Consider the following 115343-nt stretch of genomic DNA (forward strand, 5'->3'; position numbering starts at 1 on the left):
CAGCCTCCGTCGAGGTAACAAATAAACAGCACTAAGGCAAACATCCCGGTCTCATATCCTGAAAAACATAGTTATAAGTGTAGGAGATGTCGGGAAAGCAGGGGGAATAAATAACCCGTCTCAGGCGACGGGTTCCTTTGAATCAGGCGAGACGCATGATCCAGGCATCGGACTGACGATCGTAGTGCTTACGGTAGAGGACGGAATGTTCACCATCAAGTATGGCGGGTACGCTGGTGTCCGCGTCCCATGCATCTAGCTGCATACATAAATCCGGATCGGATTTGCAGGGTATGCTTAACGTTCGCTCTCCCTGCTGTTCGCCGTGCAGTTCGGCGTCGTCTATTTCAAACGCGCCGATACGTACGCTGGTTTTACTCATAAATTCACCCCGTTGATCTGCTGATTTGTGGTACGACCAGTTAAGGCCGCCATTTTTCAGCGTAGACAAAGGTGCGCAAAGCGCCAGTGAAAAAATGCTGTTTTTCCGTTCGTCATCACGCTTTAGTGCTAAAAAGCTTTCCGTCGCGCACCAGTTCACGGGGATAGCTGTTTTTTAAACGCGAGCCGATTTTTTTCGCCAGTCCCAGCGGCGCGCCCTGAAACGTGACAATAACATCATCTTGCTGCGGCGGTACTGCAGGATAGACGTCACGACCGCGGTACCACTCTTCCGCTTCGGCCTGGGTCAGCTCAAAAGGGGCATCAGGCGCGGCAAGCGCAATGACCGCTTCGTGCTGCCAGCGATAGCCTTTGTTGTGGGTTTCGGCAAGACGGATACCGATGCGGGAAAAGCGCACTTTGCCGAATAGCGACTCGAGCGCGTGAGGGAATAGCCAGATTTCTTTATCCCGCTGCCAGAGCGTATGGTCAGCGTCCCAATGCAGGCCAACGGCGGCAGCTGCGGTCGCAATGGCGGCCGATTCGCGGCTTTTAAGCGGGATAAAGGGGAATTTACCGACCTTATAACCCGGCGCCGGCAGCGGTGCGATGGCGGCGGTTTTACGCAGACGGGCGACGAAGAAGCCTTCGCAATCGAAAATCTGCGGGAACACGTGCAGGAAACCCTCTTCGGTTAGCGCCTCGCTGGCCTGCGGGAACAGCGAACCGAGCGGCAGTACCTCTGCCGCCTGCGGATAGCGCGCCAGTAGTCCGTTGACCACGTCTTCGTTTTCTTGCCGGTTCAGGGTACAGGTGGAGTAGACCAGCGTGCCGCCGGGGCGAAGCGCATGAAACGCGCTGTCGATAAGCTCGCGCTGGGTCTCGGCGATACTGGCGTTGCTTTCCGGCGACCAGTTTTTTAACGCATCGGGGTCTTTCCGTACCACGCCTTCGCCGGAGCAGGGGGCGTCGAGGAGAATCGCGTCAAAACACTCCGGCAGCGCGGCGCCGAATACGCGCCCATCAAAATGGGTCAGCGCCACGTTGCCGATCCCGCAGCGGCTGATATTGGCGTGCAGCACTTTAACCCGGCTGGCGGAATATTCGTTGGCCAGGATCCCGCCTTTATTGCCCATGCGCGCGGCGATCTGGGTGGTTTTTGACCCCGGCGCGGCGGCGACGTCCATCACCCGGTTCGGCATATTTCCGTCGGCAAACAGCGCGGCGACCGGCAGCATGGAGCTCGCTTCCTGGATGTAAAACAGCCCGCTGAGATGTTCAGCGGTGCTGCCCAGCGGCAGGGCGTCGTCTTCCTCGCGATCGATCCAAAAACCCTCCTCACACCAGGGTACCGGCGTTAGCTGCCAGCCGTAGGGGGCGACCAGCTGCAAAAAGTCAGCCACGCTGATTTTTAGCGTATTTACGCGAAGGCTTCGGCGCAGGGGGCGCTGGCAGGCGGCGATAAAGTCAGCGAAAGAAAGATGCGTCGGCATTGCCGTACGCATTTGAGCGAGGAATTCTTCAGGAAGATAGACAGCGTTTTGAGCCACGGGGAGCGCACCACAACGAAAAAAGGGGGCGTAGTTTACCATAAAGGCTCCGGCGACGGACACCGGAGCCTGTTATGCTTAGCGCGGCAGGGCGGTACCCCATTCGCGCCACTCTTTCGGTTCACTCTCCAGCAGCAGGAAGTGTTTACCATCCTGCGCTTTCGGCGCCAGCGGCGTACCCGGAGGCGTCGCAAAAGCGATGCCGCCGCGAATGAACTGATTGAAGGTACCGGTTTTCACCACGCCGCCGATCAGGCCAAAGTCGAGGCTATAGCCGGAAGCCAGCCAGAACACCGAGTTGTTGCGCACCAGATACTGATAACGTTTACTGATACGCAGCTGTACCATGACGCGATCCGACATCGAACCGAGCATCAGGCCGGTAACCGTACCGACTTCAAGCCCGCGGAACAGCACCGGCGTGCCGATACCCAGCGAACCGGCTTCGGGTACTTCGACGATAATGCTCAGGCCGTCGATATAACGTGAATCGCTAATCGTGGTTTCCTGAATTTCAAAATCACGGCGCGGCGCACCGCGTCCCGGCTCCACGTTAATATAGGCCTGGAAGAGCGTATCCAGATGCTCGACGCCCGCTGCGGAAATCTGCGGAGTAATCACCGAGAAACGCGTGCCGGCGCGGGCGAAGGTGTTGACGTATTCCGGATAGAGAACCGCTTTCGCCTGCACTTCGTTTTTCGCGGTAATTAAATTCAGCGATTGGATCTGCCCAATATCAATCCCCAGGTAGCGGATCGGCATACCTTCGGCGATTTTACCGGCGTCAAAGGCGTGCAGGGTTATCTGGCCACCCACCGCGCGGGCGGCGGTTTCCGACGCATACAGCACGCGTTTATTATCGATACGCGCGCTGGCGCTGGCGCCGCTCAGATTATCAAAGCTTATCGCGCCTTTCAGCGCGCGGGAGAGCGGGGAGGCCTGAACCGTCAGGCCGCTGCCGTTAAGCTGCACTTTCGCGCCGCCTTCGGCCCAGAACACGCTGTTACTGGTGAGCAGATGGCGATATTCCGGTTTGATATGGATGTTGATCTCAAAAGCGTTCTTGCGCGGCTGAACGGTGATGATTTCCCCGACTGCGAATTTACGATACAGCACCACCGATCCTGCCTGGACGTCCGGCAGCGTCTCAGCTGAGAGCGTGAGAGTGGTGGTCGGCAGATCGCTCATGCTGTTTTCCAGCGCTTTTTCCTGGTTGGCGTACAGCGGATAGCGGCTTTGCATCGCCCCTTTGTCGCCCGGAATAATGCGGATCCCGCCGTTGACCCATTCGCTGGCGCTGGCGCCGAGGAACTCCACGCCATCAATACCGACTTTGACGTCGATACGGCTATTGACCACGAATTTGCTGTCGCCGCGCACCAGTGAACGGTACTCGGGCATGACTGCGACCTGGAAAGTGACGCCGTCGGCGTTTAGCTTGCGCTCCAGAACCTGGCCAATCTGAACGCCGTGCAGGATCAGCGGCTGCCCGGCATCAATACCGTAGCTTTCTGGCGCGGTGAGCGTGACGGTTGCGACATCCGGTTCTTCCAGGATGGATTTATCGGCAGGCAGCACCGCAAACTGGTTGCGCGGTTCACCCTCGCCGGGGACCAGCTCAAAGGTGGTACCGGTCAGCAGGGCGCTGACGCTGGGATTATCCAGCGAGATTTTCGGCTTCTTCATCTGAATCAGCGTCTTCTCGCGCAGCAAGCTGACGACGCTGGGATCGACGGTCATTTCGCCGGTGACTTTCCCGTCAGCATTGAGATTCAGTTTACTGAGCTGGCCGACCTCCAGACCCTGATACATCAGCGGCGTAGAGCCCGCTTTTAACCCTGCGCCGTCCGGAAGGTCCAGTTTCACCACCACTCCGCGCTGGCTGTGCGCCAGGTCTTCGTATAAGTGATAATCGGTATTCTGCTGAGCCTGCGGAGAATCATCGGGGGAATCAAAGGCGATAGCGCCGTTCACCAGCGCGGAGAGGCTGTCCAGCTGAACTTTAGCTCCGCTCAGGCTGACGTCCGCCTTTACGCCGGATACGTTCCAGAAGCGGCTCTCTTTTTTCACCAGATTGGTGAAACGCCGCTCGATCAGTACATCAATCGTGACGCCCTGATTGTTCGGATTAATGGCGTAGTCATACACCCGGCCGACCGGAATCTTACGGAAGTAGACCAGCGAGCCGCTGGTTAACGAGCCTAAATCCGCTGACTTGAGATGGATCATCAGCTCGCCGTTATTAATGTGGTACTTCGGCTGGGTATCGAGGGCGACAAAGTGATCCTCGGGCTCGCCCTGGCCTGGCATCATGCCGATATAGTTGCCGCCAACCAGCGCATCCAGGCCGGACACGCCGGCAAGCGAGGCTTTCGGCGTCACCAGCCAGAACTGGGTCTCCTTGCGCAGCGCATCTTTCATATCGCCTTTGACGCTGGCAGAAACCTCGATTTTACTCAGATCTTTGCTTAGCGAGATATTCTCGACCGTACCGACTTCTACCCCCTGATAGCGGATAGGCGTCCGTCCCGGAACGATGCCGTTGGCCGACTGGAAGTCGATGACGATCGTCGTACCGCGATCCTGATAGCTGGTCCAAATCAGCCAACCGGCAATCAGCAGCGCGATGACCGGCAGCAGCCAGAACGGTGAAATGCGGCGTTTAGTTTTAATCTTGGCTTCAGTCGGCGAAGCGGGCGTTTCCTGACTCATGTGCGTCCCAAAGTAAGCGGCTGTCCAGCCATTCAACAGCAAGGATAGTTAAAATTACCGCGGCGCCAAAATAGACCGCGGCGGGCCCCATCGTAAACGCGAGGAGCTGATCGCGGTTGATCAGCGACATGGTTAATGCGATGACAAAAAGATCCAACATAGACCAGCGGCCGATCCAGGTAATCAGCCGCAGCAGCAGGATGCGGGTACGTAGCCCCTGTTCACACTTGAATTGTATGCTGACCAGCAGGGTAAACAATACAATAACTTTGGTGAATGGGACCAGAATACTGGCGATGAACACCACCCCGGCGATGGCGACGTTGCTGCTGGCCAGCGACATAATGCCGGAAAGGATGGTGTCTTCCTGACGCGCGCCGTTGACGTAGATGATCGAGATCGGCAGCAGGTTGGCAGGAAGCAGGAAAACCAGTGATGCAATCAGCGCAGCCCAGCTCTTTTGCAGGCTTTGCCGGCGTCGATGGCGCAAAGGCGTGTGGCAGCGGCGGCAGCGCCCGCGTGCATCGCGATGTCCGGTATAATGGCAGCCCAGACAGACCTGAAGATTTTCATCCGGGCGCAGCGCCGGGCGCTGGGGATAAAAACGCTCCCAGAGCTCTTCAACGTTCATATGGATAAGCGTCAGGATACTGAGCAGCGTGAGGGAAACATAGGCGACAAGCCCGATACCCGGCTGCAGGAAGGCGTAATCCTGCACTTTAATGGAGGCGACGCCGATGCCGACCAGGTAAATATCCAGCATTACCCACTCCTTGAGCCGCTCCAGCATCAGCAGTATCGGTCGCAGATTCATGCCCAGCACGTTGCCCAACCACAGGTAGGCGATTGACACCACCAGCAGCACCGGCGCGACGACCGCGCAAAAGAGCACCATCGCCGCCGTGAGCGGATCGCCCTGGCCGGTCATTTGCCAGATGCCCTGAAGGACGTTAGCGTCGATACGCACGCCCAGCAGATGCAAACGTAGCAGCGGTTCGCTCCACGCAAAAGGCATCAGCAGCAGCATAGCGATCGCCATGCTGCCCAGCCGGGTAAGCGACCAGTCGCGGCCATCGCGCACTTTGGCGTTGCAGCGAGGGCACCAGGCGCTTTGATTCTTTTTGAGGACCGGTAAACTAAACAGCAGGTCGCACTGCGGGCAGCGCTGATAGTGAGCGTGCGCAACAGGGGCGCTGACCGAGTAGACGATCATCTTTTTTGCTGGCGTAATCCTGGGTGTTTTTAGTGGCATTTATAACTTACAGAAATGAATGTATCTCTCTATCTTAACTCAGGAATGAATTCATCTTGAGCATGAATGCATTTAAAGCTTATTTTATTAGGCTGTAAGTGTAAGGCAGTAAGACAACTAAGCGATCATATAATGAACAAATCAGAATTCTACGCGGATTTAAACCGCGATTTTCAGGCGTTAATGGCAGGCGAAACCAGCTTCCTGGCGATGATCTCAAATACCAGCGCGCTGTTATTTGAACGACTGGCGGAAGTGAACTGGGCCGGTTTCTATCTGCTGGAAGGCGATACTCTCATCCTCGGGCCGTTCCAGGGCAAGCTGGCCTGCGTGCGTATTCCGGTAGGACGCGGCGTATGCGGGACTGCCGTCGCGCAGAATCGCGTGCAGCGGGTCGAGGATGTTCACGCCTTTGATGGCCACATCGCCTGCGATGCCGCCAGCAATTCGGAAATTGTCTTCCCGCTACGGGTGAACAATCAAACCATCGGCGTCCTGGACATCGATAGCACGGCGCATTCCCGCTTCACCGTTGAAGACGAGCGGGGTCTGGCAGAACTGGTCTCGCATCTGGAAAAACTCATTTCTGCCACGGATTATCAAAAAATATTCACCCGCGTCGCAGGATAATCAACGGATAACGTAGCATTTACCGAGGACGTCATTATAATGACGCCTGTTCATGCCTGCGGCTTGTTGGCTACGTCCGTTGTAATCAGGAAATTTCATGGAAAATCAACCTAAGTTGAATAGCAGTAAAGAAGTCATTGCGTTTCTGGCCGAACGTTTCCCTCAGTGCTTTAGCGCTGAAGGCGAAGCTCGCCCCCTGAAAGTCGGTATTTTTCAGGATCTCGTTGAGCGCGTTGGCGGAGAGATGAATCTCAGCAAAACCCAACTTCGCGCTGCTTTGCGTCTTTATACTTCGAGCTGGCGCTATCTGTACGGCGTTAAGCCAGGCGCTGTCCGCGTTGACCTTGACGGCAACCCGTGCGGCGAACTGGAAGAGCAGCATGTCGCTCATGCCCGCCAGCAGCTTGAAGAAGCAAAAGCCCGCGTTCAGGCGCAGCGCGAAGCGCAGCAGGCCAAAAAACGTGAAGCCGCTGCCGCGGCAGGCCAGCCGGAAGAGGGAGCACGTCGCGAGCGTAAACCGCGTCCTCAGCCTCAGGCTCGTCGCAAAGAAGGCGCTGAGCAGCGTAAACCACGCCCTGCAGCAGCAGCCAAAGCGCCGCGCGAAGAGCGTCATACCCCTGTATCAGATGTGTCTGTATTGACCGTTGGCCAGGCACTGAAGGTGAAAGCAGGCAATAATGCAATGGACGCCACCGTCCTGGAAATCACCAAAGATGGCGTTCGTGTACAGCTGACTTCTGGTATGTCAATGATTGTACGCGCAGAACACCTGGTGTTCTGAAACGGAGGCCGGGCCAGGCATGAACAAATTCTTTAAGCTCACCGCGTTGGCGGGCCTGCTGGTAATAGCAGGCCAGTCGTTCGCCGTGGACGATATAACCCGTGTCGATCAAATCCCCGTGCTGAAAGAAGAGCCGCAGCACGCGACGGTGAGCGAGCGCGTAACATCGCGCTTTACCCGCTCTCACTACCGCCAGTTCGATCTCGACAATGCCTTTTCGGCGAAAATTTTCGATCGCTACCTGAACCTGCTGGATTACAGCCATAACGTACTGTTAGCCAGCGACGTCAACCAGTTTGCCGCGAAAAAGAATCAAATCGGCGATGAACTGCGCAGTGGGAAGCTGGACGTATTTTACGACCTGTATAACCTGGCGCAGAAGCGTCGCTTTGAGCGCTATCAATATGCGCTGAAAGTGCTGGAACGGCCGATGGATTTTACCGGCCATGATAATTTCAACCTTGACCGTAGCAAGTCGCCCTGGCCGAAAGATGAAGCCGAGCTGAACGCGCTGTGGGATGCCAAGGTGAAGTTTGACCAGCTAAGCCTGAAGCTGGCTGGCAAAGATGATAAAGAGATTCGCGAAACCTTAACCCGCCGCTACAAGTTTGCTATCCGCCGTCTGGCGCAAACCAATAGCGAAGACGTTTTCTCACTGGCGATGACCGCTTTTGCGCGTGAAATCGACCCGCATACAAACTATCTCTCACCGCGCAACACCGAGCAGTTCAATACTGAAATGAGCCTGTCTCTGGAAGGTATCGGCGCGGTGCTGCAGATGGACGACGACTACACGGTGATCAATTCTCTGGTCGCGGGCGGTCCGGCGGCGAAGAGTAAAGCCATCAGCGTGGGCGATCGCATCGTTGGCGTCGGCCAGCCTGGTAAAGGCATGGTCGATGTGATCGGCTGGCGTCTTGATGATGTCGTCGCGCTGATTAAAGGTCCCAAGGGCAGCAAGGTTCGCCTGGAGATTCTCCCGGCGGGTAAAGGCGCCAAAACGCGTATTGTGACCCTCACGCGTGAACGCATTCGTCTGGAAGACCGTGCGGTTAAGATGTCAGTCAAAACCGTTGGCAAAGAAAAAGTTGGCGTGCTGGATATTCCTGGCTTCTATGTTGGCCTGACGGATGACGTTAAGGTTCAGCTGCAAAAGCTGGAGAAACAAAACGTTAGCAGTATCGTCATCGATCTGCGCAGCAACGGCGGCGGGGCGCTGACCGAAGCGGTTTCGCTTTCTGGCCTGTTTATCCCCTCCGGCCCGGTTGTCCAGGTTCGCGATAATAACGGTAAAGTCCGTGAAGACAGCGATACCGATGGCGTGGTGTACTACAAAGGTCCGCTGGTCGTCCTGGTCGATCGTTTCAGCGCCTCGGCTTCCGAAATTTTCGCCGCTGCGATGCAGGATTATGGCCGCGCGCTGATCGTCGGAGAGCCGACCTTCGGTAAAGGGACCGTCCAGCAGTATCGTTCGCTGAACCGTATCTACGATCAGATGCTGCGTCCTGACTGGCCGGCGCTGGGTTCCGTACAGTACACTATCCAGAAATTCTATCGCATCAACGGCGGTAGTACTCAGCGCAAGGGTGTAACGCCGGATATCATGATGCCGACCGGAACCGAAGAGCGTGAGACCGGCGAGCAGTATGAAGACAACGCGCTGCCGTGGGATAGCGTCAATGCGGCAACCTTCGTGAAATATGGCGATTTGACGCCGTTTGGACCGGAACTGCTGAAGCGTCACGATGCGCGTATTGCCAAAGATCCTGAGTTCCAGTACATCATGAAGGATATTGCTCGCTATAACGCGATGAAAGACAAACGCAACATCGTTTCCCTGAACTACGCGCAGCGTGAAAAGGAGAACGAAGAAGATGATGCGATTCGTCTGGCCCGCGTTAACGATCGCCTGAAACGCGAAGGTAAGCCGTTACTGAAAAAACTGGAAGATCTGCCGAAGGATTACCAGGAGCCCGATCCGTATCTTGATGAAACGGTTCATATTGCGCTCGACCTGGCCCATGAGGAAAAGGATCGGCCAGCGGTAGAGCCCCCGGCCAGTAAATAATCCCCCCAACGGGCACAATGATTTGTGCCCGTTTTCTTTCGCTTCTTTCCCAACGTTCATTGCCTGATTTCAACAAAATGTCAACGCTTTTGCCCAGCGTCAGCAATATGCTACAAAATGTAAAGTTGTGTCTTTCTCGTGACTTAGCGGGGGCTGATGGTTGAAAATTAGCGTTCTACCCATACCATGTGGGTAATCGCATAGTGCGTTTTGTTAAATCGAGGTAAAAAGAAAATTATGATGCGAATCGCGCTTTTCCTGCTGACCAACCTGGCAGTGATGGTGGTGTTCGGGCTGGTGCTAAGCCTGACGGGAATTCAGTCAAGCAGCATGACCGGGCTGCTGATCATGGCGCTGTTGTTTGGCTTCGGCGGTTCAATCGTTTCGCTGCTGATGTCGAAATGGATGGCGTTGAAATCGGTGGGTGGGGAAGTCATTGAGCAGCCGCGTAACGAAACCGAGCGCTGGTTGGTGAATACCGTCGCGCAGCAGGCGCGCCAGGCGGGAATTGCCATGCCGCAGGTCGCGGTCTACCATGCGCCGGATATTAACGCCTTCGCGACCGGCGCGCGCCGCGATGCGTCGCTGGTTGCGGTCAGCACCGGGCTGTTGCAGAACATGAGCCGTGATGAAGCGGAAGCGGTTATCGCCCATGAGATTAGCCACATCGCTAACGGCGATATGGTCACCATGACGCTGATTCAGGGGGTGGTGAACACCTTCGTTATCTTTATCTCGCGCGTTATCGCGCAGATTGCGGCGGGCTTCCTCGGCGGCAACCGCGATGAAGGTGAAAGCAGCAACGGCAACCCGCTGATCTACTTTGCGGTTGCTACGGTACTGGAGCTGGTGTTTGGTATTCTGGCCAGCATCATCACCATGTGGTTCTCCCGCTACCGCGAATTCCATGCGGACGCTGGCTCAGCGAAACTGGTGGGGCGTGAGAAAATGATCGCTGCGCTGCAGCGTCTGAAAACCAGCTATGAGCCGCAGGAGGCCAGCAGCATGATGGCATTCTGCATTAACGGTAAAGCGAAATCCATGAGCGAGCTGTTTATGACTCACCCGCCTCTGGATAAGCGCATTGAAGCCCTGCGCAGCGGCGAATATCTGAAGTAAACGCCGCTCCCGGCCCTGAAAACAAAAATCCGCAACCTTCGGGCTGCGGATTTTTTTATGTCGATTCTTTGCCTACAGCCTGGCGCGCGGCTGCGTGACGCGTAGCCCGCTGACGGCAGCGGCGACGACGGCTAGGATCCCGGCCAGCAGAAGTGCGGTATGAGTTCCGCTATTGCCCAGCAGGTTAAACAGCAGCGCCACCAGCGCGGCGCCTGTACTCTGGCCAAGCAGACGGGCGGTACCCAACATGCCGCTTGCTCCGCCGCTGCGGTGAGCCGGCGCTGAAGAGACGATCGTATGGTTGTTGGGTGACTGGAACAGGCCAAAGCCCGCGCCGCAGAGCGCCATTCGCCAGATAATATCCAGATCCGTGGGTGTGGAGGGGAGCATCGCCAGACCGAACAGGCCACAGGCCATTACCAGCAGACCAATCGCCCCCAGCAGACCGGCGTGAAATTTCTCTATCAAATAGCCTGCCAGCGGCGCCATTACCATGGTTGCCAGCGGCCACGGCGTCAGGAGCAGACCGGTTTCCACCTCGCTGCGTCCAAGCATCGACTGCAGGAAGAATGGTAGCGAAACCATGGCCAGCATCTGGGCGCAGAAGGAGCATATCGAGGTGCAGATGGACAGGGAAAAAATCGGAATGCGCAGCAGATCGACGGGTAGCAGGGGAACCGGCATTCTGAGCTGACGGCGGACAAAAAAGAATCCAACGACCAGCATCGCAATAACCTCCGCCAGCACCAGCTCGCCGGATTGGCCCTGAGCGAACCCGCCGAGAGCGGTAATTAATAAGCCGAAAGTGAGAGCATTCATGATGGCGCTGGGCAGATCGAAGCGGGTGACCTTGCTCCCGCCGACATTGGCGGGCAGGTAGCGCATCGCGAGAACCAGTGAGATAACGCCCAGCGGAACGTTAATGAGAAACAGCCATTGCCATGAAGCCATCGACAGGATAGCGGCGGCAATGGTCGGGCCCGCAGCGGATGAGACGGCGACAACAAAAGAGTTGATCCCCATTCCGCGGCCGAGAAAGCGGCGGGGATAAATCAGGCGAATCAGCGCGGTATTAACGCTCATTAGCGCCGCGCCGCCAAGACCCTGCGCAACGCGCGCCAGCGTCAACATTTCCAGGCTGCGGGAGAGCGCGCAGGCTAAAGAGGTGAAGGTGAATACGACCAGGCCGATTTTATAAATGCGCCGATAACCGACCATATCGCCGAGGAAAGAGAGCGGCAGAAGCGCAATAACAATGGCAATTTGATAGGCGTTTACTATCCAGATTGAGGATGCCGGTGACGCGTTTAAATCGCTGGCGATCGTCGGAAGCGCTACGTTGGCGATAGCGCCGTCCAGCACGGCCATCGTCAGGCCTAATACAATGGTCAGGATGGCGCCGTAACGCTGCGGTGCTGGCAGCCCATCGGGGAGGTTTTTATCCATATAAAGTGTATGTCTTATCGGGAACTATTAACTGGATAATGATTTTAGCATTGAATATTCAGCGGCATGTCGCAGATTTGTAACGAATGGGCAGAAGAACGATTGCGGGTAACGGGATGCGAATTTATAATAAAAACCGGTTCTAATTTTTATAAAACAGTTGCGATGAGGTGATAAATGGCAGTTGCAGATTTGGATAAACAGCCAGATTCTGTCTCTTCGGTATTGAAGGTTTTTGGCATCCTGCAGGCGCTTGGCGAAGAGCGTGAAATTGGCATTACCGAACTGTCCCAGCGCGTCATGATGTCAAAAAGCACCGTTTATCGCTTTTTGCAGACCATGAAATCGCTGGGGTACGTAGCGCAGGAAGGGGAATCTGAGAAGTATTCTTTAACCCTGAAACTCTTCGAACTCGGCGCGCGGGCTTTGCAGAACGTCGATCTGGTGCGCAGCGCCGACATTCAGATGCGCGAGCTATCACGCCTGACGAAAGAGACCGTCCACCTGGGCGCCCTGGATGAAGACAGCATTGTTTACATCCATAAAATCGACTCAATGTACAATTTGCGCATGTATTCGCGCATCGGACGCCGTAACCCGCTGTACAGCACCGCGATCGGTAAGGTGCTGCTGGCATGGCGCGATCGCGCGGAAGTAGAGCAGATTCTGGAAGGCGTTGAGTACAAACGCAGTACCGACCGGACCATCACCAGCACCGAAGAGCTGCTGGCGGTTCTGGATAAGGTCCGCGAGCAGGGCTACGGCGAAGATAACGAAGAACAGGAAGAAGGGCTGCGCTGCATCGGGGTGCCGGTTTTCGACCGCTTCGGCGTGGTTATCGCCGGCCTGAGTATCTCTTTCCCGACGCTACGTTTCTCCGAAGAGCGCCTGAACGAGTATGTTGCGATGCTGCACACGGCGGCGCGTAAAATTTCTGAGCAGATGGGCTACAACGATTATCCGTTCTGATTCACTATCCTATTCGGGCTACCGTTGCTGTAGCCCGAACCATGACTAGCCGTTATCCACTACCGTGACGCTTTTTCGCAGAACAGGGCAATCGGTAATGCCGATAATACCGCTGCTGGAGTGAACATATTGTGCGGTGCTGATGCCGCGAGCGGTGAGATATTTGCACTGCAATCCTAACCCACCGGCATTCTCACTGCTGCCTATTAACACGCCGTAGCCGCTTAATAATACGCCAATCCATAAGATAGCCAGCACCACAATGGTACGAATGATCAATCGCATTGTTGCCTCAATATTTGTATTATCCCTGCGTCTATTCTGTCATGCACACGAGTTGAAACAAGTCTATGATTCCTAAACTTGCCTTTCGTATTACAGTTAGCCGCGGTTTAAGATGGTCATGTTATCCTGGCGACATTTGATACTGATGCGGAGTGTGGAGTGAAAAAATTACGGTGGGTTTTGCTGATAGTCGTTATTGCAGGATGTTTACTGCTATGGACTCAGATGCTTAACGTAATGTGCGATCAGGATGTACAGTTCTTCAGCGGCATCTGCACTATCAATAAGTTTATTCCCTGGTAAGACATTTTTTATATGACTGATTTTCTTCTGCCGCGCGGGTGGTAGAATGAACGCCTTCTCTTTGAGGTGGTGAAATGAGTGAGTTACTAAATCCCGGGATTGTAAGCCTGGCATCCGTGGCGCTGTCTGTCGTGCTGTTGCTTGTCGGCCTGTTATTATGGTTTTTTGTTAATCGCGCCAGTTCGCGCGCAAATGAGCAGATCGCGCTACTGCAGGCGCTTCTGGATCAGCAAAAGCGGCAAAACGCGCTGCTGCGCCGTCTCTGCGAGGCCAATGAGCCTGAGAAGGAGAGTGCAGCAGAACCTTCCATAGCCGAGAAGGGGAAAGGCGACGACGACTTCATTCGTCTGGTCGCAGAGCGCTAATCTGATTGTCAGGCGTGCATCGTAGGGTGTGCGCCTGTATCTCACCCCGGTCTATAACCTATCCTTATCAATAAATCTTCTGCTGACGATTATCCGGCGTGCCGGCAAGCGGACGCTGTGCGTTAATCGCGCCTCTTTAATTAGTTTGTTTAATTAATCAAATAAAAGGACAGAAACGGCCTGACTGTCATCAGGTCTTCATTATTGCCGTGCAGTATAGACAATATTTTAAGTTATTCCATTTACGCGCTTCGATATTATGCAATGGTCCTGCAAAGCAATTTTTCAGCTATCGATATGAGCTTTTAAATGCATCTTTATGCAATACTTTTTGTTGCCCCCTAAAATTGGCAGTTTAGCTTTGAGCGGGGCGGGGTACGCCGAAGTTGTTGAGGAATGGCGGATAAACTCTCTTTCCGGAGCCAGTCTCTACGGCACAGACGCGGGGCGGAAAGGATAAGTCAGAGGGAGCAAAGTCGCATAAATGTGCAGGTGATCAAATGATTCCCTTATAATTTGTGCGAGCGATCGAGACCCATCTAAAAATGGCTTGCCATTATTAACGTAGTATGTGATAACACGTTTCGGGTTAAACGAGGTACAGTTCTGTTTATGTGTGGCATTTTCAGTAAAGAAGTCCTGAGTAAACACGTTGTCGTTGAATACCGCTTCTCTGCCGAACCTTATATTAGTGCCTCATGCAGTCATGTGTCAGTTTTATCTATGTAAGTGCCCACGGGCGAAGAAAACAGTCTAAGGAATTTTGCAAATGGCAAAGATTAAAGGTCAAGTTAAGTGGTTCAACGAGTCTAAAGGTTTTGGCTTCATTACTCCGGCTGATGGCAGCAAAGATGTGTTCGTACACTTCTCCGCTATCCAGGGTAACGGCTTCAAAACTCTGGCTGAAGGCCAGAACGTTGAGTTCGAAATTCAGGACGGCCAGAAAGGTCCAGCTGCAGTTAACGTAACTGCTATCTGATTCAAGACCACTGAATCTTGTAAGAAAGCCTCGCGACCGCGGGGCTTTTTAGGTTTTATTGCAAATCATGTCAATTATCCTCCCACCGTTGCGCTTTGTTGCAAAACAACATCCTTATTAGCACTGTTTAGCAATCTGTTTTGTATATATCTGTTAAATCAGGTGGTTGCAAAATAATGATGGAGCTAAGGTGCAAAAGAACAAACTTAAGTCAGCCGCCAACTTTACCCCTTTGCGGTTCGGGTTGCTATGCGTGGCCATTCTTTGCTGTATGGGGCTGCTGCTGGTCCGGGTAGGCTGGCTGCAAATTGTCTCTCCTGACAATTTGGTGAAACAAGAAGATATGCGCTCCTTGCGCGAAGAGCCTATCGACGTGCAGCGCGGCATGATTAGCGATCGCGAGGGCCGCCCGCTGGCGGTTAGCGTTCCGGTGAGCGCCATCTGGATCGATCCGCAAACAACGCTCGCAAAAGGCGGCGTCGGATATGGCCCGCGCTGGCAGGCCATGGCGCAAGCTTTACATCTCAACCTTAGCGAGCTGGCTCATCGCGTGCAGGCGCATCCTCACGCGCGCTTTCTCTATCTCGCGCGCCAGATAAATCCTGAGCAGGCAGAGTGGATCGACAAGCTGCGCCTGCCGGGTATCAATCTGCGCGATGAGTCGCGTCGCTTTTATCCCGCTGGACACGTTGCCGCTAACCTGCTGGGCTTTACCAACATCGATAATCAGGGGATCGAGGGAGTCGAGAAAAGCTTTAATGCTCAGCTGACCGGTCAACCCGGGCGTCGGCTGGTGCGAAAAGATCGTCACGGCAACGTCATCGAAAATATCACGGAAGTTCCGGCAGTCCCGGCCCATAATTTGCAGCTCAGTATCGACGAGCGTCTACAAACGGTGACCGAAGACGCGTTGGATAACGCCGTGCGCTGGAACAAAGCAGAATCGGGGGCGGCGGTATTAATTAAAATTGATACCGGGGAAATTCTGTCGATGGCCAGCTACCCTGATTTCAACCCTAACAATCGCGATGATGCAAAGCTGGATGATTTCCGCAATCGCGCGATTAGCGATACTTTCGAGCCGGGGTCGACGGTTAAACCGCTGGTGCTGATGACTGCCCTCCAGCAAGGCATTGTTCAGCCGGATAGCGTGGTGGATACCCATCCGTTTATCCTCGACGGCCATCGCATTCGCGACGTGGGTTACTATCCAGAATTAACCCTCACCGGCATCCTGCAAAAATCCAGCGATACCGGCGTTTCACATCTGTCGCTGGCGATGCCCATTCAGCATCTCATCGATACCTATAAAGCGTTCGGTTTCGGCGATTCTACCGGCCTGGGATTAACCGGTGAAAGCGCCGGGCTGATGCCGCAGCGCCGCTATTGGGGACAGCTCGACCGGGCGACCTTCGCCTTCGGCTATGGTCTGATGGTCACGCCGCTGCAGCTGGCGCACGTATACGCTACCATCGGCAGCTACGGTATTGAACGTCCGCTATCGATCACGCGTATCGATCCGCCGGTCATGGGGACCCGAGTGATGCCGGAGCAGATAGTGCATGAAGTCGAGCATATGATGGAGAGCGTTGCCTTGCCGGGCGGCGGGGGGACCAAAGCGGCGGTGCGCGACTATCGGGTGGCGGTAAAAACCGGTACCGCCAAGAAAATCGGCCCTGACGGGAAATATATCGACAAATACGTTGCCTATACCGCAGGCGTCGCGCCGGCCAGCAATCCGAAATTCGCCCTGGTGGTGGTGATGAACGACCCCAGCAACGGTTCATATTACGGCGGAGCGGTGTCGGCGCCGGTATTCAGTCAAATTATGGGCGATGTGCTGCGCCTGGAAAACGTCATGCCCGATGGAATGCCGGAGGGCTCGGAAAACCTGATCGTCATGCATCACGACGGCGTTCTGCCGCCTGCGCTGTAACGGTGGCCTGGAAGGGCGAATAGCGCTACACTTTCGCCCTTTCAGCACACCGGAGTTGCCATGTCTTACAGTTGCCCTCTTTGCCACGCGCCGCTTGCGCGCCGCGATAATAGCTTTATCTGCCCGCAGCGGCACCAGTTCGATCTGGCGAAGGAAGGGTACGTCAATTTGCTGCCGGTACAGTTTAAGCGCTCCCGCGATCCAGGCGACAGCGCCGAAATGATGCAGGCGCGGCGAGAGTTTCTCGATGCGGGTCATTACCAGCCGCTTCGTGAGGCGGTCAGCGCTTATCTGCACACCTTCGCGCCAACGGATTTACTGGATATAGGCTGTGGGGAAGGCTACTACACTCATGCCTTCGCCGCTATCGCCGGCCGCTGTTGGGGACTGGACGTGTCGAAATCGGCGATTCGCGCGGCGGCAAAGCGCTATCCGCAGGTCAGCTTTTGCGTCGCCTCCAGCCAGCGATTACCGTTTGAGGATGCAAGCCTGGATGCGATAGTGCGTATTTATGCCCCCTGTAACGCGCTTGAACTGGCGCGCGTTGTCCGTACCGGCGGCTGGGTCATCACCGCGACGCCGGGACCTCGTCACCTGATGGAACTAAAAGGGTTGATCTACGACGAAGTGCGTTTGCACGAGCAAAACACGGAAGCGCTTGAGGGTTTCACGCTACGTCATCAGCAGCAGCTGGCCTATCCGATGCGCCTCAAAGGCAGCGAGGCGGAAGCTTTACTGCAAATGACGCCGTTTGCGTGGCGGGCAAAACCGCCGGTTCGGGAAACGCTGCGCCAGCAGGCGCTATTCAGCTGCCAGACCGATTTCATGATTCACTGCTGGCAGCGCGACGCTGAGGGTTAGCCGGCAAAATGGCTCCAGAGTATTTGGGCGCCGATGCCGATCAGCACGATACCGCCGAGGATTTCCGCCCGTTTGCCGAGCAGCGGGCCGATAAAACGTCCTACCATAATGCCCAGCGTTGACATTATCAGCGTCGCGCAGCCGATAGCCAGCGCGGTGGCGATAATGTTGACCTGCAAAAACGCCAGGCCAACGCCGACGGCCATAGCGTCAAGGCTGGTGGCGAAAGCGGTGGTGACCAGCAGCCAGAAACCGTGACGGCGCGGAGCTTCACACTCCTCGCCATCGCCGCCGCGAACCCCTTCGATAACCATTCGGCCGCCGAGAAATACCAGCAATATAAAGGCTATCCAGTGGTTCCACTCGAGCACGAACTGGCTGGCGAGCATCCCCATTCCCCACCCGAACAGCGGAGTGAGCGTTTCGATAGCGCCAAAGATGAGACCGGTGCGCAGAGCTTCGGAAAATTTAGGTTTATGGAGAGTCGCGCCTTTACCAATAGAGGCCGCGAAGGCGTCCATGGACATGCCGAAGGCAAGAAGAATTGTAGCGGATACATTCATGAGAGCGTCCTGACCGGGGATAATCCATATGACACATCGCCGCCCCCAGTAAAAATACGCAGCCCATCCTGAAGATGAGGCGCCGCGTACAGCAGCGATGCGTCTATGGTCTCGCCTGATTGAAGACGTTCTTCTTCAACCCGCACGTGCCACGTTTTGCAACGAGTATGTTGACACGTACATTTTCCGACAGGCAGAAAATTGGCTACTCCCCAACGACGGGCGCAACCTTAACATAATTTTAGAATATAAAACAATAACAGAATCGCGTTATTTTAATAACCAAATGATAACGATTTTCATTTGAATTTAGAGGTGAATGATTCGTTAATAAATATCGTTGAATTAAGCGGCTGAAATATAGCTATGGCTATGTTTCAGCCGCCGGGAAATGATTAAATATAGCGTAAGCTATATTGTTAACTCATTGAGTGGAAACGAGAAGTTTGTATATCTTTTCCAGGTCGTCGATATTTCGTACGCGGATCAGCAGGCGACGTTGTTCTAATTGCATCACCAGCACCCCGTCTTCTGATAAATTCATCTCTTTAATACGCTTATATTCAATCCAGATATTGGCGAAAAAAAAGCCCTGCTTTTTGAAGATGATTTTGGGCGAACGGATCCAGAAAAGATATAACCCCATTAAGGCCAGGGCAGATAATAACCAGGTGGTGATAAGTTCGCCATGATTAGCGATGTTGTTATAAATCAGAATGGCAATAAGACCGACGAAGATAATGCCATCGACGCGATTGCGGCGGAGCAGGGGGATTGCCAGCAAAACGGGGCCATTGCGGCGCGGCATGATGAACTGGTCGTAAACCGCAAACGCGAACAGTACAAGAATAAACAGGATTAACACCAGGTCCGTGATTGTCATCCATCCTCCAAATAAAAAAGCCGGGGGCAAGCCCCCGGCGCACAACGTATTGATTACTGGCCCAGCAGGCCGACTGCGTAGCCTGCAATACCGATGACGAAGAAGCCAACGATGATCCACAGGGCGTTAACTTTCTTACGCAGCAGCCACATACAGGCGAAGGTCAGCAGCAGCGGCACCAGTCCCGGCATCAGCTGGTCAAGGATAGTTTGCACGGTGGTCACGCGCGTCTGGCCATCCTGACCGGTGATGGTGGAGACCACCAGCGGAATGTTGACGTGCGTCCATTTGTTAACCAGCGCCCCCATGACAAACAGGCCGAGAATAGACGCCCCCTCGGTCAGTTTCTGCAGGAAGCCGCCGCCCATATCTTTAACGATGTCGATACCTTTACGGTAACCGTACGCTACGCCGTAATAACGGGTCAGCAGACGCACCGCGTTAAACAGGATAAAGAACAGCAGAGGCCCGAGCAGGCTGCCGCTCATCGCGATACCAGCGCCGAGTGCGGCGAATACCGGACGAACGGTACCCCAGAAGATTGGGTCGCCTACGCCAGCCAGCGGGCCCATCAGGCCAACTTTGATACCGTTAATAGCACCATCGTCAATCTCTGCGCCGTTAGCACGCTGCTCTTCCATCGCCAGCGTAACGCCAAGAACCGGCGCTGCAACGTACGGATGGGTGTTAAAGAACTCAAGGTGACGTTTAATCGCCTGTTTACGCGCATCGTTGTTCTCCGGATACAGGCGACGAATAGCCGGTACCATGGAGAAGCAGAAGCCCAGCGCCTGCATACGTTCGAAGTTCCATGAACCCTGGAACAGGTTAGAACGAATGAACACGCCACGAATATCACTCTGAGTCAGTTTTTTCTCGGTGGTATTTTTAGTCATATCAACCATTTCGCTCACCTGTTAGTCCAGTTCGTTGTCGAGATCGTTATTACCAGCAGCCTGCACAGGCGCACCCGCTACGCGGTTATATTTCGGGCTCAGCTGGATGTAGAGCACCGCCATCACGGTACCAATGACACCCAGAGCGACCAGGTTGAAATCGGTGAACGCGGCGGTAACAAAGCCCAGATAGAAGAACGGCATCAGGTAGCCTGCGCGCATCATGTTGATGACCATCGCATAACCGACAACCACGATCATGCCGCCCGCGATGTTCAGACCGCCGGTGACCACTTCTGGAATGGCGTTCAGCATGCCCTGCACTTCGCTGGTGCCCACGGAAATCGCCACGATAACCGCCGGAATAGCGATACGCATGGCCTGCAGGAACAGAGAGGAAACGTGTAGCCAGGATATGGCCGTCAGGTTTCCGTTCTCGGCGGCCTTATCCGCCGCGTGCTGGAAGGCAACGGTGATGGTACGAACGATAATGGTCAGAACCTGGCCTGCCGCAGCCAGCGGGATGGCCAGCGCGATACCGGCACCGATGCTTTGATGGCCGGCGATAACCAGAACGGTAGAGATAATAGATGCAAGGGCGGCATCCGGCGCAACGGCCGCACCGATGTTCATCCAGCCCAGGGCGATCATTTCCAGGGTACCACCGATAATAATACCGGTTTTCATATCCCCGAGAACGGCGCCAATCAGCGTACAGGCCACCAGAGGACGGTGGAACTGAAATTCATCAAGTACCGACTCCATACCCGCAATACACGCGACGATGAACACCAGCACAATCTGAAGAAAGGTAATCTCCATTGCACTTCTCCTGTTGATTAAGTCTTAAGTTGAAAATTGCGTTGCGATCTGCGGGGTGACTTATTTCACCTTGGCGATCAGATCCATCATTTTCAGTTTCTGGTCGGTGGAAACTTTGCGGGCTTCCAGTTCGATACCGCGGGCGTTCAGCTTTTTGAACGCTTCGATATCTTTTTCATCGACCGAAATGGCGTTGTTCACCTGCGTTTTGCCCTGACGGAAAGCCATACCGCCGATGTTGACGCTGGTGATTTTCACGCCGCCTTCAACCACGCGCTCAACGTCCGTTGGGTTAGTGAACAGCAGCATAATGCGCTCGCCTGCGTATTTGGGGTTGTTATAGACGCGGATCATTTTCGCGACGTCTACAACGTGGGCGGTAACGCCCGGAGGTGCAACCTGAGTCAGCAGCGTTTTACGTACCGTATCCGCCGCAACTTCGTCGCTGACGACGATAATGCGGGAAACGTTGGTTTCTTTAGTCCAGCGGGTGGCGACCTGCCCGTGGATTAAACGGTCATCGATACGCGCAAGCCCGATAACCATGTAGTCGTTTGGACCCATTGGTTTCAGCGGCGCAGCCGCTTTCGGTGCAGCAGCCTGAACCGGAGCAGGGGCGGCCTTTTCCACCGGCTTCGCTTTCAGGGCCTTCACGCCTTCGCGACCGGTTTCCACCGCCAGGGCAACCAGCTCATCGAACGACGGGTTATCGTCGCGCGCCATCAGCGTTTCGACCAGCATCGGGATATTAACGCCCGCGATGACTTCATAATGTTCTTTATCGACGACAATGCGGCTGGCAGCGTTAAACGGGCTGCCTCCCCATGTATCGACGAGAAATAACACGCCTTTTGCTGTATCCAGCTTTGCCAACTGAGCGTTGTACTTCTCGATCAACGTTTCTGCGTTTTCGCCAGGAACGAAATCGATCCAGCCAACGTTTTCCTGTTCGCCCAGCAGCATTTCTGCCGTTTTTAACAGCTGTTCTGCAGCCCAACCATGTGTGCCTATTACAATAGCAATCGTCACTTGCTACCTCCTTTATAATCGTGAATGCATCATCTGTTGTGATACATCCTGAATCACTCTTGCGAACAAAATCGATTCAGTAAGGGTGTAAGATATAAAGTAATTACTACAGCGAATTATTTTAGACAGTGAAAAAATAATTAATGTGATGAAGCTCCGCTAATTTTGCATCGGTTGGTAATTATTTTGCAGCGCAAAAAATAGTCTTAGCTATTGCAAAGACAGGTAAATTTTTTCCAATATTGCTCTATATTTTGCTATGTTTACGTTCCGTTTAATCACTCAGGAGTATAGGGCATAGCCCGCTATATGGATCGTCACCGACGCCTTTTCACCTTCCGGCATTCGTCTGCCGCCATCACCTGCTACGTTTTTTCACCAGCAACAAGTGTCTCGTCTGTGCATGACACAGCGATGACTACGCCTGTCGTTAACTGGAGCTGCTCATGGAATTCTTAATGGATCCCTCTATTTGGGCCGGTTTGCTGACGCTTGTCGTCCTTGAAATCGTATTGGGTATCGACAACCTGGTATTTATCGCCATCCTTGCCGACAAGCTGCCGCCAAAGCAGCGGGATAAGGCGCGCCTGATCGGCCTTTCGCTGGCGCTGTTTATGCGCCTGGGTCTGCTGTCGGTCATTTCGTGGATGGTGACGCTCACTAAACCGCTTTTCAGCGTTGCCGATTTCTCGTTTTCCGGACGCGACCTGATCATGCTGCTCGGCGGGATATTCCTGCTGTTTAAGGCGACCACTGAACTTCATGAACGGCTGGAGAACCGCCAGCATGACTCCGGTCATGGTAAAGGTTATGCCAGCTTCTGGGTGGTTGTACTGCAAATCGTGGTACTGGACGCCGTGTTCTCGCTGGATGCCGTGATTACCGCGGTCGGGATGGTTAACCATCTGCCGGTAATGATGGCGGCGGTGGTGATTGCGATGGCGGTGATGCTGCTGGCCTCGAAGCCGTTGACTAATTTCGTCAACCAGCATCCGACAGTGGTGGTGCTCTGCCTGAGCTTCCTGCTGATGATCGGTCTGAGCCTGGTCGCGGAAGGTTTTGGTTTCCATATACCGAAGGGCTACCTGTACGCCGCGATTGGCTTCTCGATTACCATCGAGTTCTTTAACCAGATTGCGCGTCGTAACTTTATTCGCCACCAGTCGACGCTGCCTCTGCGCGCGCGTACCGCCGATGCGATTCTGCGTCTGATGGGCGGCCGCAAACAGAGCGCTGCGGCACACGATAGCGATAACGCCTCGGTGGTGCCGGTGCCGGAAGGCGCGTTTGCTGAAGAAGAACGCTATATGATTAACGGCGTGCTGACCCTGGCCCAGCGTTCGTTGCGCAGCATTATGACCCCGCGTGGGGAAATAAGCTGGGTGAACGCCGAGCAAAGTGAAGAAGAAATTCGCCGTCAGCTGCTCTCTTCGCCGCACAGCCTGTTCCCGGTATGTCGCGGCGAGCTGGATGAAATCATTGGTATCGTGCGCGCGAAAGAGATGCTGGTGGCGCTGGAAGCCGGTGAAAACGTTGCCGCACTGGCGTCGGCTTCGCCGGCGATCGTGGTCCCGGAAACCCTCGACCCGATTAACCTGCTGGGCGTCCTGCGCCGGGCTCGCGGTAGCTTTGTCATCGTCACCAACGAGTTTGGCGTGGTGCAGGGCCTGGTGACGCCGCTGGACGTACTGGAAGCGATTGCCGGTGAGTTCCCGGACGCCGACGAAACGCCGGAAATTATCATTGATGGCGACGGCTGGCTGGTGAAAGGTTCAACCGATGTGCATGCCTTGCAGCAGGCGGTAGGCGTCGACGATCTGGTCGATGAGGACGAAGATATTGCGACGGTTGCCGGGCTGGTCATTGCCGTCAACGGCCATATTCCCCGTCCTGGCGACGTGCTGGAACTGCTGCCCTTGCAGTTCACCATCGTGGAAGCCAACGACTATCGCGTCGATCTGGTACGCGTCGTCAAGCAGCGCCAGTATAACGACGAAGAAGAGTAACCTTTGTGCCCGTCGGTTTCATGCCGACGGGCTGTTTATTACCGCATTTCCCGACGCTTTTCCGCCGCCAGCCACTGCGGAAAGTCCTCTACCGGCATAGGTCGGGCATAATAATATCCCTGCAATAAATCGACGCCGTTGTCGCGCAGATAGGCTTCCTGCTCCTGGGTCTCGACGCCTTCCGCCACCATCACTATCTTCAGCCGATGGGCGAGAGCGATGATCATGTCGGTCACCGTTGCGTTGACGCTATCGACACCAATTGCGCCGATGAAAGACTTATCAATCTTCAACACATCAGGACGCAGTTTTTCCAGCCAGGAAAGAGAGCTGTTGCCGGTGCCGAAATCGTCGATGGCCAGCTTTACTCCCTTAAAATGGAGATGTTCGGCCATATGGTGATCGCCATCCTGGAGCACGTCGCGTTCGGTGAGTTCAACCACCAACTGCTGTACTGGATGGGCGCTAAACCAGTAATGATGCAGATCGCGCAGCAGTTCGCCATTCGCGAAATGGCGGGCGGCGACGTTAATGCTGATGTGAAACTGTTTATCCTGCGGAAAGAGGGCTAATTTATGGGCCGTTTGCGAAATAACGTAGCGGGTCAGGGGCAGTATCAGGTTATAACCTTCGGCGATGGGGATAAAGACATCCGGCGAAATAGCGCCTCTGCGCGGGTTATTCCAGCGCAGCAAAATCTCCACGCCGCAGCATTGCCGGGTGCGTAAGTCCTGCAGGGGCTGGCACCAAAGCGTGAACTCGTGGGCGGCGATTCCAAGGTTAATTTCCCGGGAAAAGCTCATTCTTCCCGCGGTCGCCAGCCACGCAATACCGGTCATCAACAGGCTGATTATCAGCGCCAGGGGCAGTTCGCCCGGTAGCTCATTGAAGGCGACCGCTGAGGCGCCCGGCCCGCTGACGCTAATCGTGAAAGGAAATTCCGTCGAATGCTGGCGATAGATGATTTGCTCGCCTGGCAGCGCTTCGTGATCGACCAGCCCGGTGCCGCTAATAAAGCTTTTTTCACCGACGCTGAGGCCAATTCCGGTAATTAACGCCGATTTTGCATTGAAAATTAACTCGCCCAGCAGCTCGATATTAATCACCAGCAGCACGCCGTCGTCACCGCTAAGCGAAGCGGGATACCACTGGATGAGAACCGGCGTTCCCTTGAGCAACGAAGAGTCGTAGCTGAAAGTAAGCAGCGGGTGACTGGTCGGCAAGGCGGGCTGTAACTGGTGCACCGGAATATTTCGTTGACCAAAAATACTGGAGCAGTACAGCTGTTTCGACTGCACCAGGGCGATGGATCGCACCGTCTGTAGCGACGCCGCCAGCTTACGTAACGTGAGATGAATTTCCTGACAGGGCTGGTTTACCAGGTGCAGCAGGGGTGCGTGCTGTGCCGCCAGAGGCCGCAGGATATTATCCATGGCGGTCACCATTTTATTGGTGCTGATCTGGACGCGCTGCTGATTTAGGCTACGCTGCGAAATAAATCGTATTACTAACGTCGTCGTTAGCGTAAGTAGCGTGACCAGCAAGCAAACCAGAATGCGTTTCCTGCGATAGGTTGTGATAACTTTTTGTGCAGTCTGCATGCGCGACGCCCTGTCGGCTAAAAGTGTTAATGAGAGTAACAGCCGTTATAGAGCAAGTGTAGTGGGCGCAGATAATATCGAGAGGAAAAAGAAGAATGCGCCCGTGGGCGCATTCTGTTGAGCAATGATTAGTCGCACTGAACTTTGATTGCCAGGCCGCCGCGCGACGTTTCCCGGTATTTGGCGTTCATGTCCTTACCGGTCTCATACATCGTCTCAATGACTTTATCCAGCGACACGCGCGGTTCGCTGGTGCGGCGCATGGCCATCCGACTGGCGTTGATGGCTTTGACGGAAGCGATGGCGTTACGTTCAATGCACGGTACCTGCACCTGGCCGGCCACCGGATCGCAGGTGAGACCAAGGTTGTGTTCCATGCCGATTTCCGCCGCCACGCAGACCTGCTCGGGGCTGGCGCCAAGGATTTCCGCCAGACCTGCAGCGGCCATCGAGCAGGCCACGCCGACTTCGCCCTGGCAGCCGACCTCAGCGCCGGAAATGGAAGCGTTCATTTTATACAACGTACCGATAGCGCCAGATGCAAGGAAGTAACGAATATAGATATCCGGGCTGACGGACTCGATAAAGTGGTCATAGTAAGCCAGTACCGCCGGCACGATGCCGCAGGCGCCGTTAGTCGGTGCCGTGACCACGCGGCCACCAGCGGCGTTTTCTTCATTGACCGCCAGCGCGAACATATTGACCCAGTCCACCACGTTCATCGGGTCGCTGGAGAGCTTATCGCTGGCAACCAGCATCCGCCGCAGCGCCGAGGCGCGACGAGGCACGCGCAGCGGGCCAGGCAGTACGCCTTCGGTGTTCATGCCGCGGTCGATGCAGGCGCGCATGGTCTGCCAGATATTAGCAAAATAGTCTTCAATCTCTTTTTTGCTGTGCAGAGCCAGCTCGTTCTGCATCACCATGCCGGACAGCGACATGCCGGTCTCTTTGCAGTAGCCCAGCATCTCCTGGGCGGATTTGAACGGGTAGGGTACGGAAAGTTCGCTGGCGCTCTCTTTGCCGAAATGCTCTTCATCGACGATAAAACCGCCGCCGATGGAGTAATAGGTTTTGCTGTAGATTTCTTTCTCGCCAGCCCAGGCATGAATGGTCATCCCGTTTTCATGCAGCGGCAGGTTGTCGCTACGAAAACGCATGCCGTCATTCTGCGGGAAATCGACCTCATGCTGCCCCTGCGCCAGCAGCAGGCGTCCGCGCGTTTCAACGTCGCGAATAAATGCCGGTATCGCGTCAATATCGACCGTATCGGGCTGATTGCCCGCCAGTCCCATAATAATAGCGATATCCGTATGGTGGCCTTTGCCGGTTAATGACAGTGAGCCGTAGACGTCAACCGCCACGCGCGTCACTGTATTAAGCAATCCCTTTTCGACCAGGTCATCGACGAACTGTTTACCGGCCTTCATCGGCCCTACAGTGTGGGAAGATGAGGGGCCGATCCCCACCTTGAACATGTCGAATATACTAATCACGCTAACACTCCTGACAGGGTTGTCGCGGGTGCGACAACGATGTAATCACTGCGCATAGTGTAAGAGGGAACCGGGCCATCAGCTTATGTATTCACATGAATTAAACTAATGGATAACCGCGGATTTACTAATGCTGTGAACCCGCGCTATTAAGTATATACCCTGGAAAATTCGAGTTGCAGGAAAGCTAGCGTACACGCAACCTGAAGTATGGCGGGTAGCGCTAAGGACGAGCGCCTATCTGCAGCGCCAGCTCGCGAATAATACCGGCGGTCATTCCCCAGACAAAATAATGCTGGTACCAGGATAGCCAGACGCGATGCGAATTGCCGCGGCGATGGATATCCAGCGGGTGATAGCGTCCCAGCCGCAGCGCTTCGGCCAGCGGCATTTCGAAGACCGCAGCGACTTCATCCTGGCTGGCATGATAGTGCAGGTCAGGTGGAATAATCCCTACCACCGGAGTGACCTGAAAGCCGGTGACGCTATCCACCGGCGGCAGAACGCCGATGACCTCAACCGACTCTGGCGGGATCGCGACCTCTTCCTGCGCCTCGCGCAGCGCGGCGGCGATCAGCGTCGCATCGCTGTTATCTACCGCGCCGCCGGGGAAAGCGACCTGACCCGCGTGCTTGCGCATCAGCGGCGAACGCTGGGTTAGCAGCAGCCCAGGCTGCGGGCGACGTACAATCGGGACCAGTACCGCAGCCTGACGCTGGTTAAGCGCGCTGCGCGTGGGCTGCGGGCGCAGAAGCTGAAAACGCGAAAGGAAATCGTCAAGTTCGATGGCGCTGTCCGCCATGTGCTAGCTCTCCAGTTGCTGCAGGATACGATTAACTTTATCAAAAGTTTCCTGATATTCCGCTGCTTCATCGCTATCGGCGACAATCCCGCCTCCGGCGGAGCAGTAAAGCTGCCCCTGCCAGGCCGTCAGCGTACGGATGGTAATGCTGGTATCCATATTGCCGCAGAAGCTGAGATATCCGATGCTGCCGCACCACGCATTGCGCCGCTGCGGCTCCAGCTCATCAATGATCTCCATCGCTCTGACCTTCGGCGCGCCGGTAATTGAGCCACCGGGAAAGGCCGCGCGCAGCAGGTCGGCGGCGTGCAGATGGGAAGGCAATCTGGCGGTCACGGTGCTCACCAGGTGATGCACGGCAGGGAAGGGCTCCACCACAAACAGTTCGGGCACCCGGACGCTACCGGGAGCGGCAACCCGGCCAATATCGTTGCGCATTAAATCGACGATCATCAGGTTTTCGGCGCGGTCTTTTGGCGAGTTCGCCAGCTTTTGCGCCTGCAGCGCGTCCTGCTCAGGGTCGGTCAGCCGGGGGAGCGTCCCCTTAATCGGCCTGGTTTGAATTTCGCCTTGCCGGAGCTGAATAAAGCGCTCGGGCGACAGGCTTAATACTGCCCCTTCATCCAGGCGAATAAAGGCGCTGAACGGCGCGCGATTGGCGCGGTTAAGCTGACGGAAGGCCTGCCACTCATCCCCACGATAGCTTGCCGTAAACCGCTGCGCCAGGTTGACCTGATAGCAGTCGCCGCTGTGCAGCCAGGCCTGGATCTGGCGAAACTTCTCGCCATACTCTTCGCGGCTCATATTTGAGCGCCACGCTGAGGTCAGGGTAAAGGTTTCGGCGACAGGCTCAGCCTGTGCTTCCAGCCACGCCAGGCGCGCCTGCGGATCGTCATAGCTGAATAACGACACCTCCCGACGCTGGTGATCGACGATCAATGCCCAGTCGTAGATCCCCACCGCCATATCCGGCAGCGCGATATCCGCATCCGCTCGTGACGGCAGAGATTCAAAGCGGCGGCCCAGATCGTAGCCGAACAGCCCCAGCGCGCCGCCGAGAAACGGCAGATGCGGATGAGGCTGCGGATGCAGGTTGAAGCGCGCCAGCTGCTGATGCACGAGCGTGAGCGGATCGGCGTCAGAGGTGATGACGGTTTCCCCCTCGTTGATGACGGTCGTTTGACCACGCGTTACCAGCGTGGCGCGCGGCTGGGCGACAACAATATCAAAACGATTATGCGGATGTTCGGCAAAGCCGGAATGCAGCAGCATCGCCCAGGGCCGGGAACTTAAGGAGCTAAAATAGTATTCAGCGGCATCCGGACGCCAGGGCAGGGAAATCATAGCGGGGGACAACATCGTCTTCTTCAATCCTGATCGTTACCGCCCGCTGGTATACGAGAGGACGGCGTGAAATAATTACGCCCCACAATGTAGCAGGAGTCAGTCATGTTTGCAGGTTTACCTTCGCTGAGCCACGAGCAACAGCAAAAAGCAGTGGAAAGAATTCAGGAGCTGATGTCCCAGGGCATGAGCAGCGGCCAGGCTATTGCTTTAGTGGCCGATGAACTGCGCGCCTCCCATACCGGCGATCGGATTGTGGCGCGCTTTGAGGATGAAGACGAGTAAACTCCCTCCAGTTGAGATCAGGTGCCGCTTTCCGCGAACGGAAAGATCGCATCGGGTCGTTTCCCGGGGGCGTCGTAAAGCGTCACGTGCGTCACGCGCTCGCCGCGCCAGAAGGTAATTTGCGTCCCGACTGGCGTATGATTCACTTGCACTTCCGTCAGCGGTGCGCTGTTGGCAAAATCCCACAGGCAGACAAAACGCGCCTGCGGCAGGTGACTGCGTATGACCAGATAGCTGAGATCGTGAGTCGCCGGGTTATCGGGCGCCACTCCCTGCCAGAGTTCACCATCACCGGAAAGCCAGAGCGCAACGGTATCGCCGTCGCGCGCAAAGTGGCGCGGCTGGCAGCCGTTCAGCGGCGCCATGGTTGCATTGGCCATATGCCGCAGCGGTCCGCTGAGCGAAAAGGGCTGCGGCGTGCCGCTCTGATCCAACGCCTGCGCCGCCAGGTGCAAAGTCCAGTCGAGCTGCTGGCGATGCGGGTTCTCTACGGTAGAGAGATCGATCAGCACCTCTTCAAGCCATAGCAGGCGACGGCGAAAGCGCACATCTCGCCAGGCCGTCGCGTCCCACTCGACGCGGCTATGACTGTCTAGCTCCGGCGGCGGCTTGCCCCAGTCAACCTCGCTGTCCAGCCACAGTGCGTCGCTATCCATATGCCAGCCTGATACCTGCGGATTGGCCGGAGGCTGGTTGGTCTGATTGACGGAAAGCGTATTATGGGTGGCGCTGTTTTTGTAGTAGTCGTAGTGCATTTTCGCGCCGTAGCCGGTTGTGCCCATATCCGGGAGCAGCCAGCCGTCGTGATGCCAGAGCATCAGCCCCAGCCTGTCGTAATGATCGTGTTCGCCGCCCCAGGGACTGTGCTTTATCAGCAGCGCCTGCTGCGGGCGCCGCCAGAGAGTGAGCCCCGCGCCTGGCGCAAACAGCGATTGCTGAGGAATGAGCGCCTGCGTCGTTTCAGGCAGCGGCTGGTTGCGCCACAGCAAGGTCTCGCGGACATCAGGTTCCGTTTCAATAAACTGCAGCACGGCGGCGTAGAGCGGGTCACGCCAGATAAACCAGGCGAATTCGTACAGATCCCGGTGTCGCAGCTTTTCTTGTCCGGCGAGGCAGTCGTTGAGGCGAGGGAAGGTTCCGTCCGGCAGCAGCAGCGACAGCGGGAACTTCAGCATCGGCTGATACCAGGGGCCATCCAGCAGGCTCCAGCGAGTGCCGCGCGCCAGTTTTTCAAAGGCAAAAAAGCCCTGCAGCGCGTAGTAGTGGTAGTGAATCGAACCTTCAAACCATAGCCCCTCCGCCAGCAGGCCCTTTTCCAGCTGCCAGCGCAGGCCGTAAGGCTGGTTAACGGCGAATTCCAGCAGGCTCTCATCTTCGAGAACGAAACCGAGAACGCCAAGCGCCGCGCTAATTTTGACTTCGTGATTATGAATCTGCGCAGTGCGGTGTTCGCGTAGAAACGTTGCCGCGCAGCGCAGCAGGTTGTCGCGAATATGCCGCTCTTCGGCGGAGGTTAAGCCGTCGCGAATAAAGTCATAACCCAGCGTCATCTCCAGAATACAGTTGGCTTCACACAGCGTCTGGGCGTTCATCTTCCCCGGTCCGTTGTTGGGAATATCACCGTGAATTTGATAGCCGGGATAGACGTCAGCGTAACCCATCAGCAGCGTGCGAACTTTATCGCGATACGCCGTTTCGCCGGTCAGCCGCCATATCAGACCAAGCTGCTGACAGGCGCTGGCGTTACGACCGTTCATTTCTCGCCACCATGCGCCGTCCCACGGCTCACCGCTGAAAATTTCGCCATCAACCGGGCAGGCGTGGCGATGAGGCATATCCGCCCGCCACGTCAGCCGCACGCCGTGATGGGGGCAAAAATAGTAGAGGTTCCAGCTGGCGATCCCCGTTTGTGGAATGAGCGCCGTCGCGTCAAGCTGCGGTTGCGCTTCCTGCACCAGCCGTTCAAGCAGACCGCTATCGCCGGCTGCACGTCTGGCAATGTCGGGCCAGAGTCCAGAAAATTGTTTCATTAGCGGTTATCCCTGACCTCTGACGATGGGGAAAGCGGAACAATGAGCGTGGTGATATCGTCGGGATATTTCGCTCTTAACCATTGCGCTTTGGCGCGGAACAGGGGATCTTCCGGCCAGGCATGCGCGGCGGTGGCCATATTGCGCAGCGCTTTCTTGTCGTCCATCTTATCAAGGTCTTTCCAGGGCCATGGCGTATCGCTGTTAATAAACCCGGCGATGTATTGATAGCCTTTGCGCAGGCTATGGTCGTCGAGGGTGAAGTTCCAGATATCGACGCCCGCCTTCTCGCCCAGACGACCCAGTCGGTTATAGGCTTCAAGGTTGAAATTGCTGTAGTGCCACGGACGCGTGCGCTCCAGCTCGCCCATCTGGCGGCCTTCAATGTCGAATTGCCCGGCAATTCGTCGCAGCTGGGTGATGTACAGGCGCTGTTTCGCCTCGTCAGTTTTACCGCTAAACAGGGCGAAGGTCGCGGCCTGCATATCAAAATAGCTGCCGTGGTTGTTGTGCCAGTTATCTTCTTCGAAACCGTTCTGGCTGGTGGTCATCCACTGGTAATACTCGCCAAACCACTGCTTTAATGCGCTAACGTCGTTTTCGTTCAGCGCCTCTGAGGATTGCAGCAGGGCGATAGCATCCACCACCTCTACCAGCGCGCGGCTATCAATAATGCCGATACCGCGTCCGGTATTAATGCCGGGAATGGCCTGGGCATATTGCAGGTTGGGATTCATGCGCGTTTGTGGATCGATAAACCAGCTCTTCAACTGGGCCGCCGCCTTCTGCGCGTAGCGATTGTCCTGGGTGAAGTACCACGCCAGCGCAAGGGTTGATACGTCGTTACTCATCTTCACCAGGCGGTTTTTATCGGTGGCATCGCTATTGGCATCCGGGTTGGTTTGCCCATCCTTACGAATATAGGGCAGTCCGTCTTTCGTATCAGGGTTCGGCCACCAGTAGGGAGGGAAACTATAGTAGTCGTGCTTATCGCCGCTGGCGGCGACCAGGGTTTTATCCATCACCGAGAACAGCGGATGCTTGAGCGCCAGATCGGCTTTTTTTTGCAAAGCCGCTTGCGCCTGCACGAATAGCGGATCTTTCGCGGCAATCTGCTGGCGGCTAAAGGTTAAATCCTTTCCGTCGAGCGTGTACGGCTCAGCGGCATATGAGGAGGCGCTAAGGCCGGAACAAAACAGCGCAATGCCTAACAAACCTCGGCGAGGTATTGAGATCATAGTGATAACCCTTCTGCATAATATGAGAAAAGATAACAACAGAATTATACCTGTCGCGTATTTTAATGACGCATAAAACAGGCGGTTTAATTAAAGGCGAACTATTTGAATATTCGATGGCGTGCAGTGTAAAAGACAAAGTGATTTTTTTTGTGATATCCATCAAACTTATTGTCATGGATAAATAATGGCGTTTTTAATGCTGCCGCCGTCACACAATTTCGCCTTTTTCCAGATTTTTTGAATGTTTTAACAAAATCAGTAAATTTATAATTTATTGATATTATTCGATATTTTATTTGTGTCACCTTTTTTGTCACTTCTTGATGTGATCTGCTTCTATTTTTTGATTTTTGAAACGCGATTTCTTTTTAGTGTGGTTGTATTGGGAAATACATTTCTATCTAATGAAGGGAAATATTTCTTACGTCTGCTTTATTAACGTCTTAGCGATATTCAAATACCTTGCTGTGTATTAATTAAGAATTTAATTACCTTTGTGCCCTACAATAAAGGATATGCCATCATGTCTGCCAATAAATTACGTTCACTATTACTTCTCACCGCACTCGGGCTCGGCCTTAGCCAAAGCTATGCGGCTACCACCCTCAACGTTTGGATCCGCGCCAGCAACGACTCGAAAAATATCTACAAACAAGAAGCGGAAAAATTTGAAGAATCAACCGGTATCAAAATCGCGTATTTCAACGCCACTACCGACTTTGAACAGCGGCTGGCGCGCGCCACGGCGGGCAACGCCTTACCCGATCTGATTTTTAACGATGCGGCTTCGCTGGGGCAGTTTATCCAGCTGGGTATTGCCGAAGAAATTGACCCGCAAGCGATCGCCGGCGGCGACCAGCTATTCCCGACGGCCTGGAAAAGTACCCGCTATATCGACGGCAAATACTACGGCGTACCGACTTCAGCGCAAACCTTCGCGCTGTTCGTACGCAAAGACTGGCGTGAAAAACTGGGGCTGCCGCAGCCTAAGAGCTGGGATGATATCCAGACCCTGGCGAAAGCCTTCACTACCCAGGATCCCGACGGCAACGGCAAAAATGATACCTACGGCTTTATCGTTCCCGCCTCCACGACACGCGGCTACGCCAGCTGGTTTATGAGCAGCTTTATCTGGCAGGCTGGCGGTGATTTCGTTAAAGAAGAGAGCGGAAAGTTCAGCGCCTCGCTCAATACGCCGGAAGTGGCTCAGGCGATGACCTTTATACGCACCATGATGTGCGAAAAAGTCACCCAGCCGGGGGCGATTAACGCCACCACCGCCGACGTTATTCCATCCTTCCGCTCAGGGCAAAGCGGCATGTTCTTTAGCGGCCCGTACCATATCGCGCTGTTCGATAAAGATCCCGGTAAAGACAATTTTGAAGTGGTTCCGGTGGTGGGGCCAAAAGGCGAAGCGACTCTCGCGGAGGGCACCACGGTCTTTATGATGAAGAGCAGTAAACAGAAAGAGGCGGCGCGTAAATTTATCGAATTCATGATCTCGCCGGAAGGCCAGGAGATCGGCATGGGTAAAGGCAGCCAGCATATACCGGTGGTGCGCCTGCCGGTGAATAAGAACGTCGACGTCAAAGCCGTTTATCAGGACGCGCGCTGGGAAACTTTCGCCAGACTTTACAATGAACAGGGACGCTACGTGCCGCAAATTCCTAACTGGACGCCGGTACGTCAGGTGGCCGCCGACGGTTTTAACCGGATTTTTGCCGACTGCAGCAGCGATATCGCCGGCGAGCTGAAAACTATCGACGGCAAGGTGAACGCTGAGCTGAAAAAACAAAACGTGCTGGCTAACTGAGGACACAAGTGATGACGCTGCATGAGACGAAGTCCTCGCCGATAAAGCAGGCCGCTTCGCCTGACTCAACCGGATGGCTGAGTGCAAAGCGTAAGCGGGCGCTGATCCCGTGGCTGTTTTTGGCGCCTGCGCTGATTATTTTCAGCTGGTTTAAGTTTATCCCCATGATTCAGGGTCTGGTGATGAGCTTTTACAAGGTCAACTTTAATCAGCCGAACGAGTGGGTAGGACTCGATAACTTCACCCGCGCTTTTGCCGACGCAGAGTTGCACGCGGCGGTGGTGAACACTTTGCTGTACGTGGTGGTAACGATGTTCGCCGCGGCTATCCTGGCCTTCTTCCTCGCCATGCTGCTGGAAGGCCCGGCGCGCCATCTGCGCTTTATTCGAACCGCCATCTTTTTACCCGCGGTCACCAGCGCGGCAATCGTCGCCGAAATGTGGCGCATTTTGTTCAACCCGACGCCCAATGGTGTGGTTAACCACATCCTCAGCTGGTTTGGCGTCGCCGATCAGGGCTTCCTTGCCAGCTCCGATCAGGCGCTGGGGGTCATCATGCTGCTGCATATCTGGAAAGCGGTGCCCTACAACATGGTGATTTTTATTGCCGGTCTGGCGGGAATCAGCCGCGATTTATACGATGCGGCGAACGTCGACGGCGCCAGCTGGTGGAATCGTCTGCGCTACGTCACGCTGCCCGGCATGATCCCGGCGCTCTCGGTGGTGCTGATGCTCTCCTTTATCCGCGGTTTCCGCGTGTTCGCCGAGGTGTACGCCACCACCGGCGGAGGGCCGTCTAACGCCACGGAAATGGTGATGACCCATATCTACAAACTGGGTTTTGAGCAGTTTGACTATGGCTACGCCTCGGCGGTGTCGTTTCTGCTGTTCACCTTTACGGTTGTATTAACCCTCTGTCATCTGACGCTGAAAAAACGTATCGCACGTTACTAAGGAGCCGCGATGTTAAGTAAACGTTGGGATACAGCAGGGCGCTGGTGCATTTACGCGCTGCTGCTGATTGTCTTCGTCGGGCCGTTCTGGGGCATCGTGGCCACGGCCTTCAGCGGTGCGCCGGTGAAGCCGGGCGAGCTGCTGGCCTGGCCGAATCAGTTCTCGCTGGAAAACTTCATCTTTGCGTGGATGGATATCGGCGTCTGGCAGTACCTGCTGAACTCTATCCTGGTGGTGTTCTTCGGCACCGTTCTACAGGTGTCGGTCAGCGCGCTGGCGGCGTATGCCCTGGCGCGGAAAAAGTTTCGCGGCGTGGCGCTGGTGAGCCTGGTGATTTTGTCCACCATGATGCTGCCGGAAGAGGTCATCGCCATTCCGCTGTACATGATTATTAACTGGCGACTGCCGCTGATCGATGCCTCGCTCTACAACAGCTACCTCGGGATGATTTTGCCGGTGGTTGGCTGGGCTTTCTCCATCTTTGTCCTGACCGAATTTATGTCGGCGATACCGAAAGAGCTGGAAGAGGCGGCGCGGATAGATGGCGCCAACGAATGGCAGATTTTCTTCCATGTGATTCTGCCGCTGGTGAAACCGGCGCTCGGTACGGTAGTGACGTTCGGCTTCATTATGATTTGGGACCAGTACCTGCTGCCGCTGATTGTGGTTAACCAGGACAGCCTGAATACTATTCCGGTGATCCTCGGCACGCTGCGTACCGATGAGAGCATCACGCCGAACATTTTTATCGCTATTACGCTGCTGGCGATGCTCCCCAGCATCATCGTCTATCTGGGTCTGCAAAAACATTTCAACCGCGGGATTATGTCCGGCGCAGTCAAAGGATAAGGAGTGACCAATGGGATCTGTTGTACTGAATAGCGTGCGTAAATCGTATGGTGATGCGCACGTCATTAAAGACGTGTCGCTGACTATCCCGGACGGTGAATTCTGCGTTCTCGTTGGCCCCAGCGGCTGTGGGAAATCAACCCTGCTGCGCATGATCGCCGGCCTGGAGGAGATCTCTGGCGGCGAGGTGCATATTAACGAGCGCAACGTTACCGAGGTAGAACCGAAGCTGCGCGATATTGCGATGGTGTTTCAGAGCTATGCGCTCTACCCGCAGATGACGGTGCGTGAAAATATGGGTTTTGCCCTGAAGATGGCGCGCCTGCCGAAAGCGGAGATTAATCAGAAGGTTAATGAAGCCGCTGCGCTGCTGGGGCTCGAACCGCTACTGGAGCGCTTGCCGAAGGATCTCTCGGGCGGCCAGCGCCAGCGGGTGGCGATGGGGCGGGCGATCGTGCGTAAGCCGCAGGTGTTTTTGTTTGACGAACCGCTCTCCAACCTCGACGCCAAGCTGCGAACCCAGGTGCGCGGCGAAATTCGCGAGCTGCATCGCCGGCTGAAAACCACCTCGGTGTACGTCACCCACGATCAGATTGAAGCCATGACCATGGGGCAGATGATCGTGGTGCTGCGCGATGGGCGCATTGAGCAGGCGGGGACGCCGCTGGAGTTGTACGACCGGCCGGCGAATCTGTTCGTCGCTGGTTTTATCGGTTCGCCGGAGATTAACCAGCTGTCGGGCGTCGTGGTTTTGAACGGCAGCGCCACCAGCCTGCGTCTGAAAGATGGCTCGCTGCTGGCTTTGCCCGCTGGCCTTCAGGTAGCCGACGGTCAGCAGGTGGTGTACGCCATTCGCCCTGAGCAGGTCAACGTCGTCCACGAAGCGCGCGACGATGCGCTGGCGGCGAAGGTGACGGCGGTGGAGAATACCGGCTCGGATATGCAGCTGTTTTGCGATACCGGCGGCGGAGCGTTTACCTCGGTGTTCAAACAGCGTCTGGCTGTAAAAGAGGGCGATAAGATCTGGCTGCAGCCGAAGCTCTCCGGCGTGCACCTGTTCGATGGACAAAGCGGCCAGCGCATAGCGTGCCGGGAGGAAAACTAAGGTGGCGATGAAGCTGTACACCCTTGACGAAACCTGCCTGGAAAACGCCCGGGCGGGCTTAAAGCAGCCGTTCTCGCCGCTGCAGCTGGCGTTAAGCAAGCTGGTGTCAGAGGCCGACATCCTGCGTCGAGAGGCGCCGGAAAGCGTGGTGCATAAAAAGCTGCGCCCGGCCAGCGGCGACGCGCACGATTACTACAGTCTGGGCACCTACTGGTGGCCGAATCCGCGGCGGCCCAACGGGCTGCCCTATATTCGTCGCGACGGGCATATCAATCCGCAATGTGAAAACAACGATACGGACACCTCGCGCATTATCCGCATGTGCGAACGGTGCCTGACCCTGGGGCTGGCATGGTACTTTACCGGCCAGCGCCAGTATGCGCAGGCCGCGGCTACGCAAATACGCTGCTGGTTCCTGGATGCTGACACGCGGATGAATCCGCATCTGAACTACGGCCAGGCGATCCCGGGGATTGTATCCGGTCGCGGCACCGGGCTTATCGATACTCGCTTAATGTGGATGGTGGTGGATACCATCGGCCTGATCAACACGGCGAGCGTGCTTGATACCGATGATATTATCGGCCTGCACCAGTGGTTCCGCGACTTTAACCACTGGATGTACTACAGCGAAATCGGCCACTCAGAGTACGTCTGGCACAATAACCACGGCACCTGGTACGACGCCCAGCGGACGGTTAACGCGTTATTCTATGGCGATAAAGGGCTGGCGGCGCGGATCATTGAGCAGGGAATTACCCAGCGTATGGCGGCGCAGATTGACCAGGATGGCCGACAAACGATGGAGCTGGAACGCACCATCCCGTTCCACTATTCGCTATTTAACCTGGAGGCGCATCTGCTGCTCAACCGCTACGCCGAACATGTTGAGTTCGATCGCTGGAACACCATCCGCGACGGGCGAGGGGTGAAGCAGGGCATCGACTATCTGGTGCCGTTTATTCGCGAGCCGGAGCTCTGGCCGTACAGCGATCTGCAGGGGATCGTGTGGGATAGCGCGCTGCGCGTACTGCTGCAGTCAGTGCGGGGTTATGCAAAGCAGTCTGCCAGCTATCGTGATGCGCTGAAGTGTGTGCCCCAGGAGACCTTACAGTTAAAGGAGCAACTGATGTGGTGTCCGGGCGGATAGAACAATGCTTCTTGCCTCCCGACGGCGCTGTGCCTGGTCGGCCTGGCTGATATGTAGCCCGATAAGGCGTTTACGCCGCTATCCGGGGAATGCGCCGGATAGCGGCTTTGGCGCGGCTTCTTCCCGGGCGGCGCTACGCTTGCCCGGGCTACGGGGCCTCGGCTGTCTTACACTGCGGCGATGATTTTAATCTCGACTTTATACTTCGGATTCATCAGTTTCGCCTGTACGGTACAGCGTACCGGCGCATGACCGGCGACGACCCATGCATCCCAGGCCTGATTCATCGCCGCAAAGTCTGCACCGTCGGCGAGGAAAATAGTCGCATCAAGAATACGTGATTTGCTGCTGCCCTGTTTCTCCAGCACCGCATCGATCTGCGCCAGCGTATCAGCGGTTTGCGCGCAGGCATCGGCATCGAGGTTGGACGGTACGCCGGTGTAGTACAGCGTCTGGTTATGAATCACCACATCAGACCAGCGGGCTTCGGCATCAATACGCGTAATGGTCATGTTTATTTCCTCTCTGTTCCGGTTCATTAAGCTGCGGCAAGACTGCCATAATGTTTCATCTGCGTCACTACCTGCACTGGCGAAAACCCCTCCACCCTGACATAATCACTGTCCAAATAACCAGGGGGTAATGTGATCGACGATTTTGCAGCAGACGGCCAGCTGGCCAGCGCGATTGCCGGATTTAAGCCGCGCGAGCCGCAGCGCCAGATGGCTTTCGCCGTCGCCAGTGCAATTGAAGAAACTCGTCCGCTGGTGGTGGAGGCGGGCACCGGGACCGGGAAAACCTACGCCTACCTGGCGCCTGCGCTACGCGCCAACAAGAAAGTCATTATTTCCACCGGCTCGAAAGCGTTACAGGATCAGCTCTACAGTCGGGATTTACCCACTGTCGCTAAAGCGCTGAACTTCACCGGTAAACTGGCCCTGCTGAAAGGGCGTTCGAACTACCTGTGCCTGGAGCGTCTGGAACAGCAGGCGCTCGCCGGTGGCGACCTGCCGGTGCAAACCCTCAGCGATGTCATTCTGCTGCGCTCGTGGTCTAACCAGACCGTCGATGGCGATATCAGCACCTGCGTTAGCGTGGCCGAAGATTCCCAGGCCTGGCCGCTGGTCACCAGTACCAACGATAACTGCCTCGGCAGCGACTGCCCCTTATATAAAGACTGTTTTGTGGTGAAAGCGCGGAAAAAGGCGATGGATGCTGACGTGGTCGTCGTCAATCATCATCTGTTCCTCGCCGATATGGTGGTCAAAGAGAGCGGCTTTGCCGAACTGATTCCGGAAGCGGAAGTGATGATCTTCGATGAAGCGCATCAGCTGCCGGATATTGCCAGCCAGTACTTCGGCCAGTCGCTCTCCAGCCGCCAGCTGATGGACCTGGCGAAAGATATTACTATTGCTTATCGCACCGAACTTAAAGACACCCAGCAGCTGCAGAAGTGCGCCGACCGCCTGGCCCAGAGCACGCAGGATTTTCGTCTGCAGCTGGGGGAGCCCGGCTATCGCGGCAACCTGCGCGAGCTGCTGGCGGATAACAATATTCAGCGCTCGCTGCTGCTGCTTGATGATGCGCTCGAACTCTGTTACGACGTGGCAAAGCTGTCGCTGGGCCGCTCGGCGCTGCTCGATGCCGCTTTTGAGCGGGCCACCGTATACCGAGGCCGCCTGAAGCGGTTAAAAGAGACCAATCAGCCCGGCTTTAGCTACTGGTATGAGTGTACTTCCCGCAACTTCACCCTGGCGCTGACCCCGCTGACGGTGGCGGATAAGTTTAAAGAGGTGATGGCGCAAAAGTCCGGGAGCTGGATCTTCACCTCGGCGACGCTATCGGTCAATGACGATTTGCACCACTTTACCGATCGTCTGGGCATAGGCGACGCGCAAACGCTGCTGCTCCCTAGCCCCTTCGATTATGCCCACCAGGCGCTGCTGTGCGTGCCGCGCAATTTGCCGTTACCGAACCAGCCCGGCGCCGCGCGACATCTGGCGGCGATGCTCAAACCGCTGATTGAAGCCAACGACGGGCGCTGCTTTATGCTCTGCACTTCGCACGCCATGATGCGCGACCTGGCGGAACAGTTTCGCGCCACCATGACGCTGCCGGTTCTCCTGCAGGGAGAAACCAGCAAAGGCCAGCTTTTACAGCAATTCGTCAGCGCCGGAAATGCGCTGCTGGTGGCGACCAGTAGCTTCTGGGAAGGGGTGGACGTGCGCGGCGATGCGCTTTCTCTGGTGATTATCGACAAGCTGCCGTTCACCTCGCCGGACGATCCGCTGCTGAAAGCGCGGATGGAGGATTGTCGCCTGCGCGGCGGCGATCCTTTTGATGAGGTCCAGCTACCGGACGCCGTCATCACCCTCAAACAGGGCGTGGGGCGTCTGATTCGCGACATCGACGATCGCGGGGTCCTGGTTATCTGCGACAACCGTTTGGTTATGCGCCCCTATGGCGCCGTCTTCCTCGCGAGCCTTCCGCCTGCGCCGCGCACGCGCGATATCCGTCGGGCGGTGCGTTTTCTTGCGGTGCCGTCGGCGAGGTAATCCGGCGCAAAATGTGGTAAGCTGCGCGCCATTTTGTCAATCTGCTAGAGCGAGAGCGCGACAACCCATGCGAATTTTAGCTATCGATACCGCCACGGAGGCCTGCTCCGCGGCGCTGTGGAATGATGGCACCCTCAGTGCTCATTTTGAAATCTGCCCCCGCGAACATACCCAACGTATCCTGCCTCTGGTGCAGGATGTCCTCAATGAAAGCGGCACGCTATTAACCGAGCTTGACGCGCTGGCCTTTGGCCGTGGGCCGGGCAGCTTCACCGGCGTGCGCATTGGTATCGGAATTGCACAGGGCCTGGCGCTGGGGGCCGAGCTGCCGATGATCGGCGTGTCCACGCTGGCAACCATGGCGCAGGGCGCATGGCGAAAAACCGGCGCCACCCGCGTGCTGGCCGCCATCGACGCCAGAATGGGCGAAGTTTACTGGGCGGAATATCAGTGCGATGAACAGGGCATCTGGCACGGCGAAGAGAGTGAAGCGGTGCTGAAGCCGGAAGCGGTTCGCGAGCGTCTGCAGCAGCTGGAGGGGGAGTGGGCTACCGTCGGCACCGGCTGGCAGGCGTGGCCGGATATGGCTACCGGCTGCGGCTTAACGCTCGCCGACGGCGAAATTGAGCTTCCTGACGCGCAGGATATGCTGCCGCTGGCTTGCCATCTGTTTACGGTGGGAAAAACCGTGGCCGTTGAACACGCTGAACCAGTTTATTTACGCAATGAAGTGGCGTGGAAGAAACTTCCTGGCCGCGAGTGAATCTCAGTAACTATATGTCTGAGAAGAAGGAAGGAGTCGCGTCATGGCGGGTCAAAAAACGGTAGTCCGTTGGTTAGTCGCGGCAGCAGTGGTTGCTGCGCTGAGCGGGTGCGCTTCGGTACCGGATGCCATTAAGGGCACCACCCCGACGCCGCAGCAGGATTTAGTTCGCGTGATGAACGCGCCGCAGCTGTATGTCGGTCAGGAAGCGCGCTTTGGCGGGAAGGTCGTCAGCGTGCAGAATCAGCAGGGTAAAACCCGCCTGGAAATTGCCACCGTTCAGCTTGACGGCGCCGCGCGTCCGGAGCTGGGCGAGCCGTCGCGAGGTCGTATCTTTGCCGACGTAAACGGTTTTATCGACCCGGTGGATTTTCGCGGGCAGCTGGTCACCGTGGTTGGCCCGATCGTCGGCGTCGTCGACGGTAAAGTCGGCAATACGCCGTATAAATTCATGCTGATGAACGCTACGGGCTACAAGCGCTGGAACGTTGTCCAGCAGGTGGTCATGCCGCCGCAGCCGATGATGGACCCGTGGATGTTCGGCCCGCGCCCGTGGGGCTACGGATACGGCGGCTGGGGCTGGTATAATCCCGGTCCTGCCGAAGTCAGAAACGTTGTAACTGAATGATTTTGTAGTTTTTGTAAGTTCAAAGAAACAGCGGCTGGTCCGCTGTTTCTTCGTTTTCAGTCAAATAAGAAAAATAAATAGTGACGCGCTTCGCAACCTGTAAAACGCCTAATTAATAAACTGGTACGCTGAGTTAATATAATGTTAACAAAATGTTTGTTGATCAGGGGTTGTGATGACGACGAATAACTATTTCAGAGGTGATGCAGTGAAAAAGGTTTGGCTAAACCGTTATCCCGCAGACGTTCCTGCGGAGATAAACCCTGACCGCTATCAATCCCTGGTTGAACTGTTTGAACACGCCGTCCGCCGCTATGCCGACCAGCCGGCCTTTATTAACATGGGCGAGGTGATGACCTACCGCAAGCTGGAGGAGCGCAGCCGCGCGTTCGCCGCTTATCTTCAGGAAGGGTTAGGCCTGCAAAAAGGCGACCGTGTCGCGCTGATGATGCCTAATCTGCTGCAGTATCCGGTGGCGTTGTTTGGTATCCTGCGCGCTGGCATGATTGTCGTGAACGTCAATCCGCTTTATACCCCGCGCGAACTGGAACATCAGCTTAACGACAGCGGCGCCGCCGCCATTGTGATCGTTTCCAACTTTGCGCATACCCTGGAAAAGGTGGTTGATAAAACCCAGGTCAAGCACGTGATTTTAACCCGCATGGGCGATCAGCTTTCCACGGCGAAAGGGACGCTGGTTAACTTTGTGGTGAAGTACATTAAACGGCTGGTGCCAAAATACCATCTGCCGGACGCCATCTCGTTTCGCAGCGCGCTGCAGCACGGTTACCGCATGCAGTACATTAAGCCGGAAATCGTCTCTCAGGATCTCGCTTTTCTTCAATATACCGGCGGCACAACCGGCGTGGCGAAAGGGGCAATGCTGACCCATCGCAATATGCTGGCGAACCTTGAGCAGGTGAACGGTACCTACGGGCCGCTGTTGCATCGCGGCAAAGAGCTGGTTGTTACCGCGCTACCGCTGTATCACATCTTTGCGCTGACCATGAACTGCCTGTTGTTCATTGAACTGGGCGGGCAAAACCTGCTGATCACCAACCCGCGCGACATCCCAGGCCTGGTCAAAGAGCTAGCGAAATATCCCTTCACCGCCATGACCGGAGTCAATACCCTGTTTAACGCGCTGCTTAACAACAAAGAGTTTCAGCAGCTCGACTTCTCTTCACTGCATCTCTCCGCCGGCGGCGGAATGCCGGTACAGCAGGTCGTTGCGGAGCGCTGGGTTAAGCTGACCGGGCAGTATCTTCTGGAAGGCTATGGCCTGACGGAGTGCGCGCCGTTGGTGAGCGTCAATCCGCACGATATCGACTATCACAGCGGCAGTATTGGCCTGCCAGTGCCGTCCACCGAAGCGAAGCTGGTGGATGATGACGATAATGAAGTTGCGCCGGGAGAGCCGGGGGAGCTGTGCGTGAAAGGGCCACAGGTGATGCTGGGCTACTGGCAGCGCCCTGATGCTACCGCTGAAATCATTAAGGACGGCTGGCTGCATACCGGCGATATCGCGGTGATGGATGACGAGGGCTTCCTGCGTATCGTCGATCGCAAAAAAGATATGATCCTTGTCTCGGGCTTCAACGTCTATCCGAATGAAATCGAGGATGTGGTAATGCAGCATTCCGGGGTTCAGGAGGTTGCTGCGGTTGGCGTACCGTCCGGAAGCAGCGGTGAGGCGGTGAAAATTTTCGTGGTGAAGAAAGAGCCGACGCTGACGGAAGAGATGCTGATCGCTTTCTGCCGTCGCCAGCTGACCGGCTACAAGGTTCCGAAGCTGGTTGAGTTTCGCGATGAGCTGCCGAAATCCAACGTCGGGAAAATTTTACGTCGAGAACTGCGTGACGAAGCCCGTGCTAAAGTAGACAATAAAGCCTGAGCTAAGAGTGAATCGCCAGACGCCGGCTAAGCCGGCGTTTTTTATGGGCGCAAGTTAAGAGAGTATGATTTGAACTATCAGATGATCACCACCAACGATGGCCTTCGCGCCGTCTGTGAAGCGGCAAGCGCGGTTTCTGCCATCGCGCTGGATACGGAATTTGTCCGTACTCGTACCTACTACCCGCAGCTCGGTCTGCTCCAGCTGTTCGACGGCAACCAGGTCTCGCTGATTGACCCTCTGGTTATCACCGACTGGGAACCGATGCGTGAACTGCTGCTGAATAAAGATGTGACCAAATTTTTGCACGCTGGCAGTGAAGATCTGGAAGTATTTCTTAATGCCTTTCATTTGATGCCTCAGCCGCTGATCGACACGCAAATTCTTGCCGCTTTTTGCGGTCGTCCGATGTCCTGGGGCTTTGCGTCGATGGTAGAAGAGTATACCGGCGTGGCGCTGGACAAGAGCGAATCTCGTACCGACTGGCTGGCGCGCCCGCTGACCGAACGCCAGTGCGTTTATGCCGCCGCCGACGTCTGGTACCTGCTGCCGATTGCCGGAAAGCTGATGGCTGAAACCGACAGCGCGGGCTGGCTTTCCGCTGCCCTGGATGAATGCCAGCTGATGCAGCAGCGTCGTCAGGAGATTCAGGATCCTGCCGAGGCGTGGCGCGACATTGGTAATGCCTGGCAGCTGCGCACTCGTCAGCTGGGCTGCCTGCAGCTGCTGGCGGAGTGGCGGCTGCGTAAAGCGCGCGAACGCGACCTGGCGGTCAACTTTGTTATCCGTGAAGAGCATTTGTGGAACGTGGCGCGCTATATGCCCACCAGCCTGGGGGAACTTGACAGCCTCGGACTCTCGGGCAGCGAGATTCGTTTCCACGGTAAGACGCTGATCGCCCTCGTCGAGAAGGCGCAGGCGCTGCCGGAAGAGGCGCTGCCAGAGCCGCTGCAAAATCTGATCGACATGCCCGGTTACCGCAAGCTGTTTAAGGATATCAAAGCGTTAGTTCAGACCGTAAGCGCCGAGAAGGGCGTGAGCGCGGAGCTGCTGGCTTCAAGAAGACAGATTAATCAGCTGCTGAACTGGCACTGGGGGCTAAAAAACGGCAACGGGCAGCCTGAACTGGTTTCCGGCTGGCGCGGTGAATTGATGGCCGATCGCCTGAATGCGCTATTAAGCGACTACCCGCGCTAGCGCCGATCGGCATAGTGAAAAAACCGGCTGCGCACAGCGTTGCCGGTTTTTTTACACCTCAGGCTCAGGGCTTCGACTCTTCAGTTTCCGGCAGGGTCACGTTCAGCTCCAGAATCGAAATATCACCGTCTCTCTGCTCCAGCTGTACGCTGACCATCTCCGGGTCGATTTGCACGTATTTGCAAATCACCTCAAGAATGTCTTTACGCAACTGCGGAAGATAGTGCGGTTCAGCGTCGCCGCGACGGCGCTCCGCGACGATAATTTGCAGGCGCTCTTTCGCAATATTGGCCGTGTTCTTTTTCCGCGAGAGAAAAAAGTCGAGTAATGCCATAATTTATCCTCCGAACAGGCGTTTGAGGAAACCTTTCTTCTCTTCTTCTACGAAGCGGAAAGGGCGTTCTTCTCCGAGCAGACGTTCAACCGTATCGGCATAGGCTTTACCCGCGTCCGAGGCGTCATCCAGAATCACCGGCTCGCCCTGGTTTGACGCGCGCAGCACGGACTGATCTTCCGGAATCACGCCCACCAGATTGATGCGCAGAATTTCCAGCACGTCTTCCATGCTCAGCATGTCACCCTTGTTTACGCGGCCTGGGTTATAGCGCGTCAGCAGCAGGTGCTCTTTAATTGGATCTTCGCCCCTTTCCGCGCGACGGGATTTGGAGGCCAGGATACCAAGGATACGGTCGGAGTCGCGAACGGAGGAGACTTCCGGGTTGGTGGTGATGATGGCTTCATCAGCAAAATACAGCGCCATCAGCGCACCGGTTTCGATGCCTGCAGGGGAGTCACAGACGATAAAATCAAAATCCATTTTTTTCAGTTCTTCGAGAACTTTGTCTACGCCTTCGCGGGTCAGGGCGTCTTTGTCACGCGTCTGGGAGGCCGGGAGAATATAGAGATTCTCCGTACGCTTATCTTTAATAAGCGCCTGGTTCAACGTGGCATCGCCCTGGATGACGTTGACGAAATCATAAACGACCCGGCGTTCACAGCCCATGATCAGGTCAAGGTTACGCAGGCCGATGTCGAAGTCGATAACGACCGTTTTCTTTCCCTTCTGGGCCAAACCAGTAGCGATGGCCGCGCTGGAGGTGGTCTTGCCAACGCCTCCTTTACCCGAAGTCACAACAATAATGCGTGCCATAGAAATTCCTTGTTAAAAAGGGATTAATTCAACGATTGAATCGTCAAAGCGCTGTCGTCTAAACGTAGACGGGCCGCTTTGCCATAAAATTCGGCCGGAATGTTATCACTCAGCCAGTATTCCCCCGCGATGGAAACCAGTTCCGCCGAGAGGTTGGTACAAAATATTTGGGCGTCTCTGTCGCCGCCTGCGCCAGCGAGCGCGCGTCCCCGCATCATGCCATATACATGGATGTTACCATCGGCGATAAGTTCAGCCCCGGCACTCACATGGTTTGTAACAATTAGATCACAGTGTGGCGCATAAATACGCTGACCGGAACGTACCGGCTGATCAATCAAACGCGTTTTTGTGATCTGATTAACAGCTGGAGGTGGGGCAACGGGTTCAGGCGCGGCCTGGCGAGTCACTTTTTCTTTCCCTTCGGTTAATAAAGGGATCCCGGCGCGGTCAATTTCCGTTTTCAGCCGGGGAAGTTTACATCCGCTTACGCCCATAATACGCAGGCCGGTAGCCGCGATCGCCTCATGCAGAGGGCGCCAGTCGACGTCATCTTCAATGCTGCTGATATTCACCACCACGGGAGCGTGCCGTAAAAAGGCGGGAGCCTGGGCGATTTTGTCTTCTAACGCCTGACGAATAACCTCGGGATTTGCATCGTGCAAATGAACCACAGATAAGGTGAAGCTACTGCCCTTAAGTTCGATTGGCGTATTTGACATCCTGGCCTTACTCAATTTGCTGTTTATCACTCGCTGAAGTGCGGTGATATTCCGAAGACTAAAAGGCATGTTATAGTCACTCATATATTGAGGCAAGTGACCACAGGTCTAATTCCGAGTAAAACTATGTTTTGTGTGATCTATCGAAGTACTAAACGCGAGCAAACCTATTTATATGTCGAAAAAAAGGACGATTTCTCCCGCGTTCCTGACGAATTAATGTATAGCTTCGGTACGCCCAAACTGGCAATGATTCTACCGCTCGATGGACGAAAAAAACTCATTCACGCCGATTTGGAGAAAGTGAAACAGGCGCTCACCGATCAGGGCTATTACCTTCAGCTGCCTCCTCCGTCTGAAAATTTACTCAAGAAACACCTGGCGGAACAGGGGAATAAATCTGATTAACCCACAGAGGGAATATAATGTACCAACATCATAACTGGCAGGGTGCGCTACTGGATTATCCGGTAAGCAAAGTGGTTTGCGTTGGCAGCAACTATGCAAAACACATCAAAGAGATGGGCAGTGCGACGCCGGAAGAGCCGGTGCTGTTTATTAAACCTGAGACGGCGCTATGCGACATCCGCCAGCCGTTGGTGCTGCCTGAGGGGCTGGGGTCAGTGCACCATGAAGTTGAGCTGGCGGTACTGATTGGCGGTACGCTGCGCCAGGCGACGGAAGATCATGTACTGAAAGCCATTGCTGGCTATGGCGTGGCGCTGGACCTTACCCTGCGCGATCTGCAGGGAAAACTGAAAAAGGCCGGTCAGCCGTGGGAGAAGGCCAAAGGCTTTGATAACTCCTGTCCTGTTTCAGGCTTTATTCCCGCCGCCGAGTTTCACGGCGACGCGCAGAGTACTCCGCTGAGTCTGAAGGTGAACGGCGAAGTGCGCCAGCAGGGTTCGACCGCCGACATGATCCATAAGATTGTGCCGCTCATCGCCTATATGTCGCGCTTTTTTACCCTGAAAGCCGGGGATGTGGTGCTGACCGGTACGCCGGAAGGCGTAGGGCCGCTGAGCAGCGGAGACGAGCTGGAAGTCGGTTTTAACGGCTTTTCGCTGACTACCCGCGTGCTGTAACGTCCGCTTGCCGCCTTCTCCGGGCGGCAAAACTTGCATCGGCGTGCCAGAGTGGTTATAAGGTGCACCCTGAACTGCAATGACGGACATCCCAATGAGCGAACAACCTTTCTGGCAACAAAAAACACTGGATGAAATGAGCGATGCGGAGTGGGAATCACTTTGCGATGGCTGCGGTCAGTGCTGCCTGCATAAGCTGATGGATGAAGATACCGACGAAATCTACTTTACCAACGTCGCCTGCCGTCAGCTCAATATCAAAACCTGCCAGTGTCGTAACTATGAGCGCCGCTTCGAGTATGAGCCGGATTGCATCAAGCTAACTCGCGACAATCTGCCTACGTTTGAATGGCTGCCGCCGACCTGCGCCTATCGTCTGCTGGCGGAAGGCCAGCCGCTGCCGCACTGGCATCCGCTGTTAACCGGTTCGAAGGCGGCGATGCATGGCGAACGCATCTCCGTTCGCCATATTGCGGTGAAAGAATCCACCGTGGTTGACTGGCAGGATCATATTCTGAATAAACCGGACTGGGCGCAGTAAGGCGCGCAGTTAGCCTTTCTTCGCGTGGAATAGTCCGCTTTCACCGTCGGCGTCATCTGCAACCCAAAAGTTAATATTGAACTGCGCGTCGTCGCTTAGCTCAATGCGGTGCCAGTACTGCGGCGGGCTGGTTGCGAACTGGCCAGCATTGATAACGACTTTTGCCTCAGGCTCTGTCGCCTGTTCATCGGCGAAACCATAGTAGGTTACCGTCCCTTCCATCACGCAAAGCTGGCCGAAAACACCCGCTGCGGTGTTGTGGTGCGTCAGCAAAGCGGCGGGTACGTTCTGTTTAGTAAAGAATGGGGTGGAGCGTTTTACCTTCCAGCTAGCGGGAATACGCAAATGAGACATCATGTGCTCCTTAGTTAACATTTATAAGATGTATTTAATATGCAACTTTATGGCGGCAACGTCAACGCGCAGGCAAAAAAAACGCTCCCGGAGGAGCGCTTTATGAGCAATCGGTCTTAGCGACCAAACAGATCGCGCTTTTTAGGTTTAAACGGCTGAGCGATAAGCACCAGTACACCGACCACCAGATAGGCTGCGAAGATGCCGACCAGCCACTGCGGCATTTCCAGCGTCAGGAATTCCCACTGGCGTACGGAGCAGTCGCCGGTAGCGACAAACACCTGAGGCAGCCATTTATCCAGCGGCAGCCACGTTGGGAAACGAGCGGCGAAATCGCAGGTCTGGAAGGGGGAAGGGTGAAGCTGAATCATGGTGTGTTCCCATGACAGCTGCAGCCCGCGCAGGGCGCTGTAGAGCCAAATCACAATCGCGACGTAGCGCAGAGGGGTTTTTGGCGCAATGGCGCCGACGATACCGGCGCCCATCACGCCAAATAGCGCGCAGCGCTCGTAAATACACAGTACGCACGGCTGCAGCAGCATCACGTGCTGGAACCATAACGCCACCAATTCAAGAATAAACGCGGTTAGCGCCATCAGGAGCCAGGCACCGCGTCCCCTTGAGCACTGGTTTAAATATCGCAACATAATCATTTCCCTGGAACATGCTAAATCATGGCAGTGTAAACGAAAACCGTAGCGACGCCAGCAGCTAGTCTGAAAATATTACGTAAACGAATATGGAATGCCCGGCGTTTTGAGCCGGGCATGGATGATTTTATTTCAGCAGTTGCGGCGTCACCAGCCAACCGTGCTCCAGCATCCACTGGGTGGCCGGCATCAGGGTAAACTCGACGCAGGCCAGGCCGACGAGGGTCAGGACGAGAGTATAGGGCAGCGCCATCCACACCATCCGGCCATAGGAGAGGCGAATCAGCGGGGCCAGCGCGGAAGTCAGCAGGAACAAAAAAGCAGCCTGGCCGTTCGGCGTAGCGACCGATGGCAGGTTGGTGCCGGTATTGATCGCCACCGCCAGCAGCTCGAACTGCGGCAAACTGATGGTACCCTGCTCCAGCGCGGACTTGACCTCGTTGATATAGACGGTTCCAACGAAGACGTTATCAGAAATCGACGACAGCAGACCGTTAAACAGATAAAACAACGATAGCTGGGCGTGCGGCGATGCCTGAAGAACGAACTCGATCACCGGGGCAAAAAGGTGCTGGTCAATAATAACCGCCACCACGGCAAAGAAGACCGTCAGTAGGGCGGTAAACGGCAGGGCTTCGGTGAAGGCTTTGCCGATAGCGTGTTCATCGGTGATGCCGGAGAACGTTGTCGCCAGCACAATCACCGACAGGCCGATCAGGCCGACTTCCGCAAGATGCATCGCAAGGGCGATAATCAGCCAGACGCCGATAAGACCCTGAGCGATAAGACGCAGGCGATCCTGACGACTGCGGCTCTGGCGGCTGCGATCGTCAAAATCCTGTAGCACTTTGCGCACGGTTGGCGGCAGCGGTTCGCCGTAGCCAAACAGGCGGAATTTCTCCAGCAGCAGACAGGTGATCAGTCCGCATACCAGCACCGGCAGGCTAACCGGCAGCATACGCATGAAGAATTCGCCGAAGTGCCAGCCTGCCGCCTTGGCGATGATCAGGTTCTGCGGCTCGCCGACCATGGTCATCACGCCGCCGAGCGCGGTGCCGACCCCGGCATGCATCATCAGGCTGCGCAAGAAGCCGCGGAACTGCTCCAGGACATCGCGATAGTGCTGCTCAATATGGCTGTCGTCGAGCATATTGTCATCATCCGGCCGCGCCGAAGCGACTTTGTGGTAAATACCGTAGAAGCCGACGGCAACGCTTATCACCACTGCGACAACGGTCAACGCGTCGAGGAAGGCGGAGAGGAAAGCGGATGCGACGCAAAACGCCAGCGACAGCAGCATCTTGCTACGAATGCCAAGCAACAAGCGGGTGAAGATGAACAGCAGCAGCTGCTTCATGAAGTAGATCCCCGCGACCATAAACATTAGCAGCAGCAGGACTTCAAGATTACTGGCCACCTCTTCGCGGATATGCCCCGGGGTGGTCATGCCGATAAATACCGCTTCAATGGCCAGCAGGCCGCCCGGCAGCAGGGGATAGCACTTGAGCGCCATCGCCAGGGTGAAGATAAATTCGATAACCAGCAGCCATCCGGCAATAAACGGATGCAGATAAAAGACCAGCGGATTAACAATTAAGAAAATGATGAGAGCGAGTTTGTACCAGTCCGGGGACTGGCCAAGAAAATTGCGCCACAGGGCGCGGCCATAAGACATTTCCACGACAGACATCCTTTCTCCGTCAAATTCTGAAACATGATTTTATGCGTAACTATACGCAAGATTACCAGTTGCGCAAAACGAGACGCAACTTTCTTCGCATCACATTCTTTAGCAACAGAAAATGTGAAATGAAAAGTGGAAAATGAAACGGCGATCCCTTTTTAATTACTTTCTGGCGCTATCTGCCTTATGGCCGCTCTGGTATGATGAGTCGAATAGCAACGCTGTGTAATGGAAATCTTATTATGGTCATTAAGGCGCAAAGCCCTGCGGGTTTCGCTGAAGAGTACATCATTGAAAGTATCTGGAATAACCGTTTTCCCCCTGGTTCAATTCTTCCCGCTGAACGTGAACTTTCTGAACTGATTGGTGTTACCCGTACAACCTTACGTGAAGTGTTGCAGCGTCTGGCCCGCGATGGCTGGTTAACCATTCAGCATGGTAAACCGACAAAGGTGAACAATTTCTGGGAAACTTCAGGTTTGAATATTCTTGAAACCCTGGCGCGTCTCGACCATGACAGCGTACCGCAGCTGATTGATAATCTGCTGTCCGTGCGTACCAATATTTCGACCATTTTCATCCGTACCGCTTTTCGTCAGCATCCGGATAAGGCGCTGGAGGTACTGGCGAGCGCGCGTGAAATTGAAGACCACGCCGATGCGTTTGCCGAGCTGGATTACAATATCTTCCGCGGTCTGGCGTTTGCCTCAGGCAATCCCATTTATGGTCTGATCCTCAACGGTATGAAAGGCCTATATACCCGTATCGGTCGCCACTATTTTGCCAATCCGGAAGCGCGCAGCCTGGCGCTCGGCTTCTATCATCAGCTGGCTAAAGTTTGTGAAGAGGGCCTGCATGAGCAGGTTTATGACATCGTACGCCGCTACGGCCGCGACAGCGGTGAGATCTGGCATCGTATGCAGAAGAATCTACCGGGCGACTTAGCGATTAATATGCGTTAAGCCCACGGAATGAATAAAAAACGCCCGGTGATTTCCCGGGCGTTTTGCTTTTCAACGGCTACAGCGGGTTCTGCCGCGGCGGGGTGCGTTCCAGCAACTCGACGCTGCCATCGGCGTTTTGCTGCTCCAGAAGAACGTCAAATCCCCACAGGCGGTGAACGTGCTTAAGCACCTCACGGCGGCCTTTATCCAGCGGCACGCGGTTGTGCGGCACGTAGCGCAGGGTGAGCGAGCGGTCGCCGCGCAGGTCCACATTCCATACCTGAATGTTTGGCTCGAGGTTGCTCAGGTTGTACTGCGCTGAAAGTTTGGAACGAATCTCACGATATCCCTCTTCATTATGAATTGCGGATATTTCGAGATAGTTGTTGTGATCGTCATCCAGCACGGTGAAGAAGCGGAAGTCGCGCATGATTTTCGGCGACAGGAACTGGCTGATAAAGCTTTCATCCTTAAAGTCGCGCATCGCGAAGTGCAGAGTTTCAAGCCAGTCAGAGCCGGCAATATCCGGGAACCAGTATTTGTCCTCTTCCGTCGGCGACTGACAAATACGTTTGATATCCTGGAACATGGCGAACCCCAGCGCGTAGGGGTTAATACCGCTATACCACTGGCTGTTGTATGGCGGCTGGAACACCACATTGGTGTGGCTGTGCAGGAACTCCAGCATAAAGCGCTCCGTCACTTTACCTTCATCATAAAGGTGATTCAGGATGGTGTAGTGCCAGAAAGTCGCCCAGCCTTCGTTCATCACCTGAGTCTGCTTCTGCGGATAAAAATACTGGCTGACCTTGCGCACGATGCGCAGGATCTCACGCTGCCACGGCTCCAGCAGCGGCGCGTTTTTCTCCATGAAATAGAGCAGATTTTCCTGCGGTTCAGAAGGGTAGCGACGCGCGGCTTCGATGGTTTTTTCCTCTTCTCGCTTCGGCAGCGTGCGCCACAGCATATTCACCTGGCTTTGCAGATACTCTTCCCGGCTTTTTTGCCGCGCCTTCTCCTCCTGCAGCGAGATTTTTTGCGGGCGTTTATAGCGGTCAACGCCGTAATTCATCAGGGCATGACAGGAGTCGAGCAGTTTTTCAACTTCATCAACGCCGTAGCGCTCTTCACATTCGGTGATGTATTTCCGCGCGAAGATGAGATAGTCAATGATTGAGCTGGCATCGGTCCAGCTGCGAAAGAGATAGTTATTTTTGAAAAACGAGTTATGCCCGTAGCAGGCGTGCGCCATCACCAGCGCCTGCATGGTAATGGTGTTCTCTTCCATCAAATAGGCAATACAGGGGTTGGAGTTAATGACGATTTCGTAAGCCAGCCCCTGTTGGCCGTGCTTATAGGCCTGTTCGGTCTCGATGAATTTTTTACCGAACGACCAGTGCGGATAGTTAATCGGCATCCCGACGCTGGAGTAGGCATCCATCATCTGTTCGGAAGTAATGACTTCGATTTGGTGCGGATAGGTGTCAAGACGGTACAGCTTCGCCACCCGGTCGACTTCTGCCAGATAGGTCTCCAGCAGCTCAAAAGTCCAGTCGGGTCCATCGCTTAAACGGGTTGTGTCCTTGTTCATGGAATCAATCGTAGCCATTAGCGCGCCCTCGTTGTTGATGGTTCTCTCTGTACGGAAAACCTCTAAACAAGCATAGAACACGGCGTCGCAAACTGCGTCTATCCGCATTCCCTTTCTTCGCGATTTCACAATCTTAAAGGCGCTGTTTTGCGCTTTAATCAGAATTTTATTCTGTAGAAAAATGAGGCGCAGCAGGAGATGGTAAAGCGACGGGGTCAGCGCTGGCGCAGAATCCTGTGAGATAAGTCACCATAAATAAAGCGTATGTTGAATAATATTTTCATCTGAGTTATCAATTTGTAATCAGATGATTGTTCTTTAACGATTACGGAGCCGCTATGCGCGTCGTCATACTGGGAAGTGGGGTTGTAGGAGTCGCAAGCGCCTGGTATTTAAGCCAGGCAGGACATGAAGTGACGGTTATCGACCGTCAGCCGGGACCGGCCGAAGAGACCAGCGCCGCTAACGCCGGGCAGATCTCCCCCGGCTACGCCGCGCCCTGGGCGGCGCCGGGCGTCCCTTTGAAGGCGATTAAGTGGATGTTCCAGCGCCACGCTCCGCTGGCTATCGGTCTGGATGGCACCCAGTTCCAGCTGAAATGGATGTGGCAGATGTTGCGCAACTGCGACACTCGCCACTATATGGAAAATAAAGGACGAATGGTGCGCCTGGCCGAGTACAGCCGCGACTGCCTGAAAGCGCTGCGCGAGAGCACCGGTATTCAGTATGAAGGGCGCCAGGGTGGTACGCTCCAGCTATTCCGCACTGACAAGCAGTTCGAGAACGCGACCCGCGATATTGCGGTGCTGCAGGATGCGGGCGTGCCTTACCAGCTGCTGGAAGCGAATCGCCTGCTGGAAGTTGAGCCGGCGCTGGCAGAAGTGAGCCATAAGCTCACGGGCGGTTTGCGCTTACCTAATGATGAAACCGGCGACTGCCAGCTCTTCACCACTCGTCTGGCCCGAATGGCGGAGCAGGCGGGCGTGACTTTCCGTTTTAATACTCCGGTGGATGAACTGCTCTATGAAGGGGATCTCATCTCGGGTGTGAAGTGCGGCGCTGAAATTATTAAAGCCGATGCGTACGTTATGGCATTCGGATCCTATTCGACGGCCATGCTGAAAGGGCGGGTGGATATTCCGGTCTATCCCCTGAAAGGCTATTCGCTGACGATCCCCATCGCGGAAGAGGACGGCGCGCCGGTTTCGACTATCCTTGATGAAACCTACAAAATCGCCATCACCCGTTTCGACAGGCGTATTCGCGTTGGTGGAATGGCGGAAATTGTTGGATTTAATAAAGAACTGCTGCAGCCGCGGCGTGAAACCCTGGAGATGGTAGTGCGCGATCTGTTCCCGCGCGGCGGCCACGTTGAACAGGCAACCTTCTGGACCGGACTGCGTCCGATGACTCCGGACGGTACGCCGGTGGTGGGGCGTACGGGGTATAAAAATCTGTGGCTCAACACCGGCCACGGCACGCTGGGATGGACCATGGCCTGTGGTTCAGGGCAGCTGATTAGCGACCTGATCTCCGGACGCACGCCGGCGATCCCGTATGACGATCTTGCCGTCGCCCGCTACGGACGCGGCTTTACGCCGGCCCGCGCTCAGCATCTGCATGGCGTTCACAATTAACAAGGAGCTTTCATGTCTCGTCCTGTAAAGGCCAGCATTGATATGTCAGCCTTACGCCAGAATCAACAAATTGTTCGCCGCGCGGCGCCCGGCTCGCGCCTGTGGGCGGTGGTCAAAGCCAATGCGTATGGCCACGGTCTGGCAAGGGTCTGGAATGCGCTTAGCGCCGCAGACGGTTTCGCGATGCTGAATCTTGAAGAGGCGATACTGCTGCGTGAGCTGGGCTGGAAAGGGCCGATACTGATGCTGGAAGGCTTTTTTCATGCCGATGAGCTGGCGTTATTTGATAAATACCGCTTGACCACCAGCGTGCACAGTAACTGGCAAATTAAGGCCCTTCAGCAGGCGAAGCTGCATGCGCCGCTTGATATTTACGTCAAGGTGAATAGCGGGATGAACCGGCTGGGGTTTATGCCGGATCGTCTGCAAATCGTCTGGCAGCAGCTGCGAGCGCTCAGCAACGTCAGTGAAATGACGTTGATGTCGCATTTTGCCGAAGCGGAAAATCCGGATGGCATCGCGGAGCCGATGCGGCGCATTGAGCAGGCGGCGGAAGGGCTGGATTGCCCGCGCTCGCTGGCGAACTCGGCGGCCACCTTGTGGCATCCGGAGTCGCATTTTAACTGGGTGAGGCCGGGGATCGTGCTTTATGGCGCTTCGCCTTCCGGCCAGTGGCAGGATGTGGCCAATACCGGGCTGAAACCGGTCATGACGCTAAGCAGCGAAATTATCGCCGTGCAGAATCTGAAAGCCGGTGAAGCGGTTGGATACGGCGCAACCTGGCGCACGGCTGAGGAGCGGCGAATCGGCATCGTTGCCTGCGGCTATGCCGACGGCTACCCGCGCTTAGCGCCCAGCGGAACGCCGGTGCTGGTTGATGGCGTCCGCACCGTAACGGTCGGGCGTATCTCAATGGATATGCTGGCGGTGGACCTGACAACCTGCCCGCAGGCAGGCATTGGCGCGCCGGTCGAGCTATGGGGTAAAGAGATCAAAATTGACGATGTCGCAGCCTCCTGCGGCACCGTCGGATATGAATTAATGTGCGCCCTTGCGCCGCGCGTGCCGGTTGTGACAGTGTAACCTGAACCGAGGCGGATCACTCCGCCTCATCTTCCGCCATCCGTACGCCAACCCGCAGAACGTGATCCTCTTCTTTTTCCGCCACCGTCCACACCATGCCGGCAAATTCCACCTGGTCGCCGACAACCGGGGCGGCGCCTAACAGGTGCTGTATGACGTCACCCAGCGACTGCTGACGATCGCGAAACTCTTCTCCCCCGTCAATGCCGTAAATCTGCGCCACGTCGGCGAACCTGGCGCTGGCATCGAGAATAAAATCACCGAAGAAGCGCTGATCGAGCGCCACCGGCGGCGACTGGCTGAACAGTTTACCCAGCGCGGGTAAATCGCGTTCGCGGCCAATCACGCAGAGAATATCGCCTTCCAGCAGGCGGGTGCTGCCGGTGGGGTGCAGCAGAGCGTTATCGCGGAATAGCGCGGCAATCCGCGTTTCCGGCGGCATATGCAGGTCGCGCAGCGCCGCGCCGACGCACCATTTCTCCGCGCTCAACTGATAGACAAACTGCTCCCACGGATTTTCCGGATGGATATCCAGCCCGACGCGTGAGATGGGCGATCCGACCGGTGGCACCACTACTTTGGCTTTTTTGGCCGCCCAGGAGAGCGACGTACCCTGTAAAAGCAGCGAGACCAGCACCACGAAGAAAGCCACGTTAAAGAACAGGCGCGCATTCTCCAGGCCCGCCATCATCGGAAAGACGGCGAGAATAATCGGCACCGCGCCGCGCAGACCCACCCAACTGATAAATATGCGCTCGCGCAGGTTAAAGCCGCGAAACGGCAGCAGGCCGGCGAATACCGACAGCGGACGGGCGATGAAAATCATCCACATCGACAGAATGAGCGCCGGGATGGCGATGGGCCACAGGTCTGACGGCGTGACCAGCAGGCCGAGCACCAGGAACATGGCGATCTGCGCCAGCCACGCCAGCCCGTCAAAGTTTTGCAGAATGCCGTGGCGGTTGCGAATCGGCCGGTTGCCCAGCAGGAAGCCGCACAGGTAGACCGCGAGGATGCCGCTGCCGTCCAGCGAGGTGGTGGCGGCGAAAATCATGATCCCGCCGCTCAGCGCCAGCAGCGGGTAAAGCCCGGCGGGCAGCACAATGCGGTTAATCATCTGTAGCAGCAGATAGCCGCCGCCGAGACCGATGGCGATACCTAAGCCAAACTGCTGCACGATATGCACCAGGAACATCCAGCTCAGGCCGGTTTCATGCTGCTGAATCATCTCGATAAGCGTAATGGTCAGGAACACGGCCATCGGGTCGTTGCTGCCGGATTCAATTTCCAGCGTTGAGCCGACGCGTTCGTTTAGCCCTTTTCCGCCGAGCAGTGAGAACACCGCTGCGGCATCCGTCGAGCCGACAATCGCGCCGATCAGCATGCCTTCAATCAGGTCGAGTTTAAACAGCCAGGCCGCCATGAGTCCGGTCAGGGCCGAGGTAATTAACACCCCGACCGTGGCAAGCGACAGCGCGGGCCAAAGCGCTACGCGAAAGGAGCTGGCCTGGGTGCGCATCCCGCCGTCAAGCAGAATGACCGCCAGCGCCAGGTTACTTACCATGTAGGCGAAAGGGTAGTTGTCAAACGGAATGCCGCCGATACCGTCAATACCCGCCAGCATCCCAATGGCTAAGAAGATAACCAGAATCGGGATGCCGAGGCGTGAGGAAAAGGAACTTAATAAGATGCTACAGGTTACTAAAACAGAACCCAGGATAAACAGACTGATGACCGCAGCGGCGTCCAATGTTGACGTACTCCTTACCGGCGTGAAGATAAATTAAAAACTACACCATTTTAACAATCCGACGCCGATCAGGATATGCGTTAGAGGAATTTTTATTCTGTCAGTACCGGGTGGCCGCTGATGCTCAACGTCGTGGCAGAGGCGTTGTTGACCAGCAATGCTCTGGCGCCAAGCGGGAGGGTGACCGTGCGCTGCTCGTGGCCAAAATCCAGGCCGCTGATGACCGGAATGTTAAGCTGCTGGCGAAGGTAGTCGTATACCATCGGCAGATCGTATCCGGCATCGTAGTCGTTGGCGACAGCGCCGGTAAAGCTGCCGAGGATAATCGCCCGCTGGCGCGCCAGAATACCGCTATTAAGCAGCTGCAAGAGCATACGCTCAACGCGGAAGGGATGCTCGTTAATATCCTCCACAACCAGAACCCCGTCGCTAATCTTCGGCATCCACGGGGTACCGATAAGCGAGGTCAGCATCGCCAGGTTGCCGCCCCATAGCGTGCCGCTGGCGCGACAGTCGGGCCCCTCGCCGTGCCATTCAAGCGTAAACGCCGGGTTGCGCAGGGCCTGCCAGAAATGGTGTTCGGTAAATTCATTAAGCGCTTCGGCGCCAAAGTTTCCCGCCAGCATCGGCCCGCTAAAAGTGATTATGCTACCCTTTGCCAGCAGGCCCATCTGGATGGCGGTGAAATCGCTGTGGCCGCAAATGAGCAGCGGATCCTGCTGCTGACGGGCAATGAGCCCCTGCCAGTCAATTTGCGGCAGCAGGCGAGTCGCGCCGTAGCCGCCGCGTACCGCCAGCACGATACGGTTTTTGCCGTCGAGGGCGGCGAGCTGGTTAATATCGGCAAGGCGTTGGTTTTCAGTCCCGGCAAAGCGCAGTGCCCGGCGGGGAATGACTTCCTGGTGCGCCACCTGATGCCCGGCCTCCTGCAGACGTTGCACGCCGCGATTCGCCGCTTCCTGGTTGATGCAATAGCCGGAGGGGGCGATGAGATAAAACTGAGACATGACAATTCCTTGCTAAGAATGAAAGGGTTATCATGCCGCCTGGAGTGTTTATTGTCATCTCCGTGCGGCAAACTTCAGCCAATAAGGATAGATGTGTGAAATTGAGATGGTGTGTTTTTTTATTTGTATTGTTGGCCGGTTGTAGTTCAAAACACGATTATCGTAACCCGCCGTGGAATCCGGAAGTCCCGGTTAAGCGGGCGATGCAGTGGATGCCAATCAGCGAAAAAGCCGGCGCGGCGTGGGGCGTTGATCCCCAGCTGATTACCGCCATTATCGCCATTGAATCCGGCGGCAACCCGACGGTGGTCAGCAAATCCGGCGCGGTTGGCCTGATGCAGCTGAAACCCTCAACGTCCGGGCGCGATGTTTACCGGCGGATGGGCTGGAGCGGCGATCCTTCGGTGAGCGAACTGAAAAATCCCGAGCGTAATATTTCTATGGGGGCGGCCTACCTTAGCATTCTCGAGAACGGTCCGCTGGCGGGGATTAAAGATCCGCAGGTAATGCGCTATGCGGTGGTGGTTTCCTACGCCAACGGCGCGGGCGCGCTGCTGCGCACCTTCTCGTCTAATCGCCAGGATGCGATTGAGGAGATTAACGATATGGACGCCGATGATTTCTTTGAGCACGTGGTGAAGAAACATCCGGCACCGCAGGCCCCGCGCTATATCTGGAAGCTGCAGAAAGCGCTGGACGCCATGTAACGGGCGCTCCCACTGGCTTAGCTTGCCGGGGGTCATCAGCCCAGCCGATTCAGGGACAGTAAAGTGAGAAAGACGCGCGGCGGAGTCCCGCCGCGCGAAGGTTCACTGCGCGGCTTTTTTCTCCTCAACCGCAGCAGGCTGCGCCGAGCCGATATCGTCATTCGCCGCCGGGCGCGCGGTAGGCACGGAATCGCACGGCTTCTCTTTCGGGCACACCAGGTCCAGCATCTTCAGCGTGACGCCGTTGGTCCAGCCAAAGCCGTCCTGTAGCGGATACTCGCCGCCGCCGCCGCCGGTTCCCGTCGAACTGACATCATATTTTTCCACCAGCTTCTGTTTGCTGTCGTAAGTGTGCTGGACGTTGCTCAGGAAACGCCAGCTTACCTCCATCGCAATTTTTTGCTGGCCATATTTTTGCAAACCCTCCGCCGCGACCCACTGCAGCGGCGCCCAGCCGTTGGGGGCGTCCCACTGCTGGCCGCTATTCACCGTGGTGGTGGTCAGGCCGCCGGGCTTAAGTAGCCGCGTTTCGGTGGCGGCGGCGACTTTCGCCGCGCGTTCGCTGGAGGCGGCGTTAACGTACAGCGGGAACAGCGCCGCGGCGGTCAGCTGATTGCGCACCTTATGACTTTTAAGATCGTAATCGGCATACCAGCCCTCTTTATCATTCCACAGGTAGTTTTCCAGCGCTTTCTGGCGGGCATTGGCTAACGCGTCATACTTCGCGGCTTTGGTCGAGTCTCCCGCCGCTTTGCTGGCGCGAGCGATGGCTTTTTCCATATGGAACATCAGCGAGTTCAAATCGACCGGAACAATAGAGGTGGTACGTATAGTGCCGAGCTGCTGCGGGTTATCCATCCAGCGTGAGCTAAAGTCCCAGCCGGATGCCGCGGCAGAGCGCAGATCGCGGTAGATTTCAGTCGCCGGACGATTGGGGTTATTTTTGGCGGTGGTCACATCGTCCAGCCAGGATTCCGGGCGCGGCGTGTCGTTATCATCCCAGTAGCGGTTGAGCAGCGCGCCGTCGGCCATGCGCACCACGCGCTTGCTGGCGCTGCCGGGCTGAAGCGCCTCAGCGCCATCCATCCAGTACTGGTACTCTTTCTCCATCTGCGGCAGCCATTTCTTGAGTGCCTCGTCGCCATCATGGGTGGCCAGCAGTTCAACCATAAACGGGAAGAATGGCGGCTGCGAACGGCTCAGATAGTAAGTGCGGTTGCCGTTGGGAATATGACCCCAGGCGTCGATCTCGGCGGCAAAGTTGGTCACCATATCTTCGATTTTATCCCAGTGGCCGCTCTCAGCCAGGCCAAGCATGGTGAAGTAGCTATCCCAGTAATAGACTTCGCGAAAGCGTCCGCCGGGCACCACGTAAGGTTTTGGCAGCGGCAGCAGCGAATCCCATTTTTCTACTTCAACGGTACTGCGGGTCAGCACTGGCCAGAGTCCATTGATATGCTGGCGCAGGGTTTGCCCTTTTGGCGGAACGTACTGGTCGTTTTCCTGAGGCAGGGTAAAATTAAGCTCGACAAAGTGCCGCAAATCAAAGCTGGTCTGATTTTTCTGCATACGATAATCGGCAAGGATCATCAGCGGATCGCCGTTAGGGATGGCGTCAGCGAACGTTTTCTGGTCAGAGAAAAGTTTGGCGCTTTGCACGTCGTTAAACAGCGGTCCGAGCAGGATATCGGGCGATTGCGGGATAGGGCGGGTCTCTTCAGCCTGAGCCGTCAGCGTCGCCAGAGCGACAAATGCGCCCCCGAGCGCCAGACGAAGGGTTGCGGGGCGACGGGAAACCGGACTCGTCATAAATTGTTCTCCTTATCATTGCAGACTATGTGCCACTGCATTCGGCCATCAGAAAACCTTAGACGAATATCCGCCGCTGCGCGTGTCCGAGGTAACATTTTAAGTGAAAACAGAGTATTTACCGGGCATCGCTCTGTTCCGCGCCGACAAAATATTGGCGATTAAAACAGTGCTGTCTTGTATGGTACTTCGGGGGGCGCTGAATATCTGGTAATTGATAAAAAACATAATCCGTGAATAAGAAAAATAAATAGACAAGCGGCATGGTATTCCTATATGGCATTTTTATCGGCTCATCCCTGTCGCCTGAAAAAAGTTAGCGAAGTATTAAAACATGTGATCTGCCAAACAAAAAACCGGGTTCTAATACCATTGAAGGCTGACAGGATCACATAAATAAAAAAACATAAATAATTAATAAAAAAACATAATGGCATCTGTAGGAGGGAAAAGTAAAAAATGCAGACTTTACAGAAACCGGTTTCATTTTTTCGTAAAGGAGTGATGTATGTCTGCTGGCGACAAAATTTCTGTCAGAGAAAAAGTAGGTTACAGCCTGGGGGACGCAGCGAGCCATATTGTATTTGACTCCTCTGTTGCCATCTTAGCCTACTTCTATACCGATATTTATGGTCTACCGCCCGCCGTGATGGGGACGATGTTTTTGCTGGTTCGTCTGCTGGATGCGATTACCGATCCGATTATGGGGGCGATTGCGGATGCCACCTCAACCCGCTGGGGGCGCTTTCGTCCGTGGCTGCTGGCGATATGCGTCCCCTTTGCGGTGAGCTGCGTGCTGGTTTACTCCATACCGTCTTTCTCCGACTCGGGGAAAGTGGTTTATGCGGTTGCGGCATATATATTTATGACGTTGATGTACACCGCCATTAATATTCCTTACTGCTCGCTGGGCGCGGCGCTGACTTCCGATCCGCGTGAAAGCCTCTCTCTGCAATCCTGGCGTTTTGCCATCACGCCGATTGGCGGTGCGCTGGGTACCGCGTTTATTTTACCGCTGGCTGATCTTCTTTATCCGGGCGATCGGGCGACGGGTATTCAGGTCTCCATGGCGATATTTGGCGTTATAGGCTGCCTGATGTTTGTCGTCTGTTTCGCGACCACTAAAGAGCGCGTTCAGCCGATTAAAGAAGAAAATCTGAATATTTCCCGCGATGTGAAAATTCTTTTCCGCAACGATCAGTGGCGTATTCTTTCCGTTTACAATTTTATGATGCTGGTCGCCGTGGTGATTCGCGGCGGCGCCGTCGTTTATTATGTTAATAGCGTGCTGCACAAAGGCGCCGACGTGATTACGGTATTCATGCTCGGCGGGATGTTTGCCTCCATGCTGGGTTCGGTGCTGGCAAAACCGTTTGGTACGCGTTTCTGTAAGGTCCGACTCTCTTTCTGGATTAATCTCGTCACCGCTGCGCTGGGGGTCGTGTGCTTTATTGTACCGGTGCAGTATTGGCTTCTGGTGCTTGGGGTCCATATTCTGATCTCCATTATTCAGGGCGGTAACGGCGCGCTGCAGTGGTCGATGATTACCGATGTGAACAACTACGGCGAATGGAAAACCCAGCGGCGTATTACCGGTATGAACGTTGCGGCCAATATCTTTGTGATAAAACTGGGCGTCGCCGTCGGTGGGGCGATCCTTGGCTGGATATTAGCCTATTACCATTACGCCGCTAACACCACGGTACAGCCGGCTTCCGCCGTACAGGGGGTGGTGCTGTTATTCACGCTGGTACCTTCTGTTTTTTATGTTCTTACCGCAGTCTCTATTAAATTCTATGGCTTAACTGAAAATAGAATGAACGGCATCGTTGATGATTTGAAAAACGGAACTTTTGCTGAATCCTGATTAAACACTAAAAAAGTGCAAGGGCTATCTGATTTATTGCCTCCGGATAGCCCGGTGGTATCCGGGATGACATATACAATAACGTAATTAGGGATGTTAAAAATGAAAGTGAAATATATCGCTCTGGTTATGAGTGCCGTATTTTCTGGCGGTCTGCTGGCCGCCCAAAATAATAACTCTGTGGATATTGAAAAACGGTTAGCACAGCTTGAACAGCGTTTAATTAACGCTGAACAGCGGGCCGCCGATGCGGAAGCGAAAATTCAGACGCTAACCCAGCAGCAGAACGTGGCGGCGAAAAATGCGCCAACCGTGAAGGTCGAGTCTGCGGAGCCCGTCGCACCGGGCGCGGCGCCAACGAAACTGACGCTCTCTGGCTATGGGGATATCAAGTTTTACGGCGATGTCGAATTCAACATGGACGGCGCCAGCAGCAGCGGTAGCCTGACGTCGGTAAAAACCTCTTCGAATAAAAACTGGGCGCCGGGTACTAAAGAACGTTGGGATATTAACGGCCGTATTCTGCTGGGCTTCGATGGTATGCGCAAAATGGATAACGGCAATTTCGCCGGTTTCTCCGCCCAGCCGCTGGCCGATATGACCGGTAAGATGAACCTTGATGATGCGGTATTCTTCTTTGGCCGGGAAGATGACTGGAAGGTCAAAGTTGGTCGTTTCGAAGCCTACGATATGTTCCCGCTGAATCAGGATACGTTTGTCGAATACTCCGGCAACACGGCTAACGACCTTTATAGCGATGGCTACGGCTATATTTACATGATGAAAGAGGGCCGCGGCCGTAGCAGCAGCGGTGGCAACTTCCTGCTCAGTAAAACGATAGATAACTGGTATTTCGAACTTAATAATCTGGTGGAAAATGGCAGCACGCTGTTCCGGGACTCCAGCTATCACGGCAATAACCTGGAAAATGAGAAAAACGTTGCCTATTTACGTCCGGTGATTGCGTGGAATAGCGGTCGCTTCTCTACCGCCGTCGCGATGGAAAAGAACGTCGTGAAGAATGCTTACGGTTATTACGACAATCGCGGCAGTTGGATCGACCAGTCGGACCGCACCGGCTATGGCTTGACGATGTCATGGAATGGACAAAAAACCGATCCGGAAGACGGGGTCACCACTAACCTGAACGTGGCCTATATGGATGCCTCCGATGAGAAGGATTTCACCGCAGCTATTAACTCCCTCTGGCATCGTTTTGAACTGGGTTATATCTACGCCCACAATAAAATCGACAAGTTCAACTCGGCTAATTATGTCTCTACTTGCGACGATGGCTGCTGGATCTCCAACGTGGGTGACTACGATATCCACACCATTCACGCGTCGTACCTGTTCCCCAATGTCATGGATATGAAGAACTTCAATATCTACCTTGGCGCTTACGCCTCGTGGATTGAAGCGAAACCAACGGATGGCGACAAACATGAAGACTCCCGCTACGGCGGCCGTCTTCGCTTCAAATATTTCTTCTGATCAAAGCCGCGCCCGCATTGCGCGGGCTCTGGTCAATATGCCATTACGCCTCCTGCGGAGGCTCGAGTTAACAGGACAACACCATGTATGACAGTAAAGCGGGGACCCCGCTGGAAGGGTTTGCCGAATTTGCCGCCGCCGCCGCTGCCGAGGGCGCGGTGCTGCTGAGAAACGATCGCGGCATGCTGCCGCTTGACGCTCAGCAGCCGGTTTCGTTATTTGGCCGTACGCAAATTGACTACTATCGTAGCGGTACCGGCTCGGGCGGGGCGGTAAACGTGGTGAGCCGAACCACCTTGTTGCAGGCCATGCGCGCGCGCAGCGGGGGGAAGCTCAATGAGCAGCTGGCCGCGCTTTACGAGAGCTGGACGCAACAGCATCCTTTTGACAACGGCGGCGGAGGCTGGGCGGCTGAGCCCTGGTATCAGCAGGAGATGCCGCTGAGCGATGAGCAGATTCGTCAGGCCCGCGCCGTCTCGACCCAGGCGGTGATTGTCCTTGGCCGTACCGCTGGTGAAGATCAGGATAACGCGGATGTTGAAGGCGGATACCGGCTCACGGCCGACGAAATGATGCTGCTACATCAGGTCTGCCGCGAGTTTGACGATGTGGCGGTCGTGCTGAATACCGCCGGGCTTATCGATCTCGCATGGGCCGACGATCCGCTGCTGCGTACTCGCATTCGCGCGCTGCTGTACGTGTGGCACGGCGGCGCCGACGGGGCGCAGGCGGCTGCTTCGCTGCTCTATGGTGAGGTAACGCCATCCGGCAAGCTGGTGGGCAGCATCGTCAAATCGCTGGATGACCATCCGGCATCGCCCTGCTGGGGAGCGGAAGCGCAAAACCTCTATCAGGAGGATATCTACGTCGGCTATCGCTACTTTGAAACCTTTTGTCCCCAGCTTCTGCAGTTTCCTTTTGGGTTTGGTCTCTCCTATACCCGCTTCACCCTGCAATCGGCGCGGGCGGAAGCCTTTGACGACCAGATCCAGACGACCGTCACCGTAACCAACGACGGCGCGCGTTTTGCGGGCAAAGAAGTCGTCCAGATTTACCTTCAGGCGCCGCAGGGCGCGCTCGGGAAACCGGCCAGGGCGTTGGTGGCCTTCGCCAAAACCCGCCTGCTGCAGCCGGGTGAAAGTGAAACCTTAAGGTTATCGATTCCGCTGGAGCGTTTTGCCTCCCTCGACGATAGCGGGGCTACCGGGCATCCCCATTGCTACGTGATGGAACCCGGACTGTATCGTTTATTGATCGGTAACAGCGTGCGCGATCTGCAACCTTTGCCGGTAGACGGAGAGGCGGGGTACACGCAGAAGACTCTGCGGATCCTCTCCCGCCATCAGCAGGTGCTGGCGCCAACGGTACCTTTCGTGCGCATTAGGCCCGCTGGCGATGGCGGCGATGGGCGCTACCAGATCGAATGGGAAGAAGTGCCGCGACGGAAGATTAACCTGCGCTCGCGTATTGAGGAGCGCCTGCCAGAGAGCATCACTCTCACCGGCAACCAGGGGCTTACCCTCAGCGACGTTGCGGAAGGGCGCGCGACGATGAACGCTTTTGTTGCTCAGCTGTCGGTGGAGGAGCTGGCCTGTCTGGTGCGCGGGGAGGGCATGTGCAGCTACAAAGTCACCCCCGGCGTCGCGTCGGCCTTTGGCGGAGTGGCGGACAGCCTGCTGGAAAAAGGCATTCCGCTGGCGTGTGCCGCCGACGGGCCTTCCGGTATTCGCATGGATAACGGCGCAAAGGCCACTCTGCTGCCCAGCGGTACGCTGCTGGCCTCCAGCTGGGACCCGATACTCGTGGAGCGTTTATACGTGATGGAGGGCAAGGAGCTGCTGCGCAACGGTATCGACCTGCTGCTGGGGCCGGGGATGAACATCCAGCGCCATCCGCTCAACGGGCGCAATTTTGAATATTTTTCCGAAGATCCGCTTATCACCGGGATGATGGCGGCGGCGGTGGTGCGCGGCATTCGCAGCGGCGGCGGCGTGGCGACGCTTAAGCACTTTGCCTGTAATAATCAGGAGTTTGCCAGAGCCACAGCGGACTCGGTAGTGTCGGAGCGCGCGCTGCGTGAAATCTACCTGAAAGGCTTTGAGTACGCGGTGAAATCCGCCGGCGCCAGCGCGGTGATGACCGCCTACAACCCGGTCAACGGTTACCAGGCGGCCTCCAGCTACGATCTCACCACCACCGTACTGCGCGAAGAGTGGGGCTTTCGCGGGATCGTCATGACCGACTGGTGGGCAACGATGAACGATCCCATCGATGGCGGCGCGGCGAGCACCCGCAACACCGCGGCGATGATCCGCGCGCAGAACGATCTCTATATGGTGGTCAATAATAACGGCGCGGAGGTTAACGCTGCCGGTGATAACACCCTGGCGGCGCTGGCAAAAGGGGAACTCACGCTCGGTGAGCTTCAGCGCTGCGCGATCAACATCCTCGATTTTATGCTGCAGACTCAGGCCTTTAAGCGTGGGGAGGCGCCCCGGGCGAATGTGATTCACCTGGCGGCAGAACCGGCCTGCGCCGCCGGCTGCGAGGGGGCAATTAAAATCGCCGAGCAGTCGCGTCTGCGCTATGACGAGGACCTGGTGCTGAGCGTTGAACAGGCGGCAGTCTACGATGTGCTGGTCAGCGTGTACGCCGACGGCGCGCCGCTGGCGCAAACCGCCGGCAATCTGCTGCTCAATGACCAGTTCGTGGCAACGATACACACCCACGGCACGCTCGGCCGGGAAATGGTGCAGAAGCTGTGTCGGGTTGCGCTACAGCCGGGGAAATACCGCGTGGGGTTTGACGTTATCAAGCCGGGTCTGGTGGTGGAGTGGCTGGAGCTGAGGCGCGTTAACGACTAACCGTGGCAGACGTTCAGGTCGCGTGCGGCCTCTTCGCGAGCCGTTATCTGGCGACGGATGCGGGCTATCGACCCGCCCGTTAACGCGGGAGCGAACGCCCCAATTTGGTGCGATTCTGGCTGACGGCAGAGCCTGAACAAGCAAAATAACGGGTTATTTTTTATTCAGATAAGCGCGGCGTTACGCTATGCCGCTGTGCTGTGCTACCTGGCATAATTAATGCTTATCTCTCCCGGGGATGACCTCAAAGTGAGTACAACCGGAGGAGACGGCCATGATAAAAATAACGCTTCCTGACGGGCATTATTATGATGAGATGCTTACCGCACAGGGAGAGCAGCGTCAGCACTATAACGCCTGGTGGCAATGGTTTCGCAGTACCGATCAATTCTCTATCCGGCAGAAAAAAGAGCAGGCGGAGCTGCTCTTTCACCGCATCGGCATCACTTTTAACGTCTACGGCGAAGACGAGGGGACCGAACGTCTGATCCCTTTCGACAGCGTGCCGCGCATTATCCCCGCCGGCGAGTGGCAGCGAATCGACCGCGGCATCCGCCAGCGGGTGAAGGCGCTCAACGCCTTTCTTTACGATATTTACCACGATCAAAATATCCTGCGCGCGGGACTGATCCCGGCCGAACAGGTGCTGGCGAATGAACAGTATCAGCCCTGTATGCAGGGGATAAACTTACCCAATAACACCTATGCCCATATCACCGGGGTTGATATGGTGCGCAACAGCGATGGCCAGTATTACGTGCTGGAGGATAATCTCCGCACCCCCTCCGGCGTCTCCTACATGCTGGAAAACCGCAAAATGATGATGCGGCTCTACCCCGAAATGTTCGAACAGCACCGTATTGCGCCGGTAGAACGCTACCCCAGCTATCTGCTGCAAACGCTGCGCGAAAGCTCGCCCGTGGACGACCCGTGCGTGGTGGTGATGACCCCAGGGCGGTTTAACAGCGCCTATTTTGAACACAGCTTTCTGGCCCAGCAGATGGGCGTTGAGCTGGTGGAGAGCGCGGATCTGTTTATTAAAACCGGGGCGGTGTATATGCGCACCACCGAGGGGCCGCGGCGCGTGGACGTCATATACCGGCGGATCGACGATGCGTATCTCGACCCGCTGGCCTTTCGCGCCGACTCTATGCTGGGCGTGCCGGGGCTGCTGTCGGTGTACCGCGCCGGAGGCGTGGTGCTGGCGAATGCCATCGGCACCGGCGTCGCCGACGATAAATCGATCTACCCCTTCGTGCCGGAGATGATCCGTTTCTATCTGGGCGAGCAACCGATCCTCAGCAATATTCCCACCTGGCAATGCCGTAAAGCGGAAGATCTCAGCTACGTGCTGAGCCATCTTGAGCAGATGGTCGTGAAGGAGGTTCACGGCGCGGGCGGCTACGGCATGCTGGTCGGTCCGCGCTCGACCAAAGAGGAGCGCGATGCGTTTCGTCAGCGTCTGCTGGCAAACCCGGCCAACTATATCGCCCAGGACACCCTGGCGCTGTCAACCTGCCCGACCTTTATAGAAGAGGGGCTGGCGCCGCGCCATATCGATCTCCGGCCCTTTGTCCTTTCCGGTCAGGAGATCCGCCTGGTTCCCGGCGGCCTGACGCGGGTGGCGCTAACCGAAGGCTCGCTGGTGGTGAACTCGTCGCAGGGCGGCGGAACCAAGGATACCTGGGTGATGGAGGAGGACGAATCATGTTAAGCCGCACAGCGAGTGAACTCTTCTGGATGGCGCGCTATCTTGAGCGCGCGGAAAGCTATGCCCGGGTGCTGGACGTGACCTGGAAGCTGTCGATGATCCCCCGCCACAGCCAGCAGTCGCGGGATTTAGCCTTGCCGCTAAATCTATCGCTGACCCATGAGCTGTTTCAGGCCCGGCACGCGCGTTTCACCATGAGCAACCTGCTTAATTTTTTCGCCCTCGACGGCAACAACCCGTACAGCATTTTTAGCTGCGTCGAGATGGCGTGGAACAACGCCCACGCGGTGCGCGGCAGCCTGTCGGCGGAAGTGTGGGAAAGCATCAACGCCACGCGTATTGAGCTGCGAAAACTGCGCCAGCAGGGGATCGGCGAGCTGGGCAACGACGCCTTCTTTGAGTGGGTAAAAGAGCGGGTTCATTTGTTTCGCGGGGCGATTCTCGGCACGCTGCTGCGTAACGACGCTCTGAGCTTTATCGGTATCGGGACGCTGATCGAACGGGCATCCGCCACCGCCCAGCTGCTGCTGATTAAGGATCAGCAGTTAAACAGCGATCCCGATCCGGTCCGCGAGTATTACCGGCTGGATACGCTGCTTAACGCGGTCAGCGCACGCGAGGCCTATAACAGCATCTACCGCCAGCCGGTCAGCCGCGAAACGGTGATGGAGCTGCTGATCCTGCGCAACGATGTGCCGAGATCGCTGCGAGCGAGCATTTCCGACCTCGTCGGGCAGCTGGAGCAGATTGCCAACGATCGTTCGCACCTGCCGCTGCGCCTGGCGCACCAGCTTAACGTCGACCTGCGTTTTAGCACCCGCGACGATCTGGCGCAGGCTGATTTGCAGGTCACCCTTAATGCACTGCTGGCGCGGATTAACGCGCTTTCCGACAGCATCAGACAAACCTATCTGGAGGCGTTATGAAACTGGTAATCGATCACCTGACCCGCTACGGCTACGATGAAGAAGTGAAGTTTTCAACCCAGTACCTGCGCCTGACGCCGCGCAGCAGCGGTCGGCAGAAGATCACCGCCTGGACATTAACCCTGCCGGACGGTTCCGCCGTCGCCACCACCGACGCGTGGGGCAACGTGCTGCACGTGCTGACGCTGGATAATCCGCATAAAGAGATTACCATCCGCGCCAGCGGGATCGTCGATATCGTGGAAGAGGGGGAAGAGATTGGCGCGGAGCCGCAGGAGCTGCTGTCGCCGCTGGTTTTCTTGCGCTGTACCCCGCTTACCCGCGCTGACGGCCCGATCCGCGAATTTGCCCAGCGCTGGTATCAGCCGGAGGCTCAGGAAGCGAGCCTGAACCGGTTAATGGCCGAGCTGCTGCTGAGAATGCCCTATTCGCCGGGCGCCACGCAGGTACAGGACTCGGCCGCCGACGCGTTCGCGCGATCGAAAGGGGTTTGCCAGGATCACACCCATGTGTTTCTCGCCTGCTGCCGGGCGCTGGCGATCCCGGCGCGCTACGTCAGCGGCTATGTCTACAGCGATAACGCCGAGCATGTCGCTATGCACGCCTGGGCTGAAGTATGGCTGAACGATCGCTGGCAGCCGTTTGATATCACGAACAATACCCGCCGTCTGAATCAGCATTTGCGGCTGGCGACCGGGCTGGACTATCTTGATGCGTGTCCGGTGCGCGGTACCCGCCTCGGCGGCGGCGGAGAAATTTTGTTAACTAACGCTGAGGTGCGCGAGCATTCACAGCAGGCGCAGCAGCAATAACCGCAGGAATGAAACGATGACCTATTGCGTGGCCATGTGTTTGTCAGATGGACTGGTGTTTGCCTCAGACTCCCGCACCAACGCGGGAGTGGACCATATTGCAACGTTTAAAAAACTGCACGTTTTCCATCAGGATGGCGAACGCGTCATGGTCCTGCAGTCTGCGGGCAACCTGGCCACGACTCAGAGCGTGATTAGCCTGCTCAGCGCCCGCATTCGTACCCAGCAGGAACCGAATCTGATGCAGGTGACTTCGTTATACGACGCGGCGATGCTGATCGGCAAAACGTTGCAGGAGGTGATTCAACGCGACGCCAGCAATCAGCAGAACTGCGGCAATACCAACTTCAACTGTAACCTGCTGCTCGGCGGGCAGATCGCCGGGGAAACGCACCGGCTGTTCCATATCTATCCGGAAGGCAACTTTATTGAAGCCACGCGCGACACGCCCTATTTCCAGATTGGCGAGAGTAAATACGGCAAACCGATCATCGACCGGGTCCTGTGCATCGATACCCCCCTTGAGCAGGCGATGTGCTGCGCGTTGATCTCGATCGACTCCACCTTGCGCAGCAATCTTTCGGTGGGACTGCCGCTGGACACGCTGCTCTACCGCAGCGGTAGCCTGAGCAGCGCCGGGCAGCATCGGATCACCGAAAGCGATCCCTATTTCAATACCATTCGCAAAGCCTGGTCCGAGGGGTTACAAAGCACCTTCCTGCAGCTGCCGCCGTTCACGCCGGGCGGCCAGGATCAGGGGGCGAAATAGCGTCCCGGCGTCATGCCGGTCATGGTGCGGAAAAAGTAGATAAAGGCGCTATCGCTGGCGAAATCAAGCGCCATCGCGGTATCGGTAATCCGCTGCCCGGTAGCCAGCATCTCAACTGCCTTCATTAATCGCCACTGCTGACGCCACTGCTGGTAGGACATACCGGTATCGCGGCGGAACAGGCGGCTGATGGTTTTTTCGCTGGCACCGCAGCGGGCTGCGAGCGTCCCAAGCGCCGGCGGTAGCGCATCGCCGGAAAGCTGCGCCAGCCGTTTATCCTGCGGCAGCGCCAGCATCATCGGCTCCTGGGCGGCGGCGCGAATTTCCGCCTGGCACAGGGCCGCGAGATGCCGCGCCGGCTCGTTTTCCCAGTCGGTATCCCAGGGGCTGGCGCTGATACGCTCTAAGAGTTCGCGCAGCAGTGGCACCACGTTGAGTATCGCCGCCTGCGTTGGCAATTGAGGGTAACGCTGCGGCTGAAACCAGACTGAACGATAATCGACAATATTTTTCATCTCCGCGCGATGGCTGATACCGGCCGGGATCCAGGCGGCGCGTCCCGGCGGAAGCAGGCACAGCAGCGCGCCATCGTCGAGCGTCAAACGTACGCATCCCTGACGGGTAAACAGGATCTGCGCCATCTTATGCTGGTGGCTGCCGGAGTCATGGTTACCCAGCGCCGACTGCACGCCAATCAGGCTTTTTATTAACGCATCCGGATCGAATGCCGCATCAGCGTCAAGCCAGGCCATAATGTCTGATTTCCGATATTTAAAGTCATTATGTTTATAATGTTCGATAAACGGCTTACCTACAATAGCGCCTCTTGTTTATCAGGAGGTAGATATGTTGGGACGTGCCGCGCTGGTACTGGTTACTGCGCTATTGATGTTTCCGCAAATAGCGGAAACGATTTATAGCCCGGCGCTGACCGATATCAGCGCCCGGTTTTCCGTGAGCGCAGCGCAGGCGGCGCAAACGCTCTCCGTATACTTTATCGGTTTTGCCGTCGGCGTTCTGTTGTGGGGCGGATTCAGCGATCGCTACGGTCGGCGCCCGGCCCTGCTGGCGGGGTTAGGTGTCTACGCGGCGGGGTGCCTGCTGGCGCTGTGGGCCAGCGATTTTTCGCTGCTGCTGGTGGCGCGGATCGTCACGGCCGCTGGCGCGGCAACCGGCTCAGTGGTGACGCAGACGGTTCTGCGGGACTGCTATAGCGGGCGGCAGCTGGCGGGGATTTTTTCGTTTATCGGCCTGGCGCTGGCGGTGAGCCCGGCCATCGGGGTCTATATCGGCGGCGGGTTGACCGCCATCTGGGGTATGCGCGGTGTATTCAGCGCGCTGGCGATTTTTGCCGCCGCGCTCCTGCTGGGCTGCCTGTGGTTGATGCCGGAAACGCGCCCGCATAACCTCAGGGGAGGGTCTTTTCTTGACGTGCTGAGGCGGATGGCGGGCGACAGGCGTATCGCTCTGGCGGCAATTCTGGTGGCGGCATTTAACATCAGCCTGTTCAGCTACTACAGTCTGGCTCCCTTTCTGTTCGCCAGATTCGATCTCGATGCCCTGGCCTTTGGCTACAGCGGCGTGGCGCTTGCCGCGGGTTCGCTGTTCGGCGCGCTGCTTAACCGCCGTCTGCTGCGTCAGAATGTCCCGCTGGGGCAAATGCTCGCGATCGCCTGCATCCTCCACCTGGCGGGCGCTGCCGCCGTGTACGTGCTGCGGGAATCGCTGTGGTTTGTGGCGCCGGTCGCGCTGGTCACCCTCGCGTATGCGATGGCGATCCCGCTGGTTCTGGGATCGGCGCTGAGCGCCTATGGCGACTGTCGGGGCACCGCCGGCGCCATTTTCGGCTTGTTTTATTATCTTCTGATAGGCGCCGGTCTGCTGGCGGCCGGATGGGGGCAATCGCTGGGCGCATCGCTGCTGCTGTGCGCTGGGGTAAGCCTCATCGCCGGGTGGCGCTATATGCACTCGCTCAACGACGCATAAGGCCGATTTCTGGCAAAGCTTAGTGATTTAATTTCTTTGTTATTTAACGCGTTATCTCACATCTTCGGGGGAGCAAAACGATAACGCGAAAAGGTAGCTTCAGGAATGGCAAAAAGCAGATCGGCCTATTTGCATCCGCAGCAGCGCGAGCGGATTCAGCAGTTGTCCCGCAGCTGGCTGTGGCGCAGCGAACTGCCGACCTGGCTACTGATTTTTGCGATCTACGGCGGCTGGTTTGCCTCGCTGGCCTGGTGGCGCGCGCTGGGGCTGTTCCCGGCCACGCTGCTGCTGGTCTGGTTCACCGCCTGGTATATGTCACTGCAGCACGAGCTCATTCACGGCCATCCCACCTCGCGGCCGTGGTTTAATCAACTGCTGGGGACCCTGCCGCTGGCGGTCTGGTACCCCTATGGTCTGTATCGCGACTCGCACCTGGCGCACCATAATCATCATCTGCTGACGCAGCCGGTTGACGATCCGGAATCCTACTATTTTACGCCGCAGAGCTGGCAGCATTTTGCCCCCTGGCAGCGCAGTCTTATTCATCTGCGCAATACGTTTATCGGCAGGCTGCTGGTAGCGCCGCTGCTGGATATTGCCCAGACGCTCAGCTGCGCGCTGACGGCGCTGCGTCTTCGGCGGGTGAAGACGCTAGCGATGTGGCTGGTTCACGGCCTGCTGCTGGCGGCGCTGTTCGCGTGGATGCATCACCTTGACTTTTCGCCGCTCTATTTCGTGCTGGCTGTCAGCTATCCTGCGCTGGCGTTAACCAAAGTGCGCTCTTTTCTTGAGCACCGCGCCGCGGATGATCCGCTGGCCCGTTCGGTGATTAACGAGGCGGGACTGGTCTGGCGGGTGCTGTTCCTCAATCTCAACTACCATTCAGTGCATCACGATTTGCCGGGCGTACCGTGGTACGGGCTGCGAAAAATCTATCTGCATAATCAGGCGGAGTATCAGCGGCGCAACGCCGGGTTTGTGGTGCGCGGCTACGGTGAATGGCTGCGGCATTTTTTTGCCAGACCGGTGGCGGTGAATGCGCATCCCGGGTTCAACCAGCAGGGTAAGGCGGATGAAGAGCATGAGTGAAAGGCTGGCGTTTCCGATGTACGCGGTGAATGACGAGGATACTCAGGCGCTCTGGCGGGCGGTGCGGCAGCTGCTGGCGGCTCGCGGCGTGGTGGATGAGGATGGGCTGTCATATACGGTACCTGAGGATCTGCTGGCGCACTGGCGCCATCCGGCGCTGCTGTTGAGCCAGACCTGCGGTTATCCGCTGGTGACGCTGTTGGCGAACGTGCAAACGGTCGGCTGTTTTCACTATTCGGCGCCCGGATGCGAAGGGCGGAACTACCGCAGCCTGCTGGTGGCGCGTGAAGCGGACGGAGGGAAGTCGCTGGCAGATTTTCACGGGCGTCGGGTCGCGTGCAATTCGCCGGATTCCCAGTCCGGCTATAACGTGCTGTTAAAAATGATCGCGCCGCTGTCGCGCGATGGGCGTTTCTTCTCAACGGTCGCGTTTAGCGGCAGCCATCGCCAGTCGCTGCGTGAAGTTCAGCAGGGGACGGCGGATATTGCCGCCATTGATTGCGTGACCTGGGCGCTGCTGCAGCGTCATCAGCCGGAGGCGCTGGCGGGGCTGACGGTGATTGCCCATAGCCCGCTGGCCCCGGGGCTACCGCTGATTACGTCGGCGACGACGCCCGCGGCGACGCTGGAGTTGCTCAGAGAGGCATTGCAGCAGCTGGTGAGCGATGAACGCTATCAGCCGCTTTGCGAAGCGCTGTTTATCTGCGGCTACAGCGATATGCGGCGCGCGGACTATCAGCCGCTGCTGGCGTGGCGTGAAGAGGCCGCGGCCAGAGGCGTTGTGCGGCTATAGTTGGCAATTGCCTCGGGCCGCGGCGCAAGCGCCTTGCCCGGGCTACCCGATCGCAGGCGGTTGTGAACCCGTAGCCCGGTCATACAGCAGCGCCACCGGGAAGCAAGTCGCAGCGCGGTCAGAGAGTCGAATTCAGGCGTTGACGTCAATTGGCGTAGGGGAGCGTCGGGCTGGCGAGCGAAGCGAGTTAAAACGCGCTGGGGCTGACGGCGTCGATCCTCTCTCCGCTAACCGGATGCACGAAATGCAGTTCGCTGGCGTGCAGCATCAGGCGCGGTGCCTGTTCTGTTCCCGGAAGCGCCATGCCGCCGTACAGATCGCAGCCCAGAATAGGATGGCCAAGGTGCTGGCAGTGAATACGCAACTGATGGGTGCGGCCGGTTTCCGGCGTCAGCTGGACTCGCGTTACCGGCACTTGACCTTGATAGCGCAGGCGCTCCACGACCCGATAGCCGGAGCGGGCAGGTTTGCCGTGGCGCGGGCAAATCGTCATCAGCGGAAACAGCGCCGGATCTTTGGCTATCGGAGCGTCAACGGTTCCTTCATCATCCGCCAGATGCCCGCACAGCAGCGCGCTGTAGACTTTGCTCACCGCACGCTGGCTGAACTGCTGGCAGAGCGCGGCGTTGATGGCCTTGTTGCGCGCAATCACCATCAGCCCGGAGGTGCCGAAATCAAGACGATGCGCCAGCGTGCAGCCGGGAAACTGTTGTACCAGTCGATAATGTACCGAGTCGAGATTCAGGGGATTTTTCCCCGACAGGCTCAGCAGGCCTGAGGGTTTATCGATCAGCAGCAGATGGTCATCCTGGTAGAGGATATCGATTTCAGCGTGGCACGGCGGGGCGATAAAGGTATCGATAACGGTAGACATCAGGCTGCACGGAGAGAGAGTGGAGGCGGATAATAGCGTATTATTCGCCTTCACGCGAGCTATGCGGTGACGGTACTCATGGCCTTAATATGCTGCCAGAAACGTTCGGCGGACTGGTTGAGCCGCGCACCGGAGCGATAAATATAGGCGCCGATCGGCAAGGACAGGCTCTCATCCATTATCGTCAGGCGGCCTTCCTCGAGCTCGCGCTTGATAGAGTATTGCGGCAGCCAGCCCACGCCGTCGCCGTTGAGGATCATACGTTTTAACAGCTCGCTCATTGAGGAGACAAAGGTCAGCGAGAAGGTAATTTCCGGCTTGCGGTCGATCACCTGATTCACCTGGCGTCCCATATAGCTGTCGTTGGCGTATTTCATCAGCGGCAGCACCCCGCGATGCAAATTAAAAAGCGGTCTGCCGTGCTTATCGCAGGGAGAAACGAGGTGCAGCGCTGAGTCGAAAATTTTATGATTGATAAACGGATAGTTCATCAGCTCTTCATTATAAAACGACAGGATAAAATCACTTTTGCCTTCTTTAAGATTAAATACGGCATCGTTGACATTAATCGATTCAACATGAAAAGTTTTATTCTTCCGGTCGGTATAACCGGCGATAATTTCTGGCAGTAATAAAACGGAAAGCGACGGCGCAGCGTCGATTCTTATTTTCTGCGTGGTGTTGTTCAGCCCTTTAATTCGGCTGATCTGGAAGTCCATATCGTCGAGCATATTTCGTGCGTAGCCAACGAAAATCTTCCCTCGGTTGGTCAGCTGCAGCGGGTTTGCCGAACGGTCGAAGATGCTGAAGCCCAGCGAAGACTCGAGCGCCTGAATGCGGCGGCTGAAGGAGGACTGCGAAATATTGCGGCTTTTGGCCGCGAGCGTAAAGCTTCTGGCTTCCTCAAGGGCAATCACATCGTAAAGCCATTTTACTTCAAGATTCGCCAGCACCGATCCATTCCTCATTCCTGCAATAAATGCTATGCAATTTTAGCATAACGCATAGAAACTATGCAATTAACATACTTACCTACAGGTGTTAACATTTTTAGCAGAGTTAGCTTATGAGGTATACGTGCCAACGATATTTCTAAAGTACAGGCGAAACCCTACACGAGCACGATTTTAAATCGCCGGCTCTGGTCTGTTCATCCTGGTTATTTAATTGCACGATGGTTTTTTTATTAAAATAAATCCATCTGCTTAACTGACGGGTTGAAATAACCGAATAGCATCTTATCCAGCCAATAGTTTGTCAGGAGTGCCATGTCACGTATTGAATCAGTAAAAGACGCTCTTCTTGCGCTCGGAATTCAGGAAAGCAGCGAGCTGTTTTATAACCCCGATTACGACTTGCTGATTGCGCATGAAACCAATGCAGAGCTCACCGGCGCGGCGCGCGGCGTCATGACCGAGTCCGGGGCCGTTGCCGTGGATACCGGGATCTTTACCGGACGCTCTCCGCGCGACAAATATATCGTCAGAGACGAGCTGACGCGTGACACCGTCTGGTGGTCCGATTCCGGCCTTGGCCGCAACGATAATAAGCCGTTATCCACGGAGATTTGGGCTGACCTGAAGACGCTGGTTGCCGGACAGCTGAGCGGCAAAAAATTGTATGTTGTCGATGCCTGGTGCGGCGCCAGTCCGGCAACGCGCCTGGGCGTCCGCTTCGTCACCGAAGTGGCCTGGCAGGCGCACTTCGTCAAAAACATGTTTATTGCGCCGAGCGCGGAAGAGCTGGCTGAATTTACGCCGGACTTCGTCGTCCTCAACGGCGCGGGCTGCACCAACGACAAATGGCAGGAACAAGGGCTGAATTCCGAGAACTTTGTCGCCTTTAACCTGAGCGAAAAAATTCAGCTGATCGGCGGCACCTGGTACGGCGGCGAAATGAAGAAGGGTCTCTTCTCGGTGATGAACTATCTGCTCCCGCAGCAGGGGATCGCCTCGATGCACTGTTCAGCTAACCGCGGCGAAGCGGGAGACGTGGCGCTCTTCTTTGGTCTGTCAGGCACCGGCAAAACCACGCTTTCCACCGACCCGCTGCGTCAGCTGATCGGCGATGACGAGCACGGCTGGGACGATGAAGGCGTGTTTAACTTCGAAGGCGGCTGCTATGCCAAGACCATTAATCTTGACCCGCATGCCGAACCGGAAATTTACGGCGCGATTCGTCGTAACGCGCTGCTGGAAAACGTGGTGGTCAGAGCCGATGGCAGCGTGGATTACGCCGACGGCAGTAAGACTGAAAATACCCGCGTTTCTTATCCGCTGTCGCATATTGACAACATCGTGAAACCGGTATCGCGCGCGGGCCATCCGTCGAAGGTCATTTTTCTTGCCGCCGATGCTTTTGGCGTGCTGCCGCCGGTATCCCGTCTGACAACCGAGCAGATGCAGTATCATTTCCTGTCGGGTTTTACCTCGAAGCTGGCCGGAACCGAGCGCGGCATTACTCAGCCCACGCCAACCTTCTCCGCCTGCTATGGCGCGGCCTTCCTGCTGCTGCACCCGACGCAGTATGCCAGCGTTCTGGCTGCGAAAATGGCGGCATCGGGCGCCGAGGCCTGGCTGGTGAATACCGGCTGGAACGGAGAGGGCAAGCGCCTTTCGCTACGCGATACGCGCAATATCATCAGCGCGATCTTAAACGGCACTACCGGCGAGCTGCGCGAGGAGACGGTCCCGGTGTTCGGTCTGTCTATTCCGCAAACCGTGCCAGGCGTGGATAGCGCGCTGCTTGACCCGCGTAGCGGCTGGTCTTCCGCCGACAAATGGCAGGAGAAGGCCGAAAGTCTGGCGCAGTTGTTTATGGATAACTTCAGGCAATATAGCGATACCGAAGCCGGCGCCCGCCTGGCGTTAGCCGGTCCGACGCTGACAAAATCAGCCGTTACGGCCTAAGGCATTTTTTCAGCGACCAACCCGGGCAGCCGCCCGGGTTTTTTACGTTAGCCATCGCCGGGTGAATGGCGCAGGAACTTGACTCTGCCTGTTTAGCGATTATAAATAAAGGGATGCAGGGCTCAGGATTGGGTCAAAATAACCTCATGGCATTATTGTTATGAGAATTATCCTGGTAACCCCGCTGCGATGATCCCTCGATACGCTGATATCGATAAATAAAGGAATGACTATGAAACTCTGGAGTAAAACGCTAATCGCTTCTGCCGTATGCTTATTTCTTGCCGGCTGTGATGATTCCTCAAAGGTTGATGCTAATCTGGATAAAGCAAAAGATAACGCCCAACAAATTAAAGAGGCGGCGTCCGATAAAGCCGACGCAATTAAGGATGAAGCTGATAAACACATTGATGCAATAAAAAAACAGGCGGCGGACGAGGCCAACAATCTCAGCAGCCAGGCCTCCAGCATCAAGGCGGAGGCGGATAAAAAAGCGGAAGCAATTGCTCAGCAGGCCCAGGCCCAGGCTGATGCCGTCAAGCAGGATGCCCGGCAGAAAAGCGACCAAATCGTGCAGGAAGCTGGCAAAATTAAAGACAGCGCGATTGTTGATGCCAATAACCTGGCCAACGATGCGGCGAATAAAACAAAAGAAATTAAAGAGAGTATCGCTCCCGCTAAAACCGCAGAAGATGCGGCCAATGCGAACCAGCAGACATCACACTGATTATTTTTCGCCCTCCGCCTTATGCCAACATTATCTTCAGCGCGTTGGTTCGCTGAAGATAATGTGGATTCAGCCTTTTATCTGTGGGTCACCCAGACGAGTTTATCGACCGGGAAGCCCAACTTCCGCGCAATGCTCACATACTCCTGCTTCACGGAGTCAGGGATGGTCGGCGTGCGCGACAGGATCCACAGATAGCCGCGATCGGGGCCGCTGACCAGTGCATATTGATACTGGCTATCCAGCGCGATCACGTTATAGCCACCGTAAAACGGGCCAAAAAAGGAGACTTTCAGCGCCGCAGTATCAGGAGCGCCGGTGAAATAAGCTTTACCCTCGCTCTCGTTCCATTTTTGTTTCTGCGGATCGTAACCACGGTTAACTACGCTAATGCCGCCATCGCTGCGTTGACCGTAGGTCGCGGTGACCTGCTCCAGGCCGCGTTCGAAACGATTTTCAAGGCGGGCAACTTCATACCATTTGCCCAGATACCGACTCGCGTCAAAGTCGCTTATGGGCTGGACACCTTTGGGTGGCGTGGGGGATTTACAGGCGACAAGGGTTAATGCGATAGCAACGCCAGTCAGAACAGGCCATATCTTCATGTGAAGTCCTTTTGTGAACGCAGGAACAGGGAGTATAGCGCAGGCTTATTCTTTTCCCGATCGTTGAGGTTATATTCAGAAAAATCTATCGTCCCCGGGACGAATAGCATTCTGCGCTTGTTTCCATAACCGCGTTTATCACGAAAAATTGAATATATTTTCACAGCCCAGCTGCTAACGTTTAATTGTTATTATCCGCAACAGGAAAACATTGTGAAAAAATTATCCGGTCTGGTTCTGTTATCTGCTATGTCTTTCATCCCCGCAGCGTTTAGTGCTCCCACCGGGACGCTCAGCGTACATATTCTCAATCAGCAAACCGGGCTGCCTTCCTCGGGCGTGACGGTGACCCTGGAAAAACAGCAGGCGAATAAATGGACCGAGCTTGCAAGCGGCGTAACCGACAACGATGGCCGAATTAAATCGCTGTATCCGGCAGAAGGGGATATGCAGCCGGGGATTTACAAAGTGACCTTCAAAACCGGCGATGACTTCAATAAGCAGAAACTGGCCTCATTTTTCCCGGAGATCCCGGTTCTCTTTACCGTGACGCGCACCAATGAAAAGCTACATATTCCTTTGCTGCTCAGCCAGTATGGCTATTCCACCTATAAAGGTAGCTGATCGCTCGCAATAAACACGCTTTACCTCACGCCATAATAAACAAAAGCCTGCTTACAAGCAGGCTTTTATCTGACGACTTTCGGTAGCGCGCCGTGCTTATTGGTTTTGCTGGAGGATCCTTAAAAAGTCCGCTTTATTGGCAATCAATGACAGCGCTCTGGCGATAACTTCATCGCTAAAGATTGACGCGACTTCTCTTAGCACATCAATGTGCTCACTCTCTTTAGCAATCACGCCAATGGCAATGAACATGACGTTATTTCTGTCCCAGATTACGCCGTCAGGGAACTGATAAATCTCAACGCCGGTTTTAACTATGATGTTTGTGGCTGATTTAGGCAGATGCGGCAGCGTAATGCCGTTACCTAAAAAGGTGGAGACCTGGCGCTCTCTTTCAGCAAGAAAGGCCACGCAATCTTCACTGACATAACCCCTGGCCTTAAAGTCAGCGCCAATCATCGCCAGCACTTCCGCTTTATTTTTCGCCCGGCATGACAGATGAAGATTATCTTGCGTAATGTTATCGATCATAATCCGCTTTCCTTTGTTGCTGCATTGAGTCGTGCTGAAGATTTATTGGCCGACAGCTCTTCTTCCAGCTGCTCCAGCGATTTATTTGATGTTTCAGGTAGCGCCGTGACGACAAAAATAATCGCCAGGTAGTTAATCGCGGCAAAAATCAGGAACACCGGGCCTAACCCGAGCTTGGCCTGCAATAATGGGAACAGATAGCTGACGATGGCGTTCATCACCCACATGAAAAATACCGATATGCCCATCGACAGTCCGCGGAACTTGAGCGGAAAGAGTTCCGCCAGCACCACCCAGGTGATAAAGCCCATCGTCCCCTGCATTACGCCAACGAACATCGCGCCGAGCAGCCAGATGGCCGTGGCTTTGATGTCGCCGACCAGGGTGTAGTCTACGCCGGCAATGATAAGGTGCAGGGTAGCCATGATCGCGAAACCATAAATAATGATGGTTTTACGCTTAAAACGATCGACCAGGAACAGAACGCCAAATAACATGCCGCCGACGGAGAACACGCCATTGAGTACGTTGCAGATGAGGGAGGTTCTTTCGGAGAATCCGGCGCTGCTCAGGATCTCAGTGCCATAGTACATGATGACGTTGACCCCGGTGGTCTGCTGCAGCGCCGCCCAAATCACCCCTACCAGCAGGAGTTTGAAAATCCATGGCGTCTGAAGGATGGTGATAAAGGCGTTTTGCGAATGGAGCTTTTTATCGGCTTCGGCCTTAATTAAGGTGGTGATATCGTTGAATTCTTTGGTTGCGCGTTCAAGCGGGCGGATTTGCTTTAAAATTTCCAGCGCTTCTTCATGGCGGTTTTTGCTAACGAGCCAGCGAGGGCTTTCCGGCGAACGCAGCATGCCGATAAACAGGCAGATAGCGGGAATGGTCTGTACCATCAGCATATAGCGCCAGACGTCGGGCAGATGGCCCCAGAGGATGCCAATAATGGCGTTGATGGCAAATGCGGCTAACTGGCCGATGACAATCGCGACTTCATTTAAGCCAGTGAGTTTTCCGCGCATTTCCGTTGGCGCGACTTCAGATATAAAGGTGGGGGCGGTGACCGAAGCGCCGCCGACGGCATAGCCGAGGATGAAACGTGAAATAAGCAGTACGGTGATATCTGGCGCCAGAGCGGACATCAGTGCGCCGATGAAAAAAATAAAGGATAAAAAAAGCAGGTATTTTCTTCGGCCAAAGAAATCGGCGAATTTTCCCCCGAACACGCTGCCTAGCGCAGCGCCGATCAGCAATACGCTCATGACCAGACCTTCAGTGGTCGGCGTCAAAGCCATATATTGTTTCAGAGAGGAAAATGCGCCATTAATAACGCCGGTGTCATAACCGAATAACAGGCCGCCAAATGTCGCAACCAGGGTTATCTGGTGTAGTCGTTTTCTCTGCTGTAGGTTCAGATTCATAATAAGAGACATTTTTATACCTTTTGTTTTGATTAACGGCACGAGATAAAAACGTGTCATCCCATCCCCGTCATGGCCTGCCTTTGCGCCAGGCGAAGCACGGTCGGGATGAAATAATTTTTTGTTCTTAGTGCAACTATTTAGCGCGATTGCTATGCGCTAAATAAAACCGATCAAAGAGGTTTCTTTTTGATTAATGATGAATCATCGGTAGATGCGGGGCTGGGTCCTCCGGGATGGTCGACGTTCAGAAAGTCCCCGGCAGCGTGAGGGTGGAAAAGGGGTGGGCCAATATAAACGGTTCTGATAAATCCTGATCTCACTTCCTTCATTGCATCCTCCGGGGGGTTAGGATTTCTGCTGCGCCATTAAGGCGGGCAGAGTGCGTTTAGTGAGACGTTATTATTGACGCAATAAGTGAAATAAAAATGCAAACAGATCACATTTTGAAAGTTTTGTTTCGAGTGTGTTTTGTGAGGCAAGTGTAGCAGCCTTGTTTATACCAGGGCTTTGTTTATAATCATCTGATATATAGAGTAATTTTTTAGCTTGCAAATGGGGGGTGTAGCTATCAGTATGCCGATGTATTGTTAAAATTATGATATATATCACATTTGTTTACCGCATATTTTATGGAACTTAAATTCCATTATTGAAATTATTTTAATTTTTATTCGAAATTTGATGGCAAAAAGCTGCTGCCGTGGCGAGCGTTAACATTCACGGCTTAACCTCCTGAGTCCGCTTTTTGACCGCAAGCGAAGGCTGAGATCTATGTATGTCGTCAATGATTAGCGGCGGGGCGGCCCCGGGAAAGAGAATTGAGAACAACCGATTATCATAGTGATACGCCTGTTCTCTTTTTGATAATTACCCGGCAGGCTTATCCATGTCATATTATTTCAGCGGCAGGTTTTTTTAGAGATGCTTCACATAACTTACCCTCAAATAACCCTTTATTTATAGGTGGCATAGCCATTGCTTTATTCAGTCATCTTTCTTTGTGAGTGGAGACTGAATAATATGGATACAGTGCTTGTTGGCAGTGAGGTGCCCCGCGTAGACGGGCTCGCCAAGGTGACGGGTAAAGCTGTCTACGGCGATGACATCACCATGAATAATATGCTGTATGGCGTATGCCGCTACGTCGATATCCCTGCCGGGCGTATTGATTCTCTAGACCTGTCGGAGGCGGAAAAAGTCCCGGGGGTCGTGCGCATCGCCACCTGGGACGATATACCCGGCCAGCGCAAACTGGGGGCGATTGTTCCCGATCATCCGCCGATTATTGACAAGGAGATCGCCTACCGCGGCGACGTGGTAGCCGTCGTGGCGGCGGAATCCTATGAGGCGGCCTGCATTGCCGTCGATAAAATCAAAATCACCTATACCCCGTGGGAACCGATTACTTCGCCGGAAGAGGCCATGAAGCCCGGGGCGCGCCTTATCCACAGCGAACTCGATAGCAATATCATCAATCGCCACCACACGGCGAAGGGCGATATAGAAGCCGGCTTTGCCGCCTCCACCCATATCTTTGAACGTGAATATGAAGTGGGTTTTCAGGAGCATGGCTATATTGAGCCGGAGTCCATTACTGCCTATCTGGACAATAATGAACAGATCATGACCATTGAAGGGTCGATTCAGAACGCTCACCGCACCCGGGCGGTGATTGCCAAATATCTCGACCTGCCCCAGGCGAAAGTCAATATTAAGCGTTCGGTCCTCGGCGGCTCCTTCGGCGGTAAGGATGACATTATCGATAACGTCTCCTGCCGCGCGGCGCTGCTGGTGCACCTGACCGGACGGCCGGTTAAGATCTCCTATAACCGTGAACAGTCGATGCGCGAGAGCTACAAGCGCCATCCTTATAAGATGAAATACCGCATTGGCGTGGACGACGACGCGCGTATTCAGGCGATTAAAATTGACATCATCGCCGATGGCGGCAGCTACTGCGGCCAGACGGTGTTTGTCACCTGGCGCAGTTCCGTCCAGGCGGCGGGTCCCTATAATATTCCTAACGTGCGCGTCGATCTGGTGGGGGTGTATACCAACAACAACTACACCTCGGCCTACCGCGGCTACGGCGCGCCGCAGGTCATTTTCGCCAACGAATCGCTGATGGATGACGTGGCGGGCGAACTGGGCCTGTCGCCCGTCGAATTCCGTTTGCGCAATATTCTCAAGCAGGGCGATACCAGCATGGCCGGGCAGGTCTTCAGCGAACACACCGTCTCCGCGCAGGAGGTGCTGGAGAAGACGCTGCTCAAGGCCGAATATGAGGCCAAACGCGAGCACTATAAAAAACTTAACGCGGAAGGCGGCCCGATCCGCTACGGGATTGGCTTCGCGCTGAGCCATCGCGGCTGCTCTCTGGGGGCGGAGGGGCTGGATGCGTCCTCGGCCCTGATTCAGGTGAATGCCGACGCCAGCGTGAACATTTCCACTTCGGTATCCGAGAACGGGCAGGGGCTGCAGACCACCATGTCGCTGCTGGCGGCGGAAGCGTTCGGTATTGCGCTCGATCGGGTGATGTTTAGCGAACCGGCCACCGCGATGATCGCCGACGGCGGCTCAACGGTCGCTTCGCGCGGTACCCTGATGGGCGGGCAGGCGATTCTGAGCGCGGCGAACAAAATTAAACAACGCATGGCGGACGCCGTCAGGGAAACGCTAAAAGCGCAGAGCATTGACGATATTGCCTGGCAAAATGGCAAAGTGTTCAACCGCCACAACCCGGAGCTGAGTCTCAGTTTCCAGCAGGTGTGCGATATGACCCGGGCTACCGGGGCAAACCTCTCCGCCTACGGCTGGCACGTGGCGCCGAATATTCACTGGGATGAAGAGAAAGGCTGCGGCAGCCCCTATTTCACCTGGGTGTACGGCTGCCAGCTGGCCGACGTGGCGGTGGATATGCGCACCGGTAAAATTACCGTCAATAACGTCGTCGCCACTCACGATGTGGGAAAAGTCATTAACCCGGTTGGCTTTAGCGGCCAGGTTTACGGCGGCGTGCTGCAGGGGATGATCGGCTACGGCATGCTCGAGGATTTCAACACCGAGCACGGCGTGGTGAAATCGGAAAACTTCGATACCTATCTGCTGCCGACCATCAAGGATATGCCGCACATCGATATCATCGCGGTGGAAAACTATGATAAAGCGGGCCCGATGGGGGCGAAGGTTATCGGCGAACCGGTGCTCGAACTGGGCGCTGCGGCCCTCAACAACGCGGTGAGCTTCGCCATCGACCGACCCAACCGGACCCTGCCGCTGACGCTTGAACAGGTTCGCCTCGGCTATAACCTTAAGAAGCCGGAACGCCAGAGCGAGCAGATGCTGGAATCGGGCGATAAGAAACAGGTTCACCGCCTCAACACCCTGTCGCTGAGCGTCCCGCAAACCCTTAAAGAGGCCCTGACGCTGATGGCCGAGAAGGGGGCAATGCCTATTGCCGGCGGTACCGATGTGCTGGTTCAGGCCCGGATGCTGTCCGGCGAAGTGCCGCTTGTTAATATTGCCGGGCTGGCGGAGCTGAAGGAGATTTTTGACGTTGAGGGTGGCGTCTCAATTGGTTCCGGCGTCTGCTTTACCGATCTGGTTAAGCATCCGTTGATTCAGCAACGCTATCCGCTACTGGTCACTGCCTGTAAAACCGTCGGCTCCCTGCAGCTGCGCAATCGGGCAACGATCGGCGGCAATATCGTCAACGCCGCCCCGTGCGCGGACTCCATGCCGCCGCTCATTATTTATGATGCGGAAGTCGAGCTGCGCAGCGCGCGCGGAACGCGCCGGATGCCGGTCAGCGAATTCGTCGTGGGCGGCTATCGCACCCTTCTTGAACCCGATGAGCTGGTGGTCCGCTTTATCCTGCCGGCGCCGACGCAGCAACCGCTGATCAATCGCTATCTGCAGCTTGGCCGGCGCAATGCGTTGAACATTACGCGCCAGAGCTTAACCGGGCAGTTCATGGTCGATAAGGGCGTGGTTCGCCTGTGCCGTCTGGTGGATGGCGCGCTGATGGCTAAACCGCAGCGGCTGACTGAGGTTGAGCAGGCGCTCACCGGTAAGACGCTAGACGCCGCCACCATCGACTATGCGGCCGGCGTGCTTCACGACAAGGTAGAAAAAGCCATCGGCGGACGCTGGTCAGCCCCCTATAAAGTCCCCGTATTTATCGATATGTTCCGGCAGATGCTGCAGGAAGTCATGACAGAGCAGAAGAAATAAGGAGCCATGAACATGAACCATATTGAGCTAAAAGTGAATGGCATCCGCATTGCCCGCGATGTTAAAGACAATGTCCGCCTGATCGATTTTCTACGTGAAGATCTCAAGTTAACCGGCACCAAAGAGGGCTGTTCGGTGGGTGAGTGCGGCGCCTGCACCGTCATTCTGGACGGAAAATCGGTCTGCTCCTGCCTGCTGCTGGCCGCCCAGTGCAACGGGGCGGAGGTCACCACCGTCGAAGCGCTGCATCACGATCCGGTCGGCAAAAAATTGCAGAATGCCTTTATTCGTCACGGCGGCGTTCAGTGCGGCTTCTGCACCCCCGGCGTATTAATGAGCGCTAAAGCGCTGCTGGATGCCAACCCGGCCCCCAGCGACGATGAGCTGAAAGAGGCGCTGGAAGGGAATATCTGCCGCTGTACGGGATATCAGCCGATCATCACCTCGATTAAAGCCGTGCTGAAATCCTGACCATCGTAAGCGCCGCCGTCGCCAGTTGACGGCGGCGCTTTTTCGGCCGCAGGAGGAGGATGACAATGAGCAAAAAAGTCGATAAGCAGTGCATTATGCTGGCTGCCGGGCTCTCAAGCCGCATGGGCAAGTGGAAAATGATGATGCCGTGGGGCGAAGGAACGATTCTGGATAGCGCCCTTGCCAGCGCCCTGGCGTTCTGCGATCGGGTGGTGCTGGTCACGGGGTTTCGCGGCGATGAGTTGGCCGCGTGCTATCAGGACCATCCGGGCGTTGAGGTGGTCTTTAACCCGCGATATCAGGAGGGCATGTTCTCTTCGATTCAGTGCGGGGTGAGCCATATCCGCGCTTCGCGTTTCTTTCTGGCGCTGGGCGATATGCCGGAGGTCACGCCGGGCGTGTACCGCAGGCTATGGGCCAACGCCGACGCGGAAAGCTGCCTCATTCCGGCTTACGATCGCGGTAAAGGCCACCCGGTACTTCTGCCGCAGCGGGCGATATCTTTGATTAACCACGCGGCGGAAGAGGTCACCCTGAGGGAGGTCATCGGTCAGATGGCAGTGCGCGTTATCCCGGTGGAGAATCAGGGAATTCACTGGGATGTAGACACTCCGCAGCAGTATCTTGCGGTCGCGCGCCGCTGCCGCAAGGATCTGACGGCTGTCGGATAGCGTTGATGGACGTCATCAGAAAAAATAAGCAGAGACAATATCGCCCCGGGGATTGACCGCCGGGGCGATATTTTTTACCCCGCGGCGCTTTCGCGCAGGCGGGCTTTCAGCTTGCTGTATTCCTCAATGACGTACCTTTCGGCGGCTTGCCGATCGGCAATGCGCTCAACGTTAACGGCGCAGTACTTGTACTCCGGGGTTTTGGTGATTGGGCTAAGATTCTCGGTGACCAGCTCGTTGCAGGCGCCGATCCACCATTGATAGGTCATATAGACGGCCCCTTTATTCGGCCTGTCGCTGATCTTCGCCCGGGAAATCACCTTGCCTTTGCGCGAGTTAACCCACACAAGTTCTTCGTCCTCAATGCCGAGACGTTTTGCGTCGGCGGTGTTGATCTGGATGTAGCCCGGTTCGTCCGCCAGTTTGGCCAGCGCCGCGCAGTTGCCGGTCATCGAACGGCAGGAGTAGTGGCCCACTTCGCGCACCGTGGAGAGCACCAGTGGATACTCGTCGCTCAGCTTATCGATCGGCGCTTGCCATTCGCAGGTGAAGAACTGCGCCAGCCCGTTCGGGGTGGAGAAACGTTCCGCAAACAGATACGAAGTGCCCTGGTCCGCCTCCGACTCGTCGCGACACGGCCACTGCACGTAGCCCAGTTCCCCCATTTTCTCGTAGGTCGCGCCGAAGAAGTTGGGGCACAGGTGGCGGAGTTCATCCCAGATCTGCTGGGTGTTGTCGTACTTCATCGGATAACCCATACGGGTGGCGATCTCGCAGATGATCTGCCAGTCGGTTTTCAGATCCCACTTCGGCTCTACCGCCTTGAAAAACCGCTGGAAGCCGCGGTCCGCTGCGGTATAGACGCCTTCATGCTCGCCCCATGAGGTCGAGGGCAGAATCACATCGGCCGCCGCGGCGGTTTTGGTCATAAAGATATCCTGGACGATGACCAGCTCCATCTCTTCGAAGGCCTGACGCACGGCGGAAAGCTCGGCATCGGTCTGGAGCGGATCCTCTCCCATGATATACGCCGCCCGCACTTCGCCGTGCGCTACGCGGTGCGGCAGCTCGCTGATGCGGTAGCCAGGGTTCTCCGGCAGGCTCCCGACGCCCCAGGCTTTGGCGAACTTTTGCCGATTCTCCGGAAATTTCACGTACTGATAGCCGGGATAGGTGTCCGGCAGCGCCCCCATGTCGCAGGCGCCCTGGACGTTATTCTGGCCGCGCACCGGATTAACGCCGACGTGCGGTTTCCCCAGATTACCAGTGAGGATCGCCAGGCTGGTCAGGGAACGCACCGTTTCGACGCCCTGCCAGAACTGGGTCACGCCCATTCCCCACAGAATCATGGCGTTTCCGGCGGTGGCATACAGCCGCGCGCATTCGCGAATCTGCCTGGCGCTGACGCCGGTGATGGCTTCCACCGACTCCGGCGTATAGCCTTCGACGATTTTGCGATACGCTTCGAAACCTTCGGAACGCCCGGCGACAAAGGATTTATCGTAGAGATCCTCCGCAATAATCACCTGCCCGATGGCGTTGAGCAGCGCAATATTGGAACCGTTTTTCAGGGCCAGATGCAGGTCGGCAATGCGCGCGGTTTCGATTTTGCGCGGATCGCAGACGATGATTTTGGCCCCGTTGCGTTTAGCATTGAGGATGTGATTCGCCACGATCGGGTGCGAATCCGCCGGGTTATAGCCGAAAATAAACACCAGATCGGTATTATCGATCTCGGTGATGGCATTACTCATTGCGCCGTTGCCGACCGACTGGTGCAGACCTGCAACCGAAGGGCCGTGTCAGACGCGTGCGCAGCAGTCGACGTTATTGGTACCAATAACGGCGCGCGCAAATTTTTGCATGATGTAGTTGGTTTCGTTGCCGGTGGCGCGCGAAGAGCCGGTGGTCTGAATCGCGTCCGGCCCGTATTTCGCCTTGATGTCGCTGAGGCGATTTGCCACATAATCGAGCGCTTCGTCCCAGGAGACGGATTCCAGCTTGCCGCCGCGCTGGCGGCGGATCATAGGGGTTTTCAGGCGCGGCGTGAGGATCTGCGGGTCGTCAATAAAATCCCAGCCGTAGTAGCCCTTAAGGCACAGGGTGCCCTGATTGTTTTTCCCCATCGCGGCGTCGGCGCGGGTAATTTTTCCCTCCTCTACCGTGAGCTGCATTTTGCAGCCGGAGGCGCAGTAGGGGCAGACGGTCGTTACTCTCTTCATAGCAGTGGTCCTTAAACTTAGAACAGCAGGGCATAACTAAAGCGGCAACTAAGGCCCTGCGCTATTCCCTGCTGCACGACGGGTATCGCCAGCAGCAGCAGGGTGATCAAGGCAAACAGGATTCGGGTGGGCATTACTGTCCCTCCTGGGCTTCTTCAGGCTGTCTCTCCTTCTGAACTTTGCGCAGCAGGAGCCACATTCTGACGGTTCTGACGGCCATATTGCGCGCCGCTGAGCTCGGCGGGGCCGGATCGGGGACCGGCGTTTCGTGGTTAACGCGGAAAGGTACGCTGCCGTTGAGGGTGAGGTTGGCGACGATAGCCGTCAGGGTACCGATGGTGATCCCGCTGTGCAGAAACAGCTGAACCATCGGCGGAAACTGGGTAAACAGATTGGGCACCAGCACCGGCATCATGCCGAGGCCGAGGGTCAACGCCACGACCATGCCGTTATTATTGTTGCGATAGTTCACCTGCCCCAGGGTACGAATACCGGAGACGGCCACCATACCGAACATGACGATGCCTGCGCCGCCGAGGATCGGCTTTGGTATCAGCACCACCAGCGCCGCCATCCTTGAGAACACGCCCATCAGAATCAGAATGATACCGGAGACCGACACCACAAAGCGGCTGCGTACCCCGGTTAAACCGATCAGGCCGACGTTCTGCGCGAACGCGGCGTAGGGAAACAGATTAAAAAAGCCGCAGATAGTGGTCGCGATGCCGCAGGTGTTAAGGCCGTTGCGCAGCATTTTCGCGTCAACTTTTTTCCCGACGATATCCCCGGTCGCCATCATTGAGGACATGGTTTCCACCATGACCACCACCATGACCATTGATAGCAGGGCGACGGGGATAATATGAAATTCAGGTTTGGCAAACGGCATCAGGGTCGGTAGATGGAGCCAGGGTGTGGCGTGGACCAGACTAAAGTCGAGAGGCTTAAAGCAGCTCCAGAGTACGGTGCCGATAATCAGGCCGATCAGTACCGACGTATTTTTCACCACGCCGGAGGCAAAGGTGTAAATATTAAGAATAATCACCAGAGTAATCGCCGCCATCAGCAGCGAGAAGGGGGCGCCAAAGCCGCTCATCTCGCTGCTGCCGCCGCCGATCCACCCGCCAGCGACCGGCATAATAGACATGCCGATAAGCGTGACGATGCTGCCCATGACCACCTTGGGAAAGAAGCGGATGAGCTTGCTAATCCACGGGGCGCAGCAGAGGATGAAAATACCGGAGACGATCACCGCCCCGGAAATACCGCCGATCCCATACTCCTTGCCGATCAACACCATCGGGATCAGCGCGGCGAAGGTACAACCCTGGATTAGCGGCAGCCGACAGCCGAGCCACTTACCGACCCCCAGCGACTGTACGATGGTGGCCGCGCCGCAGATAAACAGGTCGGCGCTAATCAGTAAAATAATGTGCTCCGGCGGGAGCCCTACCGCATTACCCACAACGAGCGGAACCGCCACGGCGCCCGCATACATCACCAGCACGTGCTGTAGTCCATAAAGAATCATTTGCGTAACGGGTAAAACCTCATCAACCGGTGCGGTTGAATGACCGTTGCGTGAGGCGGAATTGGCGATATCTTTCATGAAGTTGTTATCTCCTGTACGACTTCACTCCGTATAAACGTGAACGGAGCCGAAGTTACGATTCGAAGGCCGCTGCCTCCCTGAGCTGATGCGTTCACCAGCGTGTTGCGCGCACGTTGAGTGATATGCGTAAGATGTGCCAAAAATAAATATCCTGAGAATCGAAGAGGAATTGTGTGAAATAACTCACGGGAAAAAGGGCGGAATATCTCTCTGAGGGCCATATCTTTAAATAAGACACGTTGGCAAAAAATGTGCGCTATCACATTGAGATAGGGATAATCTCATTTTGGTATTACGCACGATACGTTGAATTATCAACATGATTAAATCCAGAACGCAGCGAATAATTTTCCCTCAGCGCGCGTGGATAATTATCTCGCCGTTACGCTGAGGGGCACTTTTTTTTGAGGCTGCTCGCAAAAATGAACAGCATATGAATACCCTGAAAAAAATCGCCTGATTATTGCATCGCTTCCCGGTGAGTCCTGGAATAATAAAGGGAAGCAAATGAATAAATTTATTGTTGCCGATTCTGCAAACTGTATTGGCTGCCACGCCTGTGAAGTGGCCTGCGTCACCTCTCATCGCCAGGACAGCTGGCCCCAGCAGCGCAGCGACTTTCTGCCGCGTATTCGGGTGTTCTTCCACCGCAACGCCAGCAGTGCGACAACCTGCCGCCACTGCAACGACGCTCCCTGCGTCGGCGCTTGCCCGACCCAGGCGCTGATCGTAGCCAACGACAGCGTTCAGTTTACAGAGGCGCTGTGCATCGGCTGTAAAAACTGCGTCATCGCCTGTCCCTTTGGGGCGATTGAGATGGTGGCCAACGATGACGACGCGCCGCAGCTGGCGCAGAAATGCGATCTTTGCCGTCAGCATCCTTCCGGTCAGCAGGCGTGCGTGGCCAGCTGTCCAACCCAGGCGCTGCGTCTGATGGATGAAGCCGCGGTTAACCAGCTGCGTACCGCGCGGCAGATCCGCTCCGCGCTGGAAACCCCGCTGGAAGCCGTTCGTGGCGTAAGACGTCGGGCGATACTCAATAAACCTCCGCGCGTTGGCGCAAAAAAAGTGCCCGCCGATGACCGCATGCAGCACTTCCGGGAAATCTATCAGCCGCTGAGCGAGTGCGATGCGGAGTACGAGAGCGAACGCTGTCTCTACTGCGCGCAGAAGGCATGGTGCAACTGGACCTGTCCTTTACATAATCATATTCCCGATTTCATTCGCCTGGTGAACGAGGGCAAGATTATCGAGGCGGCGGAGTTATGCCATCAGAGCAGCTCCCTGCCGGAGATTTGCGGCCGGGTCTGTCCACAGGACAGGCTGTGCGAAGGGGCCTGCACGCTCAAGAACGAAGGCGGCTCGGTCGCCATTGGCAACCTTGAGCGCTATATCACCGATACCGCGCTGGCGATGGGCTGGCGGCCGACAATCGACAAAGTGGCCCCGCGACCGGAGCGGGTGGCGGTGATCGGCGCCGGGCCTGCCGGTTTGGGCTGCGCCGATATTCTCGTGTGCGCGGGCGTGCACGTTGATGTTTTTGACCGCCATCCGGAGATCGGCGGTCTGCTAACCTTCGGTATCCCGCCGTTCAAGCTGGATAAAAAGGTGCTTGAGATGCGCCGCGACATTTTTAGCGCCATGGGCGTCAATTTTCATCTCAATCAGGAGGTGGGTCGCGACGTGGCTTTTGCCGATCTGCTGAAAAACTATGACGCCGTCTTCCTCGGCGTGGGCACCTACGGTCTGATGGCCGCCGGTCTGGAGGGAGAGAACGCCCCCGGCGTGATTCAGGCCCTGCCGTTCCTGATTGCCAGCACCCGCGAGGTGATGGGGCTTGAAGAGAGCGCCGAGTATCCGCTGACCGACATCAAGGGGAAACGCGTGGTGGTCCTTGGCGGGGGAGATACGGCGATGGACTGTCTGCGCACCGCCGTTCGCCGCGGCGCAGCGAGCGTGACCTGCGCTTACCGTCGCGATGAACTGAGCATGCCCGGATCGAAAAAAGAGGTGGTGAACGCGCGGGAAGAGGGAGTGAAATTTGAGTTTAACGTGCAGCCGCAGCGCATTCAGCTCAACCGTAAGGGGCAGGTCTGCGCGGTGGAGATGATCCGCACGAAGATGGGCGAGCCGGGTCCAGACGGCCGCCGCCGGCCGCAGCCGATCCCGGATTCCGGGTTTGAACTTCAAGCCGATGTGCTCATTATGGCGTTTGGCTTTCAGGCTCACGAGATGCCGTGGCTACGCGGCCACGGCATTAAGCTGGACCGCTGGGGGCAGATAGTCACCGGTGGAAAAGGGCGCGGAACGACGCAAACCAGCCATGACAAAATCTTTGCCGGCGGCGACGCCGTGACCGGGGCGGACCTGGTGGTTACCGCCATGGTCGCCGGGCGGCAGGCGGCCAGCGAGATGTTGACGCAATTCAGGGCCCGGGAGGAGATATGACCAGTTTTATCGTTGCCAGTTCGCAGGCCTGCATCGGCTGCAGGACCTGTGAGGTTGCCTGTGCGCTGGAACATGTGGCGCCGGGGGCGGAGTTCCATCCCCGCCTGAAGGTGATGCGCCTCGACGATCTTAGCGTGCCGGTGATGTGTCATCAGTGCGAGAATGCGCCCTGCGTGGGCGCCTGCCCGACCGGGGCGCTGAGTATGGGGGCGGAGAAAGTTGAAGCCGACGGCGGACGCTGCATTGGTTGTCAGAGCTGCGTTGTCGCCTGCCCGTTTGGGGCGATTACCATCGAGGTGGAGGCCGGTCTGACGCCGGTTATCGTCAAGTGCGACCTTTGCGGTACCCGCGAGCGCGGCCCCGCCTGCGTTGATGTCTGCCCGACGGCGGCGCTGAGTATCATGACCGAAGAGCAGCTCAGAGCGCTGCAAAAGCAGCGCAATATCGCTACTGCCGCGCTGCTGTCGCTATAAACGTTGCGCCCGGCGGCGCGTAAGCTGCCGGGTCATTTCACGCGCGCTGTCTGCAAAAAAAACCGGCTTGTCAGGCCGGTTTAGCATTTTTGCACGGGCTATGCGGGGAGCGCATCCATTCGCGCCCACATTTTTTTCGCCACTTTCTGCGCTTCGCGGAATATCGGCTCGCAGTCGAAGCTGAACTGGCGATCCTCGTAGATCATCACGCCGTTCACCATCACGCTGCGCACGCTGTTTGCTCCCAGGCCGAAGGCGATATGTCCGGCGATATTTTCCGCGATCAGCGGCGTCGGCGCCATATAGTCGCAAATGGTGAGGTCCGCTTTATAGCCCGCCTCAAGGCGGCCAAAGTGGGCGTTGAAGTTGCGATTCAACAGTTCATTACCGTTACTCAGCGCCTTCGCGAAGCTGTCCGGCCACAGCGGCCCGCCGGCGTCGCGGTGTTTAAAGAAGGCAAACTTCAGCTCCTCGAACATATCGGAACCAATGCCGTCGGTGCCGAGCGCCAGATTACGGATCTGCGGCAGGCGGTAGTTGTAGCCGACGTGATTGTTCATATTGGAGCGCGCGTTATGCACCAGGAAACCGTCCTGCGCATTGAGCAGCTCCACGTCGGCATCGGAGATATACAGACCGTGAGCAATCAGCGTCTTACTGTTGATAAGGTCGAACTCCGCCAGCCGCACCAGCAGGTCCTTGCCGTAAAGGTGATGGCTGTGAGAAACATCGTAGCGGTCTTCCGCCGCGTGGATATGCAGGCCGCGGCCGGTGGCTTTTAGCGCTTCGCGCAGCATCACCAGGCCTTCATCAGGCACGGTGAACGGCGCATGGGCGCCGATATGGGCCTCCACCAGATAAGGTTGCTCTCCTTTTTCGCGGGCGGCGTCGATCTCTCTGGCAAAGCGAATATTCTCCTCAACGCTGTCGCGCAGCTCGCGGCTGCCAAAGTTGCGGTCGGTCGTTTCGAAGCAGGTCATCCCGCGCAGCCCGATTTTGAGAAAAGCGTTGCGCAGCTGGCTCAGGGAGCCAGCGATATAGTGGGGCGACGCATGATGATCGATAACCGCCGTGCAGCCGCTACGCACGGCCTCCATGGCGCAGATCAGACCGCTGTAGAAAAGCGACTCTTCGTCCAGCGCCCGGTCAAGGCGCCACCACAGGTTTTTCAGCGTGGAGATAAAGTCCGGGCTGGGGGCGATATTAGCCTGAATCCCCCGGGACAGGCCGGAATAAAAGTGATTATGCGAGCAGACCATGCCGGGCATTACCAGTTGCCCGCGCATCTCTTTCACCTGCGCCTGCGGATAGCGCTGGCACAGGCCGGGGCCGACGGCGAGAATTTTATCATCCTCAATGGCAATATCGACGTTCTCCCACACTTTCGCCGGATAGATCTGCGCGGCGGTGGCATTTTTCAGGATCAGGATACTCATACTTCAACGCCTCCCAGGAGATAGCTTTGATGCTGATGAATATGGCTTATGATGCGGCACATGGCGTCGAGCTGGGCCGGCACCTCGTTAAACTGGCCGCGGTCGTTAATTTCCAGCTGCCACGTCTGGTCGTTCTGGCGCACTTTGACGCTGGCGCCCTCGACGAAGAAGCCCGGATTGGTGCTGTTGACAAAATCCTGCTCGAGGCTGAATACGGTGATTTTGTCTTTATACGGTTTCCCCTGCCACGGGCAGAACTGAGCGCAGTTGCCGCATTCGTTGCAATAAGCGTCCAGGTGCAGGGTCTGGAAACGATTCTGGAACCCCGGGACGGCCACGGAAATATTGGCGCGGTTTGGACAGACGTCGACGCACTTGCTGCACACGTAGTTGCACTCCAGGCAGCGGCTGGCTTCCTGCTCGACAAAAGCCTCGCGCTGGTTTTTATCCACCAGCGTGACGGCGATAGCGCCTTTACGCTGATACACCTTCGCCGGATCGACATTGTTCCAGACTTTATTCCCGTAGCTGCTGGCGATATTCTCCCGCGCCAGGATCAGGTCCGTGGCCCGCCGCGCGTTGCCGATAGCGGAGACGATAGAAGAGGGGCCGCGCTGAACGTCGCCAATCAGAAAGACGTTCGGCTTGCTGGTCTCGCCATCGGCGTTGACCACCGGCCAGCCCTGCGGGTCGAGCGGGATCCCCATTGCCGACAGCGCTTCGCCGTCCTGCTGCTCGCCGATGGCGGTAATCAGGGAGTCGACTTTCAGCGTGCGAAGTTCATCGGTTTCTACCGGACGGCGGCGGCCTTTCTCATCCGGCTCGCCCAGCTTCATCACGCGTACGACGAGCGTTCCGTCGGCGTTAAACTGTTCCGGGTTGCATAGCCACTCGAAGTCGACGCCGTCGAGCAGCGCCTCATCGTACTCTTCGCGCCAGGCGGGCATCTCTTGCTGAGAACGGCGATAGACGATGGTTGCGCTCTGCACGCCCGGCACGCGTAGCGCCGCGCGGGCGCAGTCCATCGCGGTATTGCCGGCGCCGACCACGGCCACGCGTTTGCCCAGATCCAGTCGGTCGCCGCGGTTGAACTGGCGCAGGAACTGCAGCGACTTATGCACGTTCTGGTTATCGCCGCGCAGCTTCACGCCGCTGTTTTTATCGGTACCGGTGCCGACCAGTACATAACGAAAACCTTCCGCCTGCAGCTTTTCTACGCTCAGATGCGGGTCGCAGCCGTACTCAATTTTGACGCCGTGGGCGACGACAAAATCGATATCGTGCTGGATAAGCTCGCCGGGAATGCGGAACTGCGGAATGATATTCTGCACCACGCCCCCGGCGTTGGCTTCGCGTTCAAAAACCGTGACCGGATGCCCGGCGCGGGCGAGAAAGTATCCGGCGGCGAGACCCGCAGGGCCTGCGCCGATCACCGCTACCGGGTGCAGGGAGCCGGAGCCCGCGGGTTTGTGCCAGCGGCTGCGGTACTCGTCCCAGCCTTTCTCCAGCGCCACTTTTTTCAGCTCACGAATGTTGAGCGCGCTGTCGTAATCCAGGCGCGTACAGTTGTACTGGCACTGGTGGTCGCAGATATGGCCGGTAATGGCCGGCAACGCGTTACGCTGATAGATTAGCTCCAGCGCGTCGGCGTAGCGATGCTCGCCCAGCAGGCGAATATATTCCGGAATATCCTGCTTAATGGCGCAGGCCGTTACGCAGGGGGCGACGTAGCAGTCAAGCAGCGGCAGGGGCTCGCCGGTATCAATGCGCTCTTCCGGCTTCCACTGTTTCTGGGTGTAGTCCATGCTCACCGCTTTTTCCGCCAGCGCGTTGAGGCGCTCGACGTCGATCTGCGTCATGTTCCAGCCGTCGGCTTTTTCCAGCTCGCGCATGCACTCGCTCAGGCGCAGATATCCTCCCGGCTTCAGCAGGTCGGTGGCCATGGTGATAGGGCGAATGCCTGTTTCGAAAATTTCGCGAATATTCAGCTGGCTGGCGCCGCCGGAATAGGAGATCGGTAGCTTGCCGTCAAACGCCCGCGAGAGCAGGGCGGCCACGTTGATAGATAGCGGGAACAGGGCGCGGCCGGACATATACATTTCATCTCCCGGCAGCGCCCCCTTGTTATTGACGGTGCCGAGGGTGTTGGTCAGCTTGACGCCAAAGCCGAGGCTGCGCTCTTTCGCCAGCGCCATCAGGCGCGTCAGCATCTCCAGCGCCCGGTCGATCTTAAGGTCGTGGTCAAATGACTCTTCGCTAAGGCCGATATAGCCGAAGCCGCAGGCGTCGAGGATCTGGCGTACGCGTGGATAGCCGAGCAGGGTCGGATTGAGCTTCACAAAGGTGTTGAGGTTTTTCTCCGTCAGCATATAGCGGCAGATGGCTTCGATCTCATCCGGCGGACAGCCGTGCATCGTCGAGAGGGTCACCCCTTCCACCAGCCTGGCGGGCACGCGCTGGGCAAGGTTATCGAGCCCGTCTTTGCGCGCGCATGTTGGCAGGCGATCGATAAAGGTTCTATTTTGCAGCCAGCGGTTCAGGGTGTCGCGGTACTGGGCGAATTTAGGATGGGCGGAGGCGTCCATCATATTGTCGATAAATTCCTGCATTGGCGGCTGTTTAATACCGTCAAGGTTGTAGCCAACGCTCATATTGAAAATAAACGATTTGCTCTCTTTATGGGTGCCCAGCGGAAAGACCTGCTCGAGCAGATGCAGCGTGAACCAGGCTTTCAGGTATTCATCCCAGGCTTTCTTGAGGGTAAATTCGGTGGACCATTCGGTGTTAAAGCACTCATCTTCGGCATCGATACAGGGCTTTTCCAGCTCCAGACGGTCAAGGATCTGTACGGTTTTCAGCTCGATAAACCGCCCGCCGGTGAGCCATGCGGTAATGATGTTTTGCGCCAGCTGGGTATGCGGCCCTGCTGCCGGGCCGAGCGGCGTCGCACAGCTTTCGCCGAATACGCCGATCGACCTCTGCGCCTGCGGCGTGTAAAACTGTTGCTCGGGAATGCCAAAAATAGTCCGCTGACTCTGATACTCGTCGAAAATGCGCGTTAAAAGCTCCTCAAACGGCACGGGACGCATTATATCTCCCATAACCCTCTCCTTAGATATCATTGTAAGATCGACATTGCCGGTGGTAATAATCCCGACGGATAACGAAAGAGGAGCAACAATCACACCAGTTATTCAAACCGCGGCGGCGAAATAATTAATTTGTGAACCAGGTCGAAACTCGACGGTGCCGGGCGAATAATTCCATAGCGGGTAAATGAGAACTCAAATCAATACGCTTTATCATTCGGCGAGATTTCTCAAAATCAGATCCGGAATATCAGAATGATAATTTATGTCGGCTATTCGGCGGTGATTTCAGCAGGCGGCTTATTTTTGCTGCGGTAACAGAGGAAATAATTGATGAGATACCCTCGTTGCAGCGTCAATAGGGCTAACGAAATGACCTGACTCACAATTTACGATGAAAAATAGCGGCTAAGTATAAATATTGCATAGTTGCTACGGGTCGCTGCGACGCTATTTCTACGCCGGGTAGACTCTCAAACTGAGAACCCGGGGAAATATCGCAGATAATCAAATAGAGCCGTAAACATCGCCTTTGAGGTTGGTATGAATATTTTTGCAGAAGCTGCACGACTTGAGGAGCAGAACCGTCCCTTTGCCCTGGCGCAGATTGTCGAAAGCCGGGGCTCTACCCCCCGACACTCCGCTCAGATGCTCATCCGGGAGGACGGCTCGATTGTGGGCACCATTGGCGGCGGGATGGTGGAGCGTAAAGTCATCAATGAGGCGCTGGAGGCGCTGAGCGAGCGGGAGTCGCGAATGTTCCACGGCCGCATGGCGCGCACCGGTAGCGACGCCGTGGGCTCCGACTGCGGCGGCGCGATGTCGGTTTATATCAGCGTTCACGGCCTGCGCCCGCGCCTGCTGTTGGTCGGCGCCGGGCACGTCAATCGTGCGGTTGCCCACGCCGCGGCGCTGGTGGATTTTGACATCTGCGTGGGCGATATCTATCCCGCCAGCCTTTGCCCGGAGGCTTTTCCGCTTTCGGCGAGGCTGGTCCATGGCTCCAGCTTTACGGAAGTGGTCGAGGCGATGGCGGTGCGGCCGCAGGATTTCGTACTGATCGCCACCAACAACCAGGATCGCGAGGCGCTGGACAGGCTGATAACCCAGCCGGTAGCCTGGCTTGGGCTGCTGGCCAGCCGACGGAAAGTGCAGGCTTTTTTACGCCAGATGCGGGAGAACGGCGTGCCGGAGGCGGATATCAGCCGCCTGCGGGCGCCGATTGGTTATGACATCGGCGCCGAGACGCCAAACGAGATTGCTATCAGCGTACTGGCGGAAATCCTGCAGGTGAAAAACGGCGCGCCTGGGGGGCTTATGGATCAGGTGCGGCAATCTTGTCAGCCGGATTGTCTGGCTGAGGCGGTGGCAATCTGAAGAGCAGGGGAGAGTTGCCGGGAGGTTCCCGGCAACCCGTAGCGTACAGCTTATTGGCTTATGATGGTGCCCGTTTTTCCTTCTATCCCCTCTTTGGCTTTGCTTAGCATCGTGATCAGCGCTTTGCGCCCCGGGCCTGAGCGGGCGAAGGCGGCGGCGGCTTCCACTTTTGGCAGCATAGAGCCTTTGGCAAAGTGTCCCTCTTCGATAAAACGTTCGGCATCGCGCAGGGAGAGGTTATCCAGCCACTGCTCGTCAGGTTTACCGAAGTTGATCGCCACCTTCTCCACGGCGGTGAGGATGATCAGCAGATCGGCGTCGATCATCTCCGCCAGCTTCGCGCTGGCCCAGTCCTTGTCGATGACCGCGCTGGCGCCGCGCAAATGATTACCTTCGCGTATGACCGGAATGCCGCCGCCGCCGACGGTGATCACCACGTGGCAGTCATCCATCAGCGCTTTTACCGTTTGTTTCTCGATAATATCGACCGGCTTTGGCGACGCGACGACGCGACGGTAGCCGCGCCCGGCATCCTCTTTCATGATATAGCCGTTTTGGCTCAGCTTTTCAGCCTCTTCTTTGCTGAAGAATGAGCCGATGGGCTTGGTCGGATTAAGAAAAGCCTCATCGTTAGCGTCCACTTCCACCTGGGTTATCAGGGTGGCCACCGGAATGTCCAGCTGGCGCGTGAGCAGTTCTTCACGAATCGCGTTCTGCAGGTCGTAGCCGATGTAGCCCTGGCTGAGAGCCACGCAGACCGACATCGGTAGCATCGGCGTGTGGGCCTCGGTTTTTGCCGCGGCCTCGAAGGCCTGATTAATCATGCCCACCTGCGGGCCGTTGCCGTGAGTGACCACCACCTGGTGGCCAAGGGAGATAAGATCGACGATCGTCCGGGCGGTGTGCTGTACGGCCCGCATCTGTCCGGCGAGATCGTCGCCCAGCGCATTCCCGCCGAGAGCGAGAACAATTTTTTTACTCATAGCTTCCTCTCATTACGTTTCTGTTCCGCTGACGGCCTGGTGAGCGGTGGAAAAAGGTTGTCGGCGTAAAAAGCGGCCCTGTCCGGCGATGCCGGTAAAGGTGCCGTTATCAAAGATCACTCTGCCGTGGGAGAGCGTCTGGCGAATCGCGCCCTGGCAGATAAAGCCTTCATAGGGTGAATAGTCTGCGTTGTCGTGCAGCATGGCATGGCGGATGGTGGTCGTACGCTGTGGATCGATGATAACCACGTCGCCATCGGCGCCGGGCGCCAGCAGACCCTTCTGCGGCCACAGACCAAACAGCTTCGCCGGATTGGCGCTGGTGAGCGCCACAAAGCGCTCGGGGGTGATGCGCCCGGTCATCACGCCGTGCGAGAACAGCAGCAGCAGCCGGTTTTCCACCCCAGGCAGGCCGTTCGGGCAGCGGCTAAAGTCGCCGCCGGAGATCTGCCTGCGCTGCTGCGCAGAGAACGCGCAGTGGTCGGTGGCGACCGTGTCAATATCCCCATCATGGATGCCGCGCCATAGCGCATCGTTATTACTGGCGTTGCGCAGAGGAGGGCTGAGCAGGTAGTTAAGCGCATCTTCACGCTCATAGCAGCGCTCGTCGAGCAGCAGATACTGCGGGCAGGTCTCTACCCACACCGGCTGGTGGCGTCTTCTGGCAAGACGTAGATACTCCAGGCCCAGGGCGTTGGAAAGATGAACAATATAGAGCGGCGCGTTTCCCGCCAGCCTGGCGAGGTTGATCGTTCGGGCGATGGCTTCCGCCTCGCACTCCAGCGGGCGGCTCAGGGCGTGATAGCGCGGCGCGGTTTTACCGGCGTTGATAAATTCCGCCCGGCGCTGGGCGATGGCGGCATCGTTTTCCGGATGGACCGTCGTCAGCGCGCCGGCGCGCTGCAGGTGGCGCATTGCCTGCAGCAACTCGTCATCGTTAAGTTTGTACTGGTAGGTCAGATAGAGCTTAAAGCTGCTGATGCCGCTATCCACCATCATCGGGATCTCGTCGAGAATGCCGTGGTTAACGTGCTGGATAACGCCGTGAAAACTGTAGTCGATAACGGCTTTATAGGCGGCGTAGCCGCGATAGACTTCGAACTGGTGGCGCAGGTGGCAGCCGACGGGGCCAAAGCCCATATGATCAACAATGGTGGTGGTGCCGCCGCAGGCCGCGGCCCGGGTTCCGGTAAAAAAATCATCGCAGCTGCGGGCGAGCCCCACGTCAATATTGAAATGAGTATGAACGTCGACGCCGCCGGGCATCACGTAGCAGCCCTCGGCGTCAATCACTTCGCAGGGTTGTTCTGCCTCAATAGAATCGGCAAGGCGCTTGACGAGGCCATCTTCAATGAGCAGGTCCTGCTTTACCTGTCCGTCGGCGTTGACGACGAGGCCATTTTTAATCAGTACGCGCATAGAAACCTCAACATACCGCCGCAGAGCGCGGCGGCAGACAGGACGAACAATTACTCCGTAGCCAGCCAGCTCAGCGGGATGGCGGCATACATTGCGGCGCAGGTCACCAGATGCGATTTCCAGGTTTTCTCATTTGGCGCGTGCGCTTCCGGCTCTTTCCCTGGCCCAAAACCGATAACCGGAATGCCGTGGCGGCCCATAATTGACACGCCGTTGGTGGAGAAGGTCCACTTATCCACCACCGGCGCTTTGCCGAACAGACCTTCGTAGGCGTTACTCAGGGCGCGGACGGTGAAGTGGTTCTCTTCCACTTTCCAGGTCGGGAAGTAGCATTCGGTCGGGTAGACCAGCCCGGTCCAGGAGGGGCGTTCGTAGTTGTACATTGAGACCACCGCGGCGGCTTTTTTCACCGCCGGCAGCGCGCGGATCTCTTCCAGAGCGCCTTCCCAGGTTTCGCCCCAGGTCAGACGGCGGTCAATGGAGACGGCGCAGCTATCCGCCACCGCGCAGCGGCTCGGCGAGGTGAAGAAAATCTCTGACACGGTCAGGGTGCCTTTGCCGAGGAACTCGTCGTAGCCCAGCTTCTGCGAAAGTTGTTCCAGCTCGGTGAGAATGGGGGCCATTTTGAAGATGGCGTTATCGCCGCGCTCCGGAGCGGAGCCGTGGCAGCTGACGCCCTGAACTTCCACGCGGATCTCCATACGCCCGCGCTGGCCGCGGTAAATCTGGCAGTCGGTGGGTTCGGTGCTGACGACAAATTCAGGACGAATGCCGGACTGTTCAATAATGTACTGCCAGCACAGGCCGTCGCAGTCCTCCTCCTGAACGGTACCGGTCACCAGCAGGGTATACTCATCTTCCAGACCCAGATCTTTGATAATTTTACCGGCATAAACCATGGAGGCCATTCCGCCCTCCTGGTCAGACGCGCCGCGTCCGCCGATCAGCTCATCGGTCTCCATACCTTCGTACGGGTCGAAGTTCCAGTTTTTGATGTTACCAATGCCGACGGTGTCAATGTGCGCGTCCATGGCGACCAGACGCGGGCCGTGGCCGATGTAGCCCAGTACGTTACCCATCGGATCGATTTCCACTTTGTCGAACCCGACTTTCTCCATCTCCTCTTTGATGCGGTGCACCACGCGCTTCTCATCACTGCTTTCGCTGGGGATGGCGATCATATCGCGCAGGAAGCGGGTCATCTCTTTTTCATACTGCTTTGATTTTTCCAGGATCGCGTTGAACGGAATTTGCTTAGCCATAAGGATGTTCTCCAGTTCTGAATACAGGTTTCCCGCCGGGCGGGAGGAATTTGATAAGTCGGCTACTGCGCGGCCGGATGTTTGCCTTCCCAGACGACTTCGCGATAGTGCTTAACGTCGGTGTCGCCCTCGGTGCTAATCACCAGCACCACGGAATCGCTATCCAGCTTGAGCTTGTGCATCAGCGCTTCGCGCTGCGGATGGAAATGAATCGCCGCCAGCAGGCCGAGACCGACGGCGCCGGATTCGCCGGAGATGATGCGAGGATCCTGGCCCGTCGGGTTTCCCAGCACCCGCATGCCGAGGGCGGCGACGGCGTCCTGACAGGAGACAAACTGCGTGGCGCAGTTGCGCAGCACTTCCCAGCCCAGCGGGTTAGGCTCACCGCAGGCGAGGCCGGCCATAATGGTGGCCATATCGCCGCTGACGTTAACGATCTGGCCCTTCAGGGCAGAACGGTAGAGACAGTCGGCCAGCTCCGGTTCGACGATAATGGAATGGAGATGCTTCGCGCCGTAGACATCGGCCAGGTAGCCCAGCACGCCGCCCGCCATCGCCCCCACGCCGCCCTGCAGGAGCACGTGCGTCGGACGGGCGATACCCATCGAGGAGAGCTGTTCTACCGCTTCATCAGCGAGGGTGGCGTAGCCCTGCATAATCCAGGTCGGAATTTTTGTGTAGCCTTCCCAGGCGGTGTCCTGCACCACCTCCCAGCCGTTTTTCTGCGCGGTCTGCATGGTAAAGCGGACGGTGTCGTCGTAGTTCATGTCGGTGACGATACACTCGGCGCCGAGGCGCAGAATGGCATCAACCCGCTCCTGTGAGGAACCTTTAGGCATATAGATAACGGCGTTCTGGCCTAACTGGCGGGCCGCCCACGCCACTCCGCGGCCGTGGTTGCCATCGGTGGTGGTGGCGAACGTCATCTTCTCTTTAATGCTGGATTTGAGCGTTTCGAAGGAGAGGTCGTTGATATCTAAATGGTATTTTTCACAGAGCAGCCTGGCAATAGCGTAAGAGCCACCGAGCATTTTGAAGGCATTGAGGCCAAAGCGTCGTGACTCGTCTTTGACGAGGATTTTTTGCACGCCAAACAGGGCGGAAAGCTCGTTCAGCGCCACCAGCGGCGTAGGCTTATAGCCGGTAATTTTTTGATGAAAGCGGCGAGCCTGCTGCGCCTGCTGGCGTGAAAACAGCGGCGAAGTCTCCCCGTTGAAAAAACGGTTTTCGGCAATATCCATTTTCAGTGAGAAAGCAGACATACTCGATCCTTATCCTTTTATGGGCGAAGTCATGAGGCTGGCCCGCAGGCCAGCCTGGGGATTATTTGATGCGTTTCTGCGCTTCCTTGAGCAGCTGCTCCAGCACCTTGCCCGGATTGGCGTATTTGCGGCACACGATCATCGCGGCGATGATATACGGCTTCCAGCTGGCCTCTTTGTAGGTCGGGATACGGTACTTCTCGAAGACGCCCTCGGTGACTTCGCCCGCGTCGCAGGAGACGCCGGTGATATCCGCCGGCAGGCAGTGCATGTACAGCGCGTCGCCGTCGCGGGTGTGTTTCATCATCTCTTCCGTACAGTGCCAGTCTTTATGTCCGGCGTTCTGTTCAAGGCAGGCTTTTTCCAGCGCCTTCAGACCTTCATGGTCATTCGCGCGCAGCAGCTCGGTGCGTTTTTCCATCACCTTGTACGGCGCCCAGGATTTCGGGTAGACGATATCGGCGTCTTTAAATGCTTCTTCCATGCTGTTTACCTGGCGGAAGCTGCCGCCGGAAGCTTTGGCGTTGTTTTTTGCCACTTCAATAACGTCCGGGATCAGGTCGTAACCTTCCGGGTGGGCGAGGGTAACGTCCATTCCGAAGCGGGTCATCAGGCCGATAATGCCCTGCGGTACCGAGAGCGGTTTGCCATAGCTCGGCGAATAGGCCCAGGTCATAGCGATTTTCTTGCCCTTCAGGTTCTCCAGCGAACCGAAGTGCTCGCGCAGCCAGGCGAGATCGGCCATGGATTGCGTCGGGTGGTCGATATCGCACTGCAGATTGATCAGCGCCGGACGCTGCGGCAGGACGCCCTGCTTGTGGCCGTCATCCAGCGCTTCGCCTACCTCACGCATGTAGGCATTGCCCGCGCCAAGGAACATGTCATCGCGGATGCCGATGGCATCGGCGCAGAAGGAGATCATGTTGGCGGTTTCACGGACCGTTTCGCCGTGGGCAATTTGCGATTTTCCCTCATCCAGATCCTGCTGGGCCAGACCTAACAGGTTGAGCGCGGAGGCATAGGAGAAGCGGGTGCGGGTTGAGTTATCGCGGAATACGGAAATACCTAATCCGCTGTTAAACACTTTGGTGGCGATATTTTCATCGCGCAGGGTTTTCAGCGCGGCGGCGACATCCAGCACCTGCTTCAGCTCATCCGGCGATTGCTCCCAGGTCAGCAAAAAGTCTTTCTCACTGAGATGAGAGTTAAGTTTATTGATATCCTTAATCAGTTCGTTAACAGTTTTCATGTTTCAATCCTGGTCGTGAATGACGGCTTAATGATTGCTGTGCGGTCGGATATGCAGAGTTGCCGAATTAGCGACTGCCAGCGCTGTATAATCACTAACAATAAGCGTGCCAAATCCTCCGCAAGAGGCGACGGTCAAAATTGAATGGTTGAGATTATGCTAACTCGGTCACGAATTCAGGCGTGTTTCTCCGGCAGGGAAACGCTGACATTTGTGCCACTGGCGTCAATTCCAGCAGTACAGGCAAGGGAGGGCGCAGTGAATAATACGATTATCATCTTCACACTGCGCCAATATGATAAAATCCGCTGTGAATTTATCATATTGATAAGGAACTGTGATAGCTATTGCATATTTAAGATAAGGTGGGGGGATCGGCCCTATCTATATCAATGCTCGCCGCTAAAGGGAGTGGTATCATTCTTCAGAGATAAATAAAACCGCCTCGCTCGATGCCGATCAGGTGAGCAATAATAGAAGGCCGACATACATGATACCGTCCAAAGCACCTTCCATTTTAATGCAGATTCAGCCTACAATTCAGAAGTTTGCAAGGATGTTGTCCAGCGTACTACAGTTGGAGGTTGAGATTGTCGATAACGAATTATACCGCGTTGCGGGAACCGGGGCTTATAGTAAGCAGATTGGCTATAAATTAAATTCAAATTCACGGCTTCTTCGTTACATTATTGAAACACAGAGCGAAAAGGTCGTCACTCATTCCCGCTTCGATCCTCTCTGCAAAGATTGTAACAATAAGGACAAGTGCGAAGAGAAAGCGTTCCTCGGCACTCCGGTGATGTATCACGACCGCTGCGTTGGCGTTATTAGCCTGGTGGCGCTAACCCGCGAGCAGCAGGAACGTATTAATGAGAACATTCAGGAATTTTCAGATTATGTTCGCCACGTCTCCAGCATATTCGTTTCCCGCTTTTTACAGGAACGGGCGGTTGGCGATAATATCCACAAAATATTTTTAACCATGATTGAAAATATGGACCAGGGCGTGCTGGTGGTAGGCAACGATCAAAAAGTTAAATTTGCCAACCAGGCCGCGCTGAAAATAATGAGCGTGACGCAGGGCCACGTTATTGGCAAGTCCATCCAGTTTCAGCCTTTGACCTTCGAAGATAATTTCAAGCACGGCCATATGCAGCACATTATCTCCTTTGACGATCGCAAGGAGCTCATTATCGGCCAGCTGCACGCGGTGCAGGATCAATGGCTGTTTTTAATGGCCTTTCACCAGTCGCACTCTTCTGGCGATTTCAGCTGCGGGCAGGAAGGGCCGCAAATTGAAGCGATGGTTGGCGAGTGTCGGCCTATGCGGCAGTTGAAAAAGCTCATCAGCCGCGTGGCGCCGAGCCCATCCAGCGTGATGATAGCCGGCGAGAGCGGGACCGGGAAAGAGGTTGTTGCCCGCGCTATCCACAAGCTCAGCGACCGCCACACGAAGCCCTTTATCGCCATTAACTGCGCCGCCATCCCCGAGCAGCTACTGGAGAGTGAACTGTTCGGCTACGTGAAGGGGGCGTTTACCGGCGCATCGGCTAACGGTAAGACCGGCCTGATTCAGGCGGCCAACAGCGGAACGCTATTCCTGGATGAAATTGGCGATATGCCGCTCACCCTGCAGGCCAAGCTGCTGCGGGCCATCGAATCACGAGAGATTCAGCCGGTAGGCGCCAGCCATCCGGTTCAGGTCGATATCCGCATTATTTCCGCAACCAATCAAAACCTTGACCAGTACATTGCGGAAGGGAAGTTCCGCGAAGATCTCTACTATCGCCTGAACGTTATCCCGCTGCGTCTGCCGCCGCTACGCGAACGCCAGGACGACATTGAGCTACTGATTCACTATTTTCTGCATTTGCATACCGGTCGGCTCAACCTGGTTTACCCCGGCGTCGCGCAGGATGTGATCGATTTCCTCAAACGCTACCGCTGGCCGGGCAATATTCGCGAACTCAGCAATTTGATGGAGTACCTGGTCAACGTGGTGCCCTCGGGCGAGATTATCGATATGTCCCTCCTGCCGCCCAATCTGTTGAGCAGCGGTGAACTGGCGAGCCAGCCGACAGCGCCTGTTTCAGCGGCAGCGACCATCGCCCAGGAGGAAAACGTAACGGCGCTGGAAGAGATGGAGCGGCAGATGATCCGTGACGCCCTCTCTCGCTACAGTAATAAAAAGCAGGCAGCGGACGAGCTGGGTATCGGCATCGCCACGCTGTATCGCAAAATAAAGAAATATTCGCTGGCGGCGGGTCAGAACTGACGGGAACGGCGTCAATAAAAAATCCACGCGAGAGCGTGGATTTTATGACTGGTCTCAGAGCGCAGAAAGGCTTAAACGTTGAACAGGAAGTTCATCACATCGCCATCTTTTACGATGTAGTCTTTACCTTCAGCGCGCATTTTCCCGGCTTCTTTGGCACCCTGTTCGCCTTTGTAGGTAATAAAGTCTTCATAGGCAATGGTCTGCGCGCGGATAAAGCCCTTTTCGAAATCGGTGTGGATTTTACCTGCGGCCTGCGGAGCCGTTGCGCCGACCGGGATAGTCCACGCGCGAACTTCCTTCACGCCTGCGGTGAAGTAGGTCTGCAGGTTCAGCAGTTCGTAACCGGCGCGGATAACGCGGTTCAGGCCAGGCTCTTCAAGACCCAGTTCGGCCATAAACTCATCGCGGTCGGCATCGTCCAGCTCGGCGATATCGGACTCAACGGCGGCGCAAACGGCGACGACCACCGAACCTTCGGCAGCGGCGATTTCGCGGACTTTATCGAGATAAGGGTTGTTCTCAAAGCCGTCTTCGTTGACGTTGGCGATATACATGGTCGGCTTCAGGGTCAGGAAGCTCAGGTATTTAATCGCCGCTTTGTCTTCGTCGGTCAGATTTTTCAACGAACGCAGCATACCGGCATTCTCAAGGTGCGGCAGGCATTTTTCCAGCGCCGCCAGCTCGGCTTTCGCGTCTTTATCGCCGCCTTTGGCTTTCTTCTGCACGCGATGGATGGCGCGTTCGCAGGTATCCAGGTCGGAGAGCGCCAGTTCGGTATTGATCACTTCAATATCGTCAGCCGGGTCCACTTTATTGTTAACGTGGATAATGTTGTCGTTTTCGAAACAGCGCACCACGTGACCGATAGCTTCGGTTTCGCGGATGTTGGTCAGAAACTGGTTGCCCAGGCCTTCGCCTTTGGAGGCGCCTTTGACCAGGCCCGCGATATCAACGAATTCCATCGTGGTCGGCAGGATACGCTGCGGTTTAACGATTTCAGCCAGTTTGTCCAGACGCGGATCGGGCATCGGCACGACACCGGTGTTCGGCTCAATGGTACAGAAGGGGAAGTTGGCCGCTTCAATACCCGCTTTGGTGAGCGCATTGAACAGGGTGGATTTGCCGACGTTGGGCAAACCGACGATACCGCATTTGAATCCCATGATTTAAATCACCTTAATCTTTGGATAATCAACCTGTTACAGTGAACAGATTGTAGAAAAGTAAATAACTTCGCCTATTATACACGGTGCGTGACAAAAATTCCGCACGCCGACCGGTTATTGCGCTTTAAAAGCGTGTAAACGGTTGGTCGCTTTGGTCAGGCCATCCTTCATCCACACTTCGGTGCAGCGTACCGCTTCGTCAACGGCCTCATCAATCAGCTTCTGCTCGCTGGCGGGCGGCTTGCCCAGCACAAAACCGACAACTTTATTTTTATCGCCCGGATGGCCGATTCCCACGCGTAAGCGGTGAAAGTTCGGGTTATTGCCCAGCTTGCTAATGATGTCTTTCAGGCCATTATGGCCGCCGTGACCGCCGCCCAGCTTGAACTTAGCGACGCCAGGCGGTAAGTCGAGCTCATCGTGGGCGACCAGGATTTCATCCGGATTAATGCGAAAAAAGGTCGCCATCGCGCCGACGGCTTTACCACTCAGGTTCATAAAGGTCGTTGGGACCAGCAGGCGAACATCCTCGCCCGCAAGGTTAATCCGCGAGGTATAGCCGAAGAATTTGCTCTCTTCGCGCAGCGGCGCGCGGTAGCGTTCTGCCAATAAATCCACGTACCAGGCGCCGGCGTTATGTCGGGTCGCTGCGTATTCAGCGCCGGGGTTCGCCAGGCCGACAATCAGTTTTATGCTCACTTTTTTATCCTGCTTGGATCGTTCTCTGGCGCGTAGTGTACTGTCTGCGCGCGCGGTTGACAAAATTCTGCCAGCGAAGCGCGGCCGGAACGGATAATCACGGCTTTGAACAATTAGAATTTGATGTTGTTCAGTAGGTTATTTGTAAACTTTTGTTGGCAAGATGTTCGCTTATGTGATCGTCCACGCAATCGCTATATTGGCTATTGTCTATACTACACCTATAAGATTTGGGGATATTCCCATGCAACCCAAGGTTCCGGAGGTGACATATGAAACGCAGAAACGCTTCGTTACTCGGTAATGTGCTGATGGGGTTGGGGTTGGTCGTCATGGTTGTCGGCGTTGGTTATTCCATTTTAAACCAGCTTCCGCAGCTTGACCTGCCGCAGTTTTTCGCACACGGCGCGATATTAAGTATCTTTGTCGGCGCGGTACTGTGGCTGGCGGGCGCGCGTATCGGCGGTCATGAACAGGTCAGCGACAGATACTGGTGGGTTCGCCACTACGATAAACGCTGCCGCCGCGATCAGCATCGCCACAGCTGAGTGAATTCTTTTCCACCAGCCGTTGTCAACGGCTGGTGCGTTTTCATGCAGCGTAGTCAGGCTGTCTTTCTGCTGTCGTCTCAATTCCTTATTTCTCTCATTGTGCTTCTTCGGCATAGTCTGCTTAATACCCTCCCCGTATTTAGCGCTTGACCCTGACGTCACGTCAGGCAGCAGAGTCGTGCCACTGGTATACGAAAGGAGCAGCCATGTTAATTCAGGTGGGAGAACTGGCGAAGCGCGCCGGAATGACCGTCCGCACGTTACATCACTATGAACAAACGGGATTGCTGACGCCTTCGGCCAGAAGCGCGGCGGGTTACCGGTTATATAATCTGGCGGCCGTGCAGCGGCTGCATATGATTAAAGCGCTGGCGCAGGCCGGGCTGGAACTCGCCACAATTAAGGACTATCTCGACCGGGACGCCTTCTCGCTGTCCGATCTGCTGGTCAAGCAGATCGCCACCCTCGACCGACAGCTGCAAACTCTCTCAACGCTGCGCCAGCGCCTGGCGCTGCTGCGCGAAGAGCTGGACAGCGGAGGCGAGCCCGATCTTGAGTCCTGGGTACAAACGCTGGAGCTGATGAAAATGTACGATCGCTGGTTTAGTCAACAGGAATTACAGGTGCTGCCGTTTGCGGAGCAGGATGAGCAGCGTAACCAGACATGGCTGGAGTTGGTGGGGGAAGCGCAGCAGCTCATGGGCGAACGCTGCCCGGCAGATGAGCCGCGGGCGATTGCGCTGGCAACCCGCTGGATGGAGCAGCTGGAGCAGGATACCGCCGGCAGGCCGGAGTTTCTGACTCGCCTGAATGAGATGCACGCCGCCGAACCGCAGATGCGTGAACAAACCGGGGTGACGCCGGAGATGATTGATTTCATTACCCGTGCTTTTGCCGAAAGCAAGCTGGCCATCTGGGCGCGCTATCTGAACGCCGAAGAGCTGGCCTTTACCCGGCAGCACTATTTCGATCGCCTGATGGAGTGGCCGGCGCTGGTGGCCGACCTGCATCGGGCCTGTCGTGAGAAGCGAGACCCGGCCTCCCCGGAAGGTCAGCAGCTGGCGCAGCGCTGGCTGGCGCTGTTCCAGTCTTACGCGGGTAAGGATGCGCAGACGCAGCAGAAGTTTCGCTATGCCATGGAGCAGGAGCCGCATTTGATGAAGGGAACGTGGATGACTTCGGAGGTGCTCAGCTGGCTTCAGCAGGCGATTGGCGTGATGATGCGGCAGGCGCAGGGGCCTGCCGCCGAATAATTAAATATCCGCCAGCGCGGCGTTGCGGTCCGGGTAGAAGCTCAGACGGCCCGGAATGGGTTTAACGCCGGCGCGCGCCAGCGTGCGCAGCGGCTGAAACTCCAGATTCGACACGCGCAGTTCACAGCCTTCCGGCAGCTTATTCACGAAGCGCTGGAAGGCATCCAGCCCGCCGGCATCCAGCACCGGCACCGCATCCCATTTCAGCACCACGATACGCTTACCTTCCACTCTGGTTTCGAGGTCGGTAAATAGCCCTTCCGCAGCGGCGAAAAATAGCGGGCCAATCACGCGCAGCACCAGAACGTCGTCAGGAACTTCGACGTTCACCGGAGCGAGGCGGGTCATACGCGCGATCCGGCGCATAAACAGCAGGGAGGCCAGCACAATACCGACGCTGATCGCGATGACCATATCAAACAGTACGGTCAGCGACATGCACATCAGCATGACGATAATGTCGTCTTTTGGCGCATAGCGCAGCAGGTTAACAACCTTGTGCGCTTCGCTCATATTCCATGCCACCATAAGCAGCAGTGCCGCCATAGCGGAAAGCGGCAGCCAGGAGAGCAGGGGAGCGAGGATCAGCAGCGCCATAATGACCAGCAGCGCGTGGATCACGGCGGAAATCGGCGAAGTCGCCCCTGCGCGGACGTTGGCCGCCGAGCGGGCGATGGCGGCGGTGGCGGTAATGCCGCCGAAGAACGGAGCGACGATATTGCCCAGCCCCTGGCCAATGAGCTCGCTATTGGCCTTATGTTTGGTGCCGGTCATGCCGTCCAGCACTACGGCGCACAGCAGGGACTCAATCGCCCCGAGCATGGCCATGGAAAACGCCGCCGGCAGCAGCGCCCGCAGCGAGGACCAGCTAAGCGTGAACTCCGAACCGGGCATATCCCACGGCAGCACCAGCTGCGGCAGCAGCTGC

General features: G+C 56.2%; 96 protein-coding genes and 3 pseudogenes (2 of these 99 running past the window's edge). 52 read left to right on the forward strand and 47 right to left on the reverse strand.

Annotation, left to right across the window (positions count from 1 at the left end; genetic code table 11):
* The 5 genes from KO1_RS01755 to yebS all read right to left on the reverse strand — a co-directional run.
* Nucleotides 1–44, reverse strand: the 5' portion of a protein-coding gene (locus KO1_RS01755; protein WP_004103330.1) for a YdfD/YebW family protein. It extends 148 nt beyond the left edge of the window; only the first 44 of its 192 coding nucleotides appear in the window; its start codon is at nt 42–44; the stop codon falls past the left edge of the window.
* Nucleotides 45–142: 98 nt separating this feature from the next.
* Nucleotides 143–382, reverse strand: coding sequence for a YebV family protein (locus KO1_RS01760; RefSeq protein ID WP_004103329.1), 240 nt, complete (start codon nt 380–382; stop codon nt 143–145).
* Between the two features lie 115 nt (nt 383–497).
* The gene (gene rsmF / locus KO1_RS01765; protein ID WP_026055908.1) at nt 498–1931 is read right to left on the reverse strand and encodes a 16S rRNA (cytosine(1407)-C(5))-methyltransferase RsmF; all 1434 of its coding nucleotides are present in this window, start codon (nt 1929–1931) and stop codon (nt 498–500) included.
* Between the two features lie 78 nt (nt 1932–2009).
* The gene (locus tag KO1_RS01770; RefSeq protein WP_016808295.1) at nt 2010–4643 is read right to left on the reverse strand and encodes a PqiB family protein; all 2634 of its coding nucleotides are present in this window, start codon (nt 4641–4643) and stop codon (nt 2010–2012) included.
* Entirely contained in the window at nt 4612–5895 is a 1284-nt protein-coding gene (yebS, locus tag KO1_RS01775) for a membrane integrity lipid transport subunit YebS (RefSeq protein WP_016808294.1), read from the reverse strand. The genes KO1_RS01770 and yebS overlap by 32 nt, the downstream gene beginning before the upstream one ends.
* 132 nt (nt 5896–6027) lie before the next feature.
* On the opposite strand from yebS, the pseudogene msrC reads away from it, so the two are divergent.
* From msrC to htpX, 4 genes and pseudogenes are all read left to right on the forward strand, one after another.
* Nucleotides 6028–6541 (forward strand): annotated as a pseudogene (gene msrC, locus KO1_RS01780) (free L-methionine (R)-S-oxide reductase MsrC).
* Between the two features lie 81 nt (nt 6542–6622).
* Complete coding sequence (proQ, locus tag KO1_RS01785; RefSeq protein WP_004103320.1) at nt 6623–7306, forward strand: RNA chaperone ProQ; 684 nt, start codon at nt 6623–6625, stop codon at nt 7304–7306.
* A 19-nt stretch (nt 7307–7325) separates the two neighbouring features.
* Complete coding sequence (gene prc / locus KO1_RS01790; protein ID WP_004113745.1) at nt 7326–9374, forward strand: carboxy terminal-processing peptidase; 2049 nt, start codon at nt 7326–7328, stop codon at nt 9372–9374.
* Nucleotides 9375–9611: 237 nt separating this feature from the next.
* The gene (gene htpX / locus KO1_RS01795) at nt 9612–10493 is read left to right on the forward strand and encodes a protease HtpX (RefSeq protein ID WP_004103316.1); all 882 of its coding nucleotides are present in this window, start codon (nt 9612–9614) and stop codon (nt 10491–10493) included.
* Nucleotides 10494–10565: 72 nt separating this feature from the next.
* Here htpX and KO1_RS01800 read toward each other — a convergent pair whose 3' ends face one another.
* On the reverse strand, nt 10566–11939 hold the full coding sequence (locus KO1_RS01800; protein WP_004103315.1) for an MFS transporter: 1374 nt from the start codon (nt 11937–11939) through the stop codon (nt 10566–10568).
* Nucleotides 11940–12116: 177 nt separating this feature from the next.
* Between KO1_RS01800 and kdgR the strand changes: the two genes are divergently transcribed.
* Nucleotides 12117–12908, forward strand: a complete 792-nt coding sequence (gene kdgR / locus KO1_RS01805; protein ID WP_004103314.1) for a DNA-binding transcriptional regulator KdgR — start codon at nt 12117–12119, stop codon at nt 12906–12908.
* 45 nt (nt 12909–12953) lie between these two features.
* Here the strand turns inward: kdgR and KO1_RS01810 are convergent, their stop codons facing one another.
* Entirely contained in the window at nt 12954–13193 is a 240-nt protein-coding gene (locus KO1_RS01810; RefSeq protein WP_004103313.1) for a YobH family protein, read from the reverse strand.
* A gap of 159 nt (nt 13194–13352) precedes the next feature.
* Between KO1_RS01810 and mgrB the strand changes: the two genes are divergently transcribed.
* The 6 genes and pseudogenes from mgrB (at nt 13353) to rlmA (ending at nt 17637) form a co-directional block, all read left to right on the forward strand.
* Complete coding sequence (gene mgrB, locus KO1_RS26720) at nt 13353–13496, forward strand: PhoP/PhoQ regulatory lipoprotein MgrB (RefSeq protein WP_041146201.1); 144 nt, start codon at nt 13353–13355, stop codon at nt 13494–13496.
* A 74-nt stretch (nt 13497–13570) separates the two neighbouring features.
* Nucleotides 13571–13861 carry a YebO family protein gene (locus KO1_RS01815; RefSeq protein ID WP_004103312.1) on the forward strand — a complete coding sequence of 97 codons (291 nt, stop codon included), beginning with the start codon at nt 13571–13573 and terminating at the stop codon, nt 13859–13861.
* Between the two features lie 612 nt (nt 13862–14473).
* Nucleotides 14474–14618 (forward strand): annotated as a pseudogene (locus KO1_RS26730) (DUF2627 domain-containing protein).
* A gap of 12 nt (nt 14619–14630) precedes the next feature.
* Nucleotides 14631–14840: a transcription antiterminator/RNA stability regulator CspE gene (cspE, locus tag KO1_RS01820; protein WP_001062678.1), complete on the forward strand. Its 210-nt coding sequence runs from the start codon at nt 14631–14633 to the stop codon at nt 14838–14840.
* 190 nt (nt 14841–15030) lie between these two features.
* Complete coding sequence (ftsI, locus tag KO1_RS01825) at nt 15031–16776, forward strand: peptidoglycan glycosyltransferase FtsI (protein ID WP_004103311.1); 1746 nt, start codon at nt 15031–15033, stop codon at nt 16774–16776.
* Nucleotides 16777–16836: 60 nt separating this feature from the next.
* Nucleotides 16837–17637, forward strand: coding sequence for a 23S rRNA (guanine(745)-N(1))-methyltransferase (gene rlmA, locus KO1_RS01830; RefSeq protein WP_024274396.1), 801 nt, complete (start codon nt 16837–16839; stop codon nt 17635–17637).
* Here rlmA and mntP read toward each other — a convergent pair.
* The 5 genes from mntP to manX all read right to left on the reverse strand — a co-directional run bounded on the left by mntP (nt 17634) and on the right by manX (nt 21830).
* Nucleotides 17634–18200, reverse strand: a complete 567-nt coding sequence (mntP, locus tag KO1_RS01835; protein WP_024274395.1) for a manganese efflux pump MntP — start codon at nt 18198–18200, stop codon at nt 17634–17636. The genes rlmA and mntP overlap by 4 nt on opposite strands.
* A 424-nt stretch (nt 18201–18624) precedes the next feature.
* Nucleotides 18625–19083 (reverse strand): DUF986 family protein, encoded by a 459-nt coding sequence (locus KO1_RS01840; protein WP_004113738.1) that lies wholly within the window; start codon nt 19081–19083, stop codon nt 18625–18627.
* 53 nt (nt 19084–19136) lie between these two features.
* The gene (locus tag KO1_RS01845; protein ID WP_004103307.1) at nt 19137–19988 is read right to left on the reverse strand and encodes a PTS mannose transporter subunit IID; all 852 of its coding nucleotides are present in this window, start codon (nt 19986–19988) and stop codon (nt 19137–19139) included.
* Nucleotides 19989–20000: 12 nt separating this feature from the next.
* Nucleotides 20001–20801: a PTS mannose transporter subunit IIC gene (gene manY, locus KO1_RS01850; RefSeq protein ID WP_004103305.1), complete on the reverse strand. Its 801-nt coding sequence runs from the start codon at nt 20799–20801 to the stop codon at nt 20001–20003.
* Between the two features lie 60 nt (nt 20802–20861).
* Nucleotides 20862–21830, reverse strand: a complete 969-nt coding sequence (manX, locus tag KO1_RS01855) for a PTS mannose transporter subunit IIAB (protein ID WP_004103303.1) — start codon at nt 21828–21830, stop codon at nt 20862–20864.
* Nucleotides 21831–22276: 446 nt separating this feature from the next.
* Between manX and yoaE the strand changes: the two genes are divergently transcribed.
* A complete protein-coding gene (gene yoaE / locus KO1_RS01860; protein WP_017145648.1) occupies nt 22277–23836 on the forward strand; it encodes a CNNM family cation transport protein YoaE in 1560 nt (519 codons plus the stop codon).
* A 38-nt stretch (nt 23837–23874) separates the two neighbouring features.
* On the opposite strand, the gene pdeD is transcribed toward yoaE, so the two are convergent.
* The 4 genes from pdeD to pabB all read right to left on the reverse strand — a co-directional run bounded on the left by pdeD (nt 23875) and on the right by pabB (nt 29091).
* Nucleotides 23875–25437: a cyclic di-3',5'-guanosine monophosphate phosphodiesterase PdeD gene (pdeD, locus tag KO1_RS01865; protein ID WP_024274394.1), complete on the reverse strand. Its 1563-nt coding sequence runs from the start codon at nt 25435–25437 to the stop codon at nt 23875–23877.
* 128 nt (nt 25438–25565) lie between these two features.
* Nucleotides 25566–26930, reverse strand: coding sequence for an L-serine ammonia-lyase (sdaA, locus tag KO1_RS01870; protein WP_004103297.1), 1365 nt, complete (start codon nt 26928–26930; stop codon nt 25566–25568).
* Between the two features lie 223 nt (nt 26931–27153).
* Nucleotides 27154–27732: a CoA pyrophosphatase gene (locus KO1_RS01875; RefSeq protein WP_064406819.1), complete on the reverse strand. Its 579-nt coding sequence runs from the start codon at nt 27730–27732 to the stop codon at nt 27154–27156.
* Nucleotides 27733–27735: 3 nt separating this feature from the next.
* Entirely contained in the window at nt 27736–29091 is a 1356-nt protein-coding gene (pabB, locus tag KO1_RS01880) for an aminodeoxychorismate synthase component 1 (protein WP_004113732.1), read from the reverse strand.
* A gap of 90 nt (nt 29092–29181) precedes the next feature.
* Between pabB and KO1_RS01885 the strand changes: the two genes are divergently transcribed.
* Nucleotides 29182–29361: a YoaH family protein gene (locus tag KO1_RS01885; RefSeq protein ID WP_004103292.1), complete on the forward strand. Its 180-nt coding sequence runs from the start codon at nt 29182–29184 to the stop codon at nt 29359–29361.
* A gap of 17 nt (nt 29362–29378) precedes the next feature.
* Here KO1_RS01885 and KO1_RS01890 read toward each other — a convergent pair whose 3' ends face one another.
* Both KO1_RS01890 and KO1_RS01895 read right to left on the reverse strand, forming a co-directional pair.
* Nucleotides 29379–31391: a heparinase II/III domain-containing protein gene (locus KO1_RS01890; protein ID WP_024274393.1), complete on the reverse strand. Its 2013-nt coding sequence runs from the start codon at nt 31389–31391 to the stop codon at nt 29379–29381.
* Nucleotides 31391–32629, reverse strand: a complete 1239-nt coding sequence (locus KO1_RS01895) for an alginate lyase family protein (RefSeq protein WP_004103289.1) — start codon at nt 32627–32629, stop codon at nt 31391–31393. The genes KO1_RS01890 and KO1_RS01895 overlap by 1 nt, the downstream gene beginning before the upstream one ends.
* A 526-nt stretch (nt 32630–33155) precedes the next feature.
* Here KO1_RS01895 and KO1_RS01900 point away from each other — a divergent pair.
* From KO1_RS01900 to KO1_RS01920, 5 genes are read left to right on the forward strand one after another with little or no spacing between them, the layout of a single operon-like run.
* On the forward strand, nt 33156–34445 hold the full coding sequence (locus KO1_RS01900) for an ABC transporter substrate-binding protein (protein ID WP_024274392.1): 1290 nt from the start codon (nt 33156–33158) through the stop codon (nt 34443–34445).
* Nucleotides 34446–34456: 11 nt separating this feature from the next.
* The gene (locus KO1_RS01905) at nt 34457–35398 is read left to right on the forward strand and encodes a carbohydrate ABC transporter permease (RefSeq protein ID WP_004103287.1); all 942 of its coding nucleotides are present in this window, start codon (nt 34457–34459) and stop codon (nt 35396–35398) included.
* A gap of 9 nt (nt 35399–35407) precedes the next feature.
* Complete coding sequence (locus tag KO1_RS01910) at nt 35408–36247, forward strand: carbohydrate ABC transporter permease (protein WP_004103286.1); 840 nt, start codon at nt 35408–35410, stop codon at nt 36245–36247.
* A 10-nt stretch (nt 36248–36257) separates the two neighbouring features.
* Nucleotides 36258–37352: an ABC transporter ATP-binding protein gene (locus tag KO1_RS01915; RefSeq protein ID WP_004113726.1), complete on the forward strand. Its 1095-nt coding sequence runs from the start codon at nt 36258–36260 to the stop codon at nt 37350–37352.
* 7 nt (nt 37353–37359) lie between these two features.
* Nucleotides 37360–38502, forward strand: a complete 1143-nt coding sequence (locus KO1_RS01920; RefSeq protein WP_004103283.1) for an alginate lyase family protein — start codon at nt 37360–37362, stop codon at nt 38500–38502.
* Nucleotides 38503–38669: 167 nt separating this feature from the next.
* Here KO1_RS01920 and KO1_RS01925 read toward each other — a convergent pair whose 3' ends face one another.
* On the reverse strand, nt 38670–39014 hold the full coding sequence (locus tag KO1_RS01925) for a RidA family protein (protein WP_004113724.1): 345 nt from the start codon (nt 39012–39014) through the stop codon (nt 38670–38672).
* Nucleotides 39015–39146: 132 nt separating this feature from the next.
* On the opposite strand from KO1_RS01925, the gene yoaA reads away from it, so the two are divergent.
* The 5 genes from yoaA to rnd all read left to right on the forward strand — a co-directional run bounded on the left by yoaA (nt 39147) and on the right by rnd (nt 45539).
* Nucleotides 39147–41057, forward strand: coding sequence for a DNA repair helicase YoaA (yoaA, locus tag KO1_RS01930; protein WP_004103279.1), 1911 nt, complete (start codon nt 39147–39149; stop codon nt 41055–41057).
* Nucleotides 41058–41124: 67 nt separating this feature from the next.
* Nucleotides 41125–41820 (forward strand): tRNA (adenosine(37)-N6)-threonylcarbamoyltransferase complex dimerization subunit type 1 TsaB, encoded by a 696-nt coding sequence (gene tsaB / locus KO1_RS01935; RefSeq protein ID WP_064351659.1) that lies wholly within the window; start codon nt 41125–41127, stop codon nt 41818–41820.
* Nucleotides 41821–41863: 43 nt separating this feature from the next.
* Nucleotides 41864–42448 carry a Slp family lipoprotein gene (locus KO1_RS01940; RefSeq protein ID WP_004103275.1) on the forward strand — a complete coding sequence of 195 codons (585 nt, stop codon included), beginning with the start codon at nt 41864–41866 and terminating at the stop codon, nt 42446–42448.
* A gap of 208 nt (nt 42449–42656) precedes the next feature.
* On the forward strand, nt 42657–44342 hold the full coding sequence (gene fadD, locus KO1_RS01945; RefSeq protein ID WP_085955773.1) for a long-chain-fatty-acid--CoA ligase FadD: 1686 nt from the start codon (nt 42657–42659) through the stop codon (nt 44340–44342).
* An 81-nt stretch (nt 44343–44423) separates the two neighbouring features.
* Nucleotides 44424–45539, forward strand: coding sequence for a ribonuclease D (gene rnd, locus KO1_RS01950; RefSeq protein ID WP_162098340.1), 1116 nt, complete (start codon nt 44424–44426; stop codon nt 45537–45539).
* A 64-nt stretch (nt 45540–45603) separates the two neighbouring features.
* Here the strand turns inward: rnd and minE are convergent, their stop codons facing one another.
* The 3 genes from minE to minC are packed head-to-tail and all read right to left on the reverse strand — an operon-like array spanning nt 45604 to nt 47411.
* Nucleotides 45604–45873 carry a cell division topological specificity factor MinE gene (minE, locus tag KO1_RS01955; protein ID WP_004103270.1) on the reverse strand — a complete coding sequence of 90 codons (270 nt, stop codon included), beginning with the start codon at nt 45871–45873 and terminating at the stop codon, nt 45604–45606.
* 3 nt (nt 45874–45876) lie between these two features.
* A complete protein-coding gene (gene minD, locus KO1_RS01960) occupies nt 45877–46689 on the reverse strand; it encodes a septum site-determining protein MinD (RefSeq protein ID WP_004103267.1) in 813 nt (270 codons plus the stop codon).
* Between the two features lie 23 nt (nt 46690–46712).
* The gene (gene minC / locus KO1_RS01965; RefSeq protein ID WP_004103264.1) at nt 46713–47411 is read right to left on the reverse strand and encodes a septum site-determining protein MinC; all 699 of its coding nucleotides are present in this window, start codon (nt 47409–47411) and stop codon (nt 46713–46715) included.
* A gap of 126 nt (nt 47412–47537) precedes the next feature.
* Between minC and KO1_RS01970 the strand changes: the two genes are divergently transcribed.
* The 3 genes from KO1_RS01970 to ycgN all read left to right on the forward strand — a co-directional run bounded on the left by KO1_RS01970 (nt 47538) and on the right by ycgN (nt 49037).
* Nucleotides 47538–47819 (forward strand): YcgL domain-containing protein, encoded by a 282-nt coding sequence (locus tag KO1_RS01970; protein ID WP_004103262.1) that lies wholly within the window; start codon nt 47538–47540, stop codon nt 47817–47819.
* 17 nt (nt 47820–47836) lie between these two features.
* On the forward strand, nt 47837–48496 hold the full coding sequence (locus KO1_RS01975) for a fumarylacetoacetate hydrolase family protein (protein ID WP_004113717.1): 660 nt from the start codon (nt 47837–47839) through the stop codon (nt 48494–48496).
* Between the two features lie 94 nt (nt 48497–48590).
* Nucleotides 48591–49037, forward strand: a complete 447-nt coding sequence (ycgN, locus tag KO1_RS01980; RefSeq protein WP_004103257.1) for a cysteine cluster protein YcgN — start codon at nt 48591–48593, stop codon at nt 49035–49037.
* Nucleotides 49038–49046: 9 nt separating this feature from the next.
* On the opposite strand, the gene KO1_RS01985 is transcribed toward ycgN, so the two are convergent.
* The 3 genes from KO1_RS01985 to nhaB all read right to left on the reverse strand — a co-directional run bounded on the left by KO1_RS01985 (nt 49047) and on the right by nhaB (nt 51722).
* Entirely contained in the window at nt 49047–49391 is a 345-nt protein-coding gene (locus KO1_RS01985) for a TehB family protein (protein ID WP_004103255.1), read from the reverse strand.
* 116 nt (nt 49392–49507) lie between these two features.
* Nucleotides 49508–50038 carry a disulfide bond formation protein DsbB gene (gene dsbB / locus KO1_RS01990; protein WP_004103253.1) on the reverse strand — a complete coding sequence of 177 codons (531 nt, stop codon included), beginning with the start codon at nt 50036–50038 and terminating at the stop codon, nt 49508–49510.
* A gap of 130 nt (nt 50039–50168) precedes the next feature.
* Nucleotides 50169–51722: a sodium/proton antiporter NhaB gene (gene nhaB / locus KO1_RS01995; protein WP_024274390.1), complete on the reverse strand. Its 1554-nt coding sequence runs from the start codon at nt 51720–51722 to the stop codon at nt 50169–50171.
* 245 nt (nt 51723–51967) lie between these two features.
* On the opposite strand from nhaB, the gene fadR reads away from it, so the two are divergent.
* A complete protein-coding gene (gene fadR / locus KO1_RS02000) occupies nt 51968–52687 on the forward strand; it encodes a fatty acid metabolism transcriptional regulator FadR (protein ID WP_004103249.1) in 720 nt (239 codons plus the stop codon).
* Nucleotides 52688–52745: 58 nt separating this feature from the next.
* Here the strand turns inward: fadR and KO1_RS02005 are convergent, their stop codons facing one another.
* Nucleotides 52746–54278 (reverse strand): SpoVR family protein, encoded by a 1533-nt coding sequence (locus KO1_RS02005; RefSeq protein WP_004103247.1) that lies wholly within the window; start codon nt 54276–54278, stop codon nt 52746–52748.
* Between the two features lie 320 nt (nt 54279–54598).
* Between KO1_RS02005 and KO1_RS02010 the strand changes: the two genes are divergently transcribed.
* The gene (locus KO1_RS02010; RefSeq protein ID WP_004103245.1) at nt 54599–55897 is read left to right on the forward strand and encodes a D-amino acid dehydrogenase; all 1299 of its coding nucleotides are present in this window, start codon (nt 54599–54601) and stop codon (nt 55895–55897) included.
* 12 nt (nt 55898–55909) lie between these two features.
* Nucleotides 55910–56980 (forward strand): catabolic alanine racemase DadX, encoded by a 1071-nt coding sequence (dadX, locus tag KO1_RS02015; RefSeq protein ID WP_004103243.1) that lies wholly within the window; start codon nt 55910–55912, stop codon nt 56978–56980.
* A 16-nt stretch (nt 56981–56996) separates the two neighbouring features.
* Here dadX and KO1_RS02020 read toward each other — a convergent pair whose 3' ends face one another.
* Together KO1_RS02020 and ldcA are read right to left on the reverse strand one after the other, a co-directional pair.
* Nucleotides 56997–58730: a potassium/proton antiporter gene (locus tag KO1_RS02020; protein ID WP_004103240.1), complete on the reverse strand. Its 1734-nt coding sequence runs from the start codon at nt 58728–58730 to the stop codon at nt 56997–56999.
* 92 nt (nt 58731–58822) lie between these two features.
* A complete protein-coding gene (gene ldcA, locus KO1_RS02025) occupies nt 58823–59737 on the reverse strand; it encodes a muramoyltetrapeptide carboxypeptidase (RefSeq protein WP_004103238.1) in 915 nt (304 codons plus the stop codon).
* A 95-nt stretch (nt 59738–59832) separates the two neighbouring features.
* Between ldcA and emtA the strand changes: the two genes are divergently transcribed.
* Nucleotides 59833–60444 carry a membrane-bound lytic murein transglycosylase EmtA gene (emtA, locus tag KO1_RS02030; protein WP_016808276.1) on the forward strand — a complete coding sequence of 204 codons (612 nt, stop codon included), beginning with the start codon at nt 59833–59835 and terminating at the stop codon, nt 60442–60444.
* Nucleotides 60445–60546: 102 nt separating this feature from the next.
* On the opposite strand, the gene KO1_RS02035 is transcribed toward emtA, so the two are convergent.
* On the reverse strand, nt 60547–62253 hold the full coding sequence (locus KO1_RS02035) for an alpha,alpha-trehalase (protein WP_023321208.1): 1707 nt from the start codon (nt 62251–62253) through the stop codon (nt 60547–60549).
* A gap of 508 nt (nt 62254–62761) precedes the next feature.
* On the opposite strand from KO1_RS02035, the gene KO1_RS02040 reads away from it, so the two are divergent.
* The 7 genes from KO1_RS02040 to KO1_RS02070 all read left to right on the forward strand — a co-directional run bounded on the left by KO1_RS02040 (nt 62762) and on the right by KO1_RS02070 (nt 72696).
* Entirely contained in the window at nt 62762–64120 is a 1359-nt protein-coding gene (locus KO1_RS02040) for a glycoside-pentoside-hexuronide (GPH):cation symporter (protein ID WP_024274389.1), read from the forward strand.
* 102 nt (nt 64121–64222) lie between these two features.
* Nucleotides 64223–65614 (forward strand): carbohydrate porin, encoded by a 1392-nt coding sequence (locus KO1_RS02045; RefSeq protein WP_004103222.1) that lies wholly within the window; start codon nt 64223–64225, stop codon nt 65612–65614.
* Nucleotides 65615–65697: 83 nt separating this feature from the next.
* Nucleotides 65698–68478, forward strand: coding sequence for a glycoside hydrolase family 3 protein (locus KO1_RS02050; RefSeq protein WP_024274388.1), 2781 nt, complete (start codon nt 65698–65700; stop codon nt 68476–68478).
* 274 nt (nt 68479–68752) lie between these two features.
* The gene (locus KO1_RS02055; RefSeq protein WP_024274387.1) at nt 68753–70192 is read left to right on the forward strand and encodes a circularly permuted type 2 ATP-grasp protein; all 1440 of its coding nucleotides are present in this window, start codon (nt 68753–68755) and stop codon (nt 70190–70192) included.
* Nucleotides 70186–71115 carry an alpha-E domain-containing protein gene (locus KO1_RS02060; RefSeq protein ID WP_004103215.1) on the forward strand — a complete coding sequence of 310 codons (930 nt, stop codon included), beginning with the start codon at nt 70186–70188 and terminating at the stop codon, nt 71113–71115. The genes KO1_RS02055 and KO1_RS02060 overlap by 7 nt, the downstream gene beginning before the upstream one ends.
* A complete protein-coding gene (locus KO1_RS02065; RefSeq protein WP_004103213.1) occupies nt 71112–71927 on the forward strand; it encodes a transglutaminase family protein in 816 nt (271 codons plus the stop codon). Before KO1_RS02060 ends, KO1_RS02065 begins: the two co-directional genes overlap by 4 nt.
* 16 nt (nt 71928–71943) lie before the next feature.
* On the forward strand, nt 71944–72696 hold the full coding sequence (locus KO1_RS02070; protein ID WP_047721043.1) for a proteasome-type protease: 753 nt from the start codon (nt 71944–71946) through the stop codon (nt 72694–72696).
* On the opposite strand, the gene KO1_RS02075 is transcribed toward KO1_RS02070, so the two are convergent.
* On the reverse strand, nt 72681–73448 hold the full coding sequence (locus tag KO1_RS02075) for an AraC family transcriptional regulator (RefSeq protein WP_024274385.1): 768 nt from the start codon (nt 73446–73448) through the stop codon (nt 72681–72683). The two genes, KO1_RS02070 and KO1_RS02075, sit on opposite strands and share 16 nt — an antisense overlap.
* Before the next feature lie 94 nt (nt 73449–73542).
* Here KO1_RS02075 and KO1_RS02080 point away from each other — a divergent pair, with 94 nt between their 5' ends.
* From KO1_RS02080 to KO1_RS02090, 3 genes are all read left to right on the forward strand, one after another.
* Nucleotides 73543–74682 carry a multidrug effflux MFS transporter gene (locus KO1_RS02080; protein WP_024274384.1) on the forward strand — a complete coding sequence of 380 codons (1140 nt, stop codon included), beginning with the start codon at nt 73543–73545 and terminating at the stop codon, nt 74680–74682.
* 105 nt (nt 74683–74787) lie between these two features.
* Nucleotides 74788–75771 carry a fatty acid desaturase gene (locus KO1_RS02085; RefSeq protein ID WP_024274383.1) on the forward strand — a complete coding sequence of 328 codons (984 nt, stop codon included), beginning with the start codon at nt 74788–74790 and terminating at the stop codon, nt 75769–75771.
* Nucleotides 75764–76564, forward strand: coding sequence for a phosphate/phosphite/phosphonate ABC transporter substrate-binding protein (locus KO1_RS02090; RefSeq protein WP_017145662.1), 801 nt, complete (start codon nt 75764–75766; stop codon nt 76562–76564). Before KO1_RS02085 ends, KO1_RS02090 begins: the two co-directional genes overlap by 8 nt.
* 187 nt (nt 76565–76751) lie before the next feature.
* On the opposite strand, the gene KO1_RS02095 is transcribed toward KO1_RS02090, so the two are convergent.
* Both KO1_RS02095 and KO1_RS02100 read right to left on the reverse strand, forming a co-directional pair.
* The gene (locus tag KO1_RS02095) at nt 76752–77438 is read right to left on the reverse strand and encodes an RluA family pseudouridine synthase (RefSeq protein ID WP_004103197.1); all 687 of its coding nucleotides are present in this window, start codon (nt 77436–77438) and stop codon (nt 76752–76754) included.
* A 59-nt stretch (nt 77439–77497) separates the two neighbouring features.
* On the reverse strand, nt 77498–78391 hold the full coding sequence (locus tag KO1_RS02100) for a LysR substrate-binding domain-containing protein (RefSeq protein WP_004103196.1): 894 nt from the start codon (nt 78389–78391) through the stop codon (nt 77498–77500).
* A gap of 315 nt (nt 78392–78706) precedes the next feature.
* Here KO1_RS02100 and pckA point away from each other — a divergent pair, with 315 nt between their 5' ends.
* Nucleotides 78707–80347, forward strand: coding sequence for a phosphoenolpyruvate carboxykinase (ATP) (gene pckA / locus KO1_RS02105; RefSeq protein WP_024274382.1), 1641 nt, complete (start codon nt 78707–78709; stop codon nt 80345–80347).
* 232 nt (nt 80348–80579) lie between these two features.
* Nucleotides 80580–81074, forward strand: coding sequence for a hypothetical protein (locus tag KO1_RS02110; protein ID WP_004103192.1), 495 nt, complete (start codon nt 80580–80582; stop codon nt 81072–81074).
* Nucleotides 81075–81151: 77 nt separating this feature from the next.
* Here the strand turns inward: KO1_RS02110 and KO1_RS02115 are convergent, their stop codons facing one another.
* A complete protein-coding gene (locus KO1_RS02115; RefSeq protein WP_023321204.1) occupies nt 81152–81679 on the reverse strand; it encodes a lipocalin family protein in 528 nt (175 codons plus the stop codon).
* A gap of 249 nt (nt 81680–81928) precedes the next feature.
* Here KO1_RS02115 and uraH point away from each other — a divergent pair, with 249 nt between their 5' ends.
* Nucleotides 81929–82303, forward strand: coding sequence for a hydroxyisourate hydrolase (gene uraH, locus KO1_RS02120; RefSeq protein WP_029779342.1), 375 nt, complete (start codon nt 81929–81931; stop codon nt 82301–82303).
* Nucleotides 82304–82399: 96 nt separating this feature from the next.
* Here uraH and KO1_RS02125 read toward each other — a convergent pair whose 3' ends face one another.
* Together KO1_RS02125 and KO1_RS02130 are read right to left on the reverse strand one after the other, a co-directional pair.
* The gene (locus tag KO1_RS02125) at nt 82400–82834 is read right to left on the reverse strand and encodes a PTS mannitol transporter subunit IIA (RefSeq protein WP_004103186.1); all 435 of its coding nucleotides are present in this window, start codon (nt 82832–82834) and stop codon (nt 82400–82402) included.
* Nucleotides 82831–84270: a sugar porter family MFS transporter gene (locus KO1_RS02130; RefSeq protein ID WP_004113687.1), complete on the reverse strand. Its 1440-nt coding sequence runs from the start codon at nt 84268–84270 to the stop codon at nt 82831–82833. Before KO1_RS02130 ends, KO1_RS02125 begins: the two co-directional genes overlap by 4 nt.
* A 1011-nt stretch (nt 84271–85281) precedes the next feature.
* On the opposite strand from KO1_RS02130, the gene KO1_RS02135 reads away from it, so the two are divergent.
* The 3 genes from KO1_RS02135 (at nt 85282) to KO1_RS02145 (ending at nt 89636) form a co-directional block, all read left to right on the forward strand.
* A complete protein-coding gene (locus tag KO1_RS02135) occupies nt 85282–88494 on the forward strand; it encodes a molybdopterin cofactor-binding domain-containing protein (protein ID WP_004113685.1) in 3213 nt (1070 codons plus the stop codon).
* 12 nt (nt 88495–88506) lie between these two features.
* Nucleotides 88507–88965, forward strand: a complete 459-nt coding sequence (locus KO1_RS02140) for a (2Fe-2S)-binding protein (protein ID WP_004103181.1) — start codon at nt 88507–88509, stop codon at nt 88963–88965.
* Nucleotides 88966–89030: 65 nt separating this feature from the next.
* A complete protein-coding gene (locus KO1_RS02145; protein WP_004113683.1) occupies nt 89031–89636 on the forward strand; it encodes a nucleotidyltransferase family protein in 606 nt (201 codons plus the stop codon).
* A gap of 74 nt (nt 89637–89710) precedes the next feature.
* On the opposite strand, the gene fdhF is transcribed toward KO1_RS02145, so the two are convergent.
* Nucleotides 89711–91858: a formate dehydrogenase subunit alpha gene (gene fdhF / locus KO1_RS02150; protein WP_077254309.1), complete on the reverse strand. Its 2148-nt coding sequence runs from the start codon at nt 91856–91858 to the stop codon at nt 89711–89713.
* A 133-nt stretch (nt 91859–91991) separates the two neighbouring features.
* A complete protein-coding gene (locus tag KO1_RS02160) occupies nt 91992–93467 on the reverse strand; it encodes a nucleobase:cation symporter-2 family protein (RefSeq protein WP_004103176.1) in 1476 nt (491 codons plus the stop codon).
* Nucleotides 93468–93977: 510 nt separating this feature from the next.
* Between KO1_RS02160 and ygfT the strand changes: the two genes are divergently transcribed.
* The gene (ygfT, locus tag KO1_RS02165; RefSeq protein WP_024274380.1) at nt 93978–95918 is read left to right on the forward strand and encodes a formate-dependent uric acid utilization protein YgfT; all 1941 of its coding nucleotides are present in this window, start codon (nt 93978–93980) and stop codon (nt 95916–95918) included.
* Nucleotides 95915–96391, forward strand: coding sequence for a 4Fe-4S dicluster domain-containing protein (locus tag KO1_RS02170; RefSeq protein ID WP_004103174.1), 477 nt, complete (start codon nt 95915–95917; stop codon nt 96389–96391). The genes ygfT and KO1_RS02170 overlap by 4 nt, the downstream gene beginning before the upstream one ends.
* A 98-nt stretch (nt 96392–96489) precedes the next feature.
* On the opposite strand, the gene ssnA is transcribed toward KO1_RS02170, so the two are convergent.
* On the reverse strand, nt 96490–97821 hold the full coding sequence (gene ssnA, locus KO1_RS02175) for a putative aminohydrolase SsnA (RefSeq protein ID WP_168421975.1): 1332 nt from the start codon (nt 97819–97821) through the stop codon (nt 96490–96492).
* A 2-nt stretch (nt 97822–97823) separates the two neighbouring features.
* Nucleotides 97824–100928, reverse strand: coding sequence for a putative selenate reductase subunit YgfK (gene ygfK, locus KO1_RS02180; RefSeq protein WP_024274378.1), 3105 nt, complete (start codon nt 100926–100928; stop codon nt 97824–97826).
* Nucleotides 100929–101459: 531 nt separating this feature from the next.
* Here ygfK and KO1_RS02185 point away from each other — a divergent pair.
* Nucleotides 101460–102236: pseudogene (locus tag KO1_RS02185) on the forward strand (XdhC family protein); the annotation flags it as partial.
* Between the two features lie 107 nt (nt 102237–102343).
* Here KO1_RS02185 and arcC read toward each other — a convergent pair.
* From arcC to ygeW, 5 genes are all read right to left on the reverse strand, one after another.
* Nucleotides 102344–103276: a carbamate kinase gene (arcC, locus tag KO1_RS02190; RefSeq protein WP_004103169.1), complete on the reverse strand. Its 933-nt coding sequence runs from the start codon at nt 103274–103276 to the stop codon at nt 102344–102346.
* 12 nt (nt 103277–103288) lie between these two features.
* Entirely contained in the window at nt 103289–104695 is a 1407-nt protein-coding gene (gene hydA / locus KO1_RS02195; protein WP_004103167.1) for a dihydropyrimidinase, read from the reverse strand.
* Between the two features lie 50 nt (nt 104696–104745).
* On the reverse strand, nt 104746–105957 hold the full coding sequence (locus KO1_RS02200) for a YgeY family selenium metabolism-linked hydrolase (RefSeq protein WP_004113674.1): 1212 nt from the start codon (nt 105955–105957) through the stop codon (nt 104746–104748).
* A gap of 62 nt (nt 105958–106019) precedes the next feature.
* Nucleotides 106020–107219 (reverse strand): diaminopropionate ammonia-lyase, encoded by a 1200-nt coding sequence (gene dpaL, locus KO1_RS02205; protein WP_024274376.1) that lies wholly within the window; start codon nt 107217–107219, stop codon nt 106020–106022.
* 61 nt (nt 107220–107280) lie between these two features.
* Entirely contained in the window at nt 107281–108468 is a 1188-nt protein-coding gene (gene ygeW / locus KO1_RS02210) for a knotted carbamoyltransferase YgeW (protein ID WP_004103164.1), read from the reverse strand.
* A gap of 490 nt (nt 108469–108958) precedes the next feature.
* On the opposite strand from ygeW, the gene KO1_RS02215 reads away from it, so the two are divergent.
* Nucleotides 108959–110743, forward strand: a complete 1785-nt coding sequence (locus KO1_RS02215) for a sigma-54 interaction domain-containing protein (RefSeq protein WP_004103163.1) — start codon at nt 108959–108961, stop codon at nt 110741–110743.
* A 71-nt stretch (nt 110744–110814) separates the two neighbouring features.
* On the opposite strand, the gene ychF is transcribed toward KO1_RS02215, so the two are convergent.
* Together ychF and pth are read right to left on the reverse strand one after the other, a co-directional pair.
* A complete protein-coding gene (ychF, locus tag KO1_RS02220) occupies nt 110815–111909 on the reverse strand; it encodes a redox-regulated ATPase YchF (RefSeq protein WP_004103162.1) in 1095 nt (364 codons plus the stop codon).
* Nucleotides 111910–112026: 117 nt separating this feature from the next.
* Entirely contained in the window at nt 112027–112611 is a 585-nt protein-coding gene (gene pth / locus KO1_RS02225) for an aminoacyl-tRNA hydrolase (protein ID WP_004103161.1), read from the reverse strand.
* A 272-nt stretch (nt 112612–112883) separates the two neighbouring features.
* Between pth and ychH the strand changes: the two genes are divergently transcribed.
* A complete protein-coding gene (gene ychH / locus KO1_RS02230; protein WP_004103160.1) occupies nt 112884–113159 on the forward strand; it encodes a stress-induced protein YchH in 276 nt (91 codons plus the stop codon).
* A gap of 209 nt (nt 113160–113368) precedes the next feature.
* Nucleotides 113369–114415: a MerR family transcriptional regulator gene (locus tag KO1_RS02235; protein WP_016808841.1), complete on the forward strand. Its 1047-nt coding sequence runs from the start codon at nt 113369–113371 to the stop codon at nt 114413–114415.
* Here KO1_RS02235 and dauA read toward each other — a convergent pair whose 3' ends face one another.
* Nucleotides 114416–115343, reverse strand: the 3' portion of a protein-coding gene (dauA, locus tag KO1_RS02240; RefSeq protein WP_026055944.1) for a C4-dicarboxylic acid transporter DauA. It continues 752 nt past the right edge of the window; 928 of the gene's 1680 nt are visible here — the last part of the coding sequence; its start codon lies beyond the right edge, outside the window — the gene reads right to left on this strand; its stop codon occupies nt 114416–114418. It lies immediately after the preceding gene.

The organism is Klebsiella oxytoca NBRC 105695 (assembly GCF_001598695.1).
Classification (GTDB): domain Bacteria; phylum Pseudomonadota; class Gammaproteobacteria; order Enterobacterales; family Enterobacteriaceae; genus Klebsiella; species Klebsiella oxytoca.

Bases quoted from the DNA above. Each gene is read 5' to 3' on its own strand.
- KO1_RS01760 (WP_004103329.1), bottom strand. From the start codon at position 382: ATGAGTAAAACCAGCGTACGTATCGGCGCGTTTGAAATAGACGACGCC.
- KO1_RS01770 (WP_016808295.1), bottom strand. From the start codon at position 4,643: ATGAGTCAGGAAACGCCCGCTTCGCCGACTGAAGCCAAGATTAAAACT.
- yebS (WP_016808294.1), bottom strand. From the start codon at position 5,895: ATGCCACTAAAAACACCCAGGATTACGCCAGCAAAAAAGATGATCGTC.
- proQ (WP_004103320.1), top strand. From the start codon at position 6,623: ATGGAAAATCAACCTAAGTTGAATAGCAGTAAAGAAGTCATTGCGTTT.
- prc (WP_004113745.1), top strand. From the start codon at position 7,326: ATGAACAAATTCTTTAAGCTCACCGCGTTGGCGGGCCTGCTGGTAATA.
- htpX (WP_004103316.1), top strand. From the start codon at position 9,612: ATGATGCGAATCGCGCTTTTCCTGCTGACCAACCTGGCAGTGATGGTG.
- KO1_RS01800 (WP_004103315.1), bottom strand. From the start codon at position 11,939: ATGGATAAAAACCTCCCCGATGGGCTGCCAGCACCGCAGCGTTACGGC.
- kdgR (WP_004103314.1), top strand. From the start codon at position 12,117: ATGGCAGTTGCAGATTTGGATAAACAGCCAGATTCTGTCTCTTCGGTA.
- KO1_RS01810 (WP_004103313.1), bottom strand. From the start codon at position 13,193: ATGCGATTGATCATTCGTACCATTGTGGTGCTGGCTATCTTATGGATT.
- KO1_RS01815 (WP_004103312.1), top strand. From the start codon at position 13,571: ATGAGTGAGTTACTAAATCCCGGGATTGTAAGCCTGGCATCCGTGGCG.
- cspE (WP_001062678.1), top strand. From the start codon at position 14,631: ATGGCAAAGATTAAAGGTCAAGTTAAGTGGTTCAACGAGTCTAAAGGT.
- rlmA (WP_024274396.1), top strand. From the start codon at position 16,837: ATGTCTTACAGTTGCCCTCTTTGCCACGCGCCGCTTGCGCGCCGCGAT.
- mntP (WP_024274395.1), bottom strand. From the start codon at position 18,200: ATGAATGTATCCGCTACAATTCTTCTTGCCTTCGGCATGTCCATGGAC.
- KO1_RS01840 (WP_004113738.1), bottom strand. From the start codon at position 19,083: ATGACAATCACGGACCTGGTGTTAATCCTGTTTATTCTTGTACTGTTC.
- KO1_RS01845 (WP_004103307.1), bottom strand. From the start codon at position 19,988: ATGGTTGATATGACTAAAAATACCACCGAGAAAAAACTGACTCAGAGT.
- manY (WP_004103305.1), bottom strand. From the start codon at position 20,801: ATGGAGATTACCTTTCTTCAGATTGTGCTGGTGTTCATCGTCGCGTGT.
- yoaE (WP_017145648.1), top strand. From the start codon at position 22,277: ATGGAATTCTTAATGGATCCCTCTATTTGGGCCGGTTTGCTGACGCTT.
- pdeD (WP_024274394.1), bottom strand. From the start codon at position 25,437: ATGCAGACTGCACAAAAAGTTATCACAACCTATCGCAGGAAACGCATT.
- KO1_RS01875 (WP_064406819.1), bottom strand. From the start codon at position 27,732: ATGGCGGACAGCGCCATCGAACTTGACGATTTCCTTTCGCGTTTTCAG.
- pabB (WP_004113732.1), bottom strand. From the start codon at position 29,091: ATGTTGTCCCCCGCTATGATTTCCCTGCCCTGGCGTCCGGATGCCGCT.
- KO1_RS01885 (WP_004103292.1), top strand. From the start codon at position 29,182: ATGTTTGCAGGTTTACCTTCGCTGAGCCACGAGCAACAGCAAAAAGCA.
- KO1_RS01890 (WP_024274393.1), bottom strand. From the start codon at position 31,391: ATGAAACAATTTTCTGGACTCTGGCCCGACATTGCCAGACGTGCAGCC.
- KO1_RS01895 (WP_004103289.1), bottom strand. From the start codon at position 32,629: ATGATCTCAATACCTCGCCGAGGTTTGTTAGGCATTGCGCTGTTTTGT.
- KO1_RS01900 (WP_024274392.1), top strand. From the start codon at position 33,156: ATGTCTGCCAATAAATTACGTTCACTATTACTTCTCACCGCACTCGGG.
- KO1_RS01905 (WP_004103287.1), top strand. From the start codon at position 34,457: ATGACGCTGCATGAGACGAAGTCCTCGCCGATAAAGCAGGCCGCTTCG.
- KO1_RS01910 (WP_004103286.1), top strand. From the start codon at position 35,408: ATGTTAAGTAAACGTTGGGATACAGCAGGGCGCTGGTGCATTTACGCG.
- KO1_RS01915 (WP_004113726.1), top strand. From the start codon at position 36,258: ATGGGATCTGTTGTACTGAATAGCGTGCGTAAATCGTATGGTGATGCG.
- KO1_RS01920 (WP_004103283.1), top strand. From the start codon at position 37,360: ATGAAGCTGTACACCCTTGACGAAACCTGCCTGGAAAACGCCCGGGCG.
- KO1_RS01925 (WP_004113724.1), bottom strand. From the start codon at position 39,014: ATGACCATTACGCGTATTGATGCCGAAGCCCGCTGGTCTGATGTGGTG.
- tsaB (WP_064351659.1), top strand. From the start codon at position 41,125: ATGCGAATTTTAGCTATCGATACCGCCACGGAGGCCTGCTCCGCGGCG.
- KO1_RS01940 (WP_004103275.1), top strand. From the start codon at position 41,864: ATGGCGGGTCAAAAAACGGTAGTCCGTTGGTTAGTCGCGGCAGCAGTG.
- rnd (WP_162098340.1), top strand. From the start codon at position 44,424: ATGATCACCACCAACGATGGCCTTCGCGCCGTCTGTGAAGCGGCAAGC.
- minE (WP_004103270.1), bottom strand. From the start codon at position 45,873: ATGGCATTACTCGACTTTTTTCTCTCGCGGAAAAAGAACACGGCCAAT.
- minD (WP_004103267.1), bottom strand. From the start codon at position 46,689: ATGGCACGCATTATTGTTGTGACTTCGGGTAAAGGAGGCGTTGGCAAG.
- minC (WP_004103264.1), bottom strand. From the start codon at position 47,411: ATGTCAAATACGCCAATCGAACTTAAGGGCAGTAGCTTCACCTTATCT.
- KO1_RS01970 (WP_004103262.1), top strand. From the start codon at position 47,538: ATGTTTTGTGTGATCTATCGAAGTACTAAACGCGAGCAAACCTATTTA.
- KO1_RS01975 (WP_004113717.1), top strand. From the start codon at position 47,837: ATGTACCAACATCATAACTGGCAGGGTGCGCTACTGGATTATCCGGTA.
- ycgN (WP_004103257.1), top strand. From the start codon at position 48,591: ATGAGCGAACAACCTTTCTGGCAACAAAAAACACTGGATGAAATGAGC.
- KO1_RS01985 (WP_004103255.1), bottom strand. From the start codon at position 49,391: ATGTCTCATTTGCGTATTCCCGCTAGCTGGAAGGTAAAACGCTCCACC.
- dsbB (WP_004103253.1), bottom strand. From the start codon at position 50,038: ATGTTGCGATATTTAAACCAGTGCTCAAGGGGACGCGGTGCCTGGCTC.
- fadR (WP_004103249.1), top strand. From the start codon at position 51,968: ATGGTCATTAAGGCGCAAAGCCCTGCGGGTTTCGCTGAAGAGTACATC.
- KO1_RS02005 (WP_004103247.1), bottom strand. From the start codon at position 54,278: ATGGCTACGATTGATTCCATGAACAAGGACACAACCCGTTTAAGCGAT.
- KO1_RS02010 (WP_004103245.1), top strand. From the start codon at position 54,599: ATGCGCGTCGTCATACTGGGAAGTGGGGTTGTAGGAGTCGCAAGCGCC.
- dadX (WP_004103243.1), top strand. From the start codon at position 55,910: ATGTCTCGTCCTGTAAAGGCCAGCATTGATATGTCAGCCTTACGCCAG.
- ldcA (WP_004103238.1), bottom strand. From the start codon at position 59,737: ATGTCTCAGTTTTATCTCATCGCCCCCTCCGGCTATTGCATCAACCAG.
- KO1_RS02035 (WP_023321208.1), bottom strand. From the start codon at position 62,253: ATGACGAGTCCGGTTTCCCGTCGCCCCGCAACCCTTCGTCTGGCGCTC.
- KO1_RS02040 (WP_024274389.1), top strand. From the start codon at position 62,762: ATGTCTGCTGGCGACAAAATTTCTGTCAGAGAAAAAGTAGGTTACAGC.
- KO1_RS02045 (WP_004103222.1), top strand. From the start codon at position 64,223: ATGAAAGTGAAATATATCGCTCTGGTTATGAGTGCCGTATTTTCTGGC.
- KO1_RS02050 (WP_024274388.1), top strand. From the start codon at position 65,698: ATGTATGACAGTAAAGCGGGGACCCCGCTGGAAGGGTTTGCCGAATTT.
- KO1_RS02055 (WP_024274387.1), top strand. From the start codon at position 68,753: ATGATAAAAATAACGCTTCCTGACGGGCATTATTATGATGAGATGCTT.
- KO1_RS02060 (WP_004103215.1), top strand. From the start codon at position 70,186: ATGTTAAGCCGCACAGCGAGTGAACTCTTCTGGATGGCGCGCTATCTT.
- KO1_RS02065 (WP_004103213.1), top strand. From the start codon at position 71,112: ATGAAACTGGTAATCGATCACCTGACCCGCTACGGCTACGATGAAGAA.
- KO1_RS02070 (WP_047721043.1), top strand. From the start codon at position 71,944: ATGACCTATTGCGTGGCCATGTGTTTGTCAGATGGACTGGTGTTTGCC.
- KO1_RS02075 (WP_024274385.1), bottom strand. From the start codon at position 73,448: ATGGCCTGGCTTGACGCTGATGCGGCATTCGATCCGGATGCGTTAATA.
- KO1_RS02080 (WP_024274384.1), top strand. From the start codon at position 73,543: ATGTTGGGACGTGCCGCGCTGGTACTGGTTACTGCGCTATTGATGTTT.
- KO1_RS02085 (WP_024274383.1), top strand. From the start codon at position 74,788: ATGGCAAAAAGCAGATCGGCCTATTTGCATCCGCAGCAGCGCGAGCGG.
- KO1_RS02090 (WP_017145662.1), top strand. From the start codon at position 75,764: ATGAGTGAAAGGCTGGCGTTTCCGATGTACGCGGTGAATGACGAGGAT.
- KO1_RS02095 (WP_004103197.1), bottom strand. From the start codon at position 77,438: ATGTCTACCGTTATCGATACCTTTATCGCCCCGCCGTGCCACGCTGAA.
- pckA (WP_024274382.1), top strand. From the start codon at position 78,707: ATGTCACGTATTGAATCAGTAAAAGACGCTCTTCTTGCGCTCGGAATT.
- KO1_RS02110 (WP_004103192.1), top strand. From the start codon at position 80,580: ATGAAACTCTGGAGTAAAACGCTAATCGCTTCTGCCGTATGCTTATTT.
- KO1_RS02115 (WP_023321204.1), bottom strand. From the start codon at position 81,679: ATGAAGATATGGCCTGTTCTGACTGGCGTTGCTATCGCATTAACCCTT.
- uraH (WP_029779342.1), top strand. From the start codon at position 81,929: ATGTCTTTCATCCCCGCAGCGTTTAGTGCTCCCACCGGGACGCTCAGC.
- KO1_RS02125 (WP_004103186.1), bottom strand. From the start codon at position 82,834: ATGATCGATAACATTACGCAAGATAATCTTCATCTGTCATGCCGGGCG.
- KO1_RS02130 (WP_004113687.1), bottom strand. From the start codon at position 84,270: ATGTCTCTTATTATGAATCTGAACCTACAGCAGAGAAAACGACTACAC.
- KO1_RS02135 (WP_004113685.1), top strand. From the start codon at position 85,282: ATGGATACAGTGCTTGTTGGCAGTGAGGTGCCCCGCGTAGACGGGCTC.
- KO1_RS02140 (WP_004103181.1), top strand. From the start codon at position 88,507: ATGAACCATATTGAGCTAAAAGTGAATGGCATCCGCATTGCCCGCGAT.
- KO1_RS02145 (WP_004113683.1), top strand. From the start codon at position 89,031: ATGAGCAAAAAAGTCGATAAGCAGTGCATTATGCTGGCTGCCGGGCTC.
- KO1_RS02160 (WP_004103176.1), bottom strand. From the start codon at position 93,467: ATGAAAGATATCGCCAATTCCGCCTCACGCAACGGTCATTCAACCGCA.
- ygfT (WP_024274380.1), top strand. From the start codon at position 93,978: ATGAATAAATTTATTGTTGCCGATTCTGCAAACTGTATTGGCTGCCAC.
- KO1_RS02170 (WP_004103174.1), top strand. From the start codon at position 95,915: ATGACCAGTTTTATCGTTGCCAGTTCGCAGGCCTGCATCGGCTGCAGG.
- ygfK (WP_024274378.1), bottom strand. From the start codon at position 100,928: ATGGGAGATATAATGCGTCCCGTGCCGTTTGAGGAGCTTTTAACGCGC.
- arcC (WP_004103169.1), bottom strand. From the start codon at position 103,276: ATGAGTAAAAAAATTGTTCTCGCTCTCGGCGGGAATGCGCTGGGCGAC.
- hydA (WP_004103167.1), bottom strand. From the start codon at position 104,695: ATGCGCGTACTGATTAAAAATGGCCTCGTCGTCAACGCCGACGGACAG.
- KO1_RS02200 (WP_004113674.1), bottom strand. From the start codon at position 105,957: ATGGCTAAGCAAATTCCGTTCAACGCGATCCTGGAAAAATCAAAGCAG.
- dpaL (WP_024274376.1), bottom strand. From the start codon at position 107,219: ATGTCTGCTTTCTCACTGAAAATGGATATTGCCGAAAACCGTTTTTTC.
- ygeW (WP_004103164.1), bottom strand. From the start codon at position 108,468: ATGAAAACTGTTAACGAACTGATTAAGGATATCAATAAACTTAACTCT.
- KO1_RS02215 (WP_004103163.1), top strand. From the start codon at position 108,959: ATGATACCGTCCAAAGCACCTTCCATTTTAATGCAGATTCAGCCTACA.
- ychF (WP_004103162.1), bottom strand. From the start codon at position 111,909: ATGGGATTCAAATGCGGTATCGTCGGTTTGCCCAACGTCGGCAAATCC.
- ychH (WP_004103160.1), top strand. From the start codon at position 112,884: ATGAAACGCAGAAACGCTTCGTTACTCGGTAATGTGCTGATGGGGTTG.
- KO1_RS02235 (WP_016808841.1), top strand. From the start codon at position 113,369: ATGTTAATTCAGGTGGGAGAACTGGCGAAGCGCGCCGGAATGACCGTC.